Origin of the sequence: Ancylobacter sp. VNQ12, from assembly GCF_049445835.1 — a bacterium.
GTDB lineage: Bacteria > Pseudomonadota > Alphaproteobacteria > Rhizobiales > Xanthobacteraceae > Ancylobacter.
The window spans coordinates 340128-449110 of record NZ_JBMSDU010000001.1; the positions used below are offsets into that span (position 1 = coordinate 340128).

At 67.8% G+C, this 108983-nt stretch carries 115 protein-coding genes, 1 tRNA gene and 1 riboswitch (2 of these 117 cut by a window edge); of the genes, 73 read left to right on the top strand and 43 right to left on the bottom strand.

The genetic code is table 11. The features are described from left to right. From ACO2RV_RS01540 to ACO2RV_RS01575, 8 genes are all read left to right on the top strand, one after another. Positions 1–206: the 3' end of an SURF1 family protein gene (locus tag ACO2RV_RS01540; protein ID WP_423289084.1), read on the top strand. It extends 568 nt beyond the left edge of the window; 206 of the gene's 774 nt are visible here — the last part of the coding sequence; its start codon lies beyond the left edge, outside the window; the stop codon is at positions 204–206. Between the two features lie 90 nt (positions 207–296). Beyond that, a complete protein-coding gene (gene thrC, locus ACO2RV_RS01545; RefSeq protein ID WP_423289086.1) occupies positions 297–1706 on the top strand; it encodes a threonine synthase in 1410 nt (469 codons plus the stop codon). Continuing rightward, positions 1703–2989: a M16 family metallopeptidase gene (locus tag ACO2RV_RS01550; RefSeq protein ID WP_423289088.1), complete on the top strand. Its 1287-nt coding sequence runs from the start codon at positions 1703–1705 to the stop codon at positions 2987–2989. The genes thrC and ACO2RV_RS01550 overlap by 4 nt, the downstream gene beginning before the upstream one ends. Before the next feature lie 22 nt (positions 2990–3011). After that, on the top strand, positions 3012–3668 hold the full coding sequence (locus ACO2RV_RS01555; RefSeq protein WP_423289090.1) for a GNAT family N-acetyltransferase: 657 nt from the start codon (positions 3012–3014) through the stop codon (positions 3666–3668). 167 nt (positions 3669–3835) lie between these two features. Beyond that, the gene (locus tag ACO2RV_RS01560; protein ID WP_423289092.1) at positions 3836–4117 is read left to right on the top strand and encodes a (2Fe-2S)-binding protein; all 282 of its coding nucleotides are present in this window, start codon (positions 3836–3838) and stop codon (positions 4115–4117) included. Positions 4118–4252: 135 nt separating this feature from the next. Continuing rightward, on the top strand, positions 4253–4732 hold the full coding sequence (gene bfr / locus ACO2RV_RS01565; protein ID WP_423289094.1) for a bacterioferritin: 480 nt from the start codon (positions 4253–4255) through the stop codon (positions 4730–4732). A gap of 237 nt (positions 4733–4969) precedes the next feature. Beyond that, positions 4970–6013 (top strand): Fe(3+) ABC transporter substrate-binding protein, encoded by a 1044-nt coding sequence (locus tag ACO2RV_RS01570; protein ID WP_423289096.1) that lies wholly within the window; start codon positions 4970–4972, stop codon positions 6011–6013. A gap of 97 nt (positions 6014–6110) precedes the next feature. After that, positions 6111–7772 (top strand): ABC transporter permease, encoded by a 1662-nt coding sequence (locus tag ACO2RV_RS01575; protein ID WP_423289861.1) that lies wholly within the window; start codon positions 6111–6113, stop codon positions 7770–7772. Between the two features lie 18 nt (positions 7773–7790). On the opposite strand, the gene ACO2RV_RS01580 is transcribed toward ACO2RV_RS01575, so the two are convergent. Continuing rightward, the gene (locus tag ACO2RV_RS01580) at positions 7791–9752 is read right to left on the bottom strand and encodes an acetoacetate--CoA ligase (protein WP_423289863.1); all 1962 of its coding nucleotides are present in this window, start codon (positions 9750–9752) and stop codon (positions 7791–7793) included. Between the two features lie 236 nt (positions 9753–9988). On the opposite strand from ACO2RV_RS01580, the gene ACO2RV_RS01585 reads away from it, so the two are divergent. Next, on the top strand, positions 9989–11800 hold the full coding sequence (locus ACO2RV_RS01585; RefSeq protein ID WP_423289098.1) for an AsmA family protein: 1812 nt from the start codon (positions 9989–9991) through the stop codon (positions 11798–11800). 15 nt (positions 11801–11815) lie between these two features. On the opposite strand, the gene ACO2RV_RS01590 is transcribed toward ACO2RV_RS01585, so the two are convergent. Beyond that, complete coding sequence (locus tag ACO2RV_RS01590) at positions 11816–14539, bottom strand: PAS domain-containing sensor histidine kinase (protein WP_423289100.1); 2724 nt, start codon at positions 14537–14539, stop codon at positions 11816–11818. Positions 14540–14883: 344 nt separating this feature from the next. Here ACO2RV_RS01590 and ACO2RV_RS01595 point away from each other — a divergent pair, with 344 nt between their 5' ends. From ACO2RV_RS01595 to ACO2RV_RS01615, 5 genes are all read left to right on the top strand, one after another. Beyond that, positions 14884–15264, top strand: a complete 381-nt coding sequence (locus ACO2RV_RS01595; protein ID WP_423289102.1) for a phasin family protein — start codon at positions 14884–14886, stop codon at positions 15262–15264. A gap of 301 nt (positions 15265–15565) precedes the next feature. Continuing rightward, positions 15566–16054, top strand: coding sequence for a phasin (locus ACO2RV_RS01600; protein WP_423289104.1), 489 nt, complete (start codon positions 15566–15568; stop codon positions 16052–16054). Between the two features lie 275 nt (positions 16055–16329). Then, complete coding sequence (gene groES / locus ACO2RV_RS01605; protein WP_183187916.1) at positions 16330–16626, top strand: co-chaperone GroES; 297 nt, start codon at positions 16330–16332, stop codon at positions 16624–16626. A gap of 47 nt (positions 16627–16673) precedes the next feature. Further along, positions 16674–18311, top strand: a complete 1638-nt coding sequence (gene groL / locus ACO2RV_RS01610; RefSeq protein ID WP_423289106.1) for a chaperonin GroEL — start codon at positions 16674–16676, stop codon at positions 18309–18311. A 206-nt stretch (positions 18312–18517) separates the two neighbouring features. Continuing rightward, positions 18518–19399, top strand: coding sequence for a dienelactone hydrolase family protein (locus tag ACO2RV_RS01615; protein ID WP_423289108.1), 882 nt, complete (start codon positions 18518–18520; stop codon positions 19397–19399). A gap of 18 nt (positions 19400–19417) precedes the next feature. Here the strand turns inward: ACO2RV_RS01615 and ACO2RV_RS01620 are convergent, their stop codons facing one another. Beyond that, positions 19418–20041, bottom strand: a complete 624-nt coding sequence (locus tag ACO2RV_RS01620; RefSeq protein ID WP_423289110.1) for a MarC family protein — start codon at positions 20039–20041, stop codon at positions 19418–19420. Positions 20042–20198: 157 nt separating this feature from the next. Here ACO2RV_RS01620 and ACO2RV_RS01625 point away from each other — a divergent pair, with 157 nt between their 5' ends. Both ACO2RV_RS01625 and ACO2RV_RS01630 read left to right on the top strand, forming a co-directional pair. Continuing rightward, on the top strand, positions 20199–20849 hold the full coding sequence (locus ACO2RV_RS01625; protein WP_423289112.1) for a ribonuclease HII: 651 nt from the start codon (positions 20199–20201) through the stop codon (positions 20847–20849). A 209-nt stretch (positions 20850–21058) separates the two neighbouring features. Continuing rightward, positions 21059–22843, top strand: a complete 1785-nt coding sequence (locus tag ACO2RV_RS01630; protein ID WP_423289114.1) for an ATP-dependent nuclease — start codon at positions 21059–21061, stop codon at positions 22841–22843. 240 nt (positions 22844–23083) lie between these two features. Here the strand turns inward: ACO2RV_RS01630 and ACO2RV_RS01635 are convergent, their stop codons facing one another. Continuing rightward, on the bottom strand, positions 23084–24013 hold the full coding sequence (locus tag ACO2RV_RS01635; RefSeq protein ID WP_423289116.1) for a LysR substrate-binding domain-containing protein: 930 nt from the start codon (positions 24011–24013) through the stop codon (positions 23084–23086). A 181-nt stretch (positions 24014–24194) separates the two neighbouring features. On the opposite strand from ACO2RV_RS01635, the gene ACO2RV_RS01640 reads away from it, so the two are divergent. The 4 genes from ACO2RV_RS01640 (at position 24195) to tehA (ending at position 28036) form a co-directional block, all read left to right on the top strand. After that, positions 24195–25082, top strand: coding sequence for an alpha/beta fold hydrolase (locus tag ACO2RV_RS01640; protein WP_423289118.1), 888 nt, complete (start codon positions 24195–24197; stop codon positions 25080–25082). Positions 25083–25192: 110 nt separating this feature from the next. After that, the gene (locus ACO2RV_RS01645) at positions 25193–25810 is read left to right on the top strand and encodes a pyridoxamine 5'-phosphate oxidase family protein (RefSeq protein ID WP_423289120.1); all 618 of its coding nucleotides are present in this window, start codon (positions 25193–25195) and stop codon (positions 25808–25810) included. Positions 25811–25856: 46 nt separating this feature from the next. Further along, positions 25857–26822, top strand: coding sequence for an MBL fold metallo-hydrolase (locus ACO2RV_RS01650; RefSeq protein WP_423289122.1), 966 nt, complete (start codon positions 25857–25859; stop codon positions 26820–26822). Positions 26823–27016: 194 nt separating this feature from the next. Next, entirely contained in the window at positions 27017–28036 is a 1020-nt protein-coding gene (gene tehA, locus ACO2RV_RS01655) for a dicarboxylate transporter/tellurite-resistance protein TehA (protein WP_423289865.1), read from the top strand. Positions 28037–28046: 10 nt separating this feature from the next. On the opposite strand, the gene ACO2RV_RS01660 is transcribed toward tehA, so the two are convergent. Next, positions 28047–29045, bottom strand: coding sequence for a zinc-dependent alcohol dehydrogenase family protein (locus tag ACO2RV_RS01660; protein WP_423289124.1), 999 nt, complete (start codon positions 29043–29045; stop codon positions 28047–28049). A gap of 119 nt (positions 29046–29164) precedes the next feature. Here ACO2RV_RS01660 and ACO2RV_RS01665 point away from each other — a divergent pair, with 119 nt between their 5' ends. Further along, complete coding sequence (locus tag ACO2RV_RS01665; RefSeq protein ID WP_423289126.1) at positions 29165–30046, top strand: LysR family transcriptional regulator; 882 nt, start codon at positions 29165–29167, stop codon at positions 30044–30046. A 15-nt stretch (positions 30047–30061) separates the two neighbouring features. Here the strand turns inward: ACO2RV_RS01665 and cydB are convergent, their stop codons facing one another. The 3 genes from cydB to ACO2RV_RS01680 form a co-directional block, all read right to left on the bottom strand. Further along, positions 30062–31084, bottom strand: a complete 1023-nt coding sequence (gene cydB, locus ACO2RV_RS01670) for a cytochrome d ubiquinol oxidase subunit II (RefSeq protein ID WP_423289128.1) — start codon at positions 31082–31084, stop codon at positions 30062–30064. 3 nt (positions 31085–31087) lie between these two features. Continuing rightward, on the bottom strand, positions 31088–32497 hold the full coding sequence (locus ACO2RV_RS01675; RefSeq protein WP_423289130.1) for a cytochrome ubiquinol oxidase subunit I: 1410 nt from the start codon (positions 32495–32497) through the stop codon (positions 31088–31090). 119 nt (positions 32498–32616) lie between these two features. Next, positions 32617–33534, bottom strand: coding sequence for a uracil-DNA glycosylase (locus ACO2RV_RS01680; protein ID WP_423289132.1), 918 nt, complete (start codon positions 33532–33534; stop codon positions 32617–32619). A 113-nt stretch (positions 33535–33647) separates the two neighbouring features. Between ACO2RV_RS01680 and ACO2RV_RS01685 the strand changes: the two genes are divergently transcribed. The 4 genes from ACO2RV_RS01685 (at position 33648) to ACO2RV_RS01700 (ending at position 37739) form a co-directional block, all read left to right on the top strand. After that, a complete protein-coding gene (locus ACO2RV_RS01685; protein ID WP_423289134.1) occupies positions 33648–35306 on the top strand; it encodes an electron transfer flavoprotein-ubiquinone oxidoreductase in 1659 nt (552 codons plus the stop codon). A 7-nt stretch (positions 35307–35313) separates the two neighbouring features. Continuing rightward, entirely contained in the window at positions 35314–36336 is a 1023-nt protein-coding gene (locus ACO2RV_RS01690; RefSeq protein WP_423289136.1) for a hypothetical protein, read from the top strand. A gap of 83 nt (positions 36337–36419) precedes the next feature. Beyond that, positions 36420–36818 (top strand): M15 family metallopeptidase, encoded by a 399-nt coding sequence (locus ACO2RV_RS01695; RefSeq protein WP_423289138.1) that lies wholly within the window; start codon positions 36420–36422, stop codon positions 36816–36818. Between the two features lie 3 nt (positions 36819–36821). Then, entirely contained in the window at positions 36822–37739 is a 918-nt protein-coding gene (locus ACO2RV_RS01700) for a hypothetical protein (protein WP_423289140.1), read from the top strand. Between the two features lie 6 nt (positions 37740–37745). Here ACO2RV_RS01700 and ACO2RV_RS01705 read toward each other — a convergent pair whose 3' ends face one another. Then, positions 37746–38207 (bottom strand): hypothetical protein, encoded by a 462-nt coding sequence (locus ACO2RV_RS01705; protein ID WP_423289142.1) that lies wholly within the window; start codon positions 38205–38207, stop codon positions 37746–37748. A gap of 323 nt (positions 38208–38530) precedes the next feature. Between ACO2RV_RS01705 and phnC the strand changes: the two genes are divergently transcribed. The 5 genes from phnC to ACO2RV_RS01730 all read left to right on the top strand — a co-directional run bounded on the left by phnC (position 38531) and on the right by ACO2RV_RS01730 (position 43691). After that, positions 38531–39376 (top strand): phosphonate ABC transporter ATP-binding protein, encoded by an 846-nt coding sequence (phnC, locus tag ACO2RV_RS01710; protein WP_423289144.1) that lies wholly within the window; start codon positions 38531–38533, stop codon positions 39374–39376. Positions 39377–39390: 14 nt separating this feature from the next. Further along, positions 39391–40392, top strand: a complete 1002-nt coding sequence (phnD, locus tag ACO2RV_RS01715; protein ID WP_423289146.1) for a phosphonate ABC transporter substrate-binding protein — start codon at positions 39391–39393, stop codon at positions 40390–40392. Between the two features lie 143 nt (positions 40393–40535). Then, on the top strand, positions 40536–41357 hold the full coding sequence (gene phnE / locus ACO2RV_RS01720) for a phosphonate ABC transporter, permease protein PhnE (RefSeq protein WP_423289148.1): 822 nt from the start codon (positions 40536–40538) through the stop codon (positions 41355–41357). Positions 41358–41493: 136 nt separating this feature from the next. After that, a complete protein-coding gene (locus tag ACO2RV_RS01725) occupies positions 41494–41715 on the top strand; it encodes a hypothetical protein (protein ID WP_423289150.1) in 222 nt (73 codons plus the stop codon). A 224-nt stretch (positions 41716–41939) separates the two neighbouring features. Further along, positions 41940–43691 (top strand): ABC transporter ATP-binding protein/permease, encoded by a 1752-nt coding sequence (locus ACO2RV_RS01730; protein ID WP_423289152.1) that lies wholly within the window; start codon positions 41940–41942, stop codon positions 43689–43691. A 22-nt stretch (positions 43692–43713) separates the two neighbouring features. On the opposite strand, the gene clcA is transcribed toward ACO2RV_RS01730, so the two are convergent. The 4 genes from clcA to ACO2RV_RS01750 all read right to left on the bottom strand — a co-directional run bounded on the left by clcA (position 43714) and on the right by ACO2RV_RS01750 (position 48362). Then, a complete protein-coding gene (gene clcA / locus ACO2RV_RS01735) occupies positions 43714–45042 on the bottom strand; it encodes a H(+)/Cl(-) exchange transporter ClcA (RefSeq protein WP_423289154.1) in 1329 nt (442 codons plus the stop codon). Between the two features lie 134 nt (positions 45043–45176). Further along, positions 45177–46127: an ABC transporter substrate-binding protein gene (locus ACO2RV_RS01740; RefSeq protein ID WP_423289156.1), complete on the bottom strand. Its 951-nt coding sequence runs from the start codon at positions 46125–46127 to the stop codon at positions 45177–45179. Between the two features lie 69 nt (positions 46128–46196). Then, positions 46197–46311, bottom strand: a riboswitch (TPP riboswitch). Positions 46312–46362: 51 nt separating this feature from the next. Next, positions 46363–47565 (bottom strand): winged helix-turn-helix domain-containing protein, encoded by a 1203-nt coding sequence (locus ACO2RV_RS01745; RefSeq protein WP_423289158.1) that lies wholly within the window; start codon positions 47563–47565, stop codon positions 46363–46365. Positions 47566–47609: 44 nt separating this feature from the next. Then, on the bottom strand, positions 47610–48362 hold the full coding sequence (locus tag ACO2RV_RS01750; protein ID WP_423289160.1) for an ABC transporter permease: 753 nt from the start codon (positions 48360–48362) through the stop codon (positions 47610–47612). A 155-nt stretch (positions 48363–48517) separates the two neighbouring features. Here ACO2RV_RS01750 and ACO2RV_RS01755 point away from each other — a divergent pair, with 155 nt between their 5' ends. Both ACO2RV_RS01755 and ACO2RV_RS01760 read left to right on the top strand, forming a co-directional pair. Then, the gene (locus ACO2RV_RS01755) at positions 48518–49354 is read left to right on the top strand and encodes a universal stress protein (RefSeq protein WP_423289162.1); all 837 of its coding nucleotides are present in this window, start codon (positions 48518–48520) and stop codon (positions 49352–49354) included. An 80-nt stretch (positions 49355–49434) separates the two neighbouring features. Next, a complete protein-coding gene (locus ACO2RV_RS01760) occupies positions 49435–49830 on the top strand; it encodes a lysozyme inhibitor LprI family protein (RefSeq protein ID WP_423289164.1) in 396 nt (131 codons plus the stop codon). Positions 49831–49989: 159 nt separating this feature from the next. Here ACO2RV_RS01760 and ACO2RV_RS01765 read toward each other — a convergent pair whose 3' ends face one another. Both ACO2RV_RS01765 and rpsU read right to left on the bottom strand, forming a co-directional pair. Beyond that, positions 49990–50199: a cold-shock protein gene (locus ACO2RV_RS01765; RefSeq protein WP_423289166.1), complete on the bottom strand. Its 210-nt coding sequence runs from the start codon at positions 50197–50199 to the stop codon at positions 49990–49992. A gap of 166 nt (positions 50200–50365) precedes the next feature. After that, on the bottom strand, positions 50366–50650 hold the full coding sequence (gene rpsU / locus ACO2RV_RS01770; protein WP_423289867.1) for a 30S ribosomal protein S21: 285 nt from the start codon (positions 50648–50650) through the stop codon (positions 50366–50368). 450 nt (positions 50651–51100) lie between these two features. Here rpsU and ACO2RV_RS01775 point away from each other — a divergent pair, with 450 nt between their 5' ends. Together ACO2RV_RS01775 and ACO2RV_RS01780 are read left to right on the top strand one after the other, a co-directional pair. Next, entirely contained in the window at positions 51101–51955 is an 855-nt protein-coding gene (locus ACO2RV_RS01775) for a hypothetical protein (RefSeq protein WP_423289168.1), read from the top strand. A gap of 151 nt (positions 51956–52106) precedes the next feature. Continuing rightward, positions 52107–53120, top strand: coding sequence for an FkbM family methyltransferase (locus ACO2RV_RS01780; RefSeq protein WP_423289170.1), 1014 nt, complete (start codon positions 52107–52109; stop codon positions 53118–53120). A 163-nt stretch (positions 53121–53283) separates the two neighbouring features. On the opposite strand, the gene ACO2RV_RS01785 is transcribed toward ACO2RV_RS01780, so the two are convergent. Next, positions 53284–53360, bottom strand: a tRNA-His gene (locus tag ACO2RV_RS01785). 210 nt (positions 53361–53570) lie between these two features. Here ACO2RV_RS01785 and ACO2RV_RS01790 point away from each other — a divergent pair. Further along, positions 53571–53777, top strand: coding sequence for a DUF4089 domain-containing protein (locus tag ACO2RV_RS01790; RefSeq protein ID WP_423289172.1), 207 nt, complete (start codon positions 53571–53573; stop codon positions 53775–53777). Next, positions 53774–55198, top strand: a complete 1425-nt coding sequence (locus ACO2RV_RS01795; protein WP_423289174.1) for an AtzE family amidohydrolase — start codon at positions 53774–53776, stop codon at positions 55196–55198. The genes ACO2RV_RS01790 and ACO2RV_RS01795 overlap by 4 nt, the downstream gene beginning before the upstream one ends. Positions 55199–55201: 3 nt before the next feature. Here the strand turns inward: ACO2RV_RS01795 and dmeF are convergent, their stop codons facing one another. From dmeF to ACO2RV_RS01815, 4 genes are all read right to left on the bottom strand, one after another. Further along, positions 55202–56347, bottom strand: coding sequence for a CDF family Co(II)/Ni(II) efflux transporter DmeF (dmeF, locus tag ACO2RV_RS01800; protein WP_423289176.1), 1146 nt, complete (start codon positions 56345–56347; stop codon positions 55202–55204). A 17-nt stretch (positions 56348–56364) separates the two neighbouring features. Then, on the bottom strand, positions 56365–56643 hold the full coding sequence (locus ACO2RV_RS01805; protein ID WP_423289178.1) for a metal/formaldehyde-sensitive transcriptional repressor: 279 nt from the start codon (positions 56641–56643) through the stop codon (positions 56365–56367). An 87-nt stretch (positions 56644–56730) separates the two neighbouring features. Further along, a complete protein-coding gene (locus tag ACO2RV_RS01810) occupies positions 56731–57513 on the bottom strand; it encodes a TIGR02186 family protein (protein WP_423289180.1) in 783 nt (260 codons plus the stop codon). Further along, positions 57510–58436 (bottom strand): sulfite exporter TauE/SafE family protein, encoded by a 927-nt coding sequence (locus tag ACO2RV_RS01815; RefSeq protein WP_423289182.1) that lies wholly within the window; start codon positions 58434–58436, stop codon positions 57510–57512. The genes ACO2RV_RS01810 and ACO2RV_RS01815 overlap by 4 nt, the downstream gene beginning before the upstream one ends. Before the next feature lie 388 nt (positions 58437–58824). Between ACO2RV_RS01815 and ACO2RV_RS01820 the strand changes: the two genes are divergently transcribed. Together ACO2RV_RS01820 and ACO2RV_RS01825 are read left to right on the top strand one after the other, a co-directional pair. Next, the gene (locus ACO2RV_RS01820; protein ID WP_423289869.1) at positions 58825–60066 is read left to right on the top strand and encodes a PQQ-dependent sugar dehydrogenase; all 1242 of its coding nucleotides are present in this window, start codon (positions 58825–58827) and stop codon (positions 60064–60066) included. A gap of 64 nt (positions 60067–60130) precedes the next feature. Beyond that, positions 60131–60475, top strand: a complete 345-nt coding sequence (locus ACO2RV_RS01825; protein ID WP_423289184.1) for a c-type cytochrome — start codon at positions 60131–60133, stop codon at positions 60473–60475. Here ACO2RV_RS01825 and ACO2RV_RS01830 read toward each other — a convergent pair. The 3 genes from ACO2RV_RS01830 to meaB all read right to left on the bottom strand — a co-directional run bounded on the left by ACO2RV_RS01830 (position 60453) and on the right by meaB (position 62573). Then, the gene (locus ACO2RV_RS01830) at positions 60453–61073 is read right to left on the bottom strand and encodes a peptidase C15 (protein WP_423289186.1); all 621 of its coding nucleotides are present in this window, start codon (positions 61071–61073) and stop codon (positions 60453–60455) included. The genes ACO2RV_RS01825 and ACO2RV_RS01830 overlap by 23 nt on opposite strands. 10 nt (positions 61074–61083) lie before the next feature. Continuing rightward, complete coding sequence (locus ACO2RV_RS01835; RefSeq protein WP_423289188.1) at positions 61084–61467, bottom strand: response regulator; 384 nt, start codon at positions 61465–61467, stop codon at positions 61084–61086. A 113-nt stretch (positions 61468–61580) separates the two neighbouring features. Continuing rightward, a complete protein-coding gene (gene meaB, locus ACO2RV_RS01840) occupies positions 61581–62573 on the bottom strand; it encodes a methylmalonyl Co-A mutase-associated GTPase MeaB (protein ID WP_423289190.1) in 993 nt (330 codons plus the stop codon). Between the two features lie 149 nt (positions 62574–62722). Here meaB and ACO2RV_RS01845 point away from each other — a divergent pair, with 149 nt between their 5' ends. Next, positions 62723–62926: a CsbD family protein gene (locus ACO2RV_RS01845; RefSeq protein ID WP_423289192.1), complete on the top strand. Its 204-nt coding sequence runs from the start codon at positions 62723–62725 to the stop codon at positions 62924–62926. Positions 62927–62982: 56 nt separating this feature from the next. On the opposite strand, the gene ACO2RV_RS01850 is transcribed toward ACO2RV_RS01845, so the two are convergent. From ACO2RV_RS01850 to ACO2RV_RS01860, 3 genes are read right to left on the bottom strand one after another with little or no spacing between them, the layout of a single operon-like run. After that, positions 62983–63843 (bottom strand): branched-chain amino acid aminotransferase, encoded by an 861-nt coding sequence (locus ACO2RV_RS01850; protein WP_423289194.1) that lies wholly within the window; start codon positions 63841–63843, stop codon positions 62983–62985. Positions 63844–63852: 9 nt separating this feature from the next. Further along, positions 63853–65235, bottom strand: coding sequence for a dipeptidase (locus tag ACO2RV_RS01855; RefSeq protein WP_423289196.1), 1383 nt, complete (start codon positions 65233–65235; stop codon positions 63853–63855). Between the two features lie 11 nt (positions 65236–65246). Beyond that, the gene (locus ACO2RV_RS01860) at positions 65247–66896 is read right to left on the bottom strand and encodes a helicase HerA-like domain-containing protein (protein ID WP_423289198.1); all 1650 of its coding nucleotides are present in this window, start codon (positions 66894–66896) and stop codon (positions 65247–65249) included. Between the two features lie 245 nt (positions 66897–67141). Between ACO2RV_RS01860 and folP the strand changes: the two genes are divergently transcribed. Both folP and folK read left to right on the top strand, forming a co-directional pair. Then, positions 67142–67984 carry a dihydropteroate synthase gene (gene folP, locus ACO2RV_RS01865; RefSeq protein ID WP_423289200.1) on the top strand — a complete coding sequence of 281 codons (843 nt, stop codon included), beginning with the start codon at positions 67142–67144 and terminating at the stop codon, positions 67982–67984. Beyond that, entirely contained in the window at positions 67974–68525 is a 552-nt protein-coding gene (folK, locus tag ACO2RV_RS01870; RefSeq protein ID WP_423289202.1) for a 2-amino-4-hydroxy-6-hydroxymethyldihydropteridine diphosphokinase, read from the top strand. The genes folP and folK overlap by 11 nt, the downstream gene beginning before the upstream one ends. Positions 68526–68582: 57 nt before the next feature. Here the strand turns inward: folK and ACO2RV_RS01875 are convergent, their stop codons facing one another. Next, positions 68583–68978 (bottom strand): hypothetical protein, encoded by a 396-nt coding sequence (locus ACO2RV_RS01875; protein ID WP_423289204.1) that lies wholly within the window; start codon positions 68976–68978, stop codon positions 68583–68585. A gap of 182 nt (positions 68979–69160) precedes the next feature. Here ACO2RV_RS01875 and ACO2RV_RS01880 point away from each other — a divergent pair, with 182 nt between their 5' ends. Both ACO2RV_RS01880 and ACO2RV_RS01885 read left to right on the top strand, forming a co-directional pair. Next, a complete protein-coding gene (locus tag ACO2RV_RS01880; protein WP_423289206.1) occupies positions 69161–70147 on the top strand; it encodes a zinc transporter ZntB in 987 nt (328 codons plus the stop codon). 65 nt (positions 70148–70212) lie between these two features. Then, positions 70213–70563, top strand: coding sequence for a hypothetical protein (locus ACO2RV_RS01885; RefSeq protein WP_423289208.1), 351 nt, complete (start codon positions 70213–70215; stop codon positions 70561–70563). Between the two features lie 66 nt (positions 70564–70629). On the opposite strand, the gene ACO2RV_RS01890 is transcribed toward ACO2RV_RS01885, so the two are convergent. Beyond that, positions 70630–71226 carry a superoxide dismutase gene (locus ACO2RV_RS01890; protein ID WP_423289210.1) on the bottom strand — a complete coding sequence of 199 codons (597 nt, stop codon included), beginning with the start codon at positions 71224–71226 and terminating at the stop codon, positions 70630–70632. A 338-nt stretch (positions 71227–71564) separates the two neighbouring features. Here ACO2RV_RS01890 and ACO2RV_RS01895 point away from each other — a divergent pair, with 338 nt between their 5' ends. After that, positions 71565–72587: a hypothetical protein gene (locus ACO2RV_RS01895; RefSeq protein ID WP_423289212.1), complete on the top strand. Its 1023-nt coding sequence runs from the start codon at positions 71565–71567 to the stop codon at positions 72585–72587. Positions 72588–72668: 81 nt separating this feature from the next. On the opposite strand, the gene ACO2RV_RS01900 is transcribed toward ACO2RV_RS01895, so the two are convergent. Both ACO2RV_RS01900 and msrB read right to left on the bottom strand, forming a co-directional pair. After that, positions 72669–74765, bottom strand: a complete 2097-nt coding sequence (locus ACO2RV_RS01900; protein ID WP_423289214.1) for a S9 family peptidase — start codon at positions 74763–74765, stop codon at positions 72669–72671. After that, positions 74762–75190 (bottom strand): peptide-methionine (R)-S-oxide reductase MsrB, encoded by a 429-nt coding sequence (gene msrB / locus ACO2RV_RS01905; RefSeq protein ID WP_423289216.1) that lies wholly within the window; start codon positions 75188–75190, stop codon positions 74762–74764. Before msrB ends, ACO2RV_RS01900 begins: the two co-directional genes overlap by 4 nt. Before the next feature lie 349 nt (positions 75191–75539). Here msrB and ACO2RV_RS01910 point away from each other — a divergent pair, with 349 nt between their 5' ends. After that, a complete protein-coding gene (locus tag ACO2RV_RS01910) occupies positions 75540–75962 on the top strand; it encodes a MucR family transcriptional regulator (RefSeq protein ID WP_423289218.1) in 423 nt (140 codons plus the stop codon). A 126-nt stretch (positions 75963–76088) separates the two neighbouring features. Here ACO2RV_RS01910 and ACO2RV_RS01915 read toward each other — a convergent pair whose 3' ends face one another. Continuing rightward, positions 76089–76376 carry a hypothetical protein gene (locus ACO2RV_RS01915; protein ID WP_423289220.1) on the bottom strand — a complete coding sequence of 96 codons (288 nt, stop codon included), beginning with the start codon at positions 76374–76376 and terminating at the stop codon, positions 76089–76091. A gap of 351 nt (positions 76377–76727) precedes the next feature. On the opposite strand from ACO2RV_RS01915, the gene ACO2RV_RS01920 reads away from it, so the two are divergent. Both ACO2RV_RS01920 and ACO2RV_RS01925 read left to right on the top strand, forming a co-directional pair. Next, positions 76728–77093 (top strand): helix-turn-helix domain-containing protein, encoded by a 366-nt coding sequence (locus ACO2RV_RS01920; protein ID WP_423289222.1) that lies wholly within the window; start codon positions 76728–76730, stop codon positions 77091–77093. Then, positions 77083–77625: a DUF6456 domain-containing protein gene (locus tag ACO2RV_RS01925; RefSeq protein WP_423289224.1), complete on the top strand. Its 543-nt coding sequence runs from the start codon at positions 77083–77085 to the stop codon at positions 77623–77625. Before ACO2RV_RS01920 ends, ACO2RV_RS01925 begins: the two co-directional genes overlap by 11 nt. A 7-nt stretch (positions 77626–77632) precedes the next feature. On the opposite strand, the gene ACO2RV_RS01930 is transcribed toward ACO2RV_RS01925, so the two are convergent. Together ACO2RV_RS01930 and ACO2RV_RS01935 are read right to left on the bottom strand one after the other, a co-directional pair. Next, on the bottom strand, positions 77633–78070 hold the full coding sequence (locus ACO2RV_RS01930) for a SufE family protein (RefSeq protein WP_423289226.1): 438 nt from the start codon (positions 78068–78070) through the stop codon (positions 77633–77635). 59 nt (positions 78071–78129) lie between these two features. After that, complete coding sequence (locus ACO2RV_RS01935) at positions 78130–78615, bottom strand: DUF5330 domain-containing protein (RefSeq protein WP_423289228.1); 486 nt, start codon at positions 78613–78615, stop codon at positions 78130–78132. 202 nt (positions 78616–78817) lie between these two features. Here ACO2RV_RS01935 and ACO2RV_RS01940 point away from each other — a divergent pair, with 202 nt between their 5' ends. Both ACO2RV_RS01940 and ACO2RV_RS01945 read left to right on the top strand, forming a co-directional pair. Further along, a complete protein-coding gene (locus ACO2RV_RS01940) occupies positions 78818–79507 on the top strand; it encodes a peptidoglycan-binding domain-containing protein (protein ID WP_423289230.1) in 690 nt (229 codons plus the stop codon). A gap of 7 nt (positions 79508–79514) precedes the next feature. Beyond that, entirely contained in the window at positions 79515–79859 is a 345-nt protein-coding gene (locus tag ACO2RV_RS01945; RefSeq protein ID WP_423289232.1) for a DUF1491 family protein, read from the top strand. A gap of 5 nt (positions 79860–79864) precedes the next feature. Here the strand turns inward: ACO2RV_RS01945 and ACO2RV_RS01950 are convergent, their stop codons facing one another. Further along, on the bottom strand, positions 79865–81118 hold the full coding sequence (locus ACO2RV_RS01950; RefSeq protein ID WP_423289234.1) for a DUF2336 domain-containing protein: 1254 nt from the start codon (positions 81116–81118) through the stop codon (positions 79865–79867). Positions 81119–81441: 323 nt separating this feature from the next. On the opposite strand from ACO2RV_RS01950, the gene ACO2RV_RS01955 reads away from it, so the two are divergent. Next, positions 81442–81630 carry a hypothetical protein gene (locus ACO2RV_RS01955; RefSeq protein WP_423289235.1) on the top strand — a complete coding sequence of 63 codons (189 nt, stop codon included), beginning with the start codon at positions 81442–81444 and terminating at the stop codon, positions 81628–81630. On the opposite strand, the gene ACO2RV_RS01960 is transcribed toward ACO2RV_RS01955, so the two are convergent. From ACO2RV_RS01960 to ACO2RV_RS01970, 3 genes are all read right to left on the bottom strand, one after another. Further along, positions 81625–82170 carry a DUF1254 domain-containing protein gene (locus tag ACO2RV_RS01960; RefSeq protein WP_423289237.1) on the bottom strand — a complete coding sequence of 182 codons (546 nt, stop codon included), beginning with the start codon at positions 82168–82170 and terminating at the stop codon, positions 81625–81627. The genes ACO2RV_RS01955 and ACO2RV_RS01960 overlap by 6 nt on opposite strands. Next, positions 82167–82742, bottom strand: coding sequence for a DUF1214 domain-containing protein (locus ACO2RV_RS01965; protein WP_423289239.1), 576 nt, complete (start codon positions 82740–82742; stop codon positions 82167–82169). The genes ACO2RV_RS01960 and ACO2RV_RS01965 overlap by 4 nt, the downstream gene beginning before the upstream one ends. A gap of 93 nt (positions 82743–82835) precedes the next feature. Continuing rightward, complete coding sequence (locus ACO2RV_RS01970) at positions 82836–85091, bottom strand: transglycosylase domain-containing protein (RefSeq protein WP_423289241.1); 2256 nt, start codon at positions 85089–85091, stop codon at positions 82836–82838. A gap of 190 nt (positions 85092–85281) precedes the next feature. On the opposite strand from ACO2RV_RS01970, the gene ACO2RV_RS01975 reads away from it, so the two are divergent. Continuing rightward, positions 85282–85827, top strand: a complete 546-nt coding sequence (locus ACO2RV_RS01975) for a YcgN family cysteine cluster protein (RefSeq protein ID WP_423289243.1) — start codon at positions 85282–85284, stop codon at positions 85825–85827. Positions 85828–85911: 84 nt separating this feature from the next. Here the strand turns inward: ACO2RV_RS01975 and ACO2RV_RS01980 are convergent, their stop codons facing one another. Beyond that, on the bottom strand, positions 85912–87048 hold the full coding sequence (locus ACO2RV_RS01980) for an alpha-hydroxy acid oxidase (RefSeq protein WP_423289245.1): 1137 nt from the start codon (positions 87046–87048) through the stop codon (positions 85912–85914). A 58-nt stretch (positions 87049–87106) separates the two neighbouring features. After that, entirely contained in the window at positions 87107–88789 is a 1683-nt protein-coding gene (locus ACO2RV_RS01985; RefSeq protein ID WP_423289247.1) for an L-lactate permease, read from the bottom strand. A 267-nt stretch (positions 88790–89056) separates the two neighbouring features. On the opposite strand from ACO2RV_RS01985, the gene ACO2RV_RS01990 reads away from it, so the two are divergent. Together ACO2RV_RS01990 and ACO2RV_RS01995 are read left to right on the top strand one after the other, a co-directional pair. Beyond that, a complete protein-coding gene (locus tag ACO2RV_RS01990) occupies positions 89057–89824 on the top strand; it encodes an FCD domain-containing protein (protein WP_423289249.1) in 768 nt (255 codons plus the stop codon). An 82-nt stretch (positions 89825–89906) separates the two neighbouring features. Continuing rightward, the gene (locus ACO2RV_RS01995; protein WP_423289251.1) at positions 89907–90293 is read left to right on the top strand and encodes a DUF6481 family protein; all 387 of its coding nucleotides are present in this window, start codon (positions 89907–89909) and stop codon (positions 90291–90293) included. A gap of 6 nt (positions 90294–90299) precedes the next feature. On the opposite strand, the gene dcd is transcribed toward ACO2RV_RS01995, so the two are convergent. Then, positions 90300–90857: a dCTP deaminase gene (gene dcd, locus ACO2RV_RS02000; protein WP_423289253.1), complete on the bottom strand. Its 558-nt coding sequence runs from the start codon at positions 90855–90857 to the stop codon at positions 90300–90302. Positions 90858–91103: 246 nt separating this feature from the next. Here dcd and ACO2RV_RS02005 point away from each other — a divergent pair, with 246 nt between their 5' ends. Both ACO2RV_RS02005 and ACO2RV_RS02010 read left to right on the top strand, forming a co-directional pair. After that, the gene (locus ACO2RV_RS02005; protein WP_423289255.1) at positions 91104–91670 is read left to right on the top strand and encodes an NADPH-dependent FMN reductase; all 567 of its coding nucleotides are present in this window, start codon (positions 91104–91106) and stop codon (positions 91668–91670) included. A 73-nt stretch (positions 91671–91743) separates the two neighbouring features. After that, positions 91744–93270, top strand: a complete 1527-nt coding sequence (locus tag ACO2RV_RS02010; protein ID WP_423289257.1) for a serine hydrolase — start codon at positions 91744–91746, stop codon at positions 93268–93270. Here ACO2RV_RS02010 and ACO2RV_RS02015 read toward each other — a convergent pair whose 3' ends face one another. Both ACO2RV_RS02015 and ACO2RV_RS02020 read right to left on the bottom strand, forming a co-directional pair. Further along, complete coding sequence (locus tag ACO2RV_RS02015) at positions 93271–93762, bottom strand: hypothetical protein (RefSeq protein WP_423289259.1); 492 nt, start codon at positions 93760–93762, stop codon at positions 93271–93273. Between the two features lie 83 nt (positions 93763–93845). After that, a complete protein-coding gene (locus ACO2RV_RS02020) occupies positions 93846–94430 on the bottom strand; it encodes a TetR/AcrR family transcriptional regulator (protein WP_423289260.1) in 585 nt (194 codons plus the stop codon). A gap of 411 nt (positions 94431–94841) precedes the next feature. Between ACO2RV_RS02020 and ACO2RV_RS02025 the strand changes: the two genes are divergently transcribed. From ACO2RV_RS02025 to ACO2RV_RS02055, 7 genes are all read left to right on the top strand, one after another. Beyond that, a complete protein-coding gene (locus ACO2RV_RS02025) occupies positions 94842–95396 on the top strand; it encodes a hypothetical protein (RefSeq protein WP_423289261.1) in 555 nt (184 codons plus the stop codon). Beyond that, positions 95362–96672, top strand: coding sequence for a DNA-packaging protein (locus tag ACO2RV_RS02030; protein WP_423289263.1), 1311 nt, complete (start codon positions 95362–95364; stop codon positions 96670–96672). The genes ACO2RV_RS02025 and ACO2RV_RS02030 overlap by 35 nt, the downstream gene beginning before the upstream one ends. Before the next feature lie 194 nt (positions 96673–96866). Further along, complete coding sequence (locus tag ACO2RV_RS02035) at positions 96867–98018, top strand: phage portal protein (protein WP_423289265.1); 1152 nt, start codon at positions 96867–96869, stop codon at positions 98016–98018. A 134-nt stretch (positions 98019–98152) separates the two neighbouring features. Further along, the gene (locus tag ACO2RV_RS02040) at positions 98153–98341 is read left to right on the top strand and encodes a hypothetical protein (protein WP_423289267.1); all 189 of its coding nucleotides are present in this window, start codon (positions 98153–98155) and stop codon (positions 98339–98341) included. After that, on the top strand, positions 98338–98523 hold the full coding sequence (locus ACO2RV_RS02045; RefSeq protein WP_423289269.1) for a hypothetical protein: 186 nt from the start codon (positions 98338–98340) through the stop codon (positions 98521–98523). The genes ACO2RV_RS02040 and ACO2RV_RS02045 overlap by 4 nt, the downstream gene beginning before the upstream one ends. Beyond that, complete coding sequence (locus tag ACO2RV_RS02050) at positions 98523–99089, top strand: HK97 family phage prohead protease (RefSeq protein ID WP_423289271.1); 567 nt, start codon at positions 98523–98525, stop codon at positions 99087–99089. Before ACO2RV_RS02045 ends, ACO2RV_RS02050 begins: the two co-directional genes overlap by 1 nt. 218 nt (positions 99090–99307) lie before the next feature. Continuing rightward, entirely contained in the window at positions 99308–100555 is a 1248-nt protein-coding gene (locus ACO2RV_RS02055; RefSeq protein ID WP_423289273.1) for a phage major capsid protein, read from the top strand. Positions 100556–100672: 117 nt separating this feature from the next. Here ACO2RV_RS02055 and ACO2RV_RS02060 read toward each other — a convergent pair whose 3' ends face one another. Next, positions 100673–101392, bottom strand: a complete 720-nt coding sequence (locus tag ACO2RV_RS02060) for a S1 family peptidase (protein ID WP_423289275.1) — start codon at positions 101390–101392, stop codon at positions 100673–100675. A gap of 369 nt (positions 101393–101761) precedes the next feature. Here ACO2RV_RS02060 and ACO2RV_RS02065 point away from each other — a divergent pair, with 369 nt between their 5' ends. The 11 genes from ACO2RV_RS02065 to ACO2RV_RS02115 all read left to right on the top strand — a co-directional run. Beyond that, the gene (locus tag ACO2RV_RS02065; protein ID WP_423289277.1) at positions 101762–102328 is read left to right on the top strand and encodes a head-tail connector protein; all 567 of its coding nucleotides are present in this window, start codon (positions 101762–101764) and stop codon (positions 102326–102328) included. Beyond that, positions 102325–102645 (top strand): head-tail adaptor protein, encoded by a 321-nt coding sequence (locus tag ACO2RV_RS02070; protein WP_423289279.1) that lies wholly within the window; start codon positions 102325–102327, stop codon positions 102643–102645. Before ACO2RV_RS02065 ends, ACO2RV_RS02070 begins: the two co-directional genes overlap by 4 nt. A 73-nt stretch (positions 102646–102718) precedes the next feature. Next, positions 102719–103123, top strand: a complete 405-nt coding sequence (locus tag ACO2RV_RS02075; protein WP_423289281.1) for a DUF3168 domain-containing protein — start codon at positions 102719–102721, stop codon at positions 103121–103123. 220 nt (positions 103124–103343) lie between these two features. Next, positions 103344–103751: a phage major tail protein, TP901-1 family gene (locus ACO2RV_RS02080; protein ID WP_423289283.1), complete on the top strand. Its 408-nt coding sequence runs from the start codon at positions 103344–103346 to the stop codon at positions 103749–103751. 9 nt (positions 103752–103760) lie between these two features. After that, positions 103761–104129 (top strand): gene transfer agent family protein, encoded by a 369-nt coding sequence (locus ACO2RV_RS02085; RefSeq protein ID WP_423289285.1) that lies wholly within the window; start codon positions 103761–103763, stop codon positions 104127–104129. Then, positions 104126–104317, top strand: a complete 192-nt coding sequence (locus ACO2RV_RS02090) for a rcc01693 family protein (RefSeq protein ID WP_423289287.1) — start codon at positions 104126–104128, stop codon at positions 104315–104317. The genes ACO2RV_RS02085 and ACO2RV_RS02090 overlap by 4 nt, the downstream gene beginning before the upstream one ends. Before the next feature lie 114 nt (positions 104318–104431). Continuing rightward, positions 104432–105058: a phage tail tape measure protein gene (locus tag ACO2RV_RS02095; RefSeq protein WP_423289289.1), complete on the top strand. Its 627-nt coding sequence runs from the start codon at positions 104432–104434 to the stop codon at positions 105056–105058. Beyond that, positions 105059–105700, top strand: a complete 642-nt coding sequence (locus ACO2RV_RS02100) for a phage distal tail protein, Rcc01695 family (RefSeq protein WP_423289291.1) — start codon at positions 105059–105061, stop codon at positions 105698–105700. Positions 105701–105710: 10 nt separating this feature from the next. After that, positions 105711–106574: a DUF2163 domain-containing protein gene (locus ACO2RV_RS02105; RefSeq protein WP_423289293.1), complete on the top strand. Its 864-nt coding sequence runs from the start codon at positions 105711–105713 to the stop codon at positions 106572–106574. Next, positions 106574–107011, top strand: a complete 438-nt coding sequence (locus ACO2RV_RS02110) for an NlpC/P60 family protein (RefSeq protein ID WP_423289295.1) — start codon at positions 106574–106576, stop codon at positions 107009–107011. Before ACO2RV_RS02105 ends, ACO2RV_RS02110 begins: the two co-directional genes overlap by 1 nt. A 255-nt stretch (positions 107012–107266) precedes the next feature. Further along, positions 107267–108983, top strand: the start of a protein-coding gene (locus ACO2RV_RS02115; RefSeq protein ID WP_423289297.1) for a baseplate multidomain protein megatron. The gene runs 2177 nt beyond the window's last position; the window shows 1717 of its 3894 coding nt (coding positions 1–1717); the start codon lies at positions 107267–107269; the stop codon falls past the right edge of the window.

Below are 108983 nucleotides of genomic sequence, written 5' to 3' on the forward strand. Positions count from 1 at the left end.
CCGGGGCGAAAGGAATGCTGCGCACGGCGCCTTTCCTCATCGACGCGGATGCCACGCCGAACCCCGGTGGGCTGCCGGTCGGCGGGCTCACGCGGATCGCCTTCCCCAACCGCCACCTTGAGTACGCGCTGACCTGGTATGGTCTTGCGGCGACGCTGCTCGCCGTCTTCGCCGCCTATGCCTGGGGCCGGCTGCGGCGAGGATGAGTGTGCGCTCATACGCTTCCCGCAAGCGCTTGCTTGCCTATGTCCGGCGCCGCCACTAGTTTGCCGCCGAATTCTCCAGCGGAGGCGCGCGTGCGCTACATCTCCACTCGCGGCGAGGCTCCGGTGCTCGCCTTCTCCGATGCGCTGCTTGCGGGCCTTGCGCGCGACGGCGGTCTGTATGTGCCGGATGTCTTCCCTTCGCTCTCCGCGCAGGAGATCGCGCTGTTCGCCGGCCGCTCCTATGCCGAGGTGGCGGGCAAGGTGATCGCGCCCTTCGTCGACGCGGCTTTCGCGCCGAACGTTCTGAAGCCGATGCTGGAGGAAGCCTATGCGAGCTTCCGCCACCCGGCGACGACGCCGCTGGTGCAGATCGCGCCGAACCGCTTCGTGCTGGAGCTGTTCCACGGCCCGACGCTCGCCTTCAAGGATGTGGCGATGCAGCTGCTTGGCCGCATGATGGACCATGTGCTGACCGAGCGCGACCAGCACGCCACCATCGTCGGCGCCACCTCCGGCGACACCGGCAGCGCCGCCATCGAGGCGTTTCGCGGCCGTGCCCGTACGGATGTGTTCATTCTCTACCCGCTGGGCCGCGTCTCCGAGGTGCAGCGCCGGCAGATGACGACGGTGCCGGATGCGAACGTGCACGCCATCGCGGTGGAGGGTACGTTCGACGACTGTCAGGCGCATGTGAAGGCGCTGTTCAACAATCACGGCTTCCGCGACCGGCTGCAACTGGCCGGCGTGAACTCGATCAACTGGGCGCGCATCGTCGCGCAGGTCGTGTACTACTTCGTCGCCGGAGCGGCGCTGGGCTCGCCCCATCGCCCGGTGTCCTTCGTGGTGCCGACCGGCAATTTCGGCGACGTGCTCGCCGGCTATGTCGCCAAGCGCATGGGACTGCCGATCTCGAAGCTGACCATCGCCACCAATGTGAACGACATCCTCGCCCGCACGCTCGCCACAGGGCGCTATGAAGTGACGGGCGTGGTGCCGTCCTCCTCGCCCTCAATGGACATTCAGGTGTCGTCGAATTTCGAGCGCGTGCTGTTCGAGGCGCTGGACCGCGATGCCGGCGCGCTGCGCGGGCTGATGGCCGGTCTCAGCCAGTCCGGCGCCTTCTCGCCGCCGAACGCGGCGCTGGAGGCGATCCGCGCCGATTTCGACGCCGGCCGTACCGATGAGGCGCAGACCGCCGCGACCATTGCCCGCGTGCGCCGCGAGACGGGCTATTTGCTCGATCCGCACACCGCCGTTGCGGTTTCCGTGGCCGAGCGCATCGCGCACGACCCGCGCGTGCCGCAGGTGGTGCTTGCCACCGCGCATCCCGCGAAGTTCCCCGATGCGGTGGAGCGCGCCGTCGGCGAGCGCCCGGCACTGCCGCCGCATCTCGCTGACCTCCTGGAGCGGCCCGAGCGCACGCCGATGCTGCCGAACGACATAGGGGCCATCGAGGCCTATATCGCCAAGCATGCCCGCGCAGCGGAGCATGTGGCATGAGCGGAGAGTCGACCGGCATTCCGCGCATCACCAGTCTTGAGAACGGCGTCACCGTCATCACCGACGCGATGCCCCATCTCGCCACCGCTTCCCTCGGCATCTGGGCCGGCGTGGGCGCGCGCGACGAGCGGCCCGACGAGCATGGCATCTCGCATCTGCTGGAACACATGGCCTTCAAGGGCACGCGCCGCCGCTCGGCCCGCGCCATCGCCGAGGAGATCGAGGCGGTCGGCGGCGACATCAATGCCGCCACCAGCGTCGAGCACACCAGCTACAATGCCCGCGTGCTCGCCGAGGACGTGCCGCTGGCGCTCGACGTGCTGGCCGATATCCTCACCGAGCCGGCCTTCGATCCGGAGGAGCTCGAGCGCGAGCACAATGTGATCGTGCAGGAGATCGGCGCCGCGCTCGACACGCCCGACGACCTGGTGTTCGACCTGTTTCAGGAGCGGGCCTTTCCGAACCAGCCGATCGGCCGTTCGATCCTGGGTACGCCGTCGACCGTGCGCTCCTTCGGTGCCGACAGGCTGCGGACCTATCTCGGGCGCAACTACCGCGCGCCCAAGCTCATCGTCTCCGCCGCCGGTGCGGTCGAGCACGATCAGGTCGTCGCGGAGGCGGGACGCCTTCTCGGGGGGATCGCGGGTGACGACAAGCCCGCGCCGCTGCCCGGCCGCTATGAGGGCGGCACCGAGATCGGCGGGGGACGTGAGCTCGAACAGGCGCATCTGCTGATCGGGCTTGAGGGTGTGTCCTATCGCGACCCGGCCATCCATGCGCTGCAGGTGTTCACCAATGTGCTGGGCGGCGGCATGTCCTCGCGGCTGTTCCAGGAGGTGCGGGAGGCGCGCGGGCTTTGCTATGCCGTGTATTCCTTCCACTGGGGCTATGCCGATACCGGCCTGTTCGGGGTCTATGCCGGGACCGACGGCGGCGATGTCGGCGAACTGGTCGACGTGGTGATCGATCAGATCGAGGAGACGGTCGAGGGCATGAGCGCGGTCGAACTCGCCCGCTCCAAGGCGCAGGCCAAGGTCGGCCTGCTCGCGGCACTGGAAAGCTCCGGCGCGCGCGCCGACCAGCTGGCCCGGCAGATGCTCGCCTTCGGCCGGCCGATCCCGCTGGAGGAGATCGTCGCCAAGCTGGAGGCGGTGACGCTGGAGGATGCCAAGGCCGCAGGGCGTAGCCTGATCGCACGCGGAAGGCCCACTTTCACCGCTCTTGGCCCCGGAAAGCCTCTTGAATCCGCCGCGCGCATCGCGGAACGTCTGAAGGCTGCGTAGTTCCGTACCACGGCTCCAACCGATGGCCCTGTTCCGAACGGTTTCCTGGCCCGAGCCGCCCGCGCTGATCGAGGGCGACGGGCTTGTGCTGCGTATGCCGCATATGTCGGACTTTGCCGCCTGGTCGTCCTTGCGGGAGCAGAGCCGCGCCTTCCTGACGCCATGGGAGCCGTTATGGCCGCCCTATGATCTCACGCGCGGCTCCTTCCGTCGGCGGATGCGGCGCTACGTGAGGGACGTGCGCGAAGACAACGCCTATCCCTTCCTGATCTTCCGCGCGACCGACCGGGTGCTGCTCGGCGGCCTGTCATTGTCCAATGTCCGGCGCGGAGTCACGCAGACGGGCAGCCTTGGCTACTGGATGGGCGCCCCGCATGCCGGCAAGGGCTACATGACCGCTGCGGTGCGGGTAGTGCTGCCCTACGCCCACAACGTGCTGGGTCTTCGCCGCATCGAGGCGGCCTGCCTGCCCGCCAACACGCCTTCGATCCGCCTGCTGGAGCGGACCGGCTTCCGGCGCGAAGGCTATGGGCGGGAATATCTCTGCATTAATGGGACGTGGCAGGACCACCTGCTGTTCGCGCGCCTGAACAGTGATCCGATTGCGCGTGCGAACGGCGGCGAGACTGCTAGTTTAGTGCCGTTCGAAAGTGGAAATCAGTTGAGCGACGGGCTCTAATCTGGAACTGCTAAAAGATGCGGGGCCGATATCCGCCAATATGCGTTTATGTGATCGACGTATAGGGTTTTCCAGATTGACGACGGAATGGATTGGCGCGAGAAAGTAAGTGAAAGGCAGAGTTTAGAATAATTCTAAATGGCTGGCCACTTCGGTTTCGCGTCTCGATGATCGTCTGTTCCTGCAATGTGCTCTCGGATCGGCAGATCCGCAACGCGGTGTCGGACACGCAGCAGGCCGTGCGCACGGCGGGCCAGGTCTATCGGTGCCTCGGCTGCAGCGCCCAGTGTGGCCGCTGCGCGCGCACCATCCGCAAGCTGATCGACGATGTGAATGCGGCCGGTTGCGGCGGCTGCCCGCGTGAATGCCCCGTGCAGAGCCACAATCACGGGCAGAACCACACGCATTCTCCCGCTCATGGCCATCCTGCGATCGTCGCCGCGGAGTAACATGCCTTCCGGCGGCAGGTGGCTGGTCTGTTGAGGAGGTGAGATAGGGCAGTACGCGTGCCTGTCAGCCCTTGAACGTTTCTTGGAACCGTTCTAAAAAATCTCCAGTGCACTCGAACTGGAGAAATCGCAGCCATGAAGGGCGATCCGAAGGTCATCGAATATCTCAATCGCGGCGTCCGCTCGGAGCTGACCGCGATCAACCAGTACTGGCTGCATTTCCGCATGCTGGACAACTGGGGCTACAAGAAACTCGCCGCCAAGTGGCGTGCGGAGTCGATCGAAGAGATGCACCATGCGGATCGCTTCATCGACCGCATCCTGTTCCTCGACGGCTTTCCGAACCTGCAGGTGCTCGACCCGCTGCGCATCGGCCAGGACGTGAAGGAAGTGATCGAGTGTGACCTCGCCGCCGAGGTCGAGGCCCGCGCGCTCTATCAGGAAGCCGCGACCTATTGCGAGACCGTGCAGGACTATCCGAGCCGCGACCTGTTCAAGGCGCTGATGGCGGATGAGGAAGGCCATATCGACTTCCTCGAGACCCAGCTTGACCTGATCGACAAGCTCGGGCTCCAGCTCTACGCGCAGCACCATATCGGCGATCTCGACGACTGATCTCGTCGCAGCCGCGCGTTTTCAGGAGGGCCGGTCCATTGACCGGCCCTTTTTTCTGTCGGTGGCTTGGCAACAGCGGCTTACTTTAGACTGGCTCTGAACTTGATTCATTCTAAGCTATTGCGATAACAACTCTTTTTATTGACCATACCTTCCCCGTCCAGTACCGCCCCTAGCGAACCTAACGTCAATTGGGGTTGTCGGCTCGCCTTGGAGCCGTAGACGGAGGAGACGGGAATGAACCGCTGGCACCTAATCTCGCGCCGCGCCGCGATGGTCGGTCTTGTCGCCGCGAGCTCTGCCTTCGCGCCGATCGCGGCGCAGGCCGAGGAAGTGGTGAATGTCTACACCACGCGCGAGATCGCGCTTGCCCAGCCGCTGTTCGACGCCTTCAGCGAAAAGACCGGCATCAAGGTGAACAGCGTCTTCGTCAAGGAAGGCCTCGCCGAGCGTGTGAAGGCGGAAGGCGCGGCCTCGCCCGCCGACGTGCTGATGACCGTCGACATCGGCAACCTGATCGACCTCGTGGACCAGGGCGTGACCCAGCCGATCAAGTCCGAGGTGCTGGAGAAGGCGATCCCGGCCAATCTGCGCGGCGCCGACGGGCAGTGGTTCTCGCTGTCGATGCGCGCGCGTGTCGCCTATGTCTCGAAGGACCGGGTGAAGCTCGACGCCATCAACTACGAGGATTTCGCCGATCCGAAGTGGAAGGGCGAGGTCTGTATCCGTTCCGGCAAGCACCCCTACAACACCGCGCTGGTTGCCGCCTATATCGTCCACCATGGCGAGGAAGCCGCGCAGAAGTGGCTGGAAGGCGTGAAGGCCAATCTTGCCCGCAAGGCGGCCGGTGGCGACCGTGACGTCGCCCGCGACATCCTCGGCGACCTTTGCGACGTCGGTCTCGCCAATTCCTACTATGTGGGCCTGATGCGTTCCGGCAAGGGTGGCCCCGAGCAGGAGAAGTGGGGCGCGGCGATCAACGTCATCCTGCCGACCTTCACCAATGGCGGCACCAATGTGAACGTCTCGGGCGCCTCGGTCGCCAAGTCGTCGCCGAACAAGGCGAACGCGGTGAAGCTGCTGGAATTCCTGGTCTCGCATGAGGCCCAGGAACTCTACGCCAAGGCGAATTACGAGTATCCCGTGGTTCCCGGCGCGCCGATCGATCCGATCATCGCGGCGTTCGGGCCGCTCAAGGTCGACAATCTCGACCTGCTGACGATCGCCAAGGCCCGCAAGGCGGCGGCGAACCTCGTCGACAAGGTCGGCTTCGACAATTGATCCTCCGCCCTCATGGGCGTATTCGCTCCCCCGCGTGGCCGCCCGCCGCTCGGGGGAGTTCTGCGTTGAAGGCATTCGGGAGCGCCACGCCACGATGATGACGGCTGCAGTCATCTCCCGCAGCGGGTCGGCCGGTGGAGCGCGTGTGCTGCGCTGGGGCGCGGGCGCCGTGGCTGTCCTCGTCCTGCTGCCGCTCGCTGCCCTACTGTGGAGTGCGGCGCAGGGTTCCGGCGATCTCTGGCCGCACCTGGTCCGGAATGTGCTGCCGCATGCGCTGATGGAGACCTTTCTCCTCGCGCTCGGCGTCGGCCTGCTTGCCGGCACCATCGGCACCGGCACGGCCTGGCTGGTGGCGACCTGCCGGTTCCCTGGCCGCGGCGTGTTCGAATGGGCGCTGCTGCTGCCCCTCGCCATTCCGACCTATATCCAGGCCTTCGTCTATGTCGATGCGGTGCATCCGCTCGGGCCGATCCCGACCGCGATCCGCGCGATCCTCGGCATTTCCAGCCCACGCGGCCTGTGGCTGCCGGAAGTCCGCTCCTTGCCCGGCTGCATCGTGCTGCTCGGCCTCGTGCTCTACCCCTATGTCTATCTTACCGCCCGCGCGGCCTTTCTCGTGCAGGGCTCCTCGGTGCTGGAGGCGGCGCGCACGCTGGGTTCCGGCGCGACGGAAACGTTCCTGCGCATCGCCCTGCCGCTGGCGCGCCCGGCCATCGCGGTCGGCGTCACGCTGGTGCTGATGGAGACGGTGAACGACGTCGGTGCCTCCGAGTTCCTCGGCGTGCAGACGCTGACCTTGTCGATCTATTCGACCTGGCTCAACCGCTCCAGCCTGCCCGGCGCGGCGCAGATCGCCTTGTTCATGCTCGCCGCCATGTTCGCGCTGGTGCTGCTGGAGCGCTGGGGGCGACGCCATCTCAACGTCGCTAACGTTGGCGCCCGCGCCCGGCCTCCCGTGCGCCGGCAGCTGGCGCCGGGTGCAGCGGCGCTGGCCATCATCGCCTGCTTCCTGCCGGTGGCGCTGGGCTTCCTCGTTCCCGCCGGCCATCTCCTGCACATGGCATGGCAGCGCCTCATATTCCACGGCATGCCGGCCATGGTGCTGCACGAGGCGGGCAACACCGCGCTGTTCGCCGCGCTCGGCACCTCGATCGCGCTCGGCGGCGGTCTCGTCGTCGCCATCGCACGGCGCACCGGCGCACTGCGCTCAGGGCTGGTGCCGCGTCTGGCAGGGCTGGGCTATGCCGTGCCGGGAACCGTGCTGGCGGTCGGCCTGCTGGTGCCGCTCGCCGGCTTCGACAATGTCATCTCATCGCTCAGCACGCAGTTCTTCGGCGTCCCGACCGGGCTGCTGCTGTCGGGCTCCGGCGCGGCGCTGATCATCGCCTATGTGATCCGCTTCCTCGCTATTCCGGTCGGCGGGCTGGAGGCGGGCTATGGCAAGATCGGCACCACCATGGACATGGCGGCGCGCAGCCTCGGCGAGCGACCGGGCGGGGTGATCCGCCGCATCCATCTGCCGCTGCTGCGCCCGGCGCTGGGCACGGCGGCGCTGCTGGTCTTTGTCGACTGCATGAAGGAACTGCCGGCGACGCTGATGCTGCGCCCGCTGAACTTCGAGACGCTGGCGAGCCACGTCTATGCCGAGGCGGCGCGCGGCACCTATGAGGACGGCTCGGTCGCCGCCCTCCTCATCGTGCTGGTGGGCCTCGCCCCGGTGATCCTGCTGGCACGGCTGAGCCGCCCGCAGCATGACTGAGCCGCGGGCCTGCGGGCTTCAGTCCGCAAGCTGCGGCAGGTCGCGATAGAGTTCCAGCGACTCCGGATTGGCCAGCGCCTCGGTGTTCTTTACCGGGCGCCCATGCACCACCTCGCGCACGGCGAGTTCGGTGATCTTGCCCGAGCGGGTGCGCGGAATGTCCGTTACCGCGACGATCTTGGCCGGCACATGGCGTGGTGAGGCGCCGACACGGATCTGCGTCTTGATGCGCTTTTCCAACTCGATGTCGAGGACGACGCCCGCCTTGAGCCGGACGAACAGCACGACGCGCACATCGTTGTCCCATTCCTGGCCGATGGCGATGGCCTCGACGATCTCCGGCACCTGCTCGGCCTGGGCGTAGATCTCCGCCGTGCCGATGCGCACGCCCTGCGGGTTCAGCGTCGCGTCGGAGCGGCCATGGATGATGATGCCGCCATGCACGGTCCACTCCGCGAAGTCGCCATGGCACCACACGTTCGGGAAGCGGTCGAAATAGGCGGCGTGGTACTTGGCGCCGTCCGCATCGTTCCAGAACATCACCGGCATGGACGGGAAGGGCTTGGTACAGACCAGTTCGCCGCGCTCGCCCTCCACCGGCTTGCCGTCGTCCGACCAGACCTCGATTGCCATGCCGAGGCCCGGCGCCTGAATCTCGCCCTTGTAGACCGGCGCGGTGGGGTCGCCGAGCACGAAGCAGGAGACGATGTCGGTGCCGCCCGAGATCGAAGCGAGGTGAAGGTCCGACTTGATCGCCTCATAGACATAGGCGAAGTCGGCCGGCGCCAGCGGCGAGCCGGTCGAGGTCAGCGCCTTCAGCACTGAGAGGTCGTGCGTCTCGGCGGGCTTGAGACCTTCCTTGCGCAGCGAGTCGATGTACTTGGCCGAGGTGCCGAACAGCGCGAAACGCTCCTTCTCGGCATAGTCGAACAGCACCGAGGGGGAGGGCGCGAAGGGCGAGCCGTCGAACAGGCAGAGCGTGAGGTCGCTGGCGAGCCCGGTGACCAGCCAGTTCCACATCATCCAGCCGCAGGTGGTGAAATAGAACAACCGGTCGCCCGGATGGAGGTCGCAGTGCAGCCGGTGCTCCTTGATGTGCTGCAGTAATGTGCCCCCGGCCCCGTGCACGATGCATTTCGGCACGCCCGTGGTGCCGGAGGAGAACAGGATGAAGATCGGATGGTTGAACGGCAGCCGCTCGAAGGTCAGCGGCGCCGCCTCGTAAGGGGCGATGAAGTCGTCGAGCGAAACGCCGTTCGGCAGCGTGGCCGCTACCTCCTGCGCCTCACCGAGATAGGGCACCACGACGGTGCGCACGGTTTCCGTGAGATGCGGCACAACATTCCGGAGTTTGTCACCGATGGCGACGCGCTTGCCGGCGTACCAGTAGCCGTCGCAGGCGAAATAGACCTTGGGCTGGATCTGGCCGAAACGGTCGAGGATGCCGCGATCGCCGAAATCCGGCGAGCAGGAGGAGAAGATCGCGCCGAGCGAGGTTGCCGCCAGCATGATGGCGATGGTCTCGGGCAGGTTCGGCATGGTGGCGGCAACACGGTCGCCCACGCCGACGCCCGCCGCGCGCAGTGCTTGCTGCAGGCGGGAGACCAGCGCCGAGAGTTCGCCGAAGCTCACCTGGCGCTCGACCTTGTCCTCGCCGCGAAAGATGAGGGCGACGCCCGAAGGATCGCGCGGGCGCAAGAGGTTTTCGGCATAATTCAGCGTCGCCTCGGGAAAGAAGCGTGCGCCGGGCATCCGGTCGGCATCGGCGAGGGCGACGGCGCCCCGCTCGCCGATCACCTCACCGAGATCCCACACCTGTTCCCAAAACAGGTCGGGCCGCAGGATCGACCAGGCATGGAGGTCGCGGTAATCCTTCAGGTCGGTGCCATGGCGGGCATTGGCGTCCCGGATGAACGCGCTGATGGCGCTGGCAGCGATGCGCTCCGGGCTGGGAATCCAAAGCGCGTCCTCATTGGTCACTGCCATCCGTGCCTCCCTCATCCCGAGCGCCGGCCGTTCTTCGCGACGCGCACGGCGCTGATACCGTAATGCGGCGATTCATAGCGTCCGCCTCGCGCTCTGTCAGGCCATCAAACAGACACAGAGGCGCAAGATGTTGCGGGCAACCAAGGATACTCGCCCTAGCGGTCGCTCCCCCGCTTGCGCAGCCCTGCTGCCGTGCGGTACGTCGGATCAGGGGCATCGTGCGACATCTGATGAGAAAACTGGTTCCCATCTTCCTGCTGCCCGTGATCGTGGCGCTCATCGGTGCCGCGGTGGCGCCGAAGCTTGCCTCGGAACAACGCCTGCATGCCGAGGCGACAGCGCTGCTGCGGCAAGCGACCGGCGTGCCGGTCGGTATCGGAGGCGGCACCAGGTTCTCGGTATTTCCCTGGCCGGCGATCGAGATGGATGACGTCGCGGTCACCGAGGGACCGGTCCAACTGGCGGCGCCGCGGGTGCGCATCGTTCTCAGCCTCCTGCCGCTGCTGACGGGACAGGCGCGCGCCGACTACATCGAGCTCATGTCGCCGGACGTCACGGTGACGGAGGCGGGTCTCGGCCTCGATCCCCTGTCCGCCGTCTTCCTGCGTCTGGCCTCGGGCAAGTTCGCCGCCGACGTCTATCTCACCGATGGCAGCCTCAAGATCCTCCAGGAGGGGCGGTCCGAGACGCTCGTGCCGCGGGCAGATTTGCATGTCGCCGTCCGCGGCGGCGTCGACGCGGCCGTATCCGGCACGGTCGTCTGGCGCGGCGAGCCGCTGGAGGTCGATCTGAGCATTGGCTCGCTCGGCGCTTTGGCCACCGGTGGCGCCGGCCGGCTGCGGGCGAAGGTCGCCGGTCCGCCGGTGGAACTGGCCTTCGATGGCGCGGCCCGGCTCGCGGGTGGTCCGGTCGCGGAGGGGGCTCTGTCGGTCGAGACGCGGCAATTGCGCACCATGCTGGAATGGCTGGATCTCGACGCACCGGCCGAGCACGGCTTCGGCCCGTTCGCGCTCAGCGGCCGTGTGCAGATGTCGCCCCAGAGCGCTGCGCTGGCCGAGGCCCGCATCGAACTTGACGGCAATGTCAGCGAGGGGGGATTCACCCTTCGACTTGAAGGCGGCCGGCCGGTCGTGCAGGGATCCCTCGCCAGCGACAGGATCGACCTGACCCCCTACGGCCAGCTGGCGATTTCCGATCCGGACAGTGCGGCGTGGAACCATGATCTGTTCGATCTCGGCCGACTGACCAAGCTCGATCTGGACCTTAGGTTGTCGGCTTCGCAGGTGCGCGCCGGCTCGGCCCGGCTCGACAATGTCGCGGCCAGCGCGGTCGTGAAATCCGGCAAGCTGATATTGGCGATCGGTGAGGCGGAGGCCTGGAACGGGCTGTTCCGTGCCGCGCTCCAGCTTTCCCCGAACGGGCACGGCGGCACCGAGACACGTATCGATCTCGCGGCCGAGAACGTGGCTCTGGCGCAGGCGCTGGGGGACGTGTTCCGCATCCAGCGCCTGGAGGGCGTCGGGTCGTTCCGCTTTGCCGCCGTCGGCGCGGGCGCAAGCATCGCCGAGGTCGTTGGCCGCCTGAGCGGCACGTTCAACCTGACCGGCCAGTCCGGCGCGCTGGTCGGCATCGACGTCGGCCGGGTGCTGTCGCGGCTGGAGCAGCGACCGCTCTCGGGCTCGATGGATCTGCGCGGCGGGCGCACGAGCTATGACCGCATCGGCATCGACGCGTCCATTCGCGACGGCATCGCCCGGCTCGGCAAGCTGGATGTGGAAAGCGCGCGGATGCGCATTTCCGTCGGTGGCGAGAGTTCGATCGCCGAGCGCGACCTCGACTTCATCGGCGTCGCCCAGCTGATGGCGCCGGCCAAGAGCGGCGTCGATCCGGCCGCGTCCTTCGAACTGCCGTTCATCGTGCGGGGAAACTGGGACCAGCCCATCGTTCTGCCCGATCCGCAGGCGCTGATCCGCCGCTCCGGCGCGGCCAAGCCGCTGTTCGGCCAGCCGCGCGCGCTCGGGGTCGCCGGCCAGCTTCCCTGAGCCGTCGCGCCGAACCTACTCCGCCAGCACGCGCGTCGAGGGGAAGGTGATCTCGACGATGGTGCCGACATCCACCGCGCTGCGAATGTTGAAGCTGGCGCGGTTCGCTTCCGCCAGGGCCTTGGTCAGGGGCAGACCGAGCCCGGTGCCGCCGGAGCCGGCGCGGCCGGAGGTGGCGATCTGCCGGAACGGCTCCATCGCGACCGTGATGTCCGCTTCCGACATGCCAACCCCGGTGTCGCGCACCCGCAGCACGACTTCGCCATCCTCGGTGAAGGCGGTCGACAGGATGACCTGGCCGCCCGGATGGGTGAACTTCACCGAATTCGAGACCAGGTTCAGCACGATCTGGCGGATCGAGCGCGCATCGGCCACCACAGGGGGCAGGTCCGAGGCGAGCGAGGAGCGGATGATGATGCGCTCGCGGTTCGCCTGCGGCTGCATGATGCCCATGCACTGCTGCACGATCTCGTTCAGCGACACGCTGGTGAAGGACAGATCGAGCTTGCCCGCCTCGATCTTGGACAGGTCCAGAAGATCGTTGATCAGCGAGATCAGGTGTCCGCCCGAGGCGTGGATGTCCCGGAGATAGTCGCGGTAGCGCTGGTTCTCGATCGGGCCGAAACGCTCCTCCATCATCACCTCGGAGAAGCCGATGATGGCGTTGAGCGGGGTGCGGATCTCGTGACTGATCTTGGCGAGGAAGTCGGACTTCGCCATGTTGGCCCGCTCGGCGAGACGCTTGGCCTCGGTGAGTTCCTCTTCGGCACGCTTCCACTGGGTGATGTCGCGCAGCACCGCGCAGAACTTGGCGGAGCCCTCGCCGACGCGGCCGATGGTCATGAACAGCGGGATGAGCCCGCCCTCGCGCACGCGCCCGATCACCTCGCGCCCGTCATTGAGCACGCTGGCGACGCCGTTGGAGGCGAGGCCGTCGAGATAGTCCACCGCGGCGCGCTGGCTCTCGGGTGCGAACAGCAGGGTGAAGTTCTCGCCGGTGATTTCCCGCGCCTCGAAGCCGAACAGCGCCTCGGCCGGATGGTTCACGCTGAGGATCGTGCCGGCGGCGTCGATGAGGACAACGCCATCCGTCGCCGTGTCGAGGATGGCGCGCAGCTCGCGGGTCGCGTTGTCGGCCTCGTGCAGGGCGAATTCCGCCTGCCGCAACCGCTCTGATGTAGCCGTATCGACGCGGCGCAGGACGTAGAGCATCGCCGGGCCGCCTTCCCAGGGGGTGGACATCAGGCGGGCTTCGACGGCGATGGAGTGGCCGGTCGCGGTGATCAGGGTGAGCGCGCGGCCTTCATCCTCGTCGTCGGTCTCCTGCGCGCCGCCGAACAGCGTGGCGAGGCCACCGGCGGCCTCCACCGCGTCGAGATCGGCATGGCCGGTCCAGTCGAGCAAGGCACGGTTGGCATAGAGCAGGCGGTCGCCGCGAAACGCCACCATGGCGAGCGGCAGCCGGTCGAGAACCGGGCGCTCGCCCTCTGCCAGCACGCGCTGTATGCCTTCCGGCTCGGGTCGCGAGGGCGGAACTGGAGGAGGCTCGATGACGGTCGGCACCGGGGCATCGACCACCGGCGCAGCCTCCTCGGAGGCGCGCGCGGGCAATTCCTCGACGCCTTCGAGGCGGGCGCCGAGCGCACGGGCGATCTCGCGGAAGGCATTCAGCTCGCCGTTGGACAGGCCTTCCCAAGCGGTGCGCAGGCCCTCGCGCGCCGGCGTGCTGTCTGTGCCGGCCCGCAGCGGAACCACGTTCGGCGAGGAGGGGACAATGCTCAGCGTCACCCGGACCGGCTGCACGGAATCGGCGGTGGAGGCAGGAACATCGGCGGGGGCATGCGGGGGCGTTGCCGGCGATGCGACAGGGGGCTCCGCGGCAGGCGCAACCGGCGCTTCCGGCGGTGGGCTGATGCTGGTCGGGGCAGACGGCACAGGGATGGGCTCGGCGGGAGCCGCCGAGGTCGGCGCGGTGGGACGGAGCGGCAGGGCGGAGGCGGGCTGGCGGCCACGGACAATGCCGAAGCCGCGCATACCGTCGCCGCGCACCGGGGCGCCGCCGAACTCGATGTCGAGCGCATCGCCACGCCCGGTCGGCAGCAGCACCGGCAGATGGTGGAAGCTCGACCCGCCGCGCACCGCCTGATGCAGCGCCGGGGCGCCGAGTTCTTCCCAGTTGCGGCCGGCCAGAGTCTCGGCGGGCAGTTGCAGCGCCTGGGCGAGGCGGGGATCGATGGGGTTGAGCCGGGCGCCGGGATCGGTGCGCCAAGTAAAGCGCAGCGGCAGCGGCTCCGGGCTAGGGCGGCTGTCCGGGGATGGCGCCGGTGTCGCGGGCGGATGGGTCGGGGGCGCCGGCGTGGTCAGCGAGGCCGAGGCCGCCTCGGTGCTGACGAGCAGCAGAGCGCGCGCGCCTTCGGTGGAGAGCAGCGTGCAGGCGAAGGTGGTTGGGGTCAGCCGGCCGGGCAGCCGAAGCCGTTCGAGGCGCGGCGGGCGGCCCGGGCGCAGCGAGGTGGCGAGGCGGGACAGCGTGGCCGCGAACGCATCGGCGGGAGCCGCGGGGCCGAGCAGGGCGCCGCCGGCGGCATTGGCGGCGAGCAGCGATCCGTCGGGGCGCGCCAGTAGCGCCGGCGCGGGCGCGCCGAGAGCGGCGGCGGCGAGCACGCGCAACGCCAGATCGGCGCGGGTCTCTTCCGCGCGCGGCGTTACTGTCGATCGATCCCCGTCCGTCGGTATGCTCATGACCGCCCGATTGTGTCCGTCCGGCGTTGCACCCGGATTGTGGCGCGCCGATGAGCGGCCACGTTCCGGGCAGTCAACCATAATGCGGGCCGCCGCGCGGCGCCACGACGCCTGGCCTCCGTCATGCGGGCTTCGCACTTTCCGGTTAACCGGAAGCGACCAATACCGGTTAACCGCTTGCAACCGGCCCGGGATCTGCGGGGAGGCGTCCCACCCCCCGGATGACGTGGAATTCTGTTGGCGTCGGCCACGGAGTATGTGACTTTAGTCGTAGGCAGCAGCGCGAATAGACCGGCTTCCTCTCGCCGGTACGATTAGTAAATCGACAGCGAGGTGAGCGTGTCATGGCCAACGATCCTAAATTCGAAGTGCCGCCGGAACTGCATACCATCGCCGAGCAGGGTGTCGTTCAGGCCCGCGCGGCCATCGATGGTTTCCTCAATGCGGCGCACAAGGCGCTCGACGATGCCGGTCGGCAGGTCGATGCGGCGCATGATCAGGCGCGCGACATCGGCAAGACCGCACTGAAATTCGCCGAGGACAATATCGCCGCCGGCTTCGATTTCGCCGCGCGTCTTGCCAAGGCGACGACGGTGGAAGACTGGACGCGCCTGCAAGCCGATTACGTCAAGGAACAGTCGGAGCGCCTGGCCGAGCAGACCAAGAAGCTGGGCGATCAGGCCACGAGCACCGCCGCGAAGGCGACGCCCGGCAAAGGCGCCTGACCGGCGCTTGATGATCGGCGTCCGATCGACGGTCGCCGGCGCTCACCCTGGACGGTGGCGGGCGCGTTCCGCGCGGACCCTGAGTCCAAGCGTCAAAAAAATTCGTCGCCTCGGGTTGATTGTGCATTGCAATATGATATTGCATTGCACAAATACGGCGTACGAAAAGACGTACGCGATGACGTATGTGACTTGGGAGGGCTCTTCGAAGCCGCGTCTGCCAAGTCAGGGTGTGGCCGCACATGCGCGGATGCGGCCCACGCCTTTCTGGTCCTGACCCGCGAATGCGAGGAGAAAACCCATGGTTGCTGAGGCCACCACCCCGTCGCCGAAGAAGGCCGCCAAGGCTGCCACCGCTGCTTTCGAGGCGTCCATGCCGAAGATCGACCTGAGCACGCTGGAAGTTCCGGCGGCCGTGCGCGAACTGGCGGAGAAGAGCGTCCAGAGCGCGCGTGAGGCGTATGAGAAGATCAAGGTCAGTGCCGAAGAGACCACCGACCTGCTCGAGGATACCTATTCCACGGCGTCGAAGGGCGTCGCCGAGTATAATGCGGTCGCTCTCGAGTCGCTGCGCACCAATGTGAACGCCGCCTTCGACTTCGTCGGCGCGCTGTTCGGCGCCAAGAGCGTGTCGGAAGCCGTCGAGATTTCGACCGGCCACCTGCGCAAGCAGTTCGACGTGCTGTCCGCCCAGACCAAGGAACTGTCGGTCCTGGCCCAGAAGGTCGCCACCGAAACCGCCGAGCCGATCAAGGCCTCGGTGGAGAAGACCATCAAGAAGGCGTCCTGATCCGTCTTCGAGCTTTGCAAAGCCCGGCCTGTTCTGCAGGCCGGGCTTTTTCGTGCGCGCCTATCCCCGCCGCGGCGCGCGTGCCCTGCCGCATGCCTTGGTTTTGCCCGCGAGCCGGTGTTTTTTCCCGTCCGCACGCCGCTTGACACTCATCAGCCCGCTGCCTATTTCCGCTGCGCCTTTTGGCACTCGTCACATAAGAGTGCTAGCATTATCCGGAACCCAAGTTCATGCGCCATGTCGGCGCGAGACCGGAAGAGCCCGAGGAGCCGTAGATGGCCAAGCTGAAGTTTCGTCCCCTGCACGATCGTATCGTGGTGAAGCGCCTCGACGCCGAAGAGAAGACCGCTGGCGGCATCATCATCCCCGATTCCGCCAAGGAAAAGCCCTCGCAGGGCGAAGTCGTCGCCGCCGGTCCCGGCGCCCGCGACGAGGCCGGCAAGCTCGTCCCGCTCGACGTCAAGGCCGGCGACAAGGTGCTGTTCGGCAAGTGGTCGGGCACCGAGGTCAAGATCGACGGTCAGGACCTGCTGATCATGAAGGAATCCGACGTCCTGGGCATCGTCGGCTGAAGCCGACCCGATAGACCGGACGCAACCCCCATTCAGGAGTAGGCCTCATGGCTGCTAAAGAAGTAAAATTCGGGAGCGACGCGCGCGACAAGATGCTGCGCGGCGTCGACATTCTCGCCAATGCCGTCAAGGTCACGCTCGGCCCCAAGGGCCGCAACGTCGTGATCGACAAGAGCTTCGGCGCTCCCCGCATCACCAAGGACGGCGTCACCGTCGCCAAGGAGATCGAGCTCGAGGACAAGTTCGAGAACATGGGCGCCCAGATGGTGCGCGAAGTGGCCTCGAAGACCAATGACCTCGCCGGCGACGGCACCACCACCGCCACCGTGCTGGCCCAGGCGATCGTCCGTGAAGGCGTCAAGGCCGTGGCCGCCGGCATGAATCCGATGGACCTGAAGCGCGGCATCGACCTCGCCGCCGGCGAGGCCATCAAGGACATCCAGAAGCGCTCCAAGAAGGTGAAGAACACCGACGAAGTGGCGCAGGTCGGCACCATTTCCGCCAATGGCGACGCGTCGATCGGCGAGATGATCGCCGGCGCGATGCAGAAGGTCGGCAACGAGGGTGTCATCACCGTCGAGGAAGCCAAGACCGCCGAGACCGAGCTCGACGTCGTCGAGGGCATGCAGTTCGACCGCGGCTACCTCTCGCCGTATTTCGTCACCAACGCCGAGAAGATGACGGTGGATCTTGAAGATCCCTACCTGCTCATTTTCGACAAGAAGCTCTCCGGCCTGCAGCCCATCCTGCCGGTTCTCGAAGCCGTGGTGCAGTCGGGCAAGCCGCTCGTCATCGTCGCCGAGGACGTCGAGGGCGAGGCTCTGGCCACGCTCGTCGTCAATAAGCTGCGCGGCGGCCTGAAGGTCGCGGCGGTGAAGGCCCCCGGCTTCGGCGACCGCCGCAAGGCCATGCTCGAGGACATCGCCATCCTCACCGGCGGCCAGGTCATCTCGGAAGAGCTCGGCATCAAGCTCGAGAGCGTGAACCTCGCCATGCTCGGCCGCGCCAAGAAGATCGTGATCGAGAAGGAAAAGACCACGATCGTCGACGGCGTCGGCAAGAAGAAGGACATTGAGGGTCGCGTCGCGCAGATCAAGTCGCAGATCGAGGAGACCACCTCGGATTACGACCGCGAGAAGCTGCAGGAGCGCCTGGCCAAGCTCGCCGGCGGCGTCGCGGTGATCCGCGTCGGCGGCGCGACCGAGGTCGAGGTCAAGGAGAAGAAGGACCGCATCGACGACGCGCTCAACGCCACCCGCGCTGCGGTGGAAGAGGGCATCGTCCCCGGCGGCGGCATTGCCCTGCTGCGCGCCAAGAAGGCGGTCGAGAAGCTGTCCTCCGACAACCCGGACATCCAGGCCGGCATCAAGATCGTGCTGAAGGCGCTTGAGGCGCCGATCCGCCAGATCTCCGAGAACTCGGGCGTCGAAGGCTCGATCGTGGTCGGCAAGGTGCAGGAGTCGAAGGATCAGAACTTCGGCTTCAACGCCCAGACCGAGCAGTTCGTCGACATGATCGCCGCCGGCATCGTCGATCCGGCCAAGGTCGTGCGCACCGCGCTGCAGGACGCCGCCTCGATCGCCGGCCTCTTGATCACCACCGAGGCCATGGTCGCCGATCTGCCCAAGCCCGCCGCGTCCGCGCCCGCCATGCCGGGCGGCGGCATGGGCGGCATGGACTTCTGAGGAAGTCCATCCGCTCCTGCGGTTCAAAGTGCTGAAGCCGGGCAAGTCCGGCTTCAGTGGCGGCATGGACTTCGGATCGAGGTCCGGCCGGCGAATAGGGAAGGGCGCGGCGCGAGCTGCGCCCTTTTCATTTGCGCGCCGCTCCCGGACTTCTGATGTGCGCGGGTGCGCGATCGGGTCCACCCTGATCGCCGGGAGGACCGCCAATGGACCAGCGCATCATCGATCTCTATGACCGCTTCACCCATGGCCAGATTGGCCGGCGAGAGTTCATGGACCGGCTCGCGACGCTCCTGGGCTCTGCGGCGGCAGCCATGGCGATGCTGCCCATGCTGACCAACGACTATGCCCGCGCGGCGATCGTCGAGGAGGACGACGCCCGGCTCGATGCCTCGACCGCGAGTTTCGACGTCGGCGGCGCCAGCGTGAGCGGCTATCTCGTGCGGGCGAAGCGCGTCGACGCCAGGCGCCCGGCCGTACTGGTGATCCACGAGAATCGCGGGCTCAACCCGCATATTCGCGATGTCACCCGCCGCATGGCGCTGGCCGGCTATCTCGCCTTCGGTGTGGACCTGCTCTCGCCCGAGGGCGGCACCCCGGCCGACGAGGACAAGGCGCGCGACATGATCGCCGCGCTCGACCGGCCGGCGACGCTCGCCCGGGCGGTGGCGGCGGTGGCGTTCCTCGCCGCTCATCCCGCCTCCACCGGCAATGTCGGCGCGGTCGGCTTCTGCTGGGGCGGCGGGCTGGTGAACCTCTTGGCCGAGGCGAGCCCGGAGCTGAAGGCCGGCGTCGCCTATTACGGCATGCAGCCGCCGCTCGACCGCGTGCCGGACATCAAGGCCGCCCTGCTGCTGCATTATGCCGGGCTGGACAACCGGGTGAACGAGGGCATCGCCGCCTATGAGGACGCGCTGGCGAAGGCGGGCAAGGACTACACCGTCTATGTCTATGAGGGCGCCAACCACGCCTTCAACAACGACGCCAATCCCGCCCGCTACGACGCCAAGGCGGCCGAGCTGGCCTGGACCCGCACCAGCGCCTTCCTTGCGAGGCATCTCGGCGTCCCGCCGCCGGTCGAGACCTGAGCGGCGGATCGCCTGCTCTCAGATCGGCGGCAAATTGAGCCAGCGGCCGGTGGCGCTGAGCACGAGATCGACCGCCAGCGCCGCCAGGATCATGCCCATCACCCGGCTGATGATCGAAGCACCGCCGCGGCCGATGACGCGCGCGAGCGAGCCTGCCGCCAGCATGATGGCGAGCGTCACCAGCAGCACCGCGCTGAAGGTGGCGATGGTGAGCGCGCGGTCGGGGAAATTGTGCCGGGCATTGTCGGTCAGCACCACCGCCGCGAGCATGGCGCCGGGGCTGGCGATGGAGGGAATGGCCAGGGGATAGATGGCGATCTCCACCGGGTTGGTCTCGGCCGGCGCCAGCGCGTCGCCATGGCTGGTGCCGTGGATCATCGTCAGCGCGAACAGGAACAGCACGATGCCGCCGGCGATCTGGAAGGACTCGATGGAGACATCCATCGAGCGCAGCAGCCAGTGGCCGGCCATGGCGAAGAACACCAGCACGCCGAACGAGATGGCCACCGACAGCAGCGCCGCCTTGCGCCGGTTGGCGGCGTCGAGCGTGGCGGTGACGGCCAGGAACACCGGCAGCGTGCCGAGCGGGTCGATGACCACCCACAGGGTGACGAATTCCTGAACGCGTTCAGACCAGTTCATGCCGCACCGCGTCCCTGTCGCTCGCCTGCCGCCCATATCCGCCGCCCCTGCCGAAACCAGGTGGAGGCGGCCATGGTTGCATCGCCGCACGCCGGCCGGCATCTTGCCGCCGCGCCGTGTGGGACGACGCCGCGAGTCGCATAAGAGCCCTTCGATCATGGCCGCTCAACGTCGGAAACCGGATTTTTCACTGGAACGTGCAGCGTGGCTGGCGGGCGATATCCCGGTGGCCGGGGTCGACGAGGTCGGGCGCGGCCCCTGGGCCGGGCCGGTGGTGGCCTGCGCCGTCGTGCTGGATCCCGACCGGGTGCCCGAGGGGCTCGACGATTCCAAGAAGCTGACGCTGGCCCGGCGCGAGCAGCTCTACGACATCATCTGCGCCACGGCGGAGGTCTCGCTCGCCTTTGCCCCGCCCGCGCGCATCGACGGCCACAATATCCGCCAGGCGACGCTCTGGGCGCTGGCCCGCGCCGCCGGCGGCCTGCCGCGCGCGCCGAAGCTGCTGCTGGTCGACGGCAACGACCTGCCGCCGGTGCCCTGCGCGGCGCGCACCATCATCGGCGGCGACGCGATTGTCGCCTCCATCGCCGCCGCCTCCATCGTCGCCAAGGTCACGCGCGACCGGCTGATGGCCGCGCTCGGCCTCGCCCATCCCGGCTACGGCTTCGAGCGCCACATGGGCTACGGCACCCCCGAGCACCAGACCGCCCTCGCCGGGCTCGGCGTCTGCCGCCACCACAGAAGAAGCTTCGCCCCGGTGCGGGAGCGGCTGGAGCAGGAGAACGCGGCGGTGGAGGCGGCGGAGTAGGGGCGTTGACCCATAGCGGACATCGGTTGGGTGCTTGCGGTCCATTTAGTGGGTCTAGAAGGCAAGTTCCTCTAGCAGGTTGCTTCCCGTATTGGCGGTAAATTTCGACTCACGGTAGGTTCCGCGATGGATTGACGGCACAGCTCAAACGACGAGATAAATCATTGAGGAGACGTCAATCGTAGCAAGTCGGGCATTTAGGGGATGAAATGAACGAAGAAAAGCGAGCCGAAGAAGAAAAATCAAGAGATGATTTGCTTCTCCCGCGATTATCATTCGACGAGATAACGTTTTCGGACGGGACAATATTGTCGCTCGATGATGGTGATATTGTAATTTTTGTTGGTCCAAACAACGCTGGAAAAAGCGCCGCGCTCCGTGAGTTGGAGTCGTGGGTGGCGCACTCGAGGGCAGGTCTTGTAATAAAGAATGCCAAGATGCGCAAGGTTGGAACACAGGATGATTTGCGTCGGTATCTTGATGCAAAAGCCCAAAAGAGCGGGGATGCAGTCAATCTTCAGTACGGCGGTATCGGCTACAGCATTCACCATTCGCATCTTCTGTACTTTGATCAACCCATAGACCGCCACCCCGTGGCGCCGTTCTTTGCAAAGCGAATAACTACGGAAGGTCGCATTCGGGACGCTAATGCAGCGCCCGCGCTGGCACTCTTTCATTCGCCGCCGACGCATCCGATCCATATGCTTCTCATGGACCCAGAGCTTGCGAGAGACATTAGCGGCAAGTTCCAGCATGCCTTCGGCACAGACCTCACACCATTCCGGGCAGGCGGAAGTAGCTTCCCACTCTACGTGGGCAAAAAGCCTCCCGTCCCAGTTGGCAAAGACGAGCTATCAAAGGAGTTCGTGGAAGCGCTTCAGGCGACGAATGTTCCGCTGGAGTCTCAGGGCGATGGGATGCGCAGTTTCGCAGCTGTGACCCTCCACATACTGGCGGAGAGGACGCATTCCATCCAGTTTCTTGATGAACCCGAAGCGTTCCTGCACCCTCCACAGGCGCGGCTGCTTGGGCGATATATCGCCGAGAACAGGCCCGGAAATTCCCAGCTCTTCATCTCGACGCATAGCACCGACATTCTGGACGGTTTGATCGAAGGCGGCTCGGACAAAGTGCGCATTGTCCGACTTCGCCGAGAGGGGGACGTCAACCGCGTAAAGGAACTTGGCAAGGAGGAGACAAGGGCTGTCGCCAGGGACACGTTGGCGAGGTTCTCACGTGTCTTCGATGGCATCTTTTTCGAGCACGTTGTCATCTGCGAGGCAGACGCAGACTGTATGCTCTACCAATCTATCTTGAACCTGCCTTCAATATCTGGCGATCGGCGTCCTGACGTTCTCTTTGTCCACACGTCAGGAAAGCATCGGATGGCGAAACTTGCAGACACCTTGCGCTCTCTTGATGTGCCTGTCTCCGTCATCGCCGACATCGATGTGCTCAATGATGAGGGTACTTTCAAAAGTCTCTTCGAGAAGCTCGGCGGTAACTGGCTAGATGTGAGCACTTCATGGAAAACCGTCAACCAAACAGTTTTGAGGCAGCGCCCTCCGCTCAACGCGGAGCAGGTGGCTAGGCTGATCGCTGATCAATTGGACGGGGTAAAAGGGACGGGTGAGTTCCCTGAGAATAAGGAAAGGGCAATCAAAGATGTCTTCAAAAGCGTCTCGCCTTGGGCTGCCATGAAACGGAGCGGACGAACGGCACTCCCCGCCGGAGAGCCGATCAAGCACTTTGATGCCCTGAGCGAGATGTGCGAAGAGCGTGGTCTATGGATTGTGCCTGTCGGCGAAATTGAAGGCTTCTGCCGCAGTATCGGATCACATGGTCCCGGCTTCGTTGAGAAAGTGCTTGAAGAACGAAATCTGGAAACCGACCCCGAGTTGCAAGATGCTCGTGACTTTATCGGGAAGATCTGGGCGAAGGCGAGACGTCCCTCCACCACAAAGGATATTGCGGCGGTACATTCAGCCGAATGAGAGCCTTCGAAAGCAAAACTCATTTTGCGAACAACTGAAAGAATGGCGTCAAGGTCAGTGTCTTCGTGTGCTGCTATGCGCTAAGCTAGGCCGTCTTATGGCGCATCGGGGACAATTCCATCTGTTCTCCCGCCGGGTCGCCTCGACTACATCGGGTCCAGCAGGGTATCGAGGGTGTCTGCCGCGTCCGCCCGCACACCCCGCCCCACGTCGGCCCGCCTGCCCACCCTTACGCCCCCTTCAGCACCACCCCTCGGACTGGAACGCTGCCGTTTCCTCCCGCAGGCGCTCCCTCAGCCGGGGCGCGGCGTAGTCTAGGAAGGCGCGCAGCTTCCGTGGCAGCAATTGCTGGCCGGCATAGACGAGGCTGACCGGCCAGGCGGGAAGCTCATGGTCCTCAAGGACGAGTTCGAGCTGGCCGGCGCGCCGGGCCTCGGTGATCTGGTAGGACAGCACCCGCGTGAGCCCCAGCCCGGCGATGGCACCGGCGATCGCCGCTTCCGCCGTCGTCACCGTCAAGCGCGAATGGATCGGCACCAGCACGTCGCCGTCGGGCGAGGCAAAGCGCCAGGCTTCGGGCGAGGCCAGATTGTCGAAGGTGACGCCGACATGCCCGCGCAGCTCCTCCGGCCGCTGCGGCCGGCCATGGGCGGCGAGATAGGACGGGCTGGCGCAGGTCACGCGGCGCACCGCTCCCACGCTTGAGGCGATCAGGCTGCTGTCGTCCAATTCGCCGATCCGCAAGGCGACATCGACGTCCGATTCCAGCAGATCGAGCAGCCGGTCGGCGAGGACCAGCTTCACGTCGATATCGGGATAGGCGGCGAGGAAGCCGGCAATGATCGGCACCATATGCAGTCGGCCGAACACCACCGGAGCGGTGACGGTCAGGCGGCCCTTCGGGTCGCTGTGAACGCCCATGGCGGTGCGCTCCGCCTCCTCGACCTGTTCGAGGATGCGCCGGCTGGCCTCGACATAGAGCCGGCCGGCTTCCGTCAGGCTCAGATGCCGGCTGGACCGGTTGAGCATGCGGGTCTTCAGATGGGCTTCCAGCTCGGCGATCCTGCGGCTGACGGTCGCCAGCGGCACATTCATCTGTTTGGCGGCGGCCGACAGCGTGCCGGCCTCGACGACCTTCAACAGGACCGCCATCGCGCTGAACTTGTCCACCCGCCACCTTTTCAAAATCAGCAAACAACCTTCCCGGAATTGCCGAATTACCGGGGGCGGCGCGATCGTATACGTTCCATGCCGACGAATAAATGGACCGACAACTCGAAACGCCCAGCTTTTGCTGCGCGGATGTCGGGTGTCGTCAAATATTCCCGAGAGCACTTTGCAGGAGACGGCGATGAGCCCGAAGGCCGCATATCCCGTGACGCACCATCGCACGGCAACGATCGACGGCGTGGAGATCTTCTATCGCGAGGCTGGCCCGACGGACGGTCCGGTGGTGCTGCTGCTGCACGGCTTCCCGACCTCCTCGCACATGTTCCGCAATCTGATTCCGTATCTGGCGGACCGCTATCACGTCATCGCGCCGGACTATCCCGGCTACGGTCAGAGCGAAGCGCCCGACCGCGCGTCCTTCTCCTACACGTTCGACAGGTTCGGCGAGCTGGTCGACGGCCTGCTGCAGCAGCTGGGGATCGCGCGCTACGCCATGTATGTGATGGATTATGGCGCGCCCGTCGGCTGGCGGCTGGCGTTGAAGCACCCGGATGCGATCACCGGCCTGATCATCCAGAACGGCAACGCCTATGAGGAGGGGCTGAAGGAGTTCTGGGATCCCATCAAGGTCTACTGGGCGGACGGCGCGAAAGAGAGCCGTGACAAGCTTTTCGACCTGGTGAGCCCGGAGACCACCATCTTCCAGTATACGGACGGCGTCGCCGACAGGACGCGGATTTCGCCCGATAACTGGACCCACGACCAGCCGCTGCTCGACCGCCCTGGCAATGCCGACATCCAGATGGATGTCATGTACGACTACCGGACCAACCTGCCGCTCTATCCCAGCGTGCAGGCCTGGCTGCGGGACAAGCAGCCGCCGACGCTCCTGGTCTGGGGAAAGAACGACTTCATCTTCCCCGAGCCCGGCGCGCATCCCTACAAGCGGGACCTGCGCGACCTCGAATTCCACCTTCTCGACACCGGTCATTTCGTGCTCGAGGACAAGGCGGACGAGGTTTTCCCGCTGATCCATGACTTCCTCGACCGCAAGGTGGCCGGCGCGTAACGTCGGCTTCGGCGGGTCGAAGTTCGTCCGTCGGCATGAAATCCCGGGCTGACGGGGGCGATGGGGGCATCGTCCCCGACCAACCAACGGCCTGGTGCCGGAGACTGCTCATGACAGCCACCCCATCCAGCGACATCGCCTTCACGCCACGGGTCAAGGCCGTGCAGGAGCAGCGCGGCTCGCGCGCGGCCTATGCGCGGATGGAGGCCCGTGGCGGTTTCCGCACGGGCGTCACCCCCGATCTCGTCGCTTTCCTGGCGGAGATCGACACGGCGTTCCTGGCGACGGCGACCGCCGAAGGTCAGCCCTATGCGCAGCATCGGGGCGGGCCGCCGGGCTTCATCCGGGCGGTTGACGAGAAGACGCTCGGTTTCGCCGATTTCTCCGGCAACCGGCAATATGTCACTACCGGCAACCTTCAGGAAAACGACAAGGCGTTCCTGTTCCTGATGGACTACGCCCACCGGCGGCGGGTGAAGCTCTGGGGCCGCGCCCGCGTGACGGCGGATGCCGAGTTGATCGCCCGCCTCATGCCGGCGGACTACGAGGCCGAGGCCGAACAGGCTATATTGTTCGAGGTCGAGGCTTGGGACATCAACTGTCCGCAGCACATCCCCCGGAAGGTCGATGCCGCGATGGCCGCGGCGGCGCTCGTCCGGATCGAGGCCGAGCGTGACCGCCTCGCCGAGGAGAATGCGGCGCTCCGGGCGAAGCTGGCGGGTAGCTGAGCCGCGTTCCGGGGCGCGCTGCGCCTCCAATAGAGAGGACGACATCATGATATCCCGGCACCAACCCGGCCTGTCGCGACGCGGCTTCTGCCTGTGCTGCGTGGCAGCCCTCGCTGGCGGCAGCCAGTGGTTGACCCCGCGCCAGGCCTTCGCCGAGGCCCGCAACGTGGTGGACGGATTCCGCGCCGATGCCGCGAAGGCCGAAATCCACGTCCACCGGCTGCGCGGCAATGTGAACGTCCTCGAAGGGTCCGGCGGCAACATCGCCGTGCTCACCGGTCCGGACGGCAAGGTGATGATCGATGCCGGCATCACCGCGACGCGACCCCGGATCGTCGAGGCGCTGGCGGGGCTGGACCAGCGGCCGGTGTCCCATCTCGTCAACACGCACTGGCACTTCGACCATGCCGACGGCAATGAGTGGATCGGCGGAACCGGGGTCGCGATCATCGCCCAGGCCAACACGCGCAAGCACCTCACTGAGGCGCAGCGGGTAGAGGACTGGGACTTCAACTTCCCGCCGGCCCCGCCGGCGGCGGTGCCGACCGAGGTGGTGGAGCAGGAAAAGCGCCTGACGCTCAACGGCGAGACGCTGCATCTGCGACATCTCCCGCTCGCCCACACCGACGGCGACCTCACCGTCACCTTCGAGCAGGCGGACATCATCCACACCGGCGACATCTACTGGGCCGGCATGTATCCCTTCATCGACTATTCCACGGGCGGCAACATAGACGGGGTGATCCGCGCGGCCGACGCCGTGCTGGCGCAGGCCGGCAAGGGAACCCTCATCATTCCGGGCCATGGCGGTCCGGTCAGCGATGCCGCGGGGCTGAAGGCCTATCGCGACATGCTCTCCGCCAGCCGCGACCGCGTCGCCGCGCTGAAGCGCAAGGGGCACACGCTGGAGGAGATCGTGGCGGCCCGCCCCACGGCGGAGTTTGATGCCGGGTTCGGCCAGGCCGTCATCCCGCCGGCCTTCTTCACCAAACTCGTCTTCGAAGGCGTCTGACGAGGCTTTTGCGGCCGCTATCGGTGTGAGGCCCCGGTGTTCATGCGATGAACGATGGCCGTGTCTTGCCCCCGGGGACAAAATGCGCGGCGCGCGGGTCTTGACCGCCGCGCGCGTCGCGTGATCGGCTGATCCGCCCGGCCGCTTCCCATTCTCGGATCCGGGACACCGTTTTCCCGGAACCCTGGTCCATGATGAACCTACCGCGACTCCGATTACCGATTGTGCCGGCATCCTTCTTCGGCATGGTGCTCGGCCTTGTCGGCCTCGGCAACAGCTGGCGCGCGGCTCACGCGGTCTGGGGGCTTCCTTCGGTCGTCGGCGAGGTGCTGATGCTGGCGGGAGGGATCGTTTGGGCGATCCTCGTCGTCCTTTTTGCCGCCAAGTGGCTCGCCGCGCGCGACCTTGCCAGGGATGAGGCAAACCATCCCGTGCAGTGCTGCTTCATCGGCCTTGCCGGCGTCGCGACCATGCTGGTGGCGATGGCGCTGGAGCCCTATGCGAGAGTGCTGTCGCTGGGCGTGTTCGCGGCCGGTGCGGCCTTCACGCTGGGGTTCGCGGTCTGGCGCACCGGCGACCTCTGGCAGGGCGGCGGCCGCGATCCGGCGCACACCACGCCGGTGCTCTACCTGCCGACGGTGGCAGGCTCCTTCGTCACCGCGACTGCGTGCGGCGCGCTGGGATTTGCCGACTGGGGCCGGTTCGCCTTCGGCGCCGGGCTGCTGTCCTGGCTGGCCATCGAGTCCGTGCTGGTCCACCGGATACTTACCGCGCCGCAGATGCCGCCGGCGCTGCGACCGACGCTCGGCATTCAGCTCGCGCCGCCGACCGTTGGCGCGGTGGCCTATCTCAGCGTGACCTCGGGTCCGCCGGACCTCGTCGCCTATGCGCTGGTGGGCTATGGTCTGTTGCAGATCCTGCTGCTGGCGCGCCTTGCCCGCTGGATCTTCGCGGACGGGGTGAAGGCTTCCGCATGGAGCTTCACCTTCGGCCTCACGGCGTTCGCCACCGCCATGGTGAAGATGGCGGGGCGCGGCGACACCGGGCCGGCGCTTGTCCTCGCTCCCTTCGCCTTCGCCCTCGTCACCGCGCTGATGGCGGCGCTCATCCTGTGGACCCTGCGCCTGTTTCTTGCCGGCCGGCTGCTTCCCGCCGCGCCGGCGCCACGGCCCGCTGTTCCCGAGCCACCCGCCGCCCTGGCCGAGCGATCCTGATCGCGGCGCCCTAACTGGCGGCGGCCATCTCGATCGCAATCTTGCCGACGCCATCGGCCCGTTCGAGCGCCTCGTGGGCCTCCTGCGCCTGTTCGAGCGTGAAACGTCGCGGGTCGACCAGTGGCGCGAGCCTGCCGGCCTCGATCAGCAGGCGGGCCTGCTCCAGAATCTCGCCGTGATGCCGGCGGCCCTCGCCCTTGAGCAGCGGCATCAGCGTGAACACGCCCGAATAGGTCGCCGCCTTGAAGGAGAGCGGGGCGAGCGCATGAGTGCCCCAGCCGAGCGAGGAGGTGACATGGCCGAACGTCGCCACGGCGGCGAAGGAGGCATCGAGGACGGGTCCGCCGACCGTGTCATAGACGACGTCGAAGCCACGTCCGCCGGTCAGCCGGCCGGTGTAGTCCGCCACCGGCTCGTGCCGGTCGATGAAGGTGGCGCCGAGGCGCTCGATGACCGGCCGGCTTGCCGGGCTTCCGGTCGCGTAGACCGTGGCGCCGAAGGCCTGCCCGAGCTGAACCACGATGTGGCCGACGCCGCCGGCGCCTCCCTGCACCAGCAGGGTCTGTCCCGCCTTCACGCCCACCCGGTCGATCAGCCCTTCCCAGGCCGTGATGGTGACCAGAGGCAGGACAGCGGCTTCGCGCATCGAGAGATTGGCGGGTTTGATCGCGAGCAGGTCCGCGTCGGCGCTGACATATTCCGCCAGCGTGCCGGGGATGCCGCCGACCCCGCCCACCATGCCGTAGACCTCATCGCCGGGACGGAAACGGCGGACGCCGGGACCGACTGCCTCCACCGTACCGGCCATGTCCAGGCCGAGAATGGCGGGAACGGGATGCCGGGCATGGGCGGCCTGACCGGCATGGATCTTGGCATCCAGCGGGTTGGTTCCGCTCGCGGCGATGCGCACCAGCACCTCGCCTTCGCCCGGCGTTGGGCGGGTGACGGACGCAATGCGGAACGGCGCATTCAGCTCGTCCAGAATCGCAGCCTTCATGGATTTCGTCATGGGAGCCTCCAGAGTTGGTGGCACTCAAGATGGTCGCTTGTTCTTCGCATGAAAATCATCGAGATTGAATAGAATCCATTCATTATTGAATGGACACGAGAGCGTTGCGGGAAGGCGCCATGGAGTGGAGCGATCTGCGGATCTTTCTGGCGATCGCCCGCGAGGGCACGCTTGGCGCGGCCGCACGCCGGCTGGGGCTTTCGCAGCCGACCATGGGGCGACGGCTGTCGGCGCTGGAGGCCACCCTCGGCCAGTCGCTGTTCCAGCGCACGTCGGAAGGGTTCGTCCTCACGCATGAGGGGGCCGCCGTTCTCGCCCATGCCGAGCGCATGGAAGAGGAGGCGCTGGCGTTCGAGCGCCGCCTTGCCGGGTCGCAGGCCCAGTTGGAGGGGATCCTCAGGCTGTCCTCGTCGGACTGGTTCGGCACCATCATGCTGTCGCCGGTCCTCGCCGAATTCGGCAGCCTGCATCCACGGGTCAGCGTCGAGCTGCTGACCGATGCGCGCCTCTACAGCCTGTCCCGCCGGGAGGCTGATCTGGTCTTCCGCATTCGTCCCTTCGACGAGCCGGAGGTGATCTCCCGCCGGCTCGTTCACATCCCCTACGCCGCCTACGCCGCTCTGGACGGGCCCGACAGAGTGGAGGGCGAGGGCGAGGGACTGGCGCTGGTGACGATGGATACGGCCTTCGCCGACATGCCGGACGCGCGCTGGCTGGCCAAGCGTCTGCCGAAGGCGCGGATCGCGCTGCGCAGCAACAACCGGCAGGTGCAAGCCGCCCTATGCGCCAAGGGAGCGGGACTCGCCGTGCTGCCGGAACCTCTCGGCGACGCGACCGCCGGCCTAAAGCGGGTCGACCTCGGCGAGCGACCGCCGGGGCGCGACACTTTTCTCGGCTATCACCGCGACCTGCGCCGGCTGGCCCGGCTGCGGGCGTTGCTCGACCTGATTATCGAGCGGCTCGCGGTCTCTACAGGGCACGCCGCTGCCGCGCGCGGGTGAAGGCCGCCATTGCCCTCAGTGATAGCCCTCGCCCTCGCGCACCTTGCCGCGGAACAGCCAGTAGACGAAGGCGATGTAGCCGAGGATCACCGGCAGCATGAACACCGTTCCGATGAGCATGAACACCTGGCTCGCCGGCGGGGCGGCGGTCTCCCACACCGTGAGCGCGGGCGGGATGAGATAGGGGAAGATCGAGATGCCGATGCCGATATAGCCGAGCAGGAACAGGCCGATCACACCGAAGAAGGGCAGGTTCTCATGGCCCTTCTCCAGCCAGCGCCAGACCAGGAAGGCGAGCAGCAGCGTCACCAGCGGCACAGGGGCGAGGTAGAACAGGTTCGGCGTGGTGAACCAGCGCTCGGCGATGCGAGGGATGGCGATGGGCGTCCACAGGCTGACGATGCCCATGAACACCAGCATGGCCGGCAGCAGCACCTTCGCCTGCGCGCGTGCCCGCACGGCGATGGTGCCCTCGGTCTTCATGATGAGCCAGACGCTGCCGATCAGTGCATAGCCGGCAACGACCCCGAGCCCGCAGAGCGCGGCGAAGGGGGTCGCCCAGTCGAGCGGGCCGCCGGCGAAGGCGTTGTTCTCGACCTTGATGCCCTGCACGAAGCCGCCGAGCAGCACGCCCTGGAAGAACGCCGCCAGCGTCGAGCCGCCGGCGAAGGCGATGTTCCACAGGAAGCGGCTGCTGTCGGCGACGTGGCGGAACTCGAAGGCGACGCCGCGGAACACCAGCGACAGCAGCATGAAGATGATCGGCAGGTAGAGCGCCGGCATGACGATGGAATAGGCGAGGGGGAAGGCGACGAGGAGCCCGCCGCCGCCGAGGATGAGCCAGGTCTCGTTGCCGTCCCAGAACGGGGCGACCGAGCTCATCATCTGGTCCTTCTCCCGGTCGCTACCGGCGAACGGGAACAGGATGCCGATGCCGAGGTCGAAGCCGTCGAGGATCACATACATGGCGATCGCGACCGCCAGCAGCAGCGACCAGATGACGGGCAGGTACCATTCCATGCCGAGGCTGACATCCATGGCTCAATCCCCCGATGCGTTGATGGCGGCGCGGGTCGCCTCGTGGGCGGAGGCGAGCGGACGGCTGGGCACGCCCTCGGGCGGCTCGACGGCCGGGCCCTGCGGGCCGGTCGCGATCAGGCGGTTGATGTAGTAGATGCCGCCGGAGAACACGATGCCGTAGACCAGCACGAACAGCGCCAGCGAGACCGCCATCGCCCAGCCGGCGACCGGCGAAAGGGCGTCGTCGGTGCGCAGGATGTTGTAGACCACCCAGGGCTGGCGGCCGACTTCGGTGACGAACCAGCCTGAGATGATGGTGATGAAGCCGATCGGCCAGATGTGCTGCAGCGGGCGGACATACCAGTCGGTCTCGAACAGTCGGCGCCGCCACAGCAGCCACACGCCGAGCCAGCCCACCAGGATCATCAGCAGGCCCATGCCGACCATGATGCGGAAGGCGAAGAACGGGATGGCCACCGGCGGGCGGCCCTGCGGGGCGAATTCCTTGAGGCCCTTGATCTCGCCGTCCAGGCTGTGGGTCAGGATCAGGCTGCCGAGATAGGGCACCGCGATCTGGTAGTCGTTGCTCTCGGTGGTCTCGTTCGGCCATGCGAACAGCACCAACGGCACGCTCTTCTCGCCCGGCAGGTTTTGCCAGTGCGCCTCGATGGCGGCGATCTTTTCGGGCTGGTGTTGCAGCGTGTTGAGGCCGTGCGCATCGCCGATGAAGGCCTGCACCGGCGCGAGGATGGCGATCAGCGCGAGTGCCATGCGCATCATGGTGCGCGAGTCCTCGGCATAGCGGCCGGCATAGACATAGCGCGCACCGACCGCCAGCACGACGAAGGCGGTGGTGAGGTAGCAGGCCGTCACCATGTGCGCGAGGCGATAGGGGAAGCTCGGATTGAAGATGATGGTGAGCCAGTCCACCGGATGGGCGATGCCATCGATGATCTCGTGGCCGGCCGGGGTCTGCATCCAGCTATTGGCGGAGAGAATCCAGAAGGCGGAGAGCGTGGTGCCCGCCGCCACCATCACGCAAGCGAAGACGTGCAAGCCGCGCGGCACCCGATTCCAGCCGAACAGCATGATGCCGAGGAAGGTCGCCTCCAGGAAGAAGGCGGTGAGCACCTCGTAGCCGATCAGCGGGCCGACCACGCCGCCCGCGACATGCGAGAAGCGGCTCCAATTGGTGCCGAACTGGTAGGAAAGCACGATGCCCGACACCACGCCCATGGCGAACGAGACGGCGAAGATCTTGGTGAAGAACCGCGCGATGCGGTGATAGCGCTCGGCGCCCGTCGTGATCCACAGCACTTCCAGCGTGGCGATATAGGCCGCGAGGCCAATCGTGAAGCTGGGAAAGATGACGTGGAAGGAGACGGTGAAGGCGAACTGGACGCGCGCCAGAATGACGGGATCGAATTCCATCAGGCCCCCCTGTGCCATCACCGCTGCCGGTAGGTGACGCACACCACACTAAGCCGGCATGCGTCACGATGGAATGACTCAAATGAAGGATACGCCCGGTTCGCTTCCCCGACCTTCGGCTAGACGTTGGGCGTGGCCGGCAGGGTCTTGAGCCGGCTCTCGATGGCGAGCATGTCGCGCCATGCCATACGCTTGCCGAGCGGCGTGCGCAGGAGGTAGGCGGGATGGAAGGTGGCCAGCGCGGGGATGGTCCGCGTGCCGGTGTCGTAGTCCATCCAGCGGCCGCGCGCCTTGGTGATGCCGTCCTTGATGCCGAGCAGAGTCTGTGCCGAGGGACCACCGAGGCAGACCAGGATGTCGGGGTCGGCAAGCTCGATCTGCCGCCGGATGAACGGCAGGCAGATGGCGGTCTCCTGCGGGGTCGGGGTGCGGTTTCCCGGCGGGCGCCAGGGCACGACATTGGCGATATAGGCCGCTTCGCGGTTGATGCCGATGGCCGCCAGCATGCGGTCGAGCAGCTTGCCGGAACGGCCGACGAAAGGCTTTCCCTCGATGTCCTCGTCGCGGCCGGGCGCCTCGCCGACCAACATCAGCCGCGCCTTGGGGTTGCCGTCGGCGAAGACCAGCCGCGTGGCGGTGTGCTTCAGCGGGCAGCCCTCAAATCGCTCCAGCAGTTCGCGCAGCGCTTCCAGCGTCGGCGCGCTTGCGGCCGCTTCGCGCGCTTCCACCGCCGCGATGTCGGGGGGCAGCGGGGCGGCGCCCGGCGAGGCGATGGCGGGTCCGGCGACCGGACCACGTGCCGCCGGCAGGGCGGGAGAGGTGGAGGGGCGGGCGATCGGCGCGCGCGAGGGGGCGCCCGGCGCGGCCCCTGCGGGCGGCGGTCCGGCGGGCGCGCGGGCCCGGATGGCTGCACGCTCATTGGCGCTTTCCTCGAAACGGTCGACCGGCGCTTCGCCAAGCGCGACGTCGACCCCCGCCTCCAGATGGAAGGCCAGGAGTTCGGCCAGCACGTCCCTGTCGCTAAGTGTCGGTAGCATAAGGCCCTTCTACGCGTCGCACGCTGCATGATATCCGTCGCGCGGATGATTGTCAGGCCGCGTCAAGCGTGGAAGAAGTCCAATCAGCAGATGCGTCGCCGTGGAGGAGCAGGATGACCGCGCAGGAATTGCCCGAACGCGAGGCTATGGAGTTCGACGTGGTCGTCGTCGGCGGCGGTCCGTCCGGGCTCGCGGCGGCGATCCGGCTGAAGCAGCTGGAGCCGGACCTCTCCGTCGTCGTGGTGGAGAAGGGCTCGGAAATCGGCGCGCATATCCTCTCCGGCGCGGTGATCGACCCCGTCGGCCTCGACCGGCTGTTCCCGGACTGGCGCACGGACGCCGATGTCCCGCTGAAGACGCCGGTGACCGACGACCGCTTCTATCTGCTCGGTCCGGCCGGCTCGGTGCGGCTGCCCAACGCCTTCATGCCGCCCTTGATGAATAATCACGGCAATTACATCGGCTCGCTCGGCACGGTGTGCCGCTGGCTGGCGGCGAAGGCCGAGGAACTGGGCGTCGAGATCTATCCCGGCTTTGCCGCGAATGAAGTGCTGTATGAGGACGGCGCGGTGGTGGGCATCGCCACCGGCGACATGGGCGTGGGGCGCGACGGCGAGATCACCGACCGCTTCACCCGCGGCATGGAACTGCGGGCGAAATACACTTTGTTCGCGGAAGGCGCGCGCGGCCAGCTGACCAAGCAATTGATCGCCCGCTTCGGCCTGAGCGAGGGGCGCGAGCCGCAGAAATTCGGACTCGGGCTGAAGGAGCTGTGGACCGTGCCGGCAGCGCAGCACCAGCCCGGCCTTGTGCAGCACTCCTTCGGCTGGCCGCTGGATTCCAAGACCGGCGGCGGCTCGTTCCTCTACCACATGGAGGACAATCAGGTGATGGTGGGCTTTGTGGTCCACCTCAACTATTCGAACCCGTATCTTTCGCCCTTCGAGGAATTCCAGCGCTTCAAGACGCACCCGCTGGTGCGCGCGACGCTGGAGGGCGGCAAGCGTGTGGCCTATGGCGCGCGGGCGATTACCGAGGGCGGCTACCAGTCGGTGCCGAAGCTCGTTTTCCCCGGTGGGGCGCTGCTCGGCTGCGGCGCCGGCTTCGTCAACGTGCCGCGCATCAAGGGCAGCCACAATGCGGTGCTGTCGGGCATCTTCGCGGCGGAGGAACTGGTGCCCGCGCTCAAGGCCGGGCGTCAGCACGACGAGCTTTCGGGCTATGAGGCGGGCTGGCGCGCCTCCGCCATCGGCGCCGACCTCTACAAGGTGCGCAACGTCAAGCCGCTGTGGTCGAAGCTCGGCACCTATGTCGGCATCGCTCTTGGCGGGCTCGACATGTGGGCGAACACGCTGCTCGGCTTCTCGCCCTTCGGCACGCTGGGGCACGGCAAGCCGGACTCGGCGACGCTGAAGCCGGCGGCGCAGTCGAAGAAGATCGAGTACCCTCGGCCCGATGGCGTGGTGTCGTTCGATCGGCTGTCCTCGGTGTTCCTGTCGAACACCAATCATGAGGAGGACCAGCCCATCCACCTGAAGGTGGCCGACCTCGGCTTGCAGAAATCCTCCGAGTTCGAGGTCTATGCCGGCCCGTCCAACCGCTACTGCCCGGCCGGGGTCTATGAATGGGTGGAGAAGGATGGCGACGAGGTGTTCGTGATCAACGCGCAGAACTGCGTGCACTGCAAGACCTGCGACATCAAGGATCCCAACCAGAACATCACCTGGGTGGCGCCCGAAGGCGGCGGCGGGCCGAACTACCCGAACATGTGAGGGCGACATGCGGACGGCCGTGCTCGCGGCGCTTCTGGTCACGCTCGCTCCGGCAGCGCAGGCGCAGGACGCGCCTGACTATGCGCGCTACCGCGAGGGGCTGTTCCTGCGCTATCTCGATGCCGAGCCGGGCCTGCTGAGCAGGGTGCCGCGCATCGGCCTTGCCCTCCCTGGCGGCGAACGCCTCCGCGCCGATCTCGATTCCGGCTCCACCGGCATCGTGGTGGCCGCGGCCTATATCCCCGGCTTTGAGCAACTGACGTCGCAGGGGCCGGGCAAGCTGACCTATTCCAGTTCCGGCCGCGTCATGGTCGGCCAGTGGGTCGTCACCCCGGTAACGCTCGTGGGGCGCGACGGCGCGAGCGTGTCCACGGATCCGATGCCCGTGCTCGCCGTCACCGAGCTGCAATGCCTGGATTATGCGCGCGACTGCACGCCGCGGCAGATGCCCGAGCACATTGCCATGGTCGGCGTCGGCTTCGCGCGCGAGGCCGATCGGCAGAGCCAGAGCACGCCGGACAAGAACCCGCTTCTGCATGTGGCGGGTGGAGTAGGTCCGCGCCGGCAGGGCTACATCCTCTCGCGCGAGGGCGTGCATGTCGGCCTGACCGGCGAGAACACCAAGGGCGGCTTCCGCTATCTCAAGCTCGACCGCCGGCCGGACAATGCCGACTGGCAGGCGACGCCGGCCTGCATCTCGGTCAATGGCGCCGTCCCGCCGGCCTGCGGCACGGTGCTGGTCGATACCGGCGTGTCGGTGATGTACACGACGCTGCCGCTGGCGCAGGCGCAGGGCGCGACGGGGACGCTGCCCGACGGTACGCAGGTCGCGATCAGCGTCGGCACAGGCGATGCGGCCTTCCCGCTCTACAGCTTCGCGGTGGGCGACGGCTCGCCGCTGGCTCCCGACGCGATCCATCTGCGCGTCGCTCCCGACCGGGTGTTCGTCAACACCAGCTTCCACCTGCTGAACGGCTATGACGTGCTGTTCGACGGCGACGGCGGCTATGTCGGGTTTCGCGGCCGGTAGGCGGGTGGCGTGCGACCTATAATTTAGGTTGCATAATGCAACTTAAGATTACATTCTCCTTCCGTCCAAGCGGGGAGGGGAATGTGCAGCTGAACAAGAGGTCCCTCGACAATCTGGTGGGCGTCCATCCGGATCTGGTTCGGGTTGTGCATCGCGGCGCCGAAACTACGTCGGTCAACTTCATCGTCACCGAGGGCGTGCGAACGCTGGCGCGGCAGAAGCAGCTGGTGGCGTCGGGCGCCTCGCAGACCCTCAATTCCCGACATATTCCCGGCGGTCCCGCCAATCTCTCCCACGCGATCGATGTCGCGGCGGTGGTGGGCGGCCAGGTCCGCTGGGACTGGCCGCTCTATGAGAAGATCGCCGTCGCGATGAAGCTCGCGGCACAACTTGAAGCTGTGCCGATCGAATGGGGCGGAGACTGGAGGAGCTTCAAGGACGGTCCGCACTATCAGCTGCCGTGGTCGAGCTATCCGGGGTGAACCATGCCCGTCGAACCTCCCGCCGACGCGGAGAACGGCACCGCGCCCGCGCCCCGCTCCTGGTTTCCGTCGCTGACGCACACGCAGGCGCTGCTCGGCGTGGTGACGGTCGTGCTCGGCATATGGCAGGGATACAGCACATTGCGCATCTCCGAACTGGAGGCGAGGCAGGGTGTGCTCAAATCCGAGCGCGAGTGGGTGGACGCGATCTTCGCCAAATATGTCGAGGCGACCACCAACAAGGACTATCAGATCGACAGCCGCATCGCTCACCTGTCCGTCCTGGTGGTCATGACGGACATGATCAGCGACGATCATCGTATGGTGAAGGAGAAGCTCGCCCAGGCCATTCACAGCCAGGCGGAAATCTATCGGTCCGATATCGTCAGCGGACGTTCCTCTCTCGGCGCCTCAGGCGCGAATGACGGCACGGCGTCGGCCGTGGACGGCGCGGCGCCCTATCCATCGGCCGCCGCCGCGTCCAATGCGTCGGCCTTGCTCAGCCGTCTGGATGTGCTGCAAACCGCCGCCGCCAGTGTGGCGCCCGTTGCCTCGCGCCGCCTGGCCTCGTGGAGCAATTATGATTTCGATATCTTCTGGTGCGAGGCTTCCGGCAACGCCGACAAGAATTTTCGGCTGGCGACGAGGATAGCGGGCCTCAAATCGCTCGACCCCGACGCCAGCGGGCGCTGGCGGGTGCGTTCGCTTCCGGTCGATCGGGCGCAGCAGCTTGCGCAGGGGCGGGAGTTCGTCATCCATGTCGAGGGAACGACGGATGCGCGCGAACGTGCCTTCGCCGAAAGCCTCGTGGAGGCCATGCGCGGCGAGCGGCTGCTGGAGCGCGACGATCAGTTCGAGATACTCGCCTCCGACGCCAATCAGACCCGGTATCTCATCAGCGTCGTGGCCTGCGCGAAATAGGCGCCGCTAGAACAGGCTGAGTACGAAGGCGGCGAGCAGGATGATGGCGGCCCACAGGTCCGACACCATCGCCACGTTCTCGCGCATGTTCCGCTCCGGGCGCAGCAGATGGTTGATGCCGGCGAGGCCGAGGAACAGCCCGCCGATAAAGGCGACCGGCAGTACCCAGATGGAGAACACGATGGACATGAGGCCGGCGAGGCCGATCGAGACGTTGGCGAAGCCGAGTTCCTGCGCGATGACATGGGCGCGCGGCTCGTCGATGCCGAGTATGGCCTTCAGCGTGTAGCCGGGCCGCAGGATCTGCGACACGCCGGCCAGCAGGAGCCGCACCCCCACCGCCCAGAAGGCGAACCATTTGATCGACACCAGCACGAAGCTGACGACGCCGGTGGTGGTCGACATCTCGCCGATGATGCTGGCGATGGGCAGCACCACCATGGTGAGCAGGATGATCGCGTAATACATGCCGTTCCGCCTCGCCTCGGCGGACCGCGCCGCTTGCTCGCACATGTGTGAAGCGGCGGCACGCAATGTCAATGAAGGCGCCGATCCATCCACAGTCCGACGGCGTCTGATGCCGATTTCCCAGTCCGCGCGGTCCGTTACGGGAGCCGCAAGGAAATGCCCAGGCCGGCGTGACGAGGAATCATGCCGTCCGCCGCGCTGCCGGGAAAATCGAGGAATCGGGCGCCTTTGCCGCCGTCACGCAAACGCAACATAAGCTTCATCCACACGTCATGCCGCGCCGCTACCTCATGGCCCGTCACTCACGGCACGGCGGAGACATGATGGCGGCTGCGCTTCAGATCGATCGGGCCAGCAAGACCTACGGGGCCATGCGCGCCGTCGACAATGTCTCGCTGTCGATCCGCGAAGGTGAGCGCGTGGCGCTTATCGGCGCGTCGGGTTCGGGCAAGTCCACCCTGATCCGCCTCGCCTCCGGCCTTGCGCTGGCCGATGCGCAGGGGCAGGGCACCGGCGCCGTCCACGCCTTCGGCAAGAAGGTGCAGGAAGGCGGGCGCCTTGCTTCGGACGTGCGCGCCGCGCGGCGCAATATCGGCCTGGTGTTCCAGCAATTCGCGCTCTCCGGCCGGTTGTCGGTGATGACCAATGTCCTCGTCGGCGCGCTGGGGCACATGAACCTGCTGCGTGGCACGCTCGGCCTGTTCAATGCGGATGAGCGGCGCACCGCCTATGCCGCGCTCGCCGAGGTCGGCATCGCCCAGCACGCCGCCAAGCGGGCCCGCGAGCTTTCCGGTGGCCAGCAGCAGCGCGTCGCTATCGCCCGCGCTTTGGTGCAGGGCGCCCGCCTCGTGCTCGCCGACGAGCCGATCGCCTCGCTCGACCCCAAGTCGGCCAAGCGGGTGATGGACACGCTGGTGACGATGAGCCGCGACCATGGCATCGCGCTGGTCGTCTCGCTGCATCAGGTGGACTACGCCACCGCCTATTTCGACCGCGTGATCGCGATGAATGCCGGCCGCGTGGTGTTCGACGGCCCGGCCTCGCAGATCAACGCCGCTTTCCTGACCGAGCTCTACGGCGCCAGCGCCGAGGAGCTGATCCTGCCGAGCCAGTTCGTCGTCGGCGCCTCCGTGCCGGCTGAAACGCCCGTTTCCCAGACCGTATCCTGACAGGAGCGACACTCATGAAGCGCATTCTCGCGGCCGGCCTCGTGCTGACCGGCCTGACCGCCCCGCTGGCGGCGCAGGAAGTCAAGGAGCTGAACTTCGGCTTCATCTCCACCGAGTCCTCGGCCAACCTCGCCAAGAGCTTCGAGCCCCTGCTCAAGGACATGGAGAAGGCCATCGGCGTGCCGGTGAAGCCCTTCTTCGTCGGCGACTATGCCGGCGTCATCGAGGGCATGCGCTTCAAGAAGGTCGATGTGGCGTGGTTCGGCAACAAGTCGGCGATGGAAGCGGTCGACCGCTCCAATGGCGAAGTGTTCGTGAAGACCGCCAAGCCGGACGGTTCCTCGGGCTACTATTCGCTGATCGTTACCAATGTCGACCGCAACGACATCAACGGCCTGAAGGACATCCTCGACTGCTCGAAGGGCTACAATTTCGGCAATGGCGATCCGAACTCGACCTCGGGCTTCCTTGTCCCGAGCTACTATGTGTTCGCGCTCAACAATGTCGACCCGGCGAAGTGCTACAAGCGCGTTGTGACCGGCAACCATGAAGCCAACCTGCTTTCGGTCGCCAACAAGCAGGTCGACTTCGCCACCAACAACACCGAGAACATGACCCGCCTGCAGCAGACCCGCCCTGCCGAAGCCGCGAAGATCAAGGAAGTGTGGCGCTCGCCGATGATCGCCGGCGACCCGATCGTGTGGCGTAAGGACCTGCCGGCCGACCTGAAGGCGAAGATCTACACCTTCTTCATGACCTATGGCCGCAACGGTACGCCGGAAGAGATCGCCCACGCCCGCGAGGTTCTCGCCAAGACCTCGGACGGCTGGGGTCCCTTCCTCGCCTCCTCTGACGCCCAGCTGCTGCCGATCCGTCAGCTCGAGCTGTTCAAGACCCGCGTCAAGACCGAGAAGAACGACAAGCTCTCGGCTGACGAGAAGGCTGCCGAGCTGAAGAAGATCGACGCCCAGCTGGCCGATCTCGAGGCGCAGCAGAAGAAGCTGCCGGCCATGTGAGATCGGGTTTTCCGATCCAGCTCTCCCGGACACCGCGACGGCGGCGGTCCGGGAGCGGCTCAAGCTACACGCGATCCCGGAGACGGCCGATGGCCGTTCCGGGATGACGCCTGTCTGATGACGGTCTTGCGAAGGGTCCAGCCATGTTCTCCACCGATGTCGTCCACCGTGTCGCGACGGGCACCATGCCGCCGCCGCCCGTGACGCCGCTGTCGACCCGGCTGACGCGTCTCGTCATTGCCGCGCTCACCGTTCTGGTGCTGGTCTACGCTTGGCATGAGGCGGAGATGAACCCGGTCCAGCTCTGGCGGGACGCGGGCAACATGGCGACGCTCGGCGCGGACTTCCTCACGCCAGACTTCACCGACTGGGATGTCTATGTCGACGCCATGCTGGAGACGCTGGCGATCGCCATCTGGGGCACGCTGCTCGCTGTGATCGCCGGCATCCCGCTCGGAATCCTCTGTGCTGACAATGTGTCGCCGCGCGGCGTGGCCTTCGTGGTGCGCCGGCTGATGGACGCCTGCCGCGCCATCAACGAACTGGTCTTCGCGCTGATCTTCATCGCCGCCGTCGGCCTCGGCCCCTTCGCCGGCGTGCTGGCACTGTTCATCCACACCACGGGCGTGGTGGCCAAGCTGTTCTCGGAAGCCGTCGAGGCGATCGATCCGGCACCGGTCGAGGGCATTCGCGGCACGGGCGGCACCTGGCTGCAGGAGATCATCTACGGCATCATCCCGCAGGTGCTGCCGCTGTGGATCTCCTATGCGCTCTATCGCTTCGAATCCAATGTGCGTTCGGCGACCGTGCTCGGCATCGTCGGCGGTGGCGGCATCGGCATGACCTTCAACGAGACGATGCGCGGCTTTCTCTATTCGCAGGCCTCCGCGATCCTGATCATCGTCGTGCTCACGGTCACGCTGCTGGACGTCCTCAGCCAGAACATCCGCAAGCGGTTCATCTGAACGGGCGTGCCCGGTGCCTTCGCGCGCGATCAGGCCTGCGTGAGCTTCCCTTACGATCTGATCGCGGACGACATACGTCTTTCTCCAACCGCACGGCGACGTGGTCACGCGTCCCGTCGCAGACTGGAGAAAGGCCATGTTCCGTATCCTGCTCGCTGCAGCCCTCATCGCCACCTTCGGCATCACCGGTGCCTCGGCGGCCGGCCGCAGCAAAGACGAGCGCGCTGCCTGGTGGCAGACCATGCGCGAATCCAAAGCCGCGATGCAGATGCACCGACAGAAGCACGTCGGCGCCGCTCAATCGAAGGCCGCGCCCCTCACCGCCAAACCCGCTCCGGCGGTCAAGCCTGCACAATGATCCTTCGCGGTGGCACCCGGAAGGTTGTCCGCCGCGCGTGGAACAAGGGGCGTCGCCATCCGTGGCGGCGCCCTTTTTCTTGAGCTGCGCCGAACGAATATTCGTATGGATTTGCGCGCCGTCGCTTCCCGGCTTTCCAAAGTTTAATCCATTGGCCATCTTCTGGCCGGCATGGATGGGCCAGTTCTGTCCTTGACGCTGCTTTCCCGCCTGGAGTGCTCCCCTTGTTCCGCGCGATCCTCGCCCTGCTCGCCGATGTCTGGCGCCTGTCCATTCCTTATTTTCGTGGCGAAGATCGCTGGCGTGGCGGCGCGCTGCTCGCCGCCGTGGTCGCGCTGGAGGTGGGCTGGGTCTATGCCTCGGTGCTGATCAACCAGTGGAACGCGACCTTCTACAACGCGATCCAGGAGAAGGACTACGCCGCCTTCAAGAGCCAGCTTTGGCTGTTCGCCTTCTATGCCGCCATGGCCATCGCCATCGCGGTCTATCAGATCTATCTCCGGCAATGGCTGGAGATCCGCTGGCGTACCTGGATGACGGAGAAGTACCTCTCGGCCTGGCTGTCGAACGAGACGCATTATCGCATGCGCCTGAAGGGTGACACCGCCGACAACCCCGACCAGCGCATCGCCGAGGACATCCGCGCCTATATCTCGCAGACCATCGGCCTGTTCATCGGCATCCTCAACGCGGTGATGACGCTCGCCTCCTTCGCGGTGATTCTGTGGGGACTGTCCGGCGACTTCTCCTTCAACCTGCTCGGCGGCGACTGGCGCATTCCCGGCTATCTGGTCTGGGCGGCGTTCTTCTACGCGGCGGTCGGGACCGCGCTGGCGCATCTCATCGGCCGGGTGCTGGTGAAGCTCAATTTCGATCAGCAGCGCTTCGAGGCGGATTATCGTGTCGATCTGGTGCGGGTGCGCGAGAATGGCGAACAGATCGCGCTGATGCAGGGCGAGCCGGTGGAGCGCGAGCGGCTGCTCGCGCGGTTCGGCCACGTCGTGCACAATTACTGGGGCATTATGATCGCCCAGAAGCGGCTGACCTGGTTCACCGCGGGCTATGGGCAGGTGTCGATCATCTTCCCCTATGTCGTGGTGGCGCCGGCCTATTTCAGCGGATCCATCGCGCTCGGCCAGTTGATGCAGACCGCCTCGGCCTTCGGGCAGGTGCAGGGCTCGTTTTCCTTCTTCATCAGCGCCTATTCGACGCTGGCGGAGTGGAAGGCCGTGGTCGACCGTCTGATCGGCTTCCAGCGCTCGGTGGAGGCAACTCATGCCGAGACGCTGCAGTCCGGCTACCGGCAGGCGTCCGGCGCGGACGGCGCGGCGCTCGCCATCCGCGACATGGAGGTGCGCCTGCCGGACGGGCGCGCGTTGCTGGTGGTCGACGGCTTCGAGATCCACGCCGGCGAGCGCGTGCTGCTGACCGGCGCGTCGGGCTCCGGCAAGAGCACGCTGTTGCGCGCCGTTGCCGGCATCTGGCCCTATGGCCATGGCGAGGTGGCGCTGGCCAATGGCGTGCGCGTGCTCACCTTGCCGCAACGACCCTATCTGCCGATCGGCTCGCTGCGCGGCGCGCTGGCCTATCCCGACCCGATGGACAAATACGCCGACGAGGAACTGCGGCTGGCGCTGGAGGCGGTTGGGCTCGCGACCCTTGCCGGGCGCCTCGACGAACGCGGCCTGTGGCCGGCAATCCTGTCCGGTGGCGAGCAGCAGCGTTTGGCGGTCGCTCGCGCGCTGCTGGTGAAGCCGGATGTGCTGCTGCTGGACGAGGCGACATCGGCGCTCGACGAGCCGGGCGAGGCGGCGCTCTACCGCGTGCTCCGCGAGGCGTTGCCGGCGACGGCCATGCTCTCCATTGGCCATCGCTCGACACTGCTCGACCTGCATGAGCGGCATATCGAGCTACAGCGTCCGGCCGGCGAGGGTCCGGCACAGCTTGCGGCGATCCGGCCGCTGGCGGCGGAGTGAGAGCGGCGTCTCCCGGTCACGCTCAGACTTGGGCCGTTCCGTTTCGGGCGGACTGGGCGGCATCCACCCGTGCCTGCGCTTCCAGCGCCAGGGTGCGCTCAAGCAGCACTTCGTAGATCGGGCGTCCGCCGAGCTGTTGCGCGACCATGTTGGCGAAGATGGTGGTCAGCATCACCGGCACCATCAGGCCGTAGGCGCCGGTGAGTTCCATCACCAGCACCATGCCGACCAGCGGCGCGCCGATGGTGGCGGCGAACAGCCCGCCCATGGAGGCGATCGCCAGCGCCACATGGGCGTTTTCCGGCAGCGGGACGACCGCGCCCAACGCCGCGCCGTAGCACAGGCCGATTGTGGTCGCGAGCGCGAGGATTGGCGCGAAGATGCCGCCGGAGACGCCGGTGGAGTAGCTCGCCATGGTCATGACGAAGCGCAGCAGCACGATGAGCGCGAGCATGCCGAGCGCCGGGTTTTCCTTCACCAACTGCACGGCCAGAATCTCGCCGCCCTGCGTCGCCTCGGGCAGGGTGAACATCAGCACGCCGACGATCAGGCCGACGACGAGCGGGAAGATGTAGTAGGAGCTGCGCTGCCCCAGGCGGCGCGCCTGATCGAGGCACCACACCAGCGTGCGGTTGAAGGCGACGCCTGCCGCGCCGAGGATCACGCCCAGCACGACGAAGGCGGGCAGCGCTCCATAGGGCACCTCCGACACCGTCAGCAGCATGTAGGGCACGTTGCCGGTGAGATATTCGGTGACGATGGCGCTGGCGAGCGAGGCGAGCACGACGCCGATATAGGTGCGCGGGCTGTAGGGAAACTGCCGGCGGGTCTCCTCGATGACGAACAGCACCGCGGCGAGCGGCGCGTTGAACGCGGCGGCGAGACCCGCCGCGCCGCCGGCCGCCAGCAGGCCGCGCATGTCCTCCGAAGGCAGGCGGAAGATGTCCGCCGCCGCCTTGGCGATCGAGGCGCCCATATGGATGGTCGGCCCCTCGCGGCCCAGCACCATGCCGGAGGAGAGCGACAGCAGGCCGCCGAAGAACTTCACGGGCAGCACGCGATGCCAGCGCACTTGCCGCAGGCCCTCCATGGCGCCCTCGATCTCCGGCACGCCGGAACCGCCGGCTTCCGGGGCGAAGCGGCGGACCAGCCAGAGCGAGGTCACCGCCATGGCGGCGCCAATGAGCGCGGCGGCGACATAGAGGCCCGGGCCGGACAGACCGAGCCCGTGCACGAGATAGGCGGGCCAGGCGGCTGTGAGCTGCTCCACTCCGACATGGAAGCCGGAACCGACAACACCGACGACGGCGCCGACCAGCGCCGCCACGATGTGATACCCGCCATTCCCCATGCCTTGCCCTCACCAAGCCGATCCCGTTCCGATGTCCCGGTTAGCATTGCGCGGCAGGAGCGGGAAGGATTTCCACGAGGCTGGTCACGTCCGGACCTGCCTATCCGTGTGGCGGGCTCTGGAGGGCTCTCAGGTCACGGCAGGGCCGGCGCGTAGGTCGCGACCGGCTCGACCTTGTCGATCAGCCCGTGGCTCTTCATGAACTCGCCGAAGCGTGCATAGCGGCCGGCGTCGAGCGCGGCCGGCGCATGGGCGAAGCGGCGCAGCGTGTCGGCCCAGGCGGTCCGGTTCAGTTCGTCGTCGAGCTTGGGATTGGCGGCGACGAACGCCTTCCACGCCTCGTCCGGATGGTTGAGGGTGTAGATGGTGGCGTCTTCCACCGCGGCGAGGAAGCGCTTGAGGCGCGGGTCGCCGATCTTGTCCTTGTGCGCGACATAGATCAGCTCGTCGAATACCGGCACGCCGTGCTCCTCTGGGAAGAAGGCGACCCCTTCCTTGCCCTCCAGCTTGATCTGGGTGAGCTCGAAATTGCGATAGGCGCCGATCACCGCATCGACCTTGCCGGCGACGAGAGCGGGGGAGAGCGCGAAATTGACGTTGATCATGGTCACATCGGTGGGCTTCAGCCCGGCGCTCGCCAGCATGGTGCCGAGCAGCGCGTCTTCCAGCCCGGCCACGGAATAGCCGACCGTCTTCCCCCTAAGATCGGCGATCGACTTGATCGGGCCGTCCTTCAGCGCGACCAGCGCGGTGAGCGGCGTGGAGACCAGCGTGCCGAAGCGCACCAGCGGCAGGCCCTCCTTCACCGAGAGATAGAGGCTGGGCTGGTAGCTCACCGCGACATCGGCCTGCCCGGCGGCGACGAGGCGCGGCGGGGCGGAAGGATCGGCCGGCGCCACCAGCTCGACATCGAGGTCATGCGCTTTGAAGAAGCCCTTCTCCTGCGCGATGACGAGCGGGGCGTGGTCGGGATTGACGTACCAGTCCAAGAGGACGGTGAGCTTGTCGGCGGCGCTGGCAGGCGCCAGCGACAGGCAAAGCGCGAGGGCCGAGGCCGCGAGCGTCTTGGCGATGGTGTTCAACATTGGATCTCCTCCCAGTTGGAGATCCGGCGCATGAGCTTTCGGGGGAATCCGGCGCGGGTGCATGGATGGCCCCCGCCGTCGCTCCGTCCCTTCGCCGGCATGACCCGGATCAGGTTCAAAGGGTCTGGCGGTTGCCATCTCAGCCCCTTGATCGTGCGATCGCGGGACACCCCTCGGACAGGGCGACGCTAGCAGAGCGGGCATGCCACGGCAAATGGCGGGCGGCGGCGTGCGTTCAGTCCCCCCGCCACCCGTCGAGATAGACCGTGCGCCCCACGCCGGCGAAGCGGGCGATGCGGGCGAGTTCGGCGTCGAGCGCATTGAGGCGGCCATTGGAGGCGCGCACGCCCGGCTCCAGCCACAGGCGGCGCACGTCGAGCGTGCCGGCTTTGCGGTCGGCCTTCATGTCGATGCGTCCGATCAGCCGGTCGCCCTCCAGGATCGGGAAGACGTAATAGCCCCAGACGCGCTTCTCCGCCGGCACGAACACTTCGATCCGGTAATTGAAGCCGAACAGCCGCTCGGCCCTGTTGCGGTCGCGCAGCAGCGGGTCGAATGGGCTGAGCACGCGCAGCCGTGCCGGCGGCGGGGGCAGCGCATCGAACACCGCCGCGCTACCGGCAAAAGCGTGGGAGGCGCGCGGCTTGCTGCCGTCGGCCAGCGTGACCGCGACCGGCTCCAGCCGGTCACGGTTCGTTTCCACCCAACCTTTCGCCTCCTCCGGCGAGACGAGGTCCCAGAAGGCGGCGATCTCACCATGGGTCGCGAAGCCGAGCCGCTCCAACGCGCTGGTGCAGGCCCAGTCGACGAACTCCGCCTCGCTGACCTCACCGTGGAAATGGCGTGGCGGAATCACCCGCTCCGCGAGATCGTAGACCTTCTGGAAGCCCTCGCGCGCGGCGATGGCGAAATTGCCGGTGCGCCAATGATATTCCAGCGCGGTCTTCTCCGGGTGCCAGTTCCACCAGCCGCCGGGCGGGCGCTTCCCGAGTTCCGGATCTTGCTCGAAGTCGCGCGCCATGAGCCGGCCCTCGCGCGTCACCCGCTCCAGCACATGGTCGACATAGGATTCAAAGCCGTTTTCGTGCCAGCTGCGCCAGCGCTCGACAAGCCGGAGGCGCGAGCGGGCGAAGCGGTGCTTCCAATAGACGAAATAGGCGCTGGGAATGATGGCGGCGTCATGCGTCCAGTGCTCGAACAGCTCGCCGTCTTTCTCCAGAAGGGCGGCAAGATGTGCTCGCTTATAGCTCGGGTTGCGCGCGAACAGGATGTGGTGATGGGCGCGCTCGACCGTGGCGATGCTGTCGACCTGCACGAAACCGATCTCGCCGATGAGCTCCAGCAGGCCCGCCTTGGTGAGTGCGCCGCGCGGCCGGCTGAGGCCTTGTTTCGCCAGGAAGATGCGGCGGGCGTCGGTGTTGGAGAGGAGAATCGCCATGCCTCAGTCTGACAAAGTTCTTGCTTCGTTCCAATGCTTCGCTTTCAGCTGGGCGCGGTCTCCGGCGCCCAGGGCAGCAGCCGGGTGAGGCCACGGTCGACCAGGGTGAAAAGGAGAAGCGCGACGGCCAGCAGGACGGCAAGCGCCGCGAACACCATGTCGGTCTGCATCCGGGCGTTGGAATAGATCATGAGATAGCCGAGCCCGGCGGAGGCGCCCACCCATTCTCCCACCACAGCACCGATGGGGGCGACGGCAGCAGCGACCCGCAGCCCCGAGGCGAGCGCGGGCAGGGCGGCGGGCACGCGGATGAAACGCAGCGTGCGCAGCGTGCCCGCCCCGTTCAGCCGAGCAAGGTCGACGAGGCCCTGGTCGGTGCGGGCGAGGCCGTCGTGAAACGCCGAGGCGACGGGGAAGAAGATGATGAGGCTCGCCATCACGATCTTCGAGGCGAGCCCGAAGCCGAACCAGATCACCAGCAGGGGGGCGATCGCGAAGACCGGCAGCGCCTGCGCCACCAGCAGCACCGGACGCATGGCGCGCCGCGCCAGCGGGGAGCTCGCCATGGCCAGCGCACAGAGGATTCCGAGGACCGAGCCGCAGACGAGGCCGAGCAGCATCTCGCCCAGCGTGATCGCGGCGTTGTGGCCGAGAATGGCGGCGTTGTCCCAGCCGGTCATGGCAATGCGCGCCGGGCCGGGAAGGATGTAGGCGGGTATGGCGAGGAGCCGGACGGCGGCTTCCCACAGGCCGAGCAAAAACAGCGTGACGGCGAGCGTGCGCCCAATGGCGGCCATGCGGCAAAATCCTATATCAGGTGCACCCCTTATAGTCGGCGGTCGCTCGCCGCGCGACGGTAGCGAGGGTTGGAATCCCGGAGGGGTTGACGCCCGTCAATGCGGGGCCCGATGTTTGGACGCACCTTACCAAAGGTAAAGGAGTGGAGACGCCAATGATCAAGGACATTCTCGTCAGCCTTCGCATTGGGGAGGGCCCGGATGCGACCGTCGACTATGCGGCCTCGGCTGCGGCCGCGCTCGGCGCTCATCTCACCGGTGTGGCGGTGAGCTATGAGATCGATATTCCCCCGGTCTATACCGAGGCGTTCTCGACGGATTTCCTGGAGGCGCAGCGCGCCGAAAGCCGCCGGCTCGCGCAGCGTGCGGTCGAGTATTTCGGTGAGGCGACCCGCTCGGTGAACGTGCCGTCCGACATCCGCACCATCGACGGCACGCCGGGCGGCGCCGCCGAACAGATCGGCATGTTGTCGCGACTCTACGACCTGACCATCGTCGGGCAGGCTGATCCCGACAGGATGGGCGCCGAGGAGGTGATCGCCGAGGCGGTGCTGTTCGATTCGGGACGACCGGTCCTGCTCGTGCCGATCAAGCAGCAGAAGCCGTTCTCGGCCAAGCGCATCCTCATCGCCTGGGATGGCGGCCGTGCCGCTGCCCGCGCGGTGGCCGAGGCGCGCCCGCTGCTGGCACATGCCAACCTCGTCGAGGCGGTGGTGGTGGATACCGGCCGCTCCAAGAAGGCGGACAGCCTGCCGGGGGCGGATCTCGCCCGCCATCTGGCGCGCCACGAGAAGACGGTGGAACTGCGCCGGCTGGTGCCGGGCGCCGACGAGGGCATTGTCGATGTGCTGCTCAAGGAAGTGGCGGCGCGCGATATCGATCTCGTGGTGATGGGTGGCTACGGCCATTCGCGGCTGCGCGAATTCGTGCTCGGCGGCGTGACGCGCGATATTCTCGAGCGCATGACGGTGCCACTGCTGCTTGCGCATTGATGCGCGCGTGTTCCGCTCTCTCGCGCCGCGCTCCCGTCCGTTCAGGACCGGGCGCGCGGCGTGCCGCGTCAGGGCTTGCGATGGCGCTACTGGCCGCACCGTTGTCCGGCTTGCCCGCCGTCGCGCAATGGACGCCGCAGACGAACTGCGGCCAGTTCGACGGCTACGCCATGGAGAACTGCCTCGGCCAGGAACTCGACGAGGCCGACAAAGGGCTGAATGCCGCCTATCAGAAGATGCTGTCGGCGATCGCGGCCGATGACACACCGGCGGAGCAGAAGTCGGCGTGGCGCGAGAATCTCATCGCCGCCCAGCGCGCCTGGCTCGCCTATCGCGACGCCAATTGCAAGTTCGACCTTGTCGGTGCCGAATGGCATTTCGGCAGCGGCACAACGCCTGCACAGCAGCAGTGCGTACTGGCGCTGACCCAGGCCCGCATCAGCGAGCTCATCGCCCGCCTGCCCTCGGCCAAATAGGGGTGATTGCCGCCCGTGCTGCCCCGGCTTTCGGGCTGGCATGGCATTTCCGGCCAGAGCGACAAGCCTTCAGCAACAAAAAAGGCCGGGTTTCCCCGGCCTTTTCGCTTGCCTCGACGGTCGCCACAGGATTTCCCCACTACGACCGAAGGCAGATACTCACGCAGCCTGCAGGTTGCCGGCCGACTGCTTGCCCGAGCGGCGATCGGTCTCGATCTCGTAAGAGACCTTCTGACCGTCGCGCAGGCCCGGGAGGCCAGCGCGCTCAACGGCGGAGATGTGCACGAACACGTCCGAGCCGCCGTTGTCCGGCTGAATGAAACCATAACCCTTCTGGGTGTTGAACCACTTCACGGTACCCGTCGTCATGACGATATCCTTTCAGTCGATATAGAAGTTTGATGCGCGCTGCTTCACGCACACCAGGTGGTCATCGATTTGAGAGGAAGCTCGCAGCGACGCAAGTGGCGCCAACAAAGTTCAACTAGCAAGATCGATGCTCAAACATAGCCCAACGTTAGTTCTTCGACAAGGGTTATGTCGGCGTGTTTTCCGAAGGTCTGGCGGGAGCCCCGGAAGATGGACGGCGCACCATCTCCTTCTTCTTGGGGGCGGCGATCAGTCCTTCCCGCACGGCCTGCTTGCGGGCCGCCTTGCGCGCGCGACGCACAGCTTCGGCTTCCTCACGGTTGCGGCGCTCGGAAGGCTTCTCATAGGAGCGACGGGCCTTCATCTCGCGGAAAATGCCCTCGCGCTGCATCTTCTTCTTCAACACGCGTAGGGCTTGATCGACGTTGTTGTCCCTTACAAGTACCTGCAATTCCTGTCCAATCATAGGCAGCAAGCTGCCGGTTGCGCAGCGCCCGAATTGGCCCCGCCCGCTCCATATGGGCCAATAAGCCAGCGATTGGAAGGGCAGAGGGCATTTGAGCGTGGTTCAAGGATCGCCAATGGCATTCTGGTGGGGTATTCGCTCACCCGGAGTGGCGGTTTGCTGTCGAGGGTCATCGAAGCCGGCTGCCCTCGACAGCCGTGAGCCGCCGGTGAGGCGGGCCCATCGGCATCCGCCGTTCAATCGGGATGCCGGCGCCGCGGGACGGGATCTGCCATCCGTCTTCGCAGAGTCGGTGGTCGGACATGAACGAGCGAGCGAATATTATTATATGTAAGTTGTATAATTTGGTCCATGCGCCATCATTTGACACGTTTGTACCATATGGTGAGAATATTTCCTTCGAACTAGGCGTGGTTACTACTATCGGAGCGTGGCATGGCGGACCTTCTAGTCTTTAATCATATTCCGAAATCAGCAGGAACGTCGTTGCGCATCGCGCTCGCGCGGAGTCTGGGAGTGTCCCAGGCCGTCGATGGTTTCGACCGACTGACGTTTGGCGGGTTTGACGATTTCTCATCGCTTTCGCCAGAAGCTCGCGCGGCCGTCGCGATGGAGCCGGAGGATCTGCCCGAGGCGCCGCAGCTTGTCGTCGGGCACTACGCTCTCAGCACAACCAAGGCGCGCTACCCCTTCGCCCGGCACATGACGGTTCTTCGCGAAGCACGCTCACGCCTGCTGTCGCACTGGATGTTCTGGCGAGGGCATCGCGACGAGCAGCTGACCTCGCTGGGAAGTTGGGCGGGCTATGTGAAGAGGGCCGCCGCGCCGCTGGCTGTGTTTCTTGAGGATCGAGCCATCGCCGCGCAGTTCGACAACATGGCCTTGCGCCTGCTGCTGTGGCCGCATGCGGCAATCCCGGTCAATGATCATATCGACCCGCGTGACGACGCGGTCCTCCTGCGGGAAGCCCTGGTCAAGCTGGAGGAAATGGACTTCGTCGACATCGTCGAGGATCCCGATTTCGGGCCTTCTCTGTCGTCGTGGCTCGGCGTGCCCTTCACGATGGAGCGGCTGAACGAGACCCTGCCGATACCGGAGGAGCGTCGGACGCCGCTGTGGCGTCAGCTCACGCCGTCCGCGATGGATGCCATGGCAAGGCGGTCCCGGCTGGACGATGCCCTGTGGATGCACATTGCCGAGCGGCGCATGTCGCGCACAGAGGCCGAATGTCTGCGCGAGGCCTCCCTTGCCCAGAGCATTGCGCGCCATGCCTTGTTGATGGCGGGGTAGCGCATTTGGTGATCACGACCACCCGGCCGGTGTGTCCGATCTGCCCGACTCCCGACGCGATATGGCACGCGCCGGCGATTTCGCGTAAGCGTGCGGGGCCGGATGATGCTCGATCGCTCGGCATGGTGTGGAACAGCCCGCAGGAGCCGCCATGTCTCATGAGTTGCCTCTCAATCAATTGAGGCTGACCGAGGACGAGGTGAGAGAGGCCTATATCGGCTTGCTCGGACGCCCGCCCGAACGAAGCGGCCTGGCTCAGGAAGCGGGCGCTCTCGATGCGCTTTTGTCGATCGCCACATCGCCCGAGCACCAGAATTTCATTGCCGCACAGCTGGCCGACGGGCCGCATGGCGGAAGATACTGCATCACGAATATCGATTCGGGCGCCTTCGTCACCTACCGCTCGGACCGGATTATCGGCGAGAGCCTGCGCCGCTCGGGAAAGTTCGAGGAGAGCGGAATCGATGAGGCGATCGGCCTCATCGAGCGGTCCGGCCGCACGGTACGGCGGTCCGTGTTCGTCGATGTCGGCGCGAATATCGGCACCCACAACATCCATGCGCTCAAGACTGGATTTGCTAGGGCCGTCTGCGTCGAGGCGGACATCGACAATTTCCGGATATTGCGCGTCAACCAGATACTTAATGACATCGACGATCGCTGCACGAACTTCCTTGCGGCGGCATCCGAGCAGGATGGCGAGGCGGAGCTGGAGCTGTCGCCGACGAATTTCGGCGACCATCGTTTGCGGGCGGTGGATGACGGGCTGTCGGTTCACGGCGAATCAAACTGGTCGACCCGTCGAATCCGCCGGATGCGACTGAGCTCGGTGCTGGCGGAGGCCAAGGTCGGCATTGACGATATCGGCCTCGTCTGGGTCGATACGCAGGGCCATGACGGGCATGTTCTCGCGGGGGCGCCAGAGTTGCTCGCGTCCCGCGTGCCGATCGTCACGGAGTTCTGGCCGTATGGGCTGCACCGTTCCGGTGGCTTTGGCCTGCTTCAGCAGGCCATGCGGGGGCGGGAGGTCATCGATCTGCGCCAGTCCTTGCGGCAGGACAGCCTGTGCGTGATCGACAGCGAGCGTCTGGTCGCCCTCTATGACGAACTGCTGGCCGACGAATCCGTGGAGAGGTCGCCGCATACCGACTTGCTGCTGCTGTAAGGCGTGGTGTCGGGCCGCTCCCCCCGGGAATGTGCCTCGCACCCGCTTCGTTGCGGGACGTGCCGGAGAGTCGGGACAGGCTATGTCAATCGGGAGCCACGGACTGCGATCCCGATGACGCCCTGCCCGCAGGCAGGCTTTCGATTTTGCGTGATCAACATTCTGGTACAGCTGGGTGGGCTCGAACCACCGACCTCCGGTTCCACAGACCGGCGCTCTAACCAACTGAGCTACAGCTGCGTGCCAGAACGGCGCGGAACCTAATTGCGCGGCTTGCGCTTGGCAAGACCACGCGCGCGAGTTCTGCAACGAACGGGGACAACCTTTCTCTCGGCGCCTCGCTCCCGCATGCCGATGCTGCCGTCCGCTCCCTGGCGTGGCATGGTTTCTGTATGGTCCTGGAGATGGGAACGGGCCGGCGCGACATGGCCGGTGCCAAGGGGGAATGGCATGAGCGAACAGGATGAGCAGGCCGCGCGCACGCAGGCGATCGGCGCCCTGCTCGATGCGGGGCTGGCGTTGCAGGGGCTGCCGCTGGAGCCGGAGCTACGGCCGCGCGTGCTGATGCATCTGGAGGCGGCGGTCGCCATGGCCGGCCTCTTCACCGGATTCGTGTTGCCGGACGAGGCCGAGCCGGCCCCGGTCTTCGTTCCATGAGTGCATCTGCCCTGACCGAGGAAAGCGAAGCCGCGCGCTTGCTTGCGGGCCCCGCCTTGGCGCTCGCCGCCGCCGTGCGCACCGGGCATGTGAGCGCGCGCGCCGTGACCGAGGCGGCGCTGGCGCGTATCGCCGCGGTCGATCCGGTGCTGACGGCGTTCACCGATGTCACCGCCGAACGGGCCCGTACGGAGGCCGATGCGATCGACGCGAGGCGGGCGGCGGGGGAGGCGCTGGGTCCGCTCGCCGGCGTGCCTTTCGCGGTGAAGAACCTGTTCGACCTGAAGGGTCTGCCGACGCGGGCCGGCTCGAAGATCAACCGCGACCGCCCGCCGGCGACCCGCGACGCGGCGCTGGTGGAGCGGCTGAGCGTGGCGGGGGCGGTGTGCCTCGGCGGGCTGAACATGGGCGAATATGCCTATGACTTCACCGGCGAGAACGCCCATGACGGAAATTCGCGCAACCCGCACGACCCGAATCACATGTCGGGAGGCTCGTCGGGGGGCTCTGGCGCGGCGGTGGGCGGCAAGCTGGTGCCGATTTCGCTCGGCTCCGACACGAATGGCTCGATCCGCGTGCCGTCGTCCTTCTCAGGCATATTCGGGCTGAAGCCGACCTATGGACGGCTGTCGCGGGCGCGCAGCTTCCCCTTCGTCGCCAGCCTCGACCATCTCGGGCCGTTCGCGCGCCATGTCGGCGACCTCGCCGCGACCTATGATGCGCTGCTCGGCCCGGATGCGGACGATCCCGCGCTCGCCGACAAGCCGGCCGAGCCGGCGCTGCCGGGCCTGGAGAATCCGGGCGGTCTGCGCGTCGCGGTGCTCGGTGGCTGGTTCTCCCGGCAAGGCACGCCGCAGGCTTATGCGGCGGTGGCGCGCGCGGCGGCGGCGCTGGAAGCGACGAAGACCGTCGAGCTGCCCGAGGTCGCCCGTGCGCGGGCGGCGGCCTACATCATCTCGATGGCGGAAGGCGCAGCGCTGCATCTCGATCGGCTGCGCGAGCGTGGCGGCGATTTCGACCCGGCGGTGCGCGAGCGCCTGCTGGCGGGCGCCGTGCTGCCGGGCGCCTGGATCCAGCGGGCGCAGAACTTCCGCCGCTGGTTCCATCAACGGGCCATGGCGCTGTTCGCCGAGTGGGACGTGCTGATCGCGCCGGCGACCCCGGTGCCGGCGCCGATGAGCGGGCAGGCGACCTTCGTGCTGGACGGGCGCGAGATGCTGGTGCGGCCCAATATCGGCATCTACACCCAGCCGATCTCCTTCATCGGCCTGCCGGTGGCGGCGGCGCCGATCGACACCGACGAGCGGCTGCCGATTGCCGTGCAACTGATCGCCGCGCCCTGGCGGGAGGACGCGGCGCTGAAGGCGGCGCGGGTGCTGGAGCGCGCCGGCGTCGCCGTCGCGCCCGAGCCGGTAGTGTAAGCGTCAGGCCGCGCGCGGGATCGCGTTCACTTCCACGGTGACGTGCGACAGGCCGTGAATGTGCTCGAGCTGGTGCTTGTAGACGTCCGGCGCCTGCGGATCGACCACGCGCAGCGCGACGACGGCGGCGTGGTGGCCGGGGCCGACCTGCCAGACGTGCAGGTCGGTGACCTTGGCGCCGTTCTCCTCCAGCGTCGAGCGGATCGCCTGCGGCAGACCGCGGCGCGGCGTGAAGTCCAGCAGCACGCGGGCGGTGTCGCGCAGCAGGCCGAAGGACCAGCGCGCCACGACCACAGCGCCGACGATGCCGATGACCGGATCGAGCCACAGGAAGCCATACAGGCTGCCGCCGACCAGCGCGAGGATGGCGAAGACCGAGGTTAGTGCGTCGGTGAGCACGTGGAGATAGGCGGCGCGCAGATTATTGTCGCGCGTCGAGGCCTTCACCTGGGCGTTCACGCTGCGCGGGGCGTGCGGATGCGGGTGGTCGTGCGGATGAGCGTGATCGTGGTCATGCGGGTGGGGATGATCATGCGCGTCGTGCGCCGCATGGTCGTGCTCGGCATGACCGTGCGCGGAATGGGCGTGATCGTGGTGGTCGTCTTCGTCGTCCGGGGCGTGCGCCGCATGCGCGTGGCCGTGGCCATGGCTGTGCCCGAGGTGGTCGTGGTCGTCGCGCAGCAGCCAGGCGCAGACCAGATTGACCGCGAGGCCGAAGACCGCGACCGCGATGGCCTCGTTGAAGTCGATCTGCACCGGCGCGGTCAGGCGCAGGGCGCTTTCCCAGCCGATGAGCAGGGCAACGATGGCGAGTACCACGGCGCTGGCGAAGGCGGCGAGGTCGCCGACCTTGCCGGTGCCGAAGCTGAAGCGCGGATCACCGGCATGGCGCGCGGCATAGCGATAGGCCAGCGCGGTGATCAGCATGGCGGCGGCATGAGTCGACATGTGCCATCCATCGGCCAGCAGTGCCATCGAGCCGAACATCGAGCCGGCGACGATCTCCAGCACCATCACGCTGGCGGTGATGGCGATGACGATCCAGGTGCGGCGCTCGTGCCGCTTGTGGCTGTCACCGAGAAAGCTGTGCGTGTGCACGTCGGAGAGATTTCCGGCGGGCATCAGGGCAGACGGGGTTCTGGCATGCATGGCCGCAGGCTCCGGGCTCACTTGAGATAGGTGCGGATGACGTCGATCAGTTCGGCGGCGCCGCGCGCCCGGTCCCTGTCGGGGTCGGTGGCGGGGTCGACGACGTGGTGGCGCATGTGGTCCTCGATCAATTCGATGGTGAGGCCGTTCATCGCGCCGCGCACCGAGGCGACGAGCTGGAGCACGTCGGCGCAACCGAGCTCGGCCTCGAGCGCCCGCTCCACCGCCTCGACCTGGCCACGAATGCGGCGGACGCGGGCGAGCAGGCGCGATTTTTCCTTGATCGTATGGGACATGACGCACTCACATATAGGGTAGCCCCCTATATTATGCTGGGTGCAGCCAAAGTCATCCCGCATTCGTCAGGCGCGGCGAATTTTCGTTCAGTCGCGACGGAAGGCGATATTGGCGATGAAGCCCACCGCGAGGGCGCCGAAGGCGGTGATGAGGCCATAGAGCCAGGGCTGGTTCTGTGCCGCGGTGGCCACGGTCTGCTCGAAGTCCACCTTGGCGACGTCGAGGCTGAGCGCGCCGCGGTTGACCAGCACCCGGTCGGCGAACACCTTCACCACCACGTCATAGGTGCCGATCGGGGCGGTTCCCGGAATCGGCACGACGGCACGGAAGACATTGGGGGCGATAAACTCGACGCCTGCAGGCCGCTCGACATACAGGCCCTGTGCCTGTTTCACTCGCAGGAAAGCCTGACGGAAGGGGTCTTCCGGCACCACGTCGGCATAATCCGAGCCCACGCGCTGCAACAGCCGGTTGTTGGCGAAGCCCGCCTGCTCCTGGCGCAGCGTGTCGGCGTCGGCCATCAGCGCCGGGTCGCGGTTGCTGAGCACGGCGAGATAGGAGGGCGCGGCGAGGAAGCTGCGGCCATCGACGTTCATCCACAGGCCGAAGCGGCGCTCCTTGCGCCAGGTGACGAAGCCCTGGCTCGGCCCCCGCACGGAGACGACGACGTCGAAGGGGTGGGGGCCGTCGGCCGGTGCGCCTGCCCCGATGACGCCGAACAGGACGATGTTGTCGCCGGTGAAGCTCGATGTGATGGTGATGCGGGACTTGGACAGCGACAGGACGAGATCGCTGGCGCGCGCAAGGCGAGGGGCAGCCAGCAGGCTGGCGGCGAGCGCGATGCCGGTGAGAGCCTGTGCCCACCTCATTGCGTGCGCTCGCTGACATGCACGACATAGAGGTCGGCCGGGCGTGCGATCTGGTCCCAGGCGACGCGCAGGCCGACTGCGAGCACCAGCATGCCCAGCAGCAGGCGCAGATTCTCCGCCTTCATCGTCTGTCCGGCGCGGGCGCCGAACTGCGCGCCGACCGTGCCGCCGACCATGAGGACGAGGCCGAGCACGGCGTCCACCGTCTGGTTCAGCACGGCATGCATGAGGATGGCCGCCACCATGGTCACCAGGGTGAGCATGAGCGAGGTGCCGACCGAGGTGAGCGTCGGCACCCGCAGCAGGTAGATCAGCGCCGGCACCAGGATGAACCCGCCGCCAATGCCCATCAGCGCGCCGAGAAAGCCGATGGCGAAACCGATGGTCACGACCGGTATGACCGACACATAAATGCGCGACTCGCGAAACCGCATCTTGAACGGCATGCGCAGGAACCAGGGATGCGCGCCGGGGCGCTTCACCGTGGACTTCTCGCCGCGCCACTCGCGCGCCAGGGCTCGCAGGCTCTCCACCACCATCATCGTGCCGATGGTGCCGAGAAGCACGATGTAGGCGATGGCGATGATGAGATCGAGTTGGCCGAAGCTGCGCAGCACCCGGAAGGTGACGACGCCGGTCAATGTTCCGGTGAGCCCCCCCGCCAGCAGGACGAGGGAGAGGGGGATGTCGACCTGCCCCCGCCGCAGATAGGTGAGCGTTCCGGACAGCGAGGAGGCTGCCATGTGCGTGGAGACGCTGGCCACCGCGACCGCAGGCGGCACGCCGAGGAAAACCAGCAGCGGCGTCATCAGGAAGCCGCCGCCTACTCCGAACATGCCGGAGATGAACCCCACCGCTATCCCCAGGGCGAGGAGGGCGAAGATGTTCACCGGCAGTTCTGCGATCGGCAGGTAGATCGTCACCGGGCAGGCCCCGTTCGCGTCAAAGGCGCTGTCTCTCGCATATCAGGATTCGGCGGACAGGGAAGGTCGGCAGATATCCGGCCCTGTCGCCGATGCGCGCAGGCTTCGCGGAACGGCTTGCATGATGGTATTCATAATAATGTAGATGATAAAAATAGATCGTAGTTCATATGTAGTATTATCATGTTACATTGCTCGGATGGTTCGGAGGTAAATTCGTATTTGTCTGGTTTTTCCGCATAAAGGACAAGTTTGCTGACTTAACGTAGTGGGAGGCCGTGCTAGCGTGCCCGCGCAACGGACCCGAACGAGGTCTGGCATGTCTAGGAGGAACCCCATGATAAAGTCCCGGCGCGACAAGCGAACCGGCATGTTGCTGGCGTCGACCATGTTCGCCAGCCTGCTGGCGATAACGGTGACCACCCCTGCGGGGGCGCAATCGACCGACAATCTCGAAAAACTGTCGAACTTCCAGTCGACCGGCGCCTCCATGGAAATGGAAACGGTGCCGCAGATGGGGCCGCGCGTCGCCGCGTTCAACAAGACGCTTTCCAACATCAAGCTGCCCGACGGCTTCAAGATCTCGCTCTACGCCATCGTGCCGGATGCCCGCGAGATGGCCATCGGCCCGACCACGGGCGTGGTCTTCGTCGGCACCCGCAAGTCCAAAGTGTGGGCCGTGACCGACCGCGACAAGGACCGGGTGGCCGACGAGGTGAAGGTGTTCGCGCCGTCGATCCCGTTCAAACTGCCGCACGGCGTGTGCTTCTCCAAGGACGGCTTCCTGTTCATCGCCGAGCAGAACCGGGTGTTGCTGTTCCCCGCCGCCGAGTTTTTCTATGAGGGGCCGGACGTTGCCGCCTTCGAGGTGGTCAAGCAGGGCGAGTTGATCCCGCCGGGGGAGGAATCCTACAACCACACGGCGCGCGTCTGCCGCATCGGGCCAGACGACAAGCTCTACATCACGCTCGGCAATCCCTTCAACGTGTTCGCGCCGGAAAAGTTCGACCTCTACAAGAAGAACGGCATCGGTGGCATCGTACGCATGGACCGCGACGGCAAGAACCGCGACGTCTATGCTTGGGGTATCCGTAATTCCGTGGGCATGGACTTCAACCCGAAGGACAAGACCCTCTGGTTCACCGACAATCAGGTCGACGGCATGGGTGACGACATCCCCCCCGGCGAGTTGAACCGCGCCACCAAGGCGGGCCAGAACTTTGGCTTCCCCTATTTCGGCGGCGGCTCAGTCCGCACTGCCGAATACAAGGACAAGACACCGCCGGCCGATGCGGTGAAGCCGGAAGTCGAGATGGTGGCGCATGCTGCCGACCTCGGCATGACCTTCTACACTGGCCAGCAGTTCCCGCAGAAATACCGTGGCGGCATCTTCTCGGTGCAGCACGGCTCGTGGAACCGCACCACGCCGGTCGGCGCGCGGGTGATGTTCACCACGCTCAAGGAAGACGGCACCGCCGACAAGAGCGAGCCTTTCGCCTCGGGCTGGCTGACGCCGAACGGCGAATATCTGGGCCGGCCGGCCTCGGTGGCGCAGCTCAATGACGGCTCGCTGCTGGTGTCGGACGACACCTCGGGTGCGATCTATCGCATCTCCTACGGCGACAACTGAGCCGCATCCCGTCCCCGCGGTCGAAAGGCCGCGGGGACGCCTCACCAATCGCCGGGAACAATCGATGAAATGGTTGCTTAGCGTGCCGCTCCTGGCGGCAGTGACATTGCTGTGCGTCGGGGCGCTGGTGCCGCCTGCCATGGCGCAGGATGCGAAGGCGGGCGGGGCCAAGGCTTCCGCCCAGTGCGCCGTGTGCCACGGCAGGGATGGCGTGTCGCAACTGCCGGTGGCGCCGAACCTCGCGGGGCAGGTCGAGTTCTATCTCGTCAAGGCGCTGGAGGATTTCCGCGCCGGCCGCCGCGTCAACGAGATGATGACAGTAGTCAGCAAGGACCTGACCGACGCCGACATCGCCAATCTGGCCGCGTGGTACGCCTCGATCCGGATCAGCGTGCAGCCGCCACCGTAAGGGTGACCTGGCGCTGCCGGGCGATGAGCGCGACCAGCAGCGCCTCCAGCCCGCGCCGCATCTTCGCGGCCGGAATGCCGCCCGGCCGCGGTTGCGGGATGTGGACGAAGACGGCAAGGCGGGCAGGCCGCGCTTCGCTCGCCCAGCCATAGGCGCGGAAGGCGAGCGCGTTGCAGATATAGCCACCCGCATTCCGCGATAGGCGGGCAGGGACGCCGGCCAGTTTCAGCGCGTGAAGCAGCGGCGCCGCCTCGGCCGTGGAGCGGCGGGCGGGCGGCGCACTGGTGCTCAGGCGCCGTAACGCGGGACGTGAGCGGCCAGCATCGGGAAACATGCCGATCGCGTTCCGGGCGAGCACTTCGATGCAGACCTGCCGGCGGCGCGACGCGAGCCCGATCATCAGCACGATGTCCGGCCCGGTGCGATCGAGCAGCACGGGAAAGCCGGCGGCGACCTCCCACAGAGTCGGCAGCACGCGAGCCTCGATGCGGACGCCCGGCAGGCGGCGCGTCGCCGCAAGAGCAAGGGCGAGCGGGCCCGAGGGATTGGCGGGAGCGCCGGGAAAACGACCGAAGCCGGTGATGAGGACCGTTGACACGAGAAGGCGATCAGGCCGGCCGGGGTTCGAGCGCGAGAACCAGCGCCCCTTCGAGCTCGGCCAGCCGGAACGGCTTGGCGAGCACGGGGCGGCTGCGCCACTCCGCGACAATGTCGTCGTCGGCATAGCCGGTCGCGAACACCAGCGGGATGCCGTGACCGGTAACGGCCTGGGCGACATCGTAGCTGCGATTGCCGTTGAGATTGACGTCCAGCAGCGCGACGTCGATCTCGGAATGATGGGTGGCGAGGAAGTCGAGCGCGCCGTCGATGCCGGCCTCGCTGCCGACCACCGTGCCGCCGAGTTCCTCGACCATCTGCTCGATCATCAACGCGACTAGCGTCTCATCCTCGACGAGGAAAACACGGCGTCCTGCGAGATCCTGCCCTGACATGCCGACCTCCCCGCGCCCCGCTGCCTCGAGCATTCGATCTTGTTCGCGATGGTTGATTGTCGGACCATCGTGAAGGCGTGTCCATCCCCCGGCGGCTGGTATTTTAGCTCCGCTCAGAGCCCAAGCAGGCAGCCAATGCGCGAGGCGCCGAGCGTTGGAGCGAGAGTACCGGCGGCGACCTCGCGCTCAATGGCGGGCACCTGCGCGCGCAATGCCGGATCGGTACGCATCCGCGCGCGCAGACGGTCGTCGAACAGCGCCCACATCCATTTGACCTGCTGGGCGCTGCGCTTGGCCTTGAAGGCGCCGGCAGACTCGGAGCGCTCGCGATGCAGCAGCACCTGCCCCCATAATTCCTCGATGCCGTCGCCGGTCAGGCCGGAATAGGTGAGTACCGGCGTCGACCAGTGCGGCTCGCGCCCGCCAAGAACATGCAGCGCCGCGCGGTACTCGCTCGCCGCTGCCTTGGCGCGCGGGGTATTGGCACCGTCGGCCTTGTTGACCGCGACGATGTCCGCAAGCTCGATGATGCCCTTCTTGATGCCCTGCAACTCGTCGCCGGCGCCGGGGAGCATGAGGACGAGGAACGTGTCGGTCATGTCGGACACGGCGGTTTCAGACTGGCCGACGCCCACCGTCTCGACCAGGATCACGTCATAGCCCGCCGCCTCGCATAGCAGCATGGTCTCGCGCGTGCGGGCCGCGACGCCGCCGAGCGTGCCGGCCGAGGGCGAGGGGCGCACGAAGGCACGCGAATCCATGGAAAGCCGCGCCATGCGGGTCTTGTCGCCGAGGATCGAGCCGCCGGTGCGGGTGGAGGAGGGGTCGACCGCCAGCACCGCGACCCGGTGGCCCTGGGCGAGAAGATGGGTGCCTAGCGCGTCGATGGTGGTGGACTTGCCCACCCCCGGCACGCCGGTAATACCGACCCGCGTCGCATTGCCGGTGAAGGGCAGCAGCGCCTGCATCAGCTGCTCCGCCAGCGCCCGGTGCTCGCCTTTGCGCGATTCGACCAGCGTGATCGCCCGCGCGAGCATCGCCCGGCGCCCGGCGCGGACGCCGCTGGCAAGTTCGTCGAGCGAGGGAAGGGGGGCGGCGTGGATCAATTCCGTAACCTGCGCGTTATCGAGGCGATGCTAGCAGCCGGGTACGTGCCGGCAACCCCAGGCTGGGAGCGATTCCCTGCCGGGCATGCGCTGTTAGCCCCCCTCGCCGGACGAGCGAGATATCACTCATTTCAACCGGGAGACCCGCCATGAACTGGGATCGGATTGAAGGCAACTGGAAACAGCTCAAGGGTCAAGTGCGCCAGCAATGGGGCAAGCTGACCGATGACGATATCGACCGCCTGCATGGCAAGCGCGAGGAACTCGAAGGCGTGCTGCAGGAGCGCTACGGTCTCGCCAAGGACGAGGCCAACCGGCAGATCGACGACTGGAGCCGCCGCTTCAGGATGTGAGCGGCGCGCCCTTCCGTGACGAGTGGCCCCCGCCGAGAGGCGGGGGCTCTTTCGTTTCAGCCGTGAGCGAAGTCCCAATAGAGCTTGCGCGCCTTGCGGAAAATCGGGCCGGGCTGGAGTTCGCGCTCCTCGACGCGGGTGATGGGGGCGACCTTCGAGTAATTGCCGGTGGTGAACACCTCGTCGGCGTTCTTGAAGTCGTCCCAGCGCAAGGCGGTCTCCACCACCTCGACGCCCGCCTTGCGCATCAGGCCGATGGAGCGGGTGCGGGTGATTCCGGAGAGGAACGTGCCGTTCGGCGCCGGGGTGAAGGCGACGCCGTCCCTGGCGAGGAAGATGTTGGCGGTGGCCAACTCGGCCACATTGCCCAGCATGTCGCACAGCACGGCATTGTCGAAGCCGCGCTTGTGCGCTTCCACAAGCGCCCGGCTGTTGTTCGGGTAGAGCGCGCCGGCCTTGGCGTCGGTGACCGCGCATTCGATGGTCGGGCGGCGGAACGGCGACAGCGTCACCGCCGCGCCGCGCGCCGGATCGGGCATGCCCGCCTCATAGATGCTGAGGCACCAGCGGGTGGATTCCGGGTCGGCGTCGACCGTACGCGGGCCCGGGAATTCGGCCCAATACATCGGGCGGATGTAGAGCGCGGTGTCGGGGGCGAAGTGCTTGATGCCCTGATGGGTCAGTTCGATCCATTTCTCGATCGACACGACAGGCTTGAGGCCCATCGCCACCGCCGAGCGGTTCACCCGCGCGCAATGCAGGTCGAGGTCCGGCGTCACGCCCTCGAAGGCGCGGGCGCCATCGAACACCGAGGTGCCGAGCCATGAGGCGTGGGTGCGCACGCCCATGATCGGCACGTTGCCCTCGTGCCATTGCCCGTCGAGGAAAGTCCAGGTCTGGGTCCAGTGATGTGACATGCCCGTCCCTCAGTCCGCCAGCGCCGCGAGGATGCGGACCCAGCTGCGGATACCCTTGTGGAACGAGGTGAGGTCATATTTCTCGTTCGGCGAATGGATACGGTCGTCGTCGAGCGCGAAGCCGACCAGCAGCGTGTCCTGCCCGAGCGTCTTCTTGAAGTGGCCGACGATCGGGATGGACCCGCCCGCGCCGACTGTGACCGGCGACTTGCCCCATTCCTCGGCCAGCGCGGAGGCCGCCTTGGCGAGATTGGGATTGTCGTGCGAGACGGCGACGGCAGGCGAGCCCTCGCCGCTGAGGAACTCCACCGAGCAGTCGGCGGGCAGTTGCGCACGGATGAAGGCACGCACCGCGTCACGCACATGGGCGGGGTCTTGGCCGGCAACGAGGCGGCAGGAAATCTTGGCGGTGGCGATCGACGGGATGACGGTCTTGGCGCCCTCGCCGATGTAGCCGCCCCACATGCCGTTGACCTCGAAGGTCGGGCGCGAGGTGGTCATTTCGACGAGTGAGCGGCCGGTCTCGCCGATTGGGCCGGTGAGGCCGATGGGGCCGAGGAAATTCTCCGGCGTGAGGTCGAGCTTGGCCCACTGCGCCTTCACCTCGTCCGGCGGCTCGACGACCCCGTCATAGAAGCCGGGAATGGTGATGTGGCCGTCCTCGCCATGCACGCTGGCAATGATCTTCGAGAGCACATGCAGCGGATTGGCCGCCGCGCCGCCGTAATAGCCGGAATGCAGGTCGCGATTGGCGCAGGTGACGACGATCTCGTCATGCATCAGCCCGCGCAGCGACACGGTGATGGCCGGCGTCGTCGCGTTCCACATGCTGGTGTCGCAGACGAGGGCGATGTCGGCGGCGAGCGACTGCTTGTTGGCGACCAGGAAGGGCGGCAGGTTGCCCGAGCCGCTCTCCTCCTCGCCCTCCACCATGATGGTGACGTCGACCGGCAGCTTGCCGGTGACCTTGAGATAGGCGCGGCAGGCCTCGACGAAGGTCATGACCTGACCCTTGTCGTCCGAGGAACCGCGCGCGACGATGCGCTTGGCCCCGTTCGGCCCTTCCACGATCTTCGGCTCGAAGGGTGGGTTGTCCCACAGGTTCAGCGGGTCGACCGGCTGCACGTCGTAATGGCCATAGAACAGCACGCGCTTGCTCGCGCCGGCGTCGGAGCGGCCGGTGACGATGGGGTGGCCGGGCGTGTCGTTCAGCTGGGTTGTCAGGCCGAGCCCGGCGAGATCATCCACCAGCCACTGGCCGGCGCGGCGGCACTCGGGCGCATAGGCGCGATCGGTCGAAATCGAGGGAATGCGCAGGAAGTCGAACAGGCGCGCGATGGCGGCATCGAGGTCGGCATCGACGGTGGCGAGGACGCGGTCGAGATCACTCATGGGGTTTCGGTTCACTTGCGGCGGTTGGTGGGCGAGGAGCCCGTGAAGTCGTCGAACATCTGCGCGAAATCGTCATTCGACGTCGCGGACGAAGCGCGGCGCGGCGTGGAGGAGACGGCGCCGGTAGCGCGGGCGCGCCCGCCCAGCACATTGCGCAGGATCGCCTTGGTGACCTGGTTGGTGACTTCGCGCGCCACCTGCCGGGTAACCTGCTCGCCGACGCTCATGCGCCCACGCGAGGGGGTGCCGAGAATGCCGCCGAGGATGCTGTCGAGCCAGCCACCGCCCGAGGCCGCGCCGGCTTCGGGCGGCGTCGTAGAGGGGGCAGGGGCGGGCGCGCCCGGCTTCTGCGGCGCCGCCTCGGGGGCGGTCTCCTCGGCGCGCTTGGCCAGCATCTCATAGGCCGACTCGCGGTCGAGCGTCGTGTCATAGACGCCGCGCACCGGGCTGTTGGCGATCGCGACCTTGCGCAGCTCCTCGGTGATCGGCCCGACGCGGCCGGCGGGCGGGGCGATGAGCGTACGCTCGACCATGGAAGGCGTGCCGTTGCCTTCCAGCATGGAGACGAGTGCCTCGCCCTTGCCGAGCTCGGTGATGACCTGAGCGGTGTTGAGTTTCGGATTGGGACGGAAGGTGTCGGCGGCGGCCTTCACCGCCTTCTGGTCGCGCGGGGTGAAGGCGCGCAGCGCGTGCTGCACCCGGTTGCCGAGCTGGGCGAGCACGCTTTCGGGCACGTCGAGCGGGTTCTGCGTGACGAAATAGACGCCGACGCCCTTCGAGCGGATGAGCCGCACTACCTGTTCGATCTTCTGCAGCAGCGCCTTGGGCGCGTCGTCGAACAGCAGATGCGCCTCGTCGAAGAAGAACACCACCTTCGGCTTGTCGGGGTCACCGACCTCGGGAAGCTCCTCGAACAGTTCCGACAGCAGCCAGAGCAGGAAGGAGGCGTAGAGCTGGGGGGCGCCCATCAGCTTGTCGGCGGCAAGGATGCTGATCGTGCCGTAGCCCGAGCGCTTGTCGATGCGCATCAGATCCTTGATGTCGAGGGCCGGCTCGCCGAAAAACTTGTCGGCGCCCTGGTTCTCCAGCACCAGCAGCTGGCGCTGGATGGTGCCGACCGTGGCAGAGGAGACATTGCCGTAGGTGGTGGTGAGCTTGGCCGAATTCTCCGCCACGAAGGCCAGCATGGCGCGCAGGTCCTTGAGGTCCAGCAGCAGCAGGCCCTGCTCGTCGGCGATGCGGAAGACGACGTTGAGCACGCCTTCCTGCACGTCGTTGAGGTTCATCAGCCGCGCCAGCAGCAGCGGGCCCATCTCGGACACGGTGGCGCGGACCGGATGGCCCTGCTCGCCGAACAGATCCCAGAAGATCACCGGGAATTCGTCCGGCACATAGTCGACGCCGATCTCCTCGCAGCGCTTGAGGATCCAGTCCTGCCCCTCGCCAGGCATGGCGATGCCGGACAGGTCACCCTTGATGTCGGCGGCGAAGACGGGGACGCCGGCGCGGGAGAAGCCTTCCGCCAGCGTTTGCAGCGTCACCGTCTTGCCGGTGCCGGTGGCCCCCGTCGCGAGACCGTGCCGGTTGGCGAGCCTGAGGGTGACATATTCGGGCTTCTCGCTTCTGCCGACGAATATCTTGCCGTCGATGTCCCCGGACATGGCCGTCTCCCAAGCGAACTGACGGCCACCTTTAGAGCGCGCCGGGAGCGGTTCGGCAAGCGCGTCTGTTCGTCATCCCGGCCGAAGGCGAAGCCGTAGAGCCGGGATCGCTGGAAGGTGCAGGAGCGGACCACGATCCCGGCTCGCGCCTGAGGCGCGTCCGGGATGACGTCGATACGGAGCACTTGCCTTCCGCCGCGCGGCGCGCGATTTGGTGAGCCAAGAATCTCAATGTCGGGAACGCCATGGCCGCTCTCACCCCGCCCCCCCAGCGCATCTTCGACGCACGCGGCCGCCAGCTCGACTATGCCGAGCGGACGCTGGTGATGGGCATTCTCAACATCACCCCCGATTCCTTCTCCGATGGCGGACGCAGCGCGGCGCTCGCCGACGCGCTCACCCATGCGCGGCGGATGGTCGAGGAAGGCGCCAATATCATCGACATCGGCGGGGAATCGACGCGGCCCGGCCACACGCCGGTGCCGGTGGAGGAAGAACTGCGGCGCGTGCTGCCGGCGATCGAAGCGCTGGCGGGACTGCCGGTGCCGCTCTCGATCGACACCCAGAAGGCGGCGGTCGCTGAGGCGGCGCTGGCCAAGGGCGTGAGCATCCTCAACGACATATGGGGCTTGATGGGCGACCCCGACATGGCGCGCGTGGCGGCGGCACATGATGCGGGCGTGGTCGCGATGCACAATCGGTCGGTGGTCGATGGCAGCGTCGACATCCTCGCCGACATGATCGCCTTCTTCGAGCAGGCGCTGGAGCGCGCGGCGCGCGCCGGCATCCGTTCCGACCGGATCTGTCTTGATCCGGGCATCGGCTTCGGCAAGACCTTCGAGCAGAACCTTAAGGCGCTGGCCTCGCTCGGGGAGATCGCCAAGCTCGGCTTTCCCGTGCTGCTCGGCACCTCGCGCAAATCGCTGATCGGCAAGGTGATCGAGACGACGCCCGCCGAGCGTCTGCCGGGCACCATCGCCTCCAACGTGATCGGCATCATGGCCGGCTGCGCGATGATCCGCGTGCATGACGTCGCCGCCCATGTGCAGGCGGCGCGGGTGACGGAGGCGATCCTCCATGCCGCGTAGCACCCCGCCTGATTTCTTCGTGCGCCGCCCGCGCCAGGTCGAGAAGCGCCTCGCCTATCTCTGCCTCGGCTCCAATCTCGGCGACCGCGCCGGCACGATGGCGAAAGCGGTGGGGCTGATCGCCCGTACGGGCCTCAAGATCGTCGGGCGGTCCTCGCTCTACGAGACGCCGCCCTGGGGACCGGTGGCGCAGGGGCCGTATCTCAACATGGTGGTGGCGGTGGAGACCGAGCTGTCGGCGCGCGAGCTGCTCAACATGCTGCTCGGCGTCGAGCACGCCTTCGGGCGCGACCGCACCCGCGAGGTGCGCTTCGGGCCGCGCACCATCGACATCGACATCCTGCTTTACGGTGACGACGTGGTGGCCGAGCCCGATCTCGAAATCCCGCATCCGCGCATGATGGAGCGGGCTTTCGCCCTCATACCGCTCGCCGAGTTGGCGCCCGATCTCGTGGTGCAGGGCGTCCCGGTGCGGGAGGCGCTGGAAAGGCTGGACCGCAGCGGCATCGAGAAGGTCGACCCGCAGCCGGCGGAAGGCTGAACGCCGAAAAGGCGGCGGATCGCCCCGCCGCCCCGTTGTCTTACGATGGAGCCGCGTTTAGCGGCAGACTTCGACGTCGCGCGAGCGGAGGTTGCCCCAGCGATTGTAGTAGGTCTGGGTCTCGATCCAGCAGCGCGGGCGGTGCCGACGATAGCCCTGACCATATCCGGGACCATAGGCCGGCACGTAGCGCGGGCCATAACCGCCGCCGTAACCTCCACCGTACCCTCCGCCATAGCCATAGCCGGGGCCATAGGCGGGCGGCGGGGGCGGACCGTAATTGTCGCTGGCGGCCGCGGCGGCGATGCCGCCGATGAGCAGACCGCCCACCACGCCGGCGGCGATGGCGGCGCCGGTATTGTTGCGGTTGCCGGCATAGGAGGGAACCGACGCCAGCGTGACGCCCGCAAGGGCAAGCGCGGCGATCTTGGTGTGCTTGGCGAGACGGATCATGGCGGTCCTCGTAAGAACTCTGTATTCGCTCGCGGCCGGGATTGGCCGTCTGATGGAGATGAACCTAATCCTCGCCGGCTTGCGCCGACCTGAACCGCCTGTTGCAAAAGGTTCATCAAACTGAACGCATTCCAGTGGGGTCGTTCATCCGGTATTCATGCCGGAGCCGGGGAGAGCAGCCATTGCCGGACTATGACAGCCAGGGCCTCGTCGCCGCCTGGATCTTCGATGGCGCCGGCAGCGCGCGCCGCATCGGCTGGGACGAGATCCATGCCGGCCCTCCCGCGGGGAGCGGCTTCCAGTGGATCAGCCTGCAGCAGCTCGACCATCGGCACGGACAGAACTGGCTCTCCGATGAGAGCCGGATCGATCCGTCCATCGTCGAGTCGCTGACCGCCGCCGAGACGCGCCCGCGCTGCGCGCTGTTCGACAACGGCGCCTTCCTCAACCTGCGCGGCATCAATCTGATGCCCTATTCGCTGCCCGACGAGATGCACTCGATCCGCTTCTGGGTGGAGCCGAACCGCATCGTCTCGGTGCGCAAGCGCGCGCTCTCCGCCGTGGGCGATTTCGAGGACGCGATCCAGCGCGGGCGGGCGCCGCGCACGCCGGGCGAATTCGTCGCCGACCTCTCCATGCGGCTCGTCGACCGCATGGACACCGTCATCACCGCGCTGGCCGAGCAGGCCGACGAGCTTGAGGAACTGGTGCTCAGCGCCACGCTGTCCAACCTCAGCATGAAGGTCTCGGAGGTGCGGCGGGTCGCCATCATCCTGCGCCGCTACATCGCGCCGCAGCGCGAGGCGTTGAACCATTTCTCGCTGGAGGATGCCGACTGGCTGACCGCGCGCGACCGCAACCGGCTGCGCGAGGCGGCGGACCGGGTGACGCGCTTCGCCGAGGAGCTCGATTCCGTGCGCGACCGCGCGGCGGTGATCTACGACCAGATGGTCGAGCGCCGCGCCGAGCAGATGAACCACTCCATGCTGGTGCTCGCGGCGGTGACGGTGGTGTTCGCGCCGATGACGCTGATCACCGGGCTGATGGGCATGAATGTGGAGGGCATTCCCGGCGCGGCGGACCCGAACGGCTTCTGGGCGGTCACCCTCATCGCCGGGATGCTGGGGGCCGGGCTGGTCGCGTTGCTGCGGATGATCCGCTGGCTTTAGTCGTCTAATCTGGTCCTCAGGGATGCCGGCGCCAGGGCAGGGCGGCATCGACGAGGGAGCGGAGCATGAGACAGGTCATCTGCAGCGGCATCGCGGCGGCGATCGGCCTTGCCGTGATGGCGAGCGCGCCGGCCGGTGCCTATGAGTTCACCGGCGCTTTCCCCGGCGGCGACTGCGCCGCCATGGCGAGGAGCATCCCGCCGAACAAGCTCTGGTACGGGCACTTCACCGGGCAGCGGGAATGGGGCACCTTCCTCGACCGAATCCAGACCCGCACGGTCGAGGGCTGCTTCCGCACCAAAGCTGAGTGCGAGAACTGGCTGTACCAGTGGCGCTCCACCTATCAATATAATTTCTGGGCCGATTACTGTGTCATCAGCAACCAGCCGCGCCCGCGCCGCCCCTATGCGGGGTGAGGCGCGCAGCAAAAAGGCGCCGGCCCGACGGGGCCGACGCCTTCGCGCGACTTGGTCGAATAAGGCTCAGACGGCCTTGGCGTACAGCTCGGCGACGTAGTCCCAGTTCACCAGGTTCTCGACGAACGCCTTGAGGTAGTCCGGGCGGCGGTTGCGGTAGTCGATGTAGTAGGAATGCTCCCACACGTCGACGCCGAGGATCGGGGTCGCGCCGGTCACCAGCGGGCTCTCGCCATTGGCGGTCTTGGCGATGACGAGCTTGCCGTCCTTTACCGCCAGCCAGGCCCAGCCGGAACCGAACTGGGTGACGCCGGCCTGGATGAAGTCTTCCTTGAACTTCTCGACCGAGCCGAGATCCGCGACGATCTTCTTCTCGAGCTCGCCGGGGATGGCGCCGCCGCCATTGGGCTTCATCCAATGCCAGAAGTGCAGGTGGTTGTAGTGCTGGCCGGCATTGTTGAACAGGCCGGCATTCTTGCCGAAGGAGCCCTTGACGATCTCCTCGAGCGACTTGCCCTCCCACTCGGTGCCCTTCAGCAGGTTGTTGCCGTTGGTGACATAGGCCTGATGGTGCTTGTCGTGATGATATTCCAGGGTCTCGCGCGACATGAAGGGCGCAAGGGCGTCGTAGGAATAGGGAAGTTCGGGAAGCGTGAAGGACATCGAATCTGTCTCCGCAGAATGAAATTCGGCCGCGCCGTCACGGCGCCTTCCACGGGTGCAGGGACACCGCGAAAGATCGGCACCGATTAGATAGGGCTCTGCGCGGCGGCGGACAACCAAAAGCATCGCGCGCGCCTAAATTCTTCTCAATCGTCCTTTCGCGGGCGCGCCGGCGTGATCAATTTCGCCGGATTCCGGCACGACTTTCGTAAACGCGGCGGTAGACGTAAAGTCCTCTTGAACAAGGCCGAAACGAATCGGTCGTGCGGAGTTTTTGGATGGGTGCAGTTTTCATCGGCGTCGGTCTCGCCGTAGCCATTGTCGGTCTACTTCTCGGCGTGGTGGGGTTCAGCTCGTCGGAGACGACGTCGGGCGCGGCTATTCTTAACGCCGGAAGCATCGGTTTTGTTGGCGGGATACTCTTTCTCGGGCTGGGGTTCCTCCACCGGGCCCTCGTCGACATCGCGCAGCGTCTCGATGGCATCGTGCATTTCGAGCCGGAAGAGGAAGAGACGACGGAGCGCGGCGCGATCCTTGACGTCGTCGAGGAGTTGCCGCCCGTCAGCGCCCCGCTGCCGGAGAGGAAGCCAGCCGCGCCGGTCGTCGCTGCCGAGCCGGAACTGGAGCCCGAATCGACCGCCACCTCGCTCGAGGCCGAAGAGGCCAAAACCTCGCGTGGCGGACTGCCTTCCTGGTTCCGCCGCAAGCGCGAGGCGGAGCCGGAGCCCGTGCTCGAACCCGAACCCCCGTTCGAGCCCGAGCCGGCCGCCGAGGCCGCACCGGATTTCGAGCCGCTTCCGCCGTTTCGTCCGGCCGGAGAGGCACCGCGCCGAGACCTGCCGGCGTTCCTGCGGACAGGCTCCGCCACGGCCCCCGCCGAGCGGCCGCTTGCAGGCGGGTTCGGCAGCGAGCCGCGTCCCGCCGAGCCGCGCTTCCCGGATCTGCGATTTGGCGAGCCGCGTATCGGCGAACCCCGTACGTCCGAGCCAAAGATCAGCGAGCCTCGCATCAGCGAACCGCGTATCAGCGAACCACGGATTGCCGAGCCACGCGCGCCGGAGCCTCGTGCGCCCGAGCCGCGTGCACCGGAGATGCCCGCGCCGCGCGACGTTCCCCCGCGCGACGAGCTCGAACCCGGTCCGCCGCCGACCTTCCTGCGCGAATCCGATCTCCTCGGCGATGACGAGCCACTGGCGCCCGAAGTCACGGTGCTGAAATCGGGAACGATCGGCGGGATGGCCTACAAGCTCTATTCCGACGGCTCGATCGAGGCGGACCTGCCGGACGGCACGCTGCGCTTCGCGTCGCTGCAGGAACTGCGCGACCATGTGGCCGGCAGCGCCGCGCGCAGCGAGGACTAGGTCCGCCGACTAGGTCCGCCATCGTATCGCGAACATGAAAAAGGGCGCCGCAGCGCCCTTTTTTATTGCTTGCCCGATTGTCTAGCCGGTGCCTTTGCCGGCGACCGCCAGCGCGAAGGCATCGACCTGCGCGGTCTCCTCCAGCCGGTCGAAGCGCCCGGCGGCGCCGCCATGTCCGGCTTCCATGTTGGTGCGCAGCAGCAGCGGATTCCTGTCCGTCTTGGTGCCGCGCAGCTTCGCCACCCATTTCGCCGGCTCCCAATAGGTCACGCGCGGGTCGGTCAGGCCGGCCAGCGCGAAGATCGCCGGATAGTCCTTGGCCGCGACATTGTCGTAGGGCGAATAGGAACGGATATAGTCGAAAGCCTGCCAGTCGGTGATCGGGTTGCCCCATTCCGGCCATTCCGGCGGGGTGAGCGGCAGTGTGTCGTCGAGCATGGTGTTGAGCACGTCGACGAAGGGCACTTCCGCAATGAGCCCGGCGAACAGCTCCGGTCGCAGATTGGCGACGGCGCCCATCAGCATGCCGCCGGCCGAGCCGCCATGGGCAATGATGCGATCGCGCGCGACGACGTTCTGAGCCACGAGATGTTCGCCCGCCGCGATGAAGTCGCTGAAGGTGTTGGTCTTCTTGGTAAGTTTACCTTCGCGGTACCAGCGCCAGCCCTTCTCCGTGCCGCCGCGTATATGGGCGATGGCATAGACGAAGCCGCGATCCACCAGCGACAGGCGCGAGGTCGAGAAGCTCGCCGGGATCGAGATGCCATAGGCGCCGTAGCCATAGAGCAGGCAGGGCGCCGAACCGTCGAGCGGCGTGTCCCTGGCGAACAGCAGCGAGACCGGGACCAGTTCGCCGTCCGGGGCCGGCGCCATCACCCGGCGGGTGACGTAGTTCTTCGGGTCGTGGCCGGAAGGCACTTCCTGCCGCTTGCGCAGCACGCGGGCCCGGCTAGCCATGTCGTAGTCCCACACCTCGGACGGGGTGGTCATCGAGGAATAGGTGAAGCGGATCTCGGTCTTGTCGAAGCCATAGCCGGGATCGAAGCCGAGCGAATAGGCTTCCTCCGCGAAGGCGACGCTGTGTTCGCTGCCATCCCCCAGCGCACGCACCACGATGCGCGGCAGGCCGTCCTCACGCTCCAGCCGCACCAGATGGGCGCGGAAGGCGCTCTGCGACAGGATGAGCCGGCCCGGCTTGTAGGGCACCAGATCGCGCCACTGCGCGCGGCCGGGCGTGGCCAGCGGGGCGACGACGATCTTGAAATCCTCGGCGCCGTCGGCATTGGTCTCGATGATCAGGCTCTCGACGCCGTCCAGCGCGGGGTGGTGCTCGACGCCGTAGCGCAGGCCCGGCTCGCGCGGTTCCACCCGGAAGGGCGCGGCGAGAGGCGCTTCGAGGTCGATGAGCCAGACCTCGCTGGTGTCGTGGTCGCCGCAGGAGATCAGGCCGAAGCGGCCGGATTGAGTGCGGCCGAGCGAGACGAAGAAGCCCTTGTCCGGCTCCTCATAGATCAGCACGTCGGTCGCGGGATCGGCGCCCAGCAGGTGCCGGTAGACAAAGCTCGGGCGATGCTCGGGGTCGCGGCGGATGTAGTAGAGATGCCGGCCGTCCGCGCTCCACAGCACGTCGCCGGTGGTCTCAGCGATGCTGTCGGCGAGATCCGTGCCGCTGGCGGTGTCGCGGATGCGCAGCGTGTAATATTCCGAACCCGCCTCGTCCGCGGTCCAGGCGTAGAGGCTGTGATCGGGCGATTGCCGTGCATCGCCGAACTGGAAATAGGCCTTGCCCTCGGCGAGCGCGTCGCCGTCGAGCAGGATGGTCTCGCCGGCCACCGCTCCGGCTGGCCGGCGGCAGATCAGCGGGTGCTGGCCACCCTCGCGGAAGCGGGTGAAATAGGCGTAGGGGCCATCGGCGGCCGGCACCGAGGCGTCGTCCTCCTTGATGCGGGCCCGCATCTCCCGCACGAGCTGCTGGCGCAACGGCATATGGGGCGCGAACCACGCCTCCGCGCCGGCGTTCTCCGCCTCCAGCCACGCGCGGATATCCGGCGCCAGCAGATCGGGATCGCGCATGACTTCGCGCCAATTGTCGGCGCGAAGCCAGGCGTGGGGATCGTTCAGGGTCTCTCCGTGGAAGCTGCGGATCAGTGCGGGATGTGAGGCGCCGTCTGTGCTCACGAGTTCGCGCCCCGCTCGTCCGCCTTGAAGGACAGGGCGATGCCGTTCATGCAGAAACGCAGGCCGGTCGGGCGCGGGCCGTCCGGGAAGACGTGGCCGAGATGCGCGTCGCAGGTGGCGCAGCGCACCTCCACCCGGTGCATGCCGTAGGAATAATCGTGAACCTGCGTCACGGCGTGTTCATCGACCGGGCGGAAGAAGCTCGGCCACCCGGTGCCCGATTCGAACTTGGCGTCGGAGCGGAACAGCGGCGCGTCGCAGCAAACGCAACTATAGACGCCGGGCTCCTTCTGCGAGAGGTGCGGACCGCTGAACGCGCATTCCGTACCGTGACCGCGCGTTACGCGAAACTGTTCCTCGGTGAGTTGGGCGCGCCACTCCGCATCGGTCTTCACCACCTTGGGCCGGCTGGTTGTTTCTGTCATGGGAACTCCCTGGATTTTCCTACGGAGATAATTGTGTGATCCGCTTGCCGCAAGGCGGCTGCGGCTTCACGAAGCTGTGGCAACGGCTATGAAAAAGCTCCTTTGGATCGATTTGAGCTTTGCTGCATCGCCGACTGTGACTTCAGAATCATGTGATGTTGCGAATAATTTATGCGCTCCAGGTCAGAAATACCTTGCGGCCGTTGATTCGAAAGTTTATCTATCGCAGAGGGGCTCGTTACCAAGCTGTCTACGCTAATTTGATGCGTATAGTCGTTGAATTTGATGCCCTGAGCCGGATGCCTATCGTTGGTGTCTTGGTATACCGATGTCATTTGAAGAATGAGCCATGAGCGACGCCACGGACGCTACCCTTTATATCGAGCTGACCGCCGATATTGTCTCCGCTTATGTGAGCAATAATGCCGTCGCCCCCGGCGATCTTGCCACTCTCCTCAACGAAGTTCACGGTGCCCTGCACCGCGTGACGAAGGGCGAAATCGAGCCCGCGCCGGAGCCCCTGAAGCCCGCCGTGCCGTTGAAGAAGTCGGTCGCGCCGGACTTCATCGTCTGCCTGGAGGACGGCAAGAGGTTCAAGTCACTGAAGCGGCATCTGCGCACGCAGTACAATCTGACGCCCGAGCAGTATCGCGAAAAGTGGGGCCTGCCGGCGGATTACCCGATGGTGGCGCCGAACTATGCCGCCGCCCGCTCGGCGCTCGCCAAGGAAATGGGCCTCGGCCAGCAGCGCCGCCGGACGGCGCGTCGCTAGCGCGTGATCCTGCCGGGACGTTGCGTTCCGGTGACGCGATGATGCCGGCGACGTCGGGCGGGGAGTTGTGATCTCTTCGCCGCCAGGGGGGGGGCATGCCGACGGCGATTTCGGGATGGATGTGCGTCAATTGCCGCGAGGGCGGAAGTTGAACGAAGGTTGGGTAAGGCCGCTATGCTTTGCATGGCGGCCTTTTTCTTTGCACGATGTCCCGGCTCCATCGGGATTGCTGCGGGATGGCAGCTCGAGCTCGGCCACGAGGCGCCGCAACGCCGCGTGGCGGGAGGGGTCATAACCGAGACCGCTGCGGGCGGCGCGGCGCTCCTGCCGCAGCAGGCGGCGCAGCGTGGCCAGCCGCTGCTCGCGCGTCGAGCCGATGAAGGGACGCAGCGCCGCCGCCCGCGCGGCGATCATTGCCTCCGGGTCCTCCTGGCGCATGGCTCGGATCGGGCGGTGCCGGTGGTGTGCGTGCATGAGGCGGCCTCGCAATGGGACGCCGGCAGTATCGATCTGCATGGGCGGTGTCGGATAAAATTCCTAGAAGCTGACACGATATCGATCCGTGATCCGGCAGCAAATCATTGCTATGTCGAGTTATTTGGCAGGAATGGCGCATGGAGTTATCGATGTTCCTAATTTGTTCTTGCCGATGAAGATGCGGCGTGTTTAGGTTAAAAATCCTAAATATGGAGCGCCGCCATGTATGGCCACCCCCCACCGCCTTTCCTGCCTGTTGTCCCTCCTGCGCGTCCTGGCGGCCCGATCGTGCCCGCTTCGGTGCCCGCCCTGCCGCCCGATCCGTGCCGGCTCGCGGCGGAGATCGCCGCCCGCCACACCGAGCTGCCGGTGGAGGATGTACTGCTCGCCGGTCGGGGCGACCGGCGCCTGTCCTCGGCGCGGGCGCTCGCCATGTATCTCGCCCATGTCGGCCTAGGTGAGCCGATGCGGGCCGTCGCGCGCGGCTTCCATCGTCACCCCTCGACCGTCGCCCACGCCTGCTGGCGCATCGAGGAGCGGCGCGAGGTCGCGGGCTGGGATTGCCGGGTGGCCGAACTGGAGGACGAGGCGCGCCGGCTCATGGCCGGAGATGCGGTCGGGGAGGCGGTCGGGGAGGCGGCTCATGGCGCGTGAGGGCCGCTTCGACACGGTCGAGGTGATGGTCGACGGTGTGGCCGCGCAGGTCCGCGTCGATCTCGAGGAGAGCCCGCTCGGCTGGCTGGCACGCCGGCGTGGGCGCGACGGGCAAACGCTGATCGCCCCGGTGCAACTGCTGGCCGGCGAGCGGCTGCGGGCCGATTTCACCCGTGGGCAGATGACGCCGCGCATGACCGCCGACTGGGGCGCCACCGGCAAGGCGGGGCGGCGTGGGCCCATGGCGGGCCTGAGCATGCCGGAAGCCGCGCTGGCCGCCCGCCAGCGCGTCGCCAGGGCGCTGGAGGCGGCCGGCCCGGAATTCTCCGGCCTGCTGATGGATGTGTGCTGCTTCCTGAAGGGCCTGGAGCAGGTGGAGCAGGATCGCGGCTGGCCGGCACGCACGGCCAAGGTGGTGCTCGGCCTCGGGCTCGACCGGCTGGCGCGCCATTATGGCCTGTCGGGCATCGCCGAGGGGCCGGCGCGCGGACGCATGCGAGCCTGGAGCGCGTCCGACGGGCTGGAGGGGTGAGGGCGGGTCAGTTGACCGAGGTCGCCAGTGCCTGCAGGGCATCGGCGCGGATGCGCTCGACCATGGAGCGCAGGCCGTTGGAGCGCTGCGGCGTGAGATGGTCCTTGAGGCCGATGCGCGCGAACACCGCGCCCGGATCGGTGGCGAGGATGTCGCCGGCCGCGCGGTCGGAATACAGCGCGAGCAATATGGCAATGAGGCCGCGCACGATATGGGCGTCGGAATCACCGACGAAGCTGAGGCGCGGACCCTCGCCGCCGGTCGTCGTCCGGCTGACCAGCCAGACCTGACTGGCGCAGCCCTGCACCTTGGTGGCGTCGCCGCGCTGCTCCTCCGGGAAGGGCGGCAGCTTGCGCCCGAGCTCGATGAGGTAGCGGTAGCGGTCGTCCCAATTATCGAGGAGTTCGAAGTCCTCGATGATGCTGTCGATGCTGGATGTGGTCATGTGCGCCTCGTGAGCCGCATATAGGGGCGCCGGGGCGGCGAGCGCAATGCCAAGCGGGTTCAGGCCGGCCGTTTCGGCGGCAGCGGGACGCCCGGAGCGGGATCGGTGGCGGGGACGGCCGCCGGCGCGAGGGAGCCGGCCGCCGTCGGGCTGCTGGTGCCGGGGCGCAGCGGCCCCTGCCATTCCGGGCTGAGGTCGCGGGTGGTCAGCGTGTCCTCGCTGGACGAACCGAAGGCGCGGGCGGCGGCCTTGCGCTTCTCCTCGACGATCTGCTCGGAAATATAGGCCAGCGCGAAGCGTGCACCGGCCTCGGCGCGCTCGCTGATCACGCTGATCAGCCCGGCGCCGATGGCGCAGGCCTGCGGCTGGCGCGCGCAGAAGCCGCCGGCGTCGGCGACAGCCGAGGTCGCGGCGGAAAGCGCGTCCATGGCGCCGACCGTCGGCTCCTTCGGGGAGCTAGAATCGTGCGGCGACCCGCCCGGAATGCCGGGCAGGAGCAGCAGGACGATGGTCAACCAGAAACCGATCCGTAGCAGAAAGAACATGACGCTTCCCGCGGCTCTCGCCGATGATGCCTCAATGACGCATAATAACGGCGCCGGGTTGCTCAACCGATGTCGCAAAGCCGCGAAATTGCTGGATTGTTGCAAGCGCTTGTTAAGTACGTCGGCGATTTTAGGCTTCGTTTAAGGCCTGCATGGCAGTGTGGGCCAAACCGCGCCCGGGGGCGCGTGGGTTCAGGATGCCATGCCGCGGTCCTATGCAAGCGATCTCCTAGTCGACGACATCGACCTCGATGCCGAGCGTGTCGCCGGCCGTCCCTATCGCACCGGCCGGCGAAAATCCGACCTGTTCATGGTGGTGATCGCCGCCGGCGCCAGCGCGGCCATCCTGTTCAATGCCTTGATGATGCAGGGGCCGCGACGCGAGGGTGCCGCCGCCACCGTGCCGCTGCCGGCGAGCCCGCCGGCTGGGCTGCGCCAGGTTGCCGCTCCGGCGCCGGCCCCGGTCGCAACCGTTCCCGCTCAAGCCCCGGCTCCCGCCGCTATCGCGCCGACTCCGGTTCCCGCTGCCGCCGTCGCCGCCGCTCCGGTGGCGCCGCTGCCGCCGGTGAAGCCGGCGCCGCCGCCGCGTCCGGCCGCCACTCCCGCTGCCGCGCCCGCTACGATGGTGCCGCCCGCCAATGTCGCGCCCGCCGCTGCCGCTCCGGCCGCCATGCCGCCGGCCGATGTCGCGGTCTCCGCGCGGGTGATGGAAGTGCAGAAGGCGCTGGCCCGCCTCGGCTACGGTCCGATCCGCATCGACGGGCGGGTGAGCGATGCCACACGCGACGCGATCCAGCGCTTCGAGCGTGACCGCCGCATGCCGGTGACGGGCGATATCTCCGACCGGCTCGTGCGCGCGCTGAACGAGGTCGCCGGCTTCAACATCCGGTAGGCCGGTCATGCGTCTCAAGAGCGCCATCTGGGTGTCGGCGCTGGTTCGCCGGGCCAACGGGGTCGGCGCCTTCACGGCGGTGCGCCGCCGCGGGGCGGAGGAGGCCGGCGCGATCTTCGTGAAGGTGGCGACGCTCGACGGCAAGGCCGCGCTTTATGGGCCGGCGCTGCCCTCGCTCGACGCCGATCGCGATACCGGCGAGCGGATGTTCGCCCCGCTGCTGCCGCCGGGCACGCCGGAAAGCGCGGCGGAGGAGCGCATGGCGCGCGAGATCCGCTTCGATCCGGATCTGTGGTTTGTCGAGATCGAGGACCGCGACGGCCGGCACTTCCTCGAATTGACCAAGGAATAACCCGCTCAGCCGTGCTGGCGACCCTCGGCCGTCTCGCTGGAGGCGTGCGGCGTCGGGCGCGGGGCGCCATAGCTGCGCATGGACGGCGCCTCTTCCGCACGCTCGCGCGGCACGCGGCGCCCGGCGCGCCAGCTGGCGACCAGATGCTGTGCGCTGGCGACCGGCATCATGTCGAAGGTCTCGGCGAGCCGGGTCATCTCCGCTGCCGAGCGGCCGGTGGCGGGATGCAGCCGGAACAGCACGCGCGACAGCACGGCGAAGGACAGGCCGAGCGCCCGCGCAGCGACGGCGAATGCCTGCCCGGTGCCGTCGGCGACCACGCGCGCGGCGTTTTCCGGCGAGATGCCGAGCGCCGGTTCCAGCAGGGCGGCGATGGCCCCCGGCTCGCCACCGCGCGCGGCTTCCAACAGCGTGTCGGTGAAGCCGTCACTGGCTGCCGCCGGGCGTTCCGCCAGAGGCACGGGCGGCAGGGTGACGAGACGCGCCACCATCGCCGCCCGCTCTTCCGGGCTGGCGGTGAAGTATTCCGGCACGGGTGCCGGGAGGGGCTCGACCGGGGTGGCCTCGCTTGCGAGTTCCAGTGCAGCTTCATCAAGGGCCGGCACCTCGGCCTCGAGGTTGGCCGTGGTGCTCGTCGCGACGTCCGTGGCAGCCTCGACCGGCGCTTCCGTCGGTGTCGCGGCAATAGTGGAGGAAGGCGCAGCGGCATCGACGGGCCTGTCCTGCGGCGCCTCGGCCGGCAGGCAGGCCATGGCCGCCAGCGCCGTTTCGAATCGCGCGAGAGCGGGTTCTGCCGTGGGTTCGGTGGCCGGCGGTGCAGGCGGGGGGGCGACCTCCGGGGCCGACGCTTCCGTGTCGATCGCCGGTGCCGGCTCGGGTGCTGGCTCGGCCTCGCGCGCGCTCGTCTGGTCGATCAGTTGCGCAAGCTGCTTGGCGAGCGCGGGGGAGACCTCGCGGCGGGCGCTGACGGCGGCAAAATGGTCCGGAGAGGTGCTGCGGGCGACCGCCACGAGATCCTCGTCGGTCAGCACGGGCGACTGGCGCAGCACCGGCCCGGCAAGGGCGAGCGGCCCCTGCGCCAGATGCAGCACCAGTTCGCGCGGCATGTCGGCACGCGGGGCGATCTCCCGCACCCATTTGGCGGCGACGGGCACTTCCACCGCGTCGATCAGCCGGCGGGCGAGGGTGGCGAAGCGGCTCTGCTCGGCATCGCTGTGTTGCGGCTCGCGGACATACAGGCTCACAAGCGCGCGCAGCATGTCCGGCCGGGTGTCCTCGTGCCGGCGACGCGCTTCCTCGATCAGAACTTTGAGGCCGGAGCCTGGAGTGGAAGGCATCGCAAAAGGGGGGCTTGAGGATCAAATCCTGCGAAGCAGAAAGCCTCGCGAAACCAAGCTAGGCATGGATCGTTAGCAAGCCGTTAACCATGACGGTTTGTTATGGGGCTGTCCCGGTTGACGTAAGGGCGCAATCCGGCCGGATCGGGACAGTGCGGCGGAGGGGATTGCGCCCGGACGGCGAACAAGGCGCGCTTTCCGGCCTTATCGGGCTAGAGGGATCCGCGCGAACTGCGGAGGGCGATATGGGCTCGGTCGTGCCGTTTCCCGTTCGTCGGACGCAAGGCGATCCCCGCGAGGGGGAGGCGCAAGGCGTCCGCACACCACCACCCGAACGTTCGGGCGAGGTGGTGATCCTGCCCGTCGTGCAGCGGGTCCGTCCCGCGCGGGAAACACTGCCGCCGGTCAATGTGCCGGCCGGCGACAGCCTATGACGGGCTGTCGCAGCCGGCGGCGTCGACCAGCGCCTTGACCTCGTCGCGGGCGCTGCGCTCGCGCACCAGCGCGCGGATGATCACCACGCCCTCGTCGGAGGGCGATTCGACCACCAACCGGTCGGCGACGGTGACTTCGTCGTTCTCCGGCAGAGCCGCCCGTTGCTTGGCGTTCATCAGATCGAGCTCGATCACGCTGCGGCCGGCGGAGCGGTCGTTGATGGCGTAGAAGGGCAGGCCGTGCCGCGTGTAGAACGAGATAGAGGTGTAGTCCTCCGTCGTCGGCATGCGGATCTTCATCGGCCCGTCGCCGAGATCGTACAGGCAGACCGCCGAGACGAAGGCGGGATCGGACGCCGGCAGCACGGCTCCCTCCGGCGAGGGGTCCTCGATCGGCGCCACCGTGTTGATGTCGGTGACGGCGGCGAGCCGGGCATAGGCGTCGCGCTCGGCGAGATAGGGCACGATCAGCACCGCCACCAGATGGACGATCGCCCCCAGCACCAGACCGGCGAGGATCGGCAGGACCAGCCGCTTCATGGGCAGCGCTCCGTCACCAGGCGCGGCATCTCCGGCGCGTCGCTCGTCGAGGAGGCGAGCCCGACCGGGGTGTCGTAGAGCCGCAGCGTGAGGGCGATGCGTTCGCGGGCGCCGGTGGGCAGCCAGTTGCCCGGCCGGGCGCGCGGCCCGAGCAGCACGTCCAGCGTGCCGTCGCGGTTCCACACCACTTCGGGGCTGGTGAAGCCGCCGCGCTGGGCGGCATTGGCGATGAGCCTTCCGCGCCCGTCGGTGACGGTCAGCGTCCAGAAGCGGGCCTGCGGCACCGTGCCCGACAGGCGGATGTCGCAGCGCCCGTCGAGCGGGCGCCCGGCATCGTCGGTGGTGGCGATGAAAGCGAGGCCGTCCGCCAGTTCCAGCGGCAATTCGCCGGCGCGGGACAGCGCGGCGCGGGCATAGGGGTCGGCCTCCTCGGTGCCCGCCTTGGGCCAGGACTGCCAGGCGCCGGCGCGAATGCCCGCCGGGCCGTAGCCGTTCACCGTGGTGACCCAGGTGAGGCCGAGGCCTATGGCGGCGCCGATGGCGAGCGTCAGGAAAAAGAGCAGGGCACGCACGGGATGGGCAATCCGATGGAACGGGGCGCCCCATGGATGGGCGCGCGGACGGGGAAGGTCAACCGGGCAGAGACATCAGCGGGAGCCATCGGCCTAATTGCTGCCGAGGATGGCAGGCGCGGCGCCGGGAACCTGCTCCGTGCCGGCGGCCGCGGTCGGGCGCCGGATCGGCTGGCTGGCGGCGTCGAGCATGCGGCCGGACAGGCCAATCAGCCGCTCCGCCGCCGCTGGCGAGAGGGTGACCGGGCGCTTCACGCCGTCGATCTCCAGCGGCGTCGCCTGCGCCGCGGCACCGTCGAGCGCGGGCGCCGGCTGGCCACCGAGACCGGGCGTCGGCTTGAGCTCGATACCCTGATGGGCGAAAGCCATGACCTTCTGCCACGTCATGGCGGGCAGCGTGCCGCCGGTCATCTTGCGGGTAGGGGCGTAGTCGTCATTGCCGAACCAGATGGCGCCGACATAATTTCCGGTGAAGCCGACGAACCAGGCGTCGCGATAGGCGTTGGTCGTGCCGGTTTTCCCCGAGACCTTGGTGCCGGGAATCATCGCCCGGCGGCCGGTGCCGTTCTCCACGACGCTGTTCAGCATCGGGTTGATCATGCCAATGACGTTCTCCGGGATGACTCGCTTGGGCTTCGGCCCGTTCTTCGCGAAGCTCCACACCGGATCGCCGGCCGGGGTGCGCATCTCGATCACCGCATGCGGGTCGACCGACATGCCGTCATTGGCGAACACGGCATAGCCCGTCGCCTGGTCGAGCACCGTCACCTCGGCGGCGCCGAGCGGCAGAGCGCGGGTGATCTTCAATTCGCTCTTCACGCCCATGGCGTGGGCAAGGTCGACGATGCGCCCGCGCCCGATCGCCTCGGCCAGCTTGACCGCCACGGTGTTGAGCGAGCGGGTCAGCGCGGTGATCAGCGGAATGCGGCCGGCATAGGAGCGGCCGTAATTCTGCGGGCACCAGTTGCCGATACAGATCGGCCCGTCCACCACCATGGTCTGCGGGGTGTATTTCCCGGTCATGAGCGCGGCTGTGTAGACATAGGGCTTGAAGGACGAGCCGGGCTGGCGGAGCGCATCGGTGGCGCGGTTGAACTGGCTCTCGCCATAGTCGCGCCCGCCGACCAGCGCGCGCACTGCCCCGTTCGGCTCCATCACCACCATGGCGGCCTGCTTGGCGCCATAGTCCTTGCCGAACTGCTTCAGGCTGTCGCGCACGGCGGTGTCGGCGGCCTTCTGGATGTTCGGGTCGAGCGCCGTGCGCACGATGAAGGAGCGCTCGGCATAGTCCCGCGGCAGGGTCTCGACGATCTTCTTCACCTGGTCGAAGGCGTAGTCGAGATAGTATTCGGGAACGTCGTCCTGCTTGCGGTCGACCGGCGTCGCCGGGTTGCGGCGGGCGCCGAACACCTGGCCCTCGGTCATGAAGCCCGCATCGACGAGGTTGTCGAGCACCACGCTGGCGCGCCCGCGCGCCGCCGGCAGGTTGACGTGGGGGGCGAATTTCGACGGCGCCTTGAACAGGCCGGCGAGCATCGCCGCCTCGGCGAGGTTCACGTCGCGCGCCGACTTGCCGAAATAATACTGCGCCGCCGCGTCCACGCCGAAGGCGCCGCCGCCCATATAGGCACGGTCGAGATAGAGCTTGAGGATCTGGTTCTTGGTGAGATGGAACTCCAGCCACAGCGCCAGGAACGCTTCCTTGATCTTGCGCTCCAGCGTGCGCTCGTTCGACAGGAACAGGTTCTTGGCGAGCTGCTGGGTGAGCGAGGAACCGCCCTGCACCACGCCACCGGCACGCGCATTGGACAGCACTGCGCGGAAGGTGCCGGGGATGTCGATGCCGAAATGGTCGTAGAAGCGCCGGTCTTCGGTCGCCAGCACGGCCTTGATCAGATGGTCGGGGAACTCCTCCAGCGGCACCGTGTCGTTGTGGCGGATGCCGCGCTCGCCGATGACGTTGCCGTAGCGGTCCTGGAAGGTGACGGACAATTCGGCCCGTTTCAGCCAGTCGTCCGAGGTCTCCTGAAACGCCGGCACGGCAAGCGCCAGCATGAGCACGGCACCGACCGCGCCCCAGCTCATGCAAATGGAGGCGATGGAGATGGCGACCCGCGCCGGACCCTGCACGTTGAAGCGCTCGGTGAAGGCGACGAAGCTGTCCCACCCCGCGTGCAGGGCGACACCACCGGCATAGATCGACGAATCGATCCAGGAATCGAGCGCGAGCAGGAAGTTCTTCAGCCGCTTGCCGCCACGCCGGCGCGGGGCGGAATCCTCCTGCGGCGGGGCCGCAGGCGATTCCTCGCGCGGCGCGTCGGGGGAAACTTCGTGCGGCGTGTCGTTCAAGCCCGATACTCCTGGGGCGCCGGCGGGCACCCGGCCCACCTGCGAGGCCTTCCGTCCTTATAGCCGAGCCCTCGCCGCTGCACGAGAGCAGCATCGGGGCTCGCTAAGGCCGTGGCGCGACGCTATCTAAGGTTTGATTGCCGGATCGTGAAGCATCTGGCCCGCGATCCGCACTCAAAGTGAAGAACCGATGAATTCCGACGCCAACGAGCCCTTCTGGCGCACCAAGTCGCTGGACGAGATGGACGCCGCCGAGTGGGAGAGCCTGTGCGACGGCTGCGGGCGATGCTGCCTGGTCAAGCTGCAGGACGAGGACACCGAGGCGATCGCCTATACCGATATTGGCTGCAAGCTGCTCGACGACGATGGCTGCCGCTGCCGCGACTATCCTAACCGGCAGGCGCAGGTGCCGGACTGCGTCCGCCTGACGCCGCAGACGGTGCGCGCGCTGGACTGGCTGCCGCCATCCTGCGCCTATCGCCTCGTCGAGGAAGGCCGCGACCTTTATTGGTGGCATCACCTCGTCTCGGGCGACCGCGACAGCGTACACGCCGCCGGCGTCTCGGTGCGCGGCAAGGTGGCGGCGCTGGAGGACGAGCTGCCGCTGGAGGATTTCATCGAGCACATGGTGCGCTGGCCGCTGCGCCTGCCGCGCGGCGCAATTCGTCGCTTGGCGAAGGCCGTGCCGCTCAACGCGGCAGCGGCGCCGTCAGCAGCATCACCGCGAAAGCGCTGAAGGCGTGGGCGGCGCAGATCCGCGGTCCCGCGCAAGGATTCCGCCGAAGGCGCTATCTCCGCGACACCCCGAGGTGCGCCGTCCTCACAGCGCCAGCACGCTCTTGTCGACCTGATTGATGTCCTTGGTGCCGGTGAGCGCCATGGAGACGTCGAGCTCCTTGCGGATGATCTCGATCGCCTTGGCGACGCCGGCCTCGCCGCCGGCGGCGAGCGACCATAGGAAGGACTTGCCCATCAGGCAGCCTTTGGCGCCCAGCGCCACCGCCTTGAGCACGTCCTGGCCGGACTGGATGCCGCCGTCGAACCAGATCTCGCTCTTGCCGCCGCCGATGGCGTCGACGATCTTCGGCAGGGCCGAGATGGAGGATACTGCCCCGTCGAGCTGGCGGCCGCCATGGTTCGACACCACGATGGCGTCGGCGCCGGTCTGCGCGGCGATGCGGGCGTCCTCGACATCGAGCACGCCCTTGAGGATGAGTTTGCCCGGCCAGATCGAGCGGACCCATTCGACATCCTTCCACGACAGGGACGGGTCGAACTGGCCGGCGATCCACTGCGAGAGCGTCGAGAGGCTGTCGCTTTCCTTGCGCACCGCGAGATTGCCGAAGGAATGGCGCTTGCCCATCAGCACGCTGAGCGCCCAGGCTGGCTTGGTGGCGATGTCGAGCGCGTTGGCGAGCGTGAGCTTGGGGGGAACGGCGAGGCCGTTCTTGATGTCCATGTGGCGCTGGCCCTGGATCTGCAGGTCGAGCGTCAGCACCAGAGCCGAGCACTTGGCGGCCTTGGCGCGCTCGATCAGCGATTCCGAGAATTTGCGGTCGCGCATCACATAGAGCTGGAACCAGAACGGCTTCGACACCGCCGCCGCCACGTCCTCGATCGAGCAGATCGACATGGTGGACAGGGTGAACGGGATACCGGCGGCCTGCGCGGCGCGGCAGCCGTGGATTTCGCCGTTGCCGTGAAACAGGCCGGTGAGGCCGGTGGGGGCGATGGCGAGCGGCAGGGAGACCTTCTCGCCGATCATCGTCGTCGCGGTGGTGCGCTCGGACACGTCGATCATCACCCGCTGGCGCAGCGGGATGGCGGCGAGGTCGGCCTTGTTGGCCTTCAGCGTGGTCTCGTCATAGGAGCCGCGGTCGGCATAGTGGAAGATCGCGCGCGGCACCTTCCGCTTGGCGATTTCCCGGAGGTCCTGGATGTTGGTGACGGTGACCATCTGCCGATTTCCCTGCCAGAAGTTTCGGGGGAGGGTCATATCCCTCCCCCGTTTCGCGTCAATGGTGGATGACGAGTGCGGTGAACGGCCACAGATAGGCCTGCGCCGTCACCAGAAGGCCGACCATCACCGCCAGCGCGACGGAGTGGAAGAACACGTAGCGCAGGATGGTGCCTTCCGAGTTCAGCCAGCCGGTGGCGGTGGAGGCGACGACGATGGACTGCGCGTCGATCATCTTGCCCATCACGCCGCCGGAGGAGTTGGCGGCGGCCATCAGCGTCGGCGACAGGCCGAGCTGCTCGGCGGTGATCTTCTGCAACCCGCCGAACAGCACGTTGGACGCGGTGTCCGAGCCGGTGAGCGCGACGCCGAGCCAGCCCAGCATGGTGCCGAACAGCGGGTAGAGCGGGCCGGTCATGGCGAAGGCGAGGCCGAGCGTGGCATCGAGGCCGGAGTAGCGGGTGAGGAAGCCCAGCGCCAGCATGATGGCGATGGTGGCCAGCGAGAAGCGGACCTTCCAGAGCGTGCGGCCGTAGATCTGCACCAGCCGCAGCGGCGAGAAGCCCATCAGCAGGCCGGCGATGATGGCCGAGGCGAAGATGCCCGTGCCGGTCATGGACAGCGCGTTGAAGTTGAACACCGCCGCTTCCACATGCGGCGCGGCGACCACCGGCGGCACCTTCTGGATGAGGTTGTGCAGGCCCTCGAACGGGATCTTCTGGATGAAGATGCCGTCCAGCCAGCCCTTCACCTGCGGGATGCCCCAGGCGAAGACGAAGACGGTGAGGATGCCCCAGGGCAGCCACGCCTTGACCAGCGCGCCGGTGGTGGGGCGCGCCTTGGAGAAGTCGGTCGCGCCCTTGGTCGACAGGCTCTCCGAGCCGTCGCCGCCCTCACGGCCCTTCAGGGCGGTGGAGGTCCAGATCTTCTTCGGCTGCCAGACGCGCAGGAAGGCGATGAGCACGACCATCGACACGATGGCGGCCACCACGTCGACCAGCCAGGGCCCGTGAAAGTTCGAGACCAGGAACTGGGGAACCGCGAAGGAAATGCCGCAGACCAGGATGGCCGGCCAGATCTCCAGCATGCCGCGCCAGCCCGCAAAGGCCCAGATGAGCCAGAACGGCACCAGCAGCGAGAAGAACGGCAGCTGGCGGCCGATCATCGCCGACAGGTCGAGCAGGTCGAGGCCGGTGACGGCGGCGAGCGCGATGACCGGTGTGCCCAGCGCGCCATAGGCGACCGGCGCCGTATTGGCGATCAGCGACAGGCCGGAAGCGGCGAGTGGTGAGAAGCCGAGGCCGATGAGCAGCGCCGCGGTGACCGCGACCGGCGTGCCGAAGCCCGCCGCGCCCTCGAAGAAGGCGCCGAACGAGAAGGCGATCAGCAGCAGTTGCAGGCGGCGGTCGCCGGTGATGCCGGCGATGGAGTGCTGCAACGTGGTGAACGAGCCGTTCGCTTCCGTCAGCTGGTGCAGGAAGATGATGTTGAGCACGATCCAGCCGATCGGCATCAGGCCATAGGCGGCACCGTAGCCGGCGGCGAGGCCCGCCTTGTCCGCCGGCATGCCGAACAGGAAGACGGCGATGACGAAAGCGGCGACGAGGCCGGCGAAGGCGGCAACATGCGCCTTCATGTGCAGGAAGCCGAGGCCGACCAGCATCACCACGATGGGGATCGCGGCGCAGAGCGTGGACAGAGCGAGATTGCCGAACGGGTCGTAGACTTGTTGCCAGATCAAGGTGGCGTTCCTCCGGGGCTAGCGGGACGGAGTTGTTCTCCGGTATTGCGCGTCTTGCGATTGGACCCACGGCAACCCTGGGGTTGCCGCAGGCCGCACCTTCCCGAACGGAAGTGTTCCACGTAGGAAGGTGGGGAGCATAAGGTCATGCTTGGTAAGTTCGTCTTACCAGACGAGTCAATTGGTACGGATCTTAGCCATTGGTTGTAGGCCGCTGCTGGCGCAAGCCAGAATAATATCGTAAAAACAATGGGGAAGAGGTGATCCATGAGCGAGCGGCTGCGCACGCCGAAGCTGGCAGAGGCCATCGCGGAGCATATTGAACGGCTCATATTGGAGGGTGTGCTGCGCCCCGGCGAGCGGCTCGCGAGCGAGCGCGACCTCGCCGAACGGCTCGACGTGTCGCGGCCCTCGCTGCGCGATGCGCTGGCGCTGCTGGAGACGCGCGGGCTCCTGGCCACCAGCCGCGACGGTACGCGGGTGACGCAGTTCCTCTCCGGCCTGACCGAGCCGCTCGCCGGGCTGCTGCAATCCAACGAGCAGGTGACGGCGGATTATTTCGAGTACCGCGCCGCGGTGGAGCGCACCGCCGCCGGCCTCGCCGCGGTCCGCGCCACCGGACCGGAGCGGGAGGCCATCGGCGACTGTCTCGTCGAGATGGAGGCGGCGCACGAGGCGCTGGACCCGACGCGCGAGGCGGAGGCCGACATCGTGCTGCACCGGCTGATCTATGCCGGCTCGCACAACCTCGTCATCCTGCATGTGATGCGGGCCTTCTCGGAAATGCTGCGGCGGGACATCTTCTTCAACCGCACCGCCTTGTTCGCGCAGGCCCCGTTCCGCGACGCGCTGCTGGAGCAGCATATGGCCATCGGCCGGGCGGTGATCGCGGGGGACGCGGCCGCCGCCGAGGAGGCGGCGCACTACCACCTCAAATTCACCGGCGAAACGGTGGAGAAGAACCGTCGCGACGCGGCGCGGGCCGATCTCGCGCTGCGGCGTCTCGGCCGCTCGACGCTGCTGGCGGGGGAGTGAGCGGCGGCGCCCGACCCGCCGCACGGCATTTCCGGCGACTGGCACCCACGCCGTGGTTGCCGTCGCGGCGCACTCAAGGTAAATGAGCCGCATGAAAATGATCGACACTTTCAAAGACCGCCAACAGACCGCTGCCGCTGCCAAAGCCCGCCTGGTCGCCAACCTGAAGTCACGTCCGAGTGCGGACGATCCCGCCGTCATCGCCCGCGCAGCGGAGCGCAAGGCCGTAGAAGAGGCGCGTGCCGCGCGCCGTGCCGCGCGTGCGGAAGCCGCCGCCGCCGCCGAACTCGCCGCCCGCGAAGCCGCCGCCGCCGAGGCGGAAGCCGCCGCCGCCGCCGAGAGCCACGCGCGCAACGCCGCCGCCGCCTATGCCGCCCAGCAGGCCGAGCGGGCCCTCGCCCTGGCGGCTGAGCAGAAGGCCAAGCGCGACGAGCGCTATGCCGCCCGCAAGGCGCGCGCCGGCCGCTAAAGGGCCCTAGCCGGCCGCGCGCTGGCCGGCGAACTGGCCGCCATAGCCGCGCTGGGGAACCCCCAGCGTCTGCTCCAGAATGAGCTGACACACCTTCATCCCCGCCCGCAGGCGGATGGGGCGCGGGCCGAGATTGATGATCTCGAGCTGGATGCGCCCCGTCGAGCCGGCGTGGATGGTCGGCGCCGTCAGATGGACGATGAGGCCGATGCGGGCGAGCGAGCTCTTGCCTTCGACGCGGGCGGCGAGCCGCGCGCCGGGCCCGAGGTCCACCCGCTCCAGCGTCCAGCCCAGTACCAGCCGGCCGGGATCCAGCACGAAGCCGTCCTCGCCGATCTCGATATCGTCCGCCATCCGGGTGATGGCGTCGCGGAAGCTGTAGCCGGGCCCGGCGGGATCGATGACCGGGTCTTCGCCTTCGCCGGTCGGACGGTAGAGCGTGAGGCGGGTGTCGAGCCGCAGATCGACGCCGTTGGGCGCGTAGAATTCCGCAGGCGGTGGAGGGTCGATGCTGAGCGCCCCGCTTTCGAGGGCGTCGACGATGTCGCGGTCGGTCAGGATCAAGGGCGACGGCCCTCCAGCTACGCAACGGGCTCAATCGGTAACACGCTTTGCCGCAATGCGGAATGGTCGCGCGAAAGCCGGATCCGCTACAGCGCATGATTGCAGCGCCGGCGAATTGGCGCGAGCCATGCAAGGAAATGATTGCGGCAATGCATGGCATGGCCCTTGAGCCGGGGCGCCGCGCAGCCGAATGTGCCCTCGACGCGACGCGCCCGGAGGCGGGCGCCGCCTATTTTGGAGTACCCGATGTCCGCCCTTCCCAAGATCCTCGGCATTTCCGGCAGCCTGCGCGCGGGCGCCAACAGCACGGCGGTGCTGGAAGCGCTGAAGGTCGCGCTTGCGCCCAAGGCCGAGCTGACCGTGTTCCGTCTCAACGACGTGCCGCTCTACAATCAGGACGAGGACAATGAGAACCAGCCGGCCGGCGCGGCGGCGCTGCGTGCGGCCATCGCCGCGGCGGATGGCGTGATTTTCGCCTCGCCCGAGTATAATTACGGCACCTCCGGCGCGCTGAAGAACGCCATCGACTGGGGCTCGCGGCCTTACGCCAAGGGCGCGCTGCGCGGCAAGCCGGTGCTGGTCATCACCTCTTCGCCCGGCTCGACCGGCGGCATCCGCGCGCAGGCGCAGGTGCGCGAATCGCTCTCGGCGGCGGGTTCGCGCGTGCTGGACTACCCGCACCTCGCCATCCCCAATGTCGGCGACAAGATCAAGGACGGCGCGTTCGCCGACGAGAAGACGGCGGGCTTCGTGCTCGGCGGCGTCGACGCGCTGCTGGCGGAAATCCGCCTGCTGGCGCTCGCCAAGGCCTGAGCGCGCGGGCGCGCCTCTTGAGAAGTGGCGGGGATGGGCCACACTGGCGCCGGTCCCCGCCGGAGAGCCGCTCATGCGCCGTCCTTTCATCGCCCTTTGCGCCGCCCTGCTGGCCACGGTGCCGGCCTTCGCCGACCCGGTGCCGCGCGCCAGGGTCGATGCGGCGCTGGCCGGGCTCGACCGGCTGGCGGCAAAGGCGGCGGCGGAGGGGCTGGTGCCCGGCCTCGCCATCGCCGTCGTCCATGACGACAAGGTGGTGTTCCTGAAGGGCTATGGCCTGCGCGAGGCGGGGCAGCCGGCGGGTGTCGACGCCGACACGGTGTTCCAGCTCGCCTCCTTCTCCAAGCCGATCTCGGCCACGGTGGTGGCGGCGCTGGTGAGCAGGAAGCTGGTCGAGTGGGACACGACCATCGCCGCGCTCGATCCCGGCTTCCAGCTGCAGGGCGCCTACCCGACGCAGCAGCTCACCGTGCGCGACCTGTTCGCCCACCGCTCCGGCCTGCCCGGCGATGCCGGCAACGAGCTGGAGGCGCTGGGCTATGACCGGGCGACCATCCTCGATCGCCTGCGCCTCGTGCCGCCTTCCTCCAGCTTCCGCGCCGGCTATTCCTATTCCAATTTCGGCCTCACCGAAGGCGCCGTGGCCGCCGCGAAACCGACCGGCAAGCCGTGGGAGCAGGTGGCGGAGGACGAGCTCTACCGCCCGCTCGGCATGGCCTCCACCTCCTCGCGCCATGCGGACTTCCTCGCGCGCACCAACCGCGCCGCGCTGCACATTGGCGGGGCGGGAAAATGGGCGGCGAAGCTCACCCGCGCGCCGGACGCGCAGGCGCCGGCCGGCGGCGTCTCCTCCAGCGCCCGCGACCTCGCGCAGTGGCTGCGGCTGGAACTGGCCAATGGCGTGTTCGACGGCAAGCGGCTGATCGCTGAGGAGGCGCTGGCGGCGACGCACCAGCCGCTGATGAATCGCGGCCGCAACCCGGTGACCGGCGATGCCTCCTTCTATGGGCTGGGATGGAATGTCGAGTTCGGCCGGCACGGGCTGAGCTGGGGGCATGCGGGGGCGTTCAGCGTCGGCGCGCGCACGCTGGTGACGATCTACCCGGAGGCGGGCATCGGCCTCGTGGTGCTGGCCAACGCCTTCCCGACCGGCGTGCCCGAGGGGCTGGCATCGAGCTTCTTCGACCTCGTCTTCGACGGACGGGTCGACAAGGAATGGATCGCCCCGTGGAACGCCGCCTTCGAGGGGATGTTCGCCCCGGCCGTGGCGGCGGCGAAGGCGCGCTATGCCCCGCCCGCCGGCGGCGTGCTGCCGGCCGCCCCGCTCCAGGCTTATGAAGGCCGCTACGCCAATGCCTATCTCGGCGCGGCGGAGGTGGCGGTCGTGGGGAGCGGGCTGGAGCTGCGGCTGGGGTCGGGCGGGGCGACGCGCTTCCCGCTGAGCCATTTCAACCGCGACGCCTTCACCTACATTCCCGCTGCCGAACTGCCGGACCTGCCCTCCGGCATCAGCTTCACGCTCGGCCCGGACGGGCGGGCGAGTGCGCTGACCATCGAGGATCTCGATGGCTTCGGGCTGGGTACGCTGGCGCGGGAGTGATCATCGCCGCCCGGCGGTGCTCGCCTGACGGCGCAGATGGATGAGCTGCGCGCTCAGGCCGACGACGAGCGCGAGCAGAATGGCGAGTTGGGCGCCGACGAGCAGCGGCGCTGTCGGATCGGTGACGAAGGGGTGGCCGTCCGGCACGCGGCGCAGGATTTCGGAAACGGTGGGCAGCATCAGCAGGAACGCGGTCAGGCTCAGGCAGATCGTCTCGATGTACCGGGCGGCGCGCGGCGGCAGCGCAACGGCCCCGACGCCGTAGCCGGCGAACAGCAGCGCGAGCGTGACCGCACCGGCGATGGCAGCCGGCGGGCTCTTTGCGACCAGGAAGACCGTGCTGGCGCCGATCACCATGGCGATGAAGTAGACGATGCCCGGCCGCGACCACGGCACGATGCGGCCATGGCGGGCGAACATGTAGGCCGCCACGGGAATGGCCGGCAGGCTGCCGAGCGTATGCACCCAGCCAATGGGAGAGATCCCGAACATGCGAAAATCCTTATCCTGAGAGCAGCATGACTACCTATTAGTAGGTAGTCGAAAAGGGCATGCAGCGACGGGTTTCTTTTCCCTCAGCGGGAGAAGATGAGCCGCGCCAGCAAGGGGCGGATGACGACGCCAAACATGCCGGCATCGCCATAGGCGCGGGCCGACAGCATGGCGCCGTGAACCGTCGCGAGGAAGGTCTCGGCTTCGGCCTCGGCCGTGCCATCCAGCCGGAGGCTACCCTCCCGGGCGCCCCGTTCGAGGACGGAGGTCAGCCACGCCGACAGCACGCGGAAATGCGCACGCACTTCCAGCGCGACCTCGGCGGGCAGCACGGGAATCTGCGTCGCCAGCAGCGCGCAGACGCAGAACGGCGCGCTCGCATCGATGATGCAGGCTTGCCAATAGCCGGTATAGGCGCGCAGCTGGCCGGCGGGATCGGCGACATTGCGCTCCAATTCGGCGATTCCGGCTTCCGCCTCCGCGCGATACCGGGCGACGAGCGTGCGCACGAGATCGGACTTGGCCGGAAAATGGTGATGGATGCTGGCATTGCGGATGCCGACCACCTTGGCGATGTCGGCATAGCTAAAGCCATTATAGCCGCCCGCGATGATCAGCGAGCGCGCGCAGCGGAGAATGTCGTCGAAGGTGGAGGAGGCGTTACTCATAGTCGTTGTATACCTACTAATAGGTAGGCAGTCAAGGTGCGAGCGGAATCGGCCGAACCCTGGCGGGCTAATCCCTCACCTGTCGGTCGCCCGGCTGCTCCGGGGCGAGGGGGTGAAGAGGCTGCGCGCGGGCTTTAGATCGAGAAGCGGCGTGCCGCTTTCATTGTATTGCGATCGGCGCCACGCCCTGCGCAGCGTGTCCGCGGATATGCGAGCAGGAAATGAATGAAAGTCCTATAATAGGAAAATAGTCCTTGACAGCGTGACGCTGGTCCGGTAGCTTCCTGTCATGCTCCACAGTTGCGTCGAGGGCGCGGGCGAGTTGCCCGGCGGCGGGCGTTCGGGGCGAGGTTTCAGCCGGCCGGTTGGGCCGGCTTTTTCATGTCTCGACCAGCGCGTGGCGGAGGTGGCATGTCGGTTCCGGTGCGGGCCATTTCGCCCGAGGCACTGTCGGTCGCGCGGCGGCTCTACGAGACGACCAACGTGCCGATGCGGCACATCGCCGACATGCTCGGTATTGCCAAGACCACCTTGAGTTGCCGCGTGAAACAGCTTGGCTGGCAGCCGCGCCGGCACCGCGTCGCGCGCCTGGCGTTGCCGCCCGATCTTCCCCCGCTCAAGACGAGCGCACCGCCGCTCGCGCCGGTTCAAGGCGAGGCCGCGCTGGCGTCGCTCTCCCGCCGCGCGCTGATCGTGCGGCTGGTGGCGCGCATCGAGGCCGAGATCACCGGCATCGAGCAATTGCTGGCGCTGGCCGGCGGGCCGGGCGAGGCGAGCGTCGCCGATGCCGAGCGCGCGGCGCGCACGCTGGCCGTGCTGGTGCGGGCGCTGCGCGAACTGGCGGCGCTGGAGAAGAACGAGCCGGACGGGGCCGAGGATGACGCAGCCGCACGCGATGCCGACGCCTTCCGACGCGAGCTTGGCGCGACGCTTGAGCGCGTGCTGGCGGCAGGGGAGGCTGGCTGAATTCATCGCCGGGCTGGAGCCCGACACCGCGGAACGGCTGCTGCATCACTGGCCGCTAATCGGCCGGCCGGCGCAGCAGCCCCCGCGCGCCGCGCAGGGTGGCGGCGACTGGCTGACCTGGCTGGTGCTCGGCGGGCGCGGCGCCGGCAAGACGCGAGCGGGCGCGGAATGGGTGCGCGCGCTCGCTTTAGGCCGCGACGGCCCGCCGGCCGGGCGCATCGCGCTGGTGGCGGAGAGCCTCGCGGATGTGCGCGAGGTGATGGTGGAAGGCGTCTCCGGCATCCTCGCCGTGCATCCGCACCGCGAGCGGCCGCGATGGGAGCCGACCCGCCGGCGGCTGGAGTGGCCGAACGGCGCGGTGGCGCAGGGCTTTTCCGCCGACGACCCGGAATCGCTGCGCGGGCCGCAATTCGATGCGGCCTGGTGCGACGAGCTGGCGAAATGGCGCTACGCGCAGGCGGCCTTCGACATGCTGCAATTCGGCCTGCGCCTCGGCGCCCGGCCACGCCAGATGGTGACGACGACGCCGCGCCCGACCGCACTTCTGCGCGCGCTTCTCGCCGATCCGCGCACGGCGGTGACGCGCATGGGCACGGCGGAGAACGCCGCGCATCTGGCGCCGAGTTTTCTCCACACCGTGGTCGGCCGCTATGCCGGCACCCGGCTCGGCCGGCAGGAACTGGACGGCGAACTGATCGAGGACCGGCCGGACGCCTTGTGGAACCGCGCCGTGCTGGAGGCGGGGCGCGAGGACACGGCGCCCGAGCTGGTGCGTATCGTGGTGGCGGTCGATCCGCCGGCTTCCTCGCGCAAGCATGCCGATGCGTGCGGGCTGGTGGCGGCGGGCATTGACCGTGCCGGCATCGTGCATGTGCTGGCCGATGCGAGCGCGCAGGGCCTGACGCCGACCGCCTGGGGCGGCCGGGCCATCGGGCTGTTCCACCAGCTGGAGGCCGACCGCGTGGTGGTGGAGGTCAACCAGGGCGGCGAGATGGTGAGGACCATCCTCGGAGGCATCGACCCGGCCGTGCCGGTGGCCGAGGTGCGGGCGACGCGCGGAAAATGGCTGCGCGCCGAGCCGGTCGCCGCGCTCTATGAGCAGGGCCGCGTGCGCCATGCCGGCGCCTTCCCGGCGCTGGAGGACGAATTGTGCGATTTCGGCCGCGACGGCCTGTCGAACGGGCGCTCGCCCGACCGGCTCGACGCGCTGGTCTGGGCCATCACCGCGCTGGCACTCGGCCCGAAGGATGTGGCGCCACGGGTAAGAAGGGTGTGAGCCCCTCCGGCCGAATGGCCGATACGCCGTTGTTCCGGGTGTCTGCCACATAAAGCAACGTCATCCTGAGGCGCCCGGCCGCCGGCCGGGCCTCGAAGGATGCTCGCCAAGTACGCCAAAGGACCATCCTTCGAGGCTCGCTGCGCGAGCAGCTCAGGATGACGGCGATTTGTTTCACAGATCGGAGCCCCTTCATGAAGCTCTTTCCCTTCCGCCGGAACGCGCCGCCGGAGGCCAAGGCCTCGCGCACGCAGGCGCTGGTGGCGCTGATCGCCGGGCACCGGCCGCGCTGGACGCCGCGCGACTATGGCGCGCTGGCCCGCGAGGGCTACCAGCGCAATGCGGTGGCGCATCGCTGCGTGCGCCTCGTCGCCGAGGCGGTGGGGCAGGTGGGCTTCACCCTCTCCGAGGACGGGCGCGAGATCGCCGCCCATCCGCTGATCGAACTGCTGGCCCGGCCCAATCCCCGGCTTTCCGGCACCGGCCTGATGGAGGTGCTGGCGGCGCATCTCCTGATTGCCGGCAATGCCTATGTCGAGGCGGTGGCGCTCGATGGCGCGCCGCGCGAACTGCATGTGCTGCGGCCCGACCGCATGCGCGTGGTGCCGGCCGCCGATGGCTGGGCGCAGGGCTATGACTACACCGCCGGCGGGCGCTCGGTGCGCTTCACCCAGGAGGGTGCGGTGCCGCCGATCCTGCATGTCGCGCTGTTCAACCCGCTGGACGACCATTACGGCGCCCCGCCGCTGGAGGCGGCGCAGATGGCGCTGGACCTGCACAATGCGGCGGGCGCCTGGAACAAGGCGCTGCTCGACAATGCGGCGCGGCCGTCCGGAGCGCTGGTCTATGGCGGGGCGGGCAACCTCTCCGACGAGCAGTTCGAGCGGCTGAAGGAAGAGCTGGAGGCGAACTTCTCCGGCAGCGCCAATGCCGGCCGCCCGCTGCTGCTGGAAGGCGGGCTGGACTGGCGCCCGCTCTCGCTCACGCCGAAGGACATGGATTTCCTCGAGGCCAAGAACGCGGCGGCGCGGGAGATCGCGCTCGCCTTCGGGGTGCCGCCGATGATGCTCGGCATTCCCGGCGACGCCACCTACGCCAATTATGCCGAGGCGAGCCGCGTGCTGTGGCGCCAGACCGTGCTGCCGCTGGCGCGCCGGCTGGCGGCCGACCTCGCGGGCTGGCTGGCGCCGGCCTATGGCGCGGCGCGGCTGGTGCTGGAGCCCGACCTCGACACCGTCGAGGCGCTCAGCTTCGAGCGCGAGGCGCTGTGGCGCCGGGTGAACGAGGCGAGCTTCCTCACCGACGACGAGAAGCGCCAGGCGGTGGGCTACGGCGTGCGGGAATAGTCCAATCCCGTCATCCCGGCCGAGCGCAGCGAGAGCCGGGATCGCGGCCCGCCTGATGCTCTTCCTCGGCACGCGATCCCGGATCGCCGCATCGCGGCGTCCGGGATGACGTCTGGTTGAAGGGAGACACGCCCGTGCAGACCCTCATCGACGCCTTCGCGGCTCGGGGCGACCTGGCCCATCTCGCGCTGCTGATGTGGGCGCTCGGCGCCTCCGCGCTGGCCGCCGCCGCCATGCGCGAACTCTCCCGCGCCGCCCGGCGCTTCGACGACTTCGTGCGCGAGATCGCGCGCTTCAACGCCCAGCTCGGAGACGAGGAATGACATCGACCCCGCGTATCCGGGCCTTCCTGCCCGCACGCTTCAACGGGCTCGCCCCGCGCCTGCCGACACCCGGCCGCGCCGGCGAGGCGCCTGAGGTTTTTCGCCAGTTCGGCCGCACGCTCGGCAAGCTGGAGCGCGCCGCCGCCACCCGCCGTCCGAGGGGCGAGGGGGAGGGCGCGTGATGGGGCTGTTCAGCCACGCCGCTCCGCCGATCCAGACCAAGGCCCAGTCCGGCGCGCTGGCGAACATCGAGCCCGACGGCAGTTTCGAGGGCTATGCCGCGCTGTTCGGCCGGGTCGATCTCGGCCGCGACCTGATCCTGCCCGGCGCCTTCGCCCGCTCGCTCGCCGAGCGGGGTGCCACGGGCGTGCGCATGCTGTTCCAGCACGATCCGAATGAGCCGATCGGCACCTGGCAGGCGATCCGCGAGGACGCTGCCGGGCTGTTCGTGCGCGGCCGGCTGACGCTGGATGTCGCGAGAGCCCGCGAGGTGCTGGCGCTGATGCGCGCGGGCGCCATCGACGGGTTGTCCATCGGCTTCCGCACCGTGGAGGGGCGCACCGATCCGCGCTCGCGCGTGCGGCGCCTGGCGCGGATCGACCTGTGGGAGATCTCCATCGTCACCTTTCCCATGCAGCCCGACGCGCGCATCGCCGCGGTGAAGCGCGCCGGCTCGCTGGCCGCCACCATCCGCCGCGGCGCGCGGCGCCTGCGGGCACTGCCCACACTGAAGCCGGCAATGGCGTGAAAGCCTTCTTTCCTGCCTCTCCCCAATTGGGGAGAGGTGGCCCGCGAAGCGGGTCGGTGAGGGGCTCTAGCGGTTGCGGAGACGTGGTGCCCCCTCACCCCAACCCTCTCCCCGACGGGGAGAGGGGGCAGACCGGGCCTCCTGACAATTGGCGATCATGCCGTGACCGTGCCGGCCGTGACGCTGCTCTCTTTCTCACGCACATGGACATGAGCAACATGGATCTCAGCAATCGCGCACCGGAAGTGAAGTCGGCCGGTGGGCCGGAAGTCTCCGCCGCCTTCGAGGAGTTCATGGGCGCCTTCGAGGCGTTCAAGGACGCCAATGACCAGCGGCTCGGCGAGCTGGAGCGGCGCGGCGTCGATGGCGTGACCGCCGACAAGGTGGAGCGCCTCAACGCCGTGCTCGACAGCCAGAAGGCGCTGATCGACGAGCTGGTGCTCAAAGCCCGCCGGCCGGCGCTGGGCGGGGGCGACCTCACGAGCGATATCGCCGCCCGTGAGCACAAGAGCGCGTTCGACGCCTATGTCCGCACCGGCGAGGCGGCGGGGCTGAAGCGGCTGGAGGCCAAGGCGCTCTCTGCCGGGGTCGGCACTGACGGCGGCTATGTGGTGCCGAGCGAGACCGAGCGCGAGATCGGCAAGCGGCTTGCCGCGCTCTCGCCGATCCGCGCCATTGCGGATGTGCGGGTGATTTCCGCCGGCACCTACAAGAAGCCGTTCATGACCTCCGGCCCGGCCGTCGGCTGGGTGGCGGAGACGGCGGCGCGGGCGCAGACCGCGAGCCCGGTGCTCGACGAGCTGTCCTTCCCGGCGATGGAGCTCTACGCCATGCCGGCGGCGACGCAGACCCTGCTCGACGACGCGGCGGTGAACATCGACGAATGGCTCGCCATCGAGGTGGAAGCGGCCTTCGCGGCGCAGGAGGGCGCGGCCTTCGTGACCGGCGACGGCGTCGGCAAGCCGAAGGGCTTCCTCGCCTATGACACGGTGGCGGAAGGCGCCTGGGAATGGGGCAAGCTCGGCTTCATCGCCACCGGCGCGGCCGGCGATTTCCCCGCCGCCAATCCGGCCGATCCGCTGGTCGATCTCGTCTATGCGGTGAAGGTCGGCTACCGGCAGAATGGCAGCTTCGTGATGAGCCGGCGCACGCAAGGGGCGGTGCGCAAGCTGAAGGACGAGAACGGCCAGTATCTGTGGTCCCCGCCCACCGCGCCGGGCGCGCCACCGCAGCTGATGGGCTTCCCGGTGCATGAGGCCGAGGAGGTGCCGAACATCGCCGCCGGCAGCCTGTCGGTGGCGTTCGGCGATTTCCGCCGCGGCTATCTCGTGGTCGACCGCGCCGGGGTACGGGTGCTGCGCGACCCCTATTCCGCCAAGCCCTATGTGCTGTTCTACACCACCAAGCGGGTGGGCGGCGGCGTGCAGGACTTCGACGCGATCAAGCTCTTGAAGTTCGCGGCGTGAAGCTGCGTGCTTCGAGGCCGGCCCTCGCCGGGCCGGCACCTCAGCATGACGCGTGTCCTCAGAGAGAGCACCGTCATCCTGAGGTGCCCGGCGCCAGCCGGCCTCGAAGGATGCTCGTCAGCGCCCCATCCCGCGCACCGTCGCGTCGATCCAGGGGCGCTGCGGGCCGACCAGCGTGGCGCCGGTGACGCCGCCGCAGCCGCGTGCGCCGCCGGCGGCGGTCGACCAGCCGATGATGCCGGCGACCATGCCGTCGAGATAGGCGGGGCCGCCGCTGTCGCCGGTGCAGCCGCCCTTGGCGGCGCCGTCGGACAGCCGGACCATGATGCCGCCCGTCGTGCCGATGCTCGGCAGTTCGACGGCGCGCAGCGTACCGGCCGACTTGCCGTCACCGTCCTTGGTCACGCCGAAGCCGACCACGGTGAAGGCGGTGCGGCGGGCGGGCAATGCCACCTCCGCCGAGAGCTGCGCCGGGCGGAAGCTGCCGGGCAGCGGCGCGGACAGCCGCACGATGGCGAGGTCCGGCGTCGGGCGGCGGGTCTCGAACGAGTTCGGATCGAAGGCGGGGTGAACGGCGATGCGGTTGGCCGGGATCAGCCGCGGGCCCTCGGCCTCGAACACCACCACCGCGTAATCGGCCGCCGGCTGCACGCAATGGGCGGCGGTGAGCAGCGCGTTCGGTGCCAGCACCACCCCGGTGCAGGAGGCGCCGCGCGTCGAGACGATCATCGCCGTCTCCGCCTTCAGCGCCGCATCCGCCGGCTGCCCGCCGACAATGGCGCGGGCGGGGGCGGAGAAAGCGAGGGCGGCGAGGACGGCAAGCAGCAGGGCGCGCATCGGATCTTCCGGGCTGAGGGCGCCGCCGTTGTGGCGGCGGCGGGGGCCGGCGTCAATCGGGGGCGGCGATCGGAGCGCCTGACCAGACGGGCGCCGTCATCCTGAGAGTCTGACTTGTAATCCCTCTCCCCGTTGGGGAGAGGTGGCCCGCGAAGCGGGTCGGTGAGGGGTTTTCACGATTGCGAAGCGTCGAAGACCCCTCACCCCAACCCTCTCCCCGTCGGGGAGAGGGAGAAAGCCGCCGTCCATGCGCGCTTTCACAATTACGAGCCAGACACCGAGGTGCCGCCGGAGGCTCGCGCCGCTCGCACCTCAGGATGACGGCGATCTGCGGCAATCAGAACTTCGAAGACGTACAGAGGGAACCCCATGCCCGCCATCCTTCTCACTGGGCCCGCGGCCGAGCCGCTGACGCTCGCGGAAGCCAAGGCGTATCTGCGCGTCGACCATGACGCCGAGGACGCGCTGATCGGCGCGATGATCACCGCCGCGCGGGCGACGGTGGAGGCGCTGACGCGGCGCGTGCTGATCGACCAGGGCTGGCGGATCCTGCGCGATGCCTGGCCGGTCTCCGGGCTCATTCCCCTGCCGGTGAACCCGTTGCGGGCGGTCACGAGCGCGCATGTGCTGGACGCCGTCGGCGCGGAAATCGCGGTGCCGCTGGCCGCGCTCACCGCTGATGTGGCGCGGCTGCCCGGCCTGATCCGGGTCGACCGCGCGGGCGTGCCGGCACCGGGGCGGGCCCTCGCCGGCATCGCCATCGACGTCACCGCCGGCCATGGCGCGGGCGCCGACCATGTGCCCTCGCCGCTGATCGAGGCGGTGCGGGTGGTGCTGGCGCATTTCTACGAGCACCGCGACGTGCCGGGGGCGGGCGCGGCGTTTCCCGCCCGGCTCGACGCGCTGGTCGCGCCCTTCCGGGTGACGCGGCTATGAGCGCCGTCGGTTCCATGCGGCACCGGCTGGTGCACGAGACCCCGGTGGAGACGCCGGACGGGCAGGGTGGGGTGACGCGCGCCTTCCTCGCGGTCGACGCGCTGTGGGGCGCGCTCGACACCCGCGCCGCGCCGGGCGAGATCGCGGACCGGCCCGGCGCGGTGCTGACGCACATCGTCACCGTGCGCGCGCCGGCCACCGTGCGGCCGGGCGACCGGCTGCGTCTCGGCGCGCGGCGCTTCCTGGTCGAGGCGGTGAGCGACCCGGAAGGGCGCGGCCGGCGCCTCGCCTGCGACTGCCGGGAGGAGACGCCGTGAGGTTTTCCGCGCGACTGAAGGGCGTCGAGGCGCTGCGGCGCCGGCTCAACCGGATGATCGACAGGAGGCGGCGATGAGTGCGGCGAACGAACTGCGCAAGGCGGTGTTCGCCGCGCTGACCACCGACGCGGCGCTGCTGGCCGCGCTGGGCGGGGCGCGCATCCATGACGTGCCGCCGGCGGCGCCGGACTTCCCCTATGTGACGCTGGGCGAGGCGCAGCTCAGCGACTGGTCCACCGCCACCGAGGCGGGGCATGAGCACCGGCTGACGCTGAGCGTCTGGTCGCGGCAGGGCGGGCATAGCGAGGCGCACGCCATCGCCGATCTCGTGCAGCAGGCGCTGCACGACGCGCCGCTCGCGCTGGCCGGGCACCGTCTGGTCAATCTGCGCTTTTCCAGCGCCGAGATTCGCCGCGAGGCGGGCGGGCGGACCTACCGCGCTCTGGTGCGGTTTCGCGCGGTGACGGAAACCGGTTGAGGTTTTCCGACCGTGCGAAGGACGCGCGCCAAGCGATTCAACCGACTCGGCAATCCCGGTGAAGTTGATTCTGAAGATGAACGCGCTTGCGGCGGTTCACTCACGCAAGGCGCGAGGTCTCGCGGACGCCGTCCATCGCCTCGGAGACCTCAGGATAAGCCGACATGGTTAACCGTCTCTGAATACCTATCCCGATTTCCAGACACAAGGAGCCCGGCCGATGGCGGCACAGAAGGGCAAGGACCTCTTGCTGAAGATCCATGACGGCGCGGCCTTCGCCACGGTGGCCGGGCTGCGCTCGCGGCAGATCGCCTTCAACACCGAGCCGGTCGACGTGACCCATGCCGAGAGCGCCGGGCGCTGGCGCGAGCTGCTGGCCGGCGCCGGGGTGAAGCGCGCCTCGGTGGCGGGCTCGGGCATCTTCAAGGACGCGGCCTCGGACGCGCTGATCCGCCAGAGCTTCTTCGACGGCACGATCCGCAGCGCGCAGATCGTGGTGCCGGATTTCGGCACCCTTGAGGGGCCGTTCCAGATCACCGCCCTTGAGATCGCCGCCGAGCACGACCGCGAGGTGACGTTCGACATCGCGCTGGAGAGCGCGGGCGAGATCAGCTTCGCGGCGCTGTGAGGAGCACCCATGGCCAATCGACATCGCGGGGAGATTTCCGCCGAGCTCAACGGGCGCCCCCGCACGCTGGTGCTGACGCTCGGCGCGCTGGCGGAGCTGGAGGCGGCGTTCGGCGCCGGCGACCTGGTGGCGCTGACCGAGCGCTTCGGCGCCGGCCGGCTCTCGGCGCGCGACGCCATCGCCATCCTCGCCGCCGGGCTGCGCGGCGCGGGGGAGAGCGTGAGCGAGGACGAGGTGGCGCGCATGACCACGCCGGGCGGGGCGGCGGGCTTTGCGCGCCTCGTCGGCGAACTCATCGCCGCCACCTTCGGCGCCGGGGAGGGCGCCGGGGAGCGCCCTTTGCCGGAGGCGACGCGCGCGGCGGGGCAACAGGGGTGACGACGCCGGCCTTCCCCTGGCAGGCGGCGATGGGCTTCGGCTTCGGGCGGCTGCTTCTGTCCTCAGCCGCTTTCTGGGCGCTGACCCCGCGCGAGCTCGCCGCCGCCATCGAGACGGTGGCCGGGCCGGCAAGGGCGCCGCTCGGCCGCGCGGGGCTGGCGGCACTGATGGCGCGGTTTCCGGACTGAGGGCCGGGTCGGGACCCAGCGCAACAACTTCGCCGCGGGCGGCAATGCCCCCTCACCCCAGCCCTCTCCCCGCCGGGGAGAGGGGCGTGTCCTCGTCATCCCAGGAGCAACCCCATGACCGACACTTACGACGCCGGCGCCGGCGACGGGCTCACGGTGGAGATCGCGGCCGACACCAGCGCCTTTCGCCGCGACATCACTGAAGCCGAGCGGCTGGCGCGCAGCTTCGGGCGCGTGGTGGGCGATGCGCTCACCGGCGCGGCGGTGAAGGGGCGCGAGGCGGACGACGTGTTCCGATCGCTGGTGTCGCGGCTCTCGACGCTCGCCATCAACGCCGCCTTCCGCCCGCTGGAGCAGGGCATTGCCGGGCTGCTGCAAGGGGCGCTCGGTGGGGCGTTGGGCGGCGCGCTGCCCTTCGCGAAAGGTGGGGTGATTTCGGGCGGCGCCTTCCAGGGCGGGCGCGTCATCCCCTTCGCCGAAGGCGGGGTGGTGGCGGCACCGACCTATTTCCCGCTCGGCAACGGCCAGACCGGGCTGATGGGCGAGCGCGGCGCGGAAGCCATCCTGCCGCTCAGGCGCGGGCCGGACGGCCGGCTCGGCGTCGCCGCCGGCGGAGGCGGGCGGGCGGTGAATGTGACGGTGAACGTCGCGACGCCCGACGCCTCCTCCTTCCGCCGCTCGGAGGCGTATCTGTCCGGCCTCATTGCCCGCACCGTCGCGCGCGGGGAAAGGAGCCTCTAGATGCCCGCCTTTCACGAGACGCTGTTCCCGCTCGACATCGCGCTCGGCGCGGCGGGCGGGCCGGAGCGGGCTACGGAGATCGTCACCACGCTGACCGGCCGCGAGGAGCGCAATACGCGGCTCGCTCATTCGCGCCGGCGCTGGGACGCGGGCTATGGCGTGAAATCGCTGGCGCAGCTCTCCGCCGTCGTCGCCTTCTTCGAGGAGCGGCGCGGCCGGCTCTACGGCTTCCGCTGGCGCGACCGGCTGGACCATGCCTCCGCCGCGCCGGGGGCGCAGGTGTCGCCGTTCGACCAGGCGCTGGGGACGGGCGACGGGGTGCGCACGGCGTTTGCCCTCACTAAAACCTATGGCGGCGCGCATGCGCCCTATGTCCGGCCCATCGCCAAGCCGGTCGCCGGCTCGGTGCTTGTGGCGGTAAACGGGGCGGAGCGCACCGAAGGCGTGCATTTCACGCTCGATGCGACGAGCGGGCTCGTGACCTTCCTCGCCGGCCATGTGCCGGGGCCGGGGCAGGCGGTGACCGCCGGCTTCCGGTTCGACGTGCCGGTGCGCTTCGACACGGACTTTCTCGAAGTGAACCTCACCGCCTTCGAGGCCGGGGCGATCCCGCGCATTCCCGTTCTGGAGATCCGGCCATGAGGACGCACAAATGAGGGCTCTTCCCGCAGGGCTCGCCGCCGCGCTGGCGGGCGGGGCGACCACGCTGGCCCGCTGCTGGCGCCTCACCCGCCGCGACGGTGTTGTGGTCGGCGTCACCGAGCATGATGAGGACCTCACCGTCGACGGCACCCGCTTTCGCGCCGCCAGCGGGGTGGCGGGCAGCGAGGAGGCCGCCGCGCTTGGCTTCGCGGTGGGGGGCGGGGAGATGTCCGCCGCGCTGTCCTCCGACCTCATCGACGAGGCGGAGCTCTCGGCCGGCCGCTATGACGGCGCGGCGGTGGAACTGCTGCTGGCGGACTGGTCGGCGCCCGCGAATTTCATCCGGCTGCGGCGCGGGACGGTCGGCGAGGTGCGGCGCGAGGGCGGCGCCTTCACCGCCGAGCTGCGCGGGCTTTCCAGTCCGCTCAACATGGTGCGCGGGCGGCTGTTCACCGCCGGCTGCGACGCCGATTTCGGCGACGCGCGCTGCGGGCTCGCGCTCGACGTCCCGGCCTATCGCGGCACTGGCACGGTGGCGGGCGTGGAGGGTGCGAGCCTGTTCCGCGCCGCCGGGCTCGACGGCTTCGCCGATGGCTGGTTCACGCAAGGGCGGCTCGTCTTCAGCTCGGGCGCCAATGCGGGCTTCGCCTGCGAGGTGAAGACGCACGGCATGGCGGGCGGGGTGCGGCTGGAGCTGTGGCAGCGCCCGCCCGAACCGCTCGATGTCGGCGATGCGTTCACCGTCACCGCCGGCTGCGACAAGCGCTTCGAGACCTGCCGCGACCGCTTCGCCAATGTGCTGAATTTTCGCGGCTTCCCGCACATGCCGGGCAATGACGCCATCCTGCGCGTCGCCGTGCCGGGAGGGCAGTGATGGAGCGCGAGGAATTGCGCGCGCGCCTCGTCCGCGAGGCGCGCGCGTGGATCGGCACGCCCTATCTGCACCGCGCCTCCTGCAAGGGCCATGGCGCGGACTGCCTCGGGCTGGTGCGCGGAGTGTGGCGGGCGGTGATCGGCCCGGAGCCGCAGCCTTTGCCGGCCTATGCGCCGGACTGGGCCGAGGCGGGCCGCACCGAGCAGATGATCGAGGCGGCGGGGCGGCATATGCGGTCCGTCGCGCTCGCGGACATCGCGCCCGGCGACGTGCTGCTGTTCCGTTGGCGCGCGCATCTGCCGGCCAAGCACGCGGCGATCCTGGTGAGCGGCGACCGCATGGTGCACGCCCATGACGGCGCGGCGGTGGCCGAGGTGTTCCTCGCGCCGTGGTGGCGCCGGCATCTCGCCGGGGCATTCGCCTTTCCGCGGGCGTGATTTCACCTCTCCCCGAGGGGGAGAGGTCGCCGCGCAGCGGCGGGTGAGGGGGAAGCGCGCTCGCAGCTCATTCAGGCGGCTTCCCCTCACCCCATCCCTCTCCCCTCGGGGAGAGGGGGCCTGTTGCCCTCGGCCCCTCCCCGTCATCCCGGACGGCCAACGACCGAGCCGGGATCGCTGCCAGCATGGTGAGCGATCCCGGCTCTCCGGCGTTGCCTTCGGCCGGGATGGCGGCTTTTCAGGAATGGAGCACCCATGGCCACTCTCATTCTCGGCACGCTGGGCGGGACGGTCGGCGGGGCGCTGTTCGGGCCGCTGGGCGCGCTGGCCGGGCGGGCGCTCGGCGCCATTGGTGGGGCGGCGCTCGACAACATGCTGCTCGGCGGCGGGCGTCGGACCGAGGGCCCGCGCCTCACCGATCTCGGCACCATGACCTCCACCGAGGGCGCGCCGATCGCCCGGCTCTATGGCCGCGCGCGGCTGGCCGGGCAGGTGATCTGGGCGGCGCCGGTGGAGGAGGTGGTCTCGACGCAGACGCAGTCCTCCGGCGGGAAAGGGGGAGCTTTCGGCGGCGGCAGCTCGACGACCACCTACAGCTATTATGGCAGCTTCGGCGTCGGGCTGTGCGAGGGGCCGGTGGCCCGCATCGGCCGCATCTGGGTCGATGGCAAACCGCTGGACCGGCAGGGCATCAATCTGCGCCTGCACATGGGCGGCGAGGACCAGTTGCCCGACCCGCTGATCGAGGCGCGCGAGGGCGGGGCGCCGGCCTATCGCGGCCTCGCCTATGTGGTGTTCGAGCGGCTGCCGCTGGCCGATTACGGCAATCGCCTGCCGCAGGTGACGGTGGAGCTGGTGCGGCCGGTCGGCGAATTGGAGGGGCGCATCCGCGCGGTGACGCTGATCCCCGGCGCGAGCGAGTTCGGCTACGACCCGCGCGAGATCCGGCAGGTGCTGCGGGCCGGCGTCTACCAGCCGGAGAACCGGCATATCGAGACCGCCGACAGCGATATCGACGCCTCGCTCGACGAATTGATGGCGCTGTGCCCGAACCTTGAGCGGGTGGCGCTGGTGGTCGCCTGGTTCGGCACCGATCTGCGCGCCGGCGACTGCCGCATCGAGCCGCGCGTGGAGCGGCGCGTGAAGGCGAACTGGGCGCTGCGCGCGATGGAGTGGGCGGTGGCCGGGCGCACGCGGGCGGACGCCACTCTCGTCAGCACGGTCGATGGGCGCCCGGCCTATGGCGGCACGCCCTCGGACGACAGCGTGCGCCGCTGCATCGAGGCGTTGAAGGCGCGCGGGCTGAAGGTGACGTTCTATCCCTTCGTGATGATGGACATCCCCGCCGGCAACACGCTGCCCGACCCGTGGGGCGGGGGCCTTTCGCAGCCGAGCTATCCCTGGCGCGGGCGCATCACCTGCCATCCCGCGCCCGACCGGCCCGGCTCGCCGGACGGCACCGCGGCGGCGGGGGCGCAGGTGGCGGCGCTGTTCGGCAGCGCCGCGGCCGGCGATTTCAGCCGCGCGGACGGGCAGGTCGACTATGCCGGGCCGGAGGAATGGACGCTGCGCCGCATGGTGCTGCACTACGCGCATCTCGTGGAACTGGCCGGCGGGGTGGAGGCCTTCCTCATCGGCTCGGAGATGGCGGCGCTGACGCGGGTGCGCGTGGCACCCGGAATCTATCCCGCGGTCGCAGCCTATGTCGCACTCGCGGCCGAGGTGCGTTCCATCCTGCGGCCGGAAACCAAGATCGGCTATGCCGCCGACTGGAGCGAATATGCCGGCCATGTGCGCGAAGGCGGGGCGGAGCTGCGCTTTCCGCTCGACCCGCTCTGGGCCTGCCCGGACATCGATTTTCTCGGCATCGACTGGTACGCGCCGATCGCCGACTGGCGCGAGGGCGACGCTCATCTCGACGCCGCACAGCATGCCAGCATTTATGAGCGCGCCTATCTCGCCGGCAACGTAC

Bases quoted from the DNA above. Each gene is read 5' to 3' on its own strand.
- ACO2RV_RS01550 (WP_423289088.1), top strand. From the start codon at position 1,703: ATGAGCGGAGAGTCGACCGGCATTCCGCGCATCACCAGTCTTGAGAAC.
- ACO2RV_RS01555 (WP_423289090.1), top strand. From the start codon at position 3,012: ATGGCCCTGTTCCGAACGGTTTCCTGGCCCGAGCCGCCCGCGCTGATC.
- ACO2RV_RS01560 (WP_423289092.1), top strand. From the start codon at position 3,836: ATGATCGTCTGTTCCTGCAATGTGCTCTCGGATCGGCAGATCCGCAAC.
- bfr (WP_423289094.1), top strand. From the start codon at position 4,253: ATGAAGGGCGATCCGAAGGTCATCGAATATCTCAATCGCGGCGTCCGC.
- ACO2RV_RS01570 (WP_423289096.1), top strand. From the start codon at position 4,970: ATGAACCGCTGGCACCTAATCTCGCGCCGCGCCGCGATGGTCGGTCTT.
- ACO2RV_RS01575 (WP_423289861.1), top strand. From the start codon at position 6,111: ATGACGGCTGCAGTCATCTCCCGCAGCGGGTCGGCCGGTGGAGCGCGT.
- ACO2RV_RS01585 (WP_423289098.1), top strand. From the start codon at position 9,989: ATGAGAAAACTGGTTCCCATCTTCCTGCTGCCCGTGATCGTGGCGCTC.
- ACO2RV_RS01590 (WP_423289100.1), bottom strand. From the start codon at position 14,539: ATGAGCATACCGACGGACGGGGATCGATCGACAGTAACGCCGCGCGCG.
- ACO2RV_RS01595 (WP_423289102.1), top strand. From the start codon at position 14,884: ATGGCCAACGATCCTAAATTCGAAGTGCCGCCGGAACTGCATACCATC.
- ACO2RV_RS01600 (WP_423289104.1), top strand. From the start codon at position 15,566: ATGGTTGCTGAGGCCACCACCCCGTCGCCGAAGAAGGCCGCCAAGGCT.
- groES (WP_183187916.1), top strand. From the start codon at position 16,330: ATGGCCAAGCTGAAGTTTCGTCCCCTGCACGATCGTATCGTGGTGAAG.
- groL (WP_423289106.1), top strand. From the start codon at position 16,674: ATGGCTGCTAAAGAAGTAAAATTCGGGAGCGACGCGCGCGACAAGATG.
- ACO2RV_RS01615 (WP_423289108.1), top strand. From the start codon at position 18,518: ATGGACCAGCGCATCATCGATCTCTATGACCGCTTCACCCATGGCCAG.
- ACO2RV_RS01620 (WP_423289110.1), bottom strand. From the start codon at position 20,041: ATGAACTGGTCTGAACGCGTTCAGGAATTCGTCACCCTGTGGGTGGTC.
- ACO2RV_RS01625 (WP_423289112.1), top strand. From the start codon at position 20,199: ATGGCCGCTCAACGTCGGAAACCGGATTTTTCACTGGAACGTGCAGCG.
- ACO2RV_RS01630 (WP_423289114.1), top strand. From the start codon at position 21,059: ATGAACGAAGAAAAGCGAGCCGAAGAAGAAAAATCAAGAGATGATTTG.
- ACO2RV_RS01640 (WP_423289118.1), top strand. From the start codon at position 24,195: ATGAGCCCGAAGGCCGCATATCCCGTGACGCACCATCGCACGGCAACG.
- ACO2RV_RS01645 (WP_423289120.1), top strand. From the start codon at position 25,193: ATGACAGCCACCCCATCCAGCGACATCGCCTTCACGCCACGGGTCAAG.
- ACO2RV_RS01650 (WP_423289122.1), top strand. From the start codon at position 25,857: ATGATATCCCGGCACCAACCCGGCCTGTCGCGACGCGGCTTCTGCCTG.
- tehA (WP_423289865.1), top strand. From the start codon at position 27,017: ATGAACCTACCGCGACTCCGATTACCGATTGTGCCGGCATCCTTCTTC.
- ACO2RV_RS01660 (WP_423289124.1), bottom strand. From the start codon at position 29,045: ATGACGAAATCCATGAAGGCTGCGATTCTGGACGAGCTGAATGCGCCG.
- ACO2RV_RS01665 (WP_423289126.1), top strand. From the start codon at position 29,165: ATGGAGTGGAGCGATCTGCGGATCTTTCTGGCGATCGCCCGCGAGGGC.
- cydB (WP_423289128.1), bottom strand. From the start codon at position 31,084: ATGGATGTCAGCCTCGGCATGGAATGGTACCTGCCCGTCATCTGGTCG.
- ACO2RV_RS01675 (WP_423289130.1), bottom strand. From the start codon at position 32,497: ATGGAATTCGATCCCGTCATTCTGGCGCGCGTCCAGTTCGCCTTCACC.
- ACO2RV_RS01680 (WP_423289132.1), bottom strand. From the start codon at position 33,534: ATGCTACCGACACTTAGCGACAGGGACGTGCTGGCCGAACTCCTGGCC.
- ACO2RV_RS01685 (WP_423289134.1), top strand. From the start codon at position 33,648: ATGACCGCGCAGGAATTGCCCGAACGCGAGGCTATGGAGTTCGACGTG.
- ACO2RV_RS01690 (WP_423289136.1), top strand. From the start codon at position 35,314: ATGCGGACGGCCGTGCTCGCGGCGCTTCTGGTCACGCTCGCTCCGGCA.
- ACO2RV_RS01700 (WP_423289140.1), top strand. From the start codon at position 36,822: ATGCCCGTCGAACCTCCCGCCGACGCGGAGAACGGCACCGCGCCCGCG.
- ACO2RV_RS01705 (WP_423289142.1), bottom strand. From the start codon at position 38,207: ATGTATTACGCGATCATCCTGCTCACCATGGTGGTGCTGCCCATCGCC.
- phnC (WP_423289144.1), top strand. From the start codon at position 38,531: ATGGCGGCTGCGCTTCAGATCGATCGGGCCAGCAAGACCTACGGGGCC.
- phnD (WP_423289146.1), top strand. From the start codon at position 39,391: ATGAAGCGCATTCTCGCGGCCGGCCTCGTGCTGACCGGCCTGACCGCC.
- phnE (WP_423289148.1), top strand. From the start codon at position 40,536: ATGTTCTCCACCGATGTCGTCCACCGTGTCGCGACGGGCACCATGCCG.
- ACO2RV_RS01725 (WP_423289150.1), top strand. From the start codon at position 41,494: ATGTTCCGTATCCTGCTCGCTGCAGCCCTCATCGCCACCTTCGGCATC.
- clcA (WP_423289154.1), bottom strand. From the start codon at position 45,042: ATGGGGAATGGCGGGTATCACATCGTGGCGGCGCTGGTCGGCGCCGTC.
- ACO2RV_RS01740 (WP_423289156.1), bottom strand. From the start codon at position 46,127: ATGTTGAACACCATCGCCAAGACGCTCGCGGCCTCGGCCCTCGCGCTT.
- ACO2RV_RS01745 (WP_423289158.1), bottom strand. From the start codon at position 47,565: ATGGCGATTCTCCTCTCCAACACCGACGCCCGCCGCATCTTCCTGGCG.
- ACO2RV_RS01750 (WP_423289160.1), bottom strand. From the start codon at position 48,362: ATGGCCGCCATTGGGCGCACGCTCGCCGTCACGCTGTTTTTGCTCGGC.
- ACO2RV_RS01755 (WP_423289162.1), top strand. From the start codon at position 48,518: ATGATCAAGGACATTCTCGTCAGCCTTCGCATTGGGGAGGGCCCGGAT.
- ACO2RV_RS01760 (WP_423289164.1), top strand. From the start codon at position 49,435: ATGGCGCTACTGGCCGCACCGTTGTCCGGCTTGCCCGCCGTCGCGCAA.
- ACO2RV_RS01765 (WP_423289166.1), bottom strand. From the start codon at position 50,199: ATGACGACGGGTACCGTGAAGTGGTTCAACACCCAGAAGGGTTATGGT.
- ACO2RV_RS01775 (WP_423289168.1), top strand. From the start codon at position 51,101: ATGGCGGACCTTCTAGTCTTTAATCATATTCCGAAATCAGCAGGAACG.
- ACO2RV_RS01780 (WP_423289170.1), top strand. From the start codon at position 52,107: ATGTCTCATGAGTTGCCTCTCAATCAATTGAGGCTGACCGAGGACGAG.
- ACO2RV_RS01790 (WP_423289172.1), top strand. From the start codon at position 53,571: ATGAGCGAACAGGATGAGCAGGCCGCGCGCACGCAGGCGATCGGCGCC.
- ACO2RV_RS01795 (WP_423289174.1), top strand. From the start codon at position 53,774: ATGAGTGCATCTGCCCTGACCGAGGAAAGCGAAGCCGCGCGCTTGCTT.
- dmeF (WP_423289176.1), bottom strand. From the start codon at position 56,347: ATGCATGCCAGAACCCCGTCTGCCCTGATGCCCGCCGGAAATCTCTCC.
- ACO2RV_RS01805 (WP_423289178.1), bottom strand. From the start codon at position 56,643: ATGTCCCATACGATCAAGGAAAAATCGCGCCTGCTCGCCCGCGTCCGC.
- ACO2RV_RS01810 (WP_423289180.1), bottom strand. From the start codon at position 57,513: ATGAGGTGGGCACAGGCTCTCACCGGCATCGCGCTCGCCGCCAGCCTG.
- ACO2RV_RS01820 (WP_423289869.1), top strand. From the start codon at position 58,825: ATGTTCGCCAGCCTGCTGGCGATAACGGTGACCACCCCTGCGGGGGCG.
- ACO2RV_RS01825 (WP_423289184.1), top strand. From the start codon at position 60,131: ATGAAATGGTTGCTTAGCGTGCCGCTCCTGGCGGCAGTGACATTGCTG.
- ACO2RV_RS01835 (WP_423289188.1), bottom strand. From the start codon at position 61,467: ATGTCAGGGCAGGATCTCGCAGGACGCCGTGTTTTCCTCGTCGAGGAT.
- ACO2RV_RS01845 (WP_423289192.1), top strand. From the start codon at position 62,723: ATGAACTGGGATCGGATTGAAGGCAACTGGAAACAGCTCAAGGGTCAA.
- ACO2RV_RS01850 (WP_423289194.1), bottom strand. From the start codon at position 63,843: ATGTCACATCACTGGACCCAGACCTGGACTTTCCTCGACGGGCAATGG.
- ACO2RV_RS01855 (WP_423289196.1), bottom strand. From the start codon at position 65,235: ATGAGTGATCTCGACCGCGTCCTCGCCACCGTCGATGCCGACCTCGAT.
- ACO2RV_RS01860 (WP_423289198.1), bottom strand. From the start codon at position 66,896: ATGTCCGGGGACATCGACGGCAAGATATTCGTCGGCAGAAGCGAGAAG.
- folP (WP_423289200.1), top strand. From the start codon at position 67,142: ATGGCCGCTCTCACCCCGCCCCCCCAGCGCATCTTCGACGCACGCGGC.
- folK (WP_423289202.1), top strand. From the start codon at position 67,974: ATGCCGCGTAGCACCCCGCCTGATTTCTTCGTGCGCCGCCCGCGCCAG.
- ACO2RV_RS01875 (WP_423289204.1), bottom strand. From the start codon at position 68,978: ATGATCCGTCTCGCCAAGCACACCAAGATCGCCGCGCTTGCCCTTGCG.
- ACO2RV_RS01885 (WP_423289208.1), top strand. From the start codon at position 70,213: ATGAGACAGGTCATCTGCAGCGGCATCGCGGCGGCGATCGGCCTTGCC.
- ACO2RV_RS01890 (WP_423289210.1), bottom strand. From the start codon at position 71,226: ATGTCCTTCACGCTTCCCGAACTTCCCTATTCCTACGACGCCCTTGCG.
- msrB (WP_423289216.1), bottom strand. From the start codon at position 75,190: ATGACAGAAACAACCAGCCGGCCCAAGGTGGTGAAGACCGATGCGGAG.
- ACO2RV_RS01910 (WP_423289218.1), top strand. From the start codon at position 75,540: ATGAGCGACGCCACGGACGCTACCCTTTATATCGAGCTGACCGCCGAT.
- ACO2RV_RS01915 (WP_423289220.1), bottom strand. From the start codon at position 76,376: ATGATCGCCGCGCGGGCGGCGGCGCTGCGTCCCTTCATCGGCTCGACG.
- ACO2RV_RS01925 (WP_423289224.1), top strand. From the start codon at position 77,083: ATGGCGCGTGAGGGCCGCTTCGACACGGTCGAGGTGATGGTCGACGGT.
- ACO2RV_RS01930 (WP_423289226.1), bottom strand. From the start codon at position 78,070: ATGACCACATCCAGCATCGACAGCATCATCGAGGACTTCGAACTCCTC.
- ACO2RV_RS01935 (WP_423289228.1), bottom strand. From the start codon at position 78,615: ATGTTCTTTCTGCTACGGATCGGTTTCTGGTTGACCATCGTCCTGCTG.
- ACO2RV_RS01940 (WP_423289230.1), top strand. From the start codon at position 78,818: ATGCCGCGGTCCTATGCAAGCGATCTCCTAGTCGACGACATCGACCTC.
- ACO2RV_RS01945 (WP_423289232.1), top strand. From the start codon at position 79,515: ATGCGTCTCAAGAGCGCCATCTGGGTGTCGGCGCTGGTTCGCCGGGCC.
- ACO2RV_RS01950 (WP_423289234.1), bottom strand. From the start codon at position 81,118: ATGCTGCGCGCGCTTGTGAGCCTGTATGTCCGCGAGCCGCAACACAGC.
- ACO2RV_RS01955 (WP_423289235.1), top strand. From the start codon at position 81,442: ATGGGCTCGGTCGTGCCGTTTCCCGTTCGTCGGACGCAAGGCGATCCC.
- ACO2RV_RS01960 (WP_423289237.1), bottom strand. From the start codon at position 82,170: ATGAAGCGGCTGGTCCTGCCGATCCTCGCCGGTCTGGTGCTGGGGGCG.
- ACO2RV_RS01975 (WP_423289243.1), top strand. From the start codon at position 85,282: ATGAATTCCGACGCCAACGAGCCCTTCTGGCGCACCAAGTCGCTGGAC.
- ACO2RV_RS01980 (WP_423289245.1), bottom strand. From the start codon at position 87,048: ATGGTCACCGTCACCAACATCCAGGACCTCCGGGAAATCGCCAAGCGG.
- ACO2RV_RS01990 (WP_423289249.1), top strand. From the start codon at position 89,057: ATGAGCGAGCGGCTGCGCACGCCGAAGCTGGCAGAGGCCATCGCGGAG.
- ACO2RV_RS01995 (WP_423289251.1), top strand. From the start codon at position 89,907: ATGAGCCGCATGAAAATGATCGACACTTTCAAAGACCGCCAACAGACC.
- ACO2RV_RS02005 (WP_423289255.1), top strand. From the start codon at position 91,104: ATGTCCGCCCTTCCCAAGATCCTCGGCATTTCCGGCAGCCTGCGCGCG.
- ACO2RV_RS02010 (WP_423289257.1), top strand. From the start codon at position 91,744: ATGCGCCGTCCTTTCATCGCCCTTTGCGCCGCCCTGCTGGCCACGGTG.
- ACO2RV_RS02015 (WP_423289259.1), bottom strand. From the start codon at position 93,762: ATGTTCGGGATCTCTCCCATTGGCTGGGTGCATACGCTCGGCAGCCTG.
- ACO2RV_RS02020 (WP_423289260.1), bottom strand. From the start codon at position 94,430: ATGAGTAACGCCTCCTCCACCTTCGACGACATTCTCCGCTGCGCGCGC.
- ACO2RV_RS02025 (WP_423289261.1), top strand. From the start codon at position 94,842: ATGTCGGTTCCGGTGCGGGCCATTTCGCCCGAGGCACTGTCGGTCGCG.
- ACO2RV_RS02035 (WP_423289265.1), top strand. From the start codon at position 96,867: ATGAAGCTCTTTCCCTTCCGCCGGAACGCGCCGCCGGAGGCCAAGGCC.
- ACO2RV_RS02045 (WP_423289269.1), top strand. From the start codon at position 98,338: ATGACATCGACCCCGCGTATCCGGGCCTTCCTGCCCGCACGCTTCAAC.
- ACO2RV_RS02050 (WP_423289271.1), top strand. From the start codon at position 98,523: ATGGGGCTGTTCAGCCACGCCGCTCCGCCGATCCAGACCAAGGCCCAG.
- ACO2RV_RS02055 (WP_423289273.1), top strand. From the start codon at position 99,308: ATGGATCTCAGCAATCGCGCACCGGAAGTGAAGTCGGCCGGTGGGCCG.
- ACO2RV_RS02060 (WP_423289275.1), bottom strand. From the start codon at position 101,392: ATGCGCGCCCTGCTGCTTGCCGTCCTCGCCGCCCTCGCTTTCTCCGCC.
- ACO2RV_RS02065 (WP_423289277.1), top strand. From the start codon at position 101,762: ATGCCCGCCATCCTTCTCACTGGGCCCGCGGCCGAGCCGCTGACGCTC.
- ACO2RV_RS02070 (WP_423289279.1), top strand. From the start codon at position 102,325: ATGAGCGCCGTCGGTTCCATGCGGCACCGGCTGGTGCACGAGACCCCG.
- ACO2RV_RS02075 (WP_423289281.1), top strand. From the start codon at position 102,719: ATGAGTGCGGCGAACGAACTGCGCAAGGCGGTGTTCGCCGCGCTGACC.
- ACO2RV_RS02080 (WP_423289283.1), top strand. From the start codon at position 103,344: ATGGCGGCACAGAAGGGCAAGGACCTCTTGCTGAAGATCCATGACGGC.
- ACO2RV_RS02085 (WP_423289285.1), top strand. From the start codon at position 103,761: ATGGCCAATCGACATCGCGGGGAGATTTCCGCCGAGCTCAACGGGCGC.
- ACO2RV_RS02095 (WP_423289289.1), top strand. From the start codon at position 104,432: ATGACCGACACTTACGACGCCGGCGCCGGCGACGGGCTCACGGTGGAG.
- ACO2RV_RS02100 (WP_423289291.1), top strand. From the start codon at position 105,059: ATGCCCGCCTTTCACGAGACGCTGTTCCCGCTCGACATCGCGCTCGGC.
- ACO2RV_RS02105 (WP_423289293.1), top strand. From the start codon at position 105,711: ATGAGGGCTCTTCCCGCAGGGCTCGCCGCCGCGCTGGCGGGCGGGGCG.
- ACO2RV_RS02110 (WP_423289295.1), top strand. From the start codon at position 106,574: ATGGAGCGCGAGGAATTGCGCGCGCGCCTCGTCCGCGAGGCGCGCGCG.